The following is a 115,343-nucleotide window of genomic DNA, read 5'->3' as shown; positions in this document are numbered from 1 at the left end:
GTAAAGCCTTCTAATTGAATGTTTTGCATCACTGTTTCAATCAGCGCTAATGCCTCTGCTGAAGCATTAGCAACCAAATGCGGCCCACGTGATTGCGCCATGCCTGATGCGCCTAAGGTCTGCAGCATTTTTGGACGCTTTTCAAAGACATCTTGCTGCTTTTGTGCATCACTACCTTTATAACCCTGCGCTGCATTGGCAAGGACCACTGCATCTACCATGTCTGGATAGCGTGCATTAAAGGCTGCTGCCTGCATTGCACCTAAAGAATGACCGACCAAAATCATTTTGTTTTGATCCGGAGCTGATCCTAAGTTCAGGCCTAATGCAGTCAACATGCCTTTTAAACGCTGTGCATAATCTTCTGCATTCGGCTGTTCTGCAGCTAAAGGATCTGACTGGCCATAACCCGGTGCATCCCATGCAATCACATGAAAATGATGACTCAAATCTTGCAACTGCTTGACCCATGAACCTGAACCCGAACTGATGCCATGCAGCAAGACCAGAACTTTGCCTGCGCCTGCCTCACGGTAAGATTGCTGTACACCGTCAAACTGAACGGTTTTTAATTCAAACTGTGCCAATTGCTCAACTAAAGTCATCTCTTTTCTTCCTAAAATTAACGCTTGATTTGAGACAGAGGGTGTTCAGGCGGATAGTTCGGAATCGTCGGCTTGCCAGTACCTAGCATTACGCACATTAGGGCATCTTCACTTCCTGGGTTAAATAAGCCGCGGTAAATCCCCGGTGGAATTGAAATCAAGTCACGTTCTTTTAAGCGGGTTGAAAACTTCTGACCTTCATGTTCAATAAACAAATCAATTTCACCGCGCAGCATAAAGAACACTTCTTCCACATCGTGATGGATATGCAGTGGGCCTTCACATTGCGGTGGCAAGACCATAGTTGAAAAGGTAAAGTTTTCTGCAGGCACCGTATTTCCATCATTTGCTACGCCTGTTGCACCTGTCCCCATATAACGCATTTGCGCACGACGGTATTTCGGGTCGTAATCTGCTTGAAATTTGAGTGCATCATAATCGTATTGACGCGTTTCAAAGCGAGCGATGCGTCCGCCAATCCATTCTTCTAATGTTTGACCTTCAGGCTGTTTCCAAGATTCAAATTGCTGTACAGACATGATTCTCTCCTTATTTCAGCTCACTGCGATTTCATAAAAGTGGAGCTGGATCTGATCTAAATTGTTCTTACCGTCAGCACCAGTTGCTTTAAGCGTCATGACGGTTATGTATATCGGTTAAATAAAAGTAAGGGCTAATTTCTTGGCTTTAACTTTGGCTCAAGCCTTAATAACGTTTCAGCAATGGCGCGAGGAAGAAGGAACCGATCACGGCGACTGCTGCCAAGAAGGTAATGCCAATATTGAAACTACCGGTTTGCATTACGATCGCTCCAATTAATACCGGTGCCGCTGCACTGGCAAAGTTACCAAGACCATTGAAAATACCGCCTGCTGTTGCGCCTACATCTGCTGTAGTAATACGTGCTAACAGTGCAAATACTGCTGCTACACCGAAGCCCCATGCCATAGCACTTAGAGACATCGCTAGAATCACCATCACAGGATCAGTTGCAATCACCATGGCATACATGAATATCCCTGCAATCAGTAAGCCACCGCTCACTTGAATCGCACGTTTGCCCATTTTGTCCGAAAGGAATGCACCAGCGACTTCACCCACTAACATCGCAATGAATGGAAGACTTGAGTAGGCACCGAATTCTTTTAAGTTAAAGCCTTTGTCTTGAATTAAGTACGAAGGCACCCAGCTGTTTAAACCCCAGAGGTAAGTCATCAATGCAATGTTAAAGATGCACAGTAACCAGAATGAACCGTTGCTTAGCAAAGTCTTGGTATGCGCCACATGGGTACGGAAATTTACGCGTTTACCAACACCTTCCAAATCCACTGTGCGTTTCAACTGTAGGTTACGTAGGCCATACACAATCAGTATCAATACAATGAAGGTCAATGCCCCCATAACAAAGAACGTGGTGTGCCAGTCATAGTGCGCCAAAACAAATGCAGTAATCGGAAAGCCTAGGAATGCGCCAATGGGAGTTCCGAGGAGGAACATTGTCGAAGCACGCGCTTGCTGACGGTCGGTATAGGTTTGCTTCACAATGGTATAAGCCAAAGCAAACAATGGGCCTTCTGCTAAACCGAGCAGAACGCGCAGCGTCATCATCGTAGAATAATCTGTGGTGAAACCCATCAAAAACATCAATAGGCCCCAAGAGGTCACACTCCAAAACAGCATTTTTTTAGGACAGAAAATATCGCCTAAAAAGCTCAGGAACATTGACGAAAAACCGTAAGCCAGCAAAAAGCTCGTCATCAGCCAGCCTAGTTTTGCCTTGTCCTGTGCAATGCCCATCGCATTTTGGAAGGTTGCATCTGAAAACAAGACTGCAATACTGATTTTGTCAAAGAAAGCCAGTACCACGCAGATCATTAAAATGATCGCAGGGGTCCAATGCTTTAATCCTGTTTTTGCATCATTATCCATGGGTAAATCCTTTCATTCATGGGCTAATATTTTTTAAACGCTTATTTCAATTTCATTAAATTAAAGTGTGGATCTTGCAATTGAGCTGGATCCAATTCGCGCTGGCTGGCCATCCATCGTTTTGCCAGTTTGATTAATTTTGAATCATTCACTGCGATCATATTCAGCAGCTGTTGATTTGCATCTAAATAGAAAAAACTAATTTGCGTTTCTGTAGTTTTACGAATCACCACCTGATGAGTTTTTTCAGGCTGATAAGTCCCTAAAATCTGAATGTTGCATTGATACTGATCTGACCATAACCACGGAATATCCTGATAGGCTGTCATCTCACCCAACATTGATTTTGCTGCAGAAATAGCCTGATTTTGCGCATTCGCCCAAGACTGAATGCAGTAACCGAGTGATGGATGAATCGCAACATCACCTGCAGCATAGATGTCTACATCTGAGGTTTGTCCATATTCATTGACCACAATGCCGTCTTTCACATCGAGCTCGGCGAGTGCAGCCAGTTCTTTTGCAATTTCTGCACCTGCACCGACCACCACACAATCAAACTGTTTTAATTTAATGTCTGCATCAAACACTTCAACATGATGATCTGCTGTTTCGATCAGATGCAATTTGGTCGCATTTAAATGAATCGCTGTACCATTGCTTTCATGCAACTGCTTGAGAAAATCAGAAACTTCTGGGCTGACACTGCGTGCGCAAAGGCGTGAACCGTATTCAAAAATTTCAACCTGCTTGCCCTGCTTACGCGCAGTTGCAGCAATTTCTAGACCAATCCAGCCACCGCCAATCACGGCAATATGTTCTGCAGATTTAAATTTTTCTGTTAGCTTTTGGCAGTCTTGAATATCACGCATGGTGTAAACATTATGCATGCTCGACCACGCTGAAACAGGAATACGCGCTCGGCTGCCCGTCGCAATTAGTAATTTGTCATAAGGCAAAACTTTGCCGCTTTCCAAATGAACGGTTTTATCCGCTTTATCCAGTTTGACCGCATGATCTGGCTTATGCCAAGTCACTGAAAAATCATTCACCTGCTCATGAGAAAACAGATTCAAGCTTTCTACTTCTGCTTCTTGTGACAGCACTTGCTTTGACAATGGCGGACGTTCATAGAACACCTGCTCTTCATTTGAAACTACGTGAATTTCACCGTCAAAGCCTTGACTACGTAAAGTATGTACTGCCCATCCTGCGGCTTGGCCTGCACCGACAATCACTATTCTGTTCATGCTGATCTCCTTATCACCATTTACCTTAGGCAGGCTTTACTTGACGGCGGGTTTCATGGTCCAAACCACCTTCAATTGCCCATTCGGTAAATAATTCCAAGCTGTGCTCTTCTACACGCGGCTGCCATGCTTCAGTTAGGTAATCATCATTGGTGTAGTACTCAAAAGCACCGCCCAATGGTGAGTTCACATACCAAAAGTAAGCCGATGAAATTGGGTGACGGCCCGGACCAATAAAGGTTGACCAGTCTTGACGGTTCATGCTTAAACCGCCGCCAATGACTTCATGAATATCACGGACCACAAATGCGACATGGTTCAAGCCCGCTGGTTTATGCGGCACGGACAATAAGAACAAATCATGATGGAAACCTTCGCCGCGGCAGCGTAAGAATGCACCGCGCTTACGGTAAGCATCGGATAAATGGAAGCCAACTTTCTCAATATAAAATGCTTGTGTCGTTTCCAAATCTGGTGTGAAAAACACTACGTGGCCAATGGCTACCGGTTCTGCTTTTTCATACACAGGACTAGCTGCATTCACACGTTGTATATTGCCAAATTGGTTAATGCCTTCCGTTTTCGCTTCTGGCAATGTATGCGTTATGCTTTTTTTAAACACAATGGTCATGCCATTCGGATCGCGGCACTGCACATGTGAAGCCAAACTAGCAAAACCCGGCTCATTGGCTAAATTTGCTTTTAAACTGTCAAAATCTTGATCATTTTCAACACCCCACGTTACTTCACGTAGTGTTGAACCGGCTTCAATGGCTGGCGGTAAACGTGCATCAGAGGTATCAAAAAGATACAGTTTGCTGCCATTTTGCGTTTGATATAAATCTGTACCATCAATATCTGTTGCCACCGACTTTAAGCCAAAATCAGCTAAAAATGTCTTTGCCTCTTGGCGGTTTTCGACACCAAATTTAAGGACTTCAATTCCTGTAATCATGTCTTGCTCCTTAATTAAATACGAAACCGCCATTCACAGGAATATTCTGTCCGGTCACAAAAGATGATAAATCTGAAAGCAGATAAATGGCTGTGCCGTTCACATCCTGCGGAAGTTGTTGACGCTGTATTGCTCTTCCATTCACATACAAATCATGGCGTGATTGCGGGACATATTCTGTGGCTTCGACCAGTGTTAAACCTGGGCTGATGGTATTCACACAGATATTGTCTGGGCCTAACTCACTTGCCATTGAACGGGTCATCGAAATAATGGCGCCTTTACTTGCAACATAAGCCATCAGCTTTGGTGCGCCCCACAGCGCTGTATCGGAAGCAATATTGATAATTTTTCCCTGCCCTGACGCTTTTAAATGTGGTACGCAAGCTTGAGAAACCAACCAAGTGCCTTTAACATTGACCGTCATCACACGGTCCCAAAGCGCTTCGTCATAGCTCATCATATCTACACCGCCCACCCCTGTCGCCAAAGCAGCACAGTTGATCAAGCCATCCAATCCACCTAAAACACCTACGGCAATTTGTACGGCATTTTGAATCGAATTTTTATCGCTCAAATCAATCATGACAGATGAGACTTTTAAGCCATTTTTCGCCAAGCTTTGCGCTTCATCATGCACTTGATCTGCCAAGATATCAGCCATCACCACCGCAGCGCCTGCTTCAGCAGCCGCTTGGGCGAAATCAAGTCCTAGGCCGCGCGCAGCTCCGGTAACCAAGATGCGCTTGCCGGCTAAAATCTGCACATTAGCCATTTGACGCTTCCTTCATTTCAATGCGGTTTTCATCTTTCACTTCACGCAGCGCTAAGATTTTTTTGATTTGCTTTTCCGCCTCTTTTTTCATCAGGCGGCGTAAGCGAGATAAGCCTACATCGTGCTGATAAAGGAATTCGTGTTGACGTGCATTGGGCGCCATGTTTTCTAAGATAATGCGGTCTTGTTCAAGTACATCCCAGTGCAATTGCTCAAGATGGTTACGGTACAAGAAGCGCCATACATTACGCTGCCAGCCAGAGACTTTACGGCAGCGCCAGAAAAATACGCGCGTGTTGTCGGCATCAATCGGGGTAGCAAAACCGACAATCCAAAACTCACCACCCGGACCAAAAGACTTACGGTAAGGAATCGATAAACGTAACCATGCCGCCCCCGTTTGACCATATTCAACCCAGTCAAAGTTCACACCAGTTTGACCTTCTTTTTCAAAGACGAAACCATCTTGGGTTGCGCGGTGCTTCATTTCAGCTGTACGTTCACCTTCCGCCATCGAGTGCGATGTACAATGCAGGTATGTGCCGTGCATCGGGTCCATCACGTTATCAATGGCATATTGATGATTCACTTTCCAATCTGCCATACATAGGAATGAGCTCCACTCATCACTTGACAGCTGATCGGGTAAGTTAAGTTCTGCAGGCGCTTCACTAGCATCAAGACCAAACCAAATGAAGATCGCATCATTCATTTCTTTGACTTGATATGATTTTACACAGTCGCTGCCTTTGAGCGGGCAATCATTTACTGCTGGCACATCTTCCACCACGCCGTCATGACGTACTTCTACACCGTGATACCAACAAGCAACGCGGTTACCCAAATTCCAGCCAAGCGATAAACGTGCGCCTCGGTGCGGACAGCGGTCTTCTAGTGCATGTACAGCGCCTAGCTCATCGCGCCATACCACAATATTTTCGCCTAAACGGGTAATCCCAACAGGATTTGAACCTACTTCCCAGCTTGCCAAGACTGGATACCATTGATCACGCAGACCAAGATCCAAATATTGTTCTAAATTAATTTCTGCAGTCATGATGAAATCCTTTTCTTAATAGCCTAGACGCTGCATTTCTTTCGAGAAGCTCTCAGTGGTCCAAACCTCTCCTGCTACTGTTCTAAACCCTTGCTGATTCAGTGCATCGGTTAATGCATCCAGTTCTGTCACATCGTTATTGAAGGCTTGAATTAAATGCTGCACAAAATCCAATTCATATTGGCTCGGCGCGCGGCTGCGGTTTTGCCAAACCAAATGTTCAACCTGACCCGGAATTTGAATATTGTTAATGCCTGCGTCATTCGAAGGCGTTGCGTTAATCCATTTAGCTAGCTTTTCGTTAAATGCTTTCATGTGAATATTTCCTTTTCTTCCTTCAGCCTTAGAGTTGAATTTGAACTTCACCGTTTTCAACGCGTACTGGGTAAGTACATAAATCTCTGCAACCAGGGCCACTTTCCAAAGCCCCTGTATCCAAGTTGAAAATCGCTTCATGCAGCGGGCATTCAACTGTCAGTCCTTCAATGAAGCCTTCTGTCAGTAACGCAAATGCATGCGGGCAGACGTTTTCAACCGCGAAATAATTTTCTTCGATAAGAAAGACACCGATCTTTTTGTCTTCGACTTCAACCGCTTTTGGCTCTTCATCAGCGACTTCATTCACTTTGCAAACAGATATCCAGTTCATATGCTCATCTTCCATGTTTTATATGCAAAACAATATTTAATATTTGAAACATTATGAATAGAATAATGCGTGAGCAATTTAATTGTCAATTTTTATAAATTTATATATTTCATCAAGATAGTTAAAAAACACATTTTGCAATGTTTTATTTACAAATAAATGTTTTATATATAAACATTGCGATCTCATTTTTAGGCCGCTAAAATAGCCCCAATAGGTTATTTATTTTTATATAAACTTGATCAAAGATGAGCTTGGCAAATGAATTCAATTAATAACGATGCCTCTTTAGAGAAAGAAACTGAATCTTCCAATGACGAGCGCTATTTAGTCCCAGGCTTAATTCGTGGCTTGGCCATTTTAAAATTATTCGATCAACATCATCAGGAAATGACCATTTCTGAAATCGCGGAAAAAATAGATGTAAACCGTTCCAGCGCTTTTCGTTTAATTCACACCTTAGAGCACTGCGGCTACCTGCGAAAAATGTCGCAAAAAACCTATGCGCTCAACAGCAATGTGATGGAACTGGGCTTTAACAGCTTATCTAAATCATCACTGACCGATTTGGCTGCGCCGATCATGCGCGAACTGCGTGACCGAATTAAAATTGCGGTGCATTTATCGGTCTTAGAAGGCACAGATATTGTTTTCGTCAGCAATGTTCAGTCCAATGGTCCATTTACCAGTACCGTGCATATCGGCACACGCTGGCCTGCACATGCAACGGTGATTGGTCAATTGATTTTGTCGCAACTTTCGGAAGCTGAAGTCATCAAGCGTTATGAAAATATTCAAGATTGGAAAATATTTTCGGAACGTACACCGCGTAATATTGAGGCTTTATTAGAACGACTGCGTGAAGTACGCAATCAGCCATTTATGGTGAGCTGGGGACATTTCAATACAGATATGGCCGCTTGTGCTGCGCCTATATATAGTCAGGCAAGTGGGAAAATGAGCGCTATTTTGTCGGTCAGTTGCCCTTTGAGCACCTATACAGAAGCTCAATTCCGTGGAGAAGTTGCCAATACCGTCATAGAATGTGCCGATAAAATTTCAAAATTCATTTACGTCTAAATAGATGGAATCACTTTAAACATCTCGAAATCAAGCATTTTGAGATGTTTTTAAATGACGCTCAGTAGCTCAACATTTAGATAAAATTCATCAATCAATGGTGACTTTATATTGTTGTATTGCCGATACAGTCTACAGTTTCTGTCTTAAGTTTCCACGCGATAAAAATGATTTTGCATAAAGACGCCAAACATAGAAGCAAATAATTGCCGATCTTGTTCAGCTTGAAAGATGCCCCCGAAATAGTCCCGATCTGTGGTTAAAATTAAATCTAAGAATGTTGCCTGCTTGGGAACGGCACCCTTTCTTTGGCAATATGCAAAATATGCACTGACATCTTCAAATAAAATCCACCACTCCTGTGGACTTCCAATCTGAACGCCACCTAATGAATGCTCTAGATCAAACATCGCATTAAGCAGATATTGAAAATTTTGCTTTGAACTTTGAAATTGAAATCTCGGATAATCTGTTGTTAGATTTAAATCGATCAAATGTAAATGGACGCTCCGAGCACGCTCTAATCTACTTTTAACTTTTACATATTGTTGATAACGACGTCGATCTTTTGCTGTGACCAAAGTTAAACGAGACAAATCCATATTGTCGTGTAAATCACTGAGTTTTACTTCACACGCAATTGCATTTTTAGCAGTACGCTGCGCAGCTTGAAATCGGTTCTCACCGGCTGTTTTAGTCAGTGCTAGTATCGCGTCGATAATATGGGCTTGAAAACCCATAGCACGAAGCTCATCCGTCGTTGTCGCAGTATCTTCTAAAATGTCATGTAATACAGCGACGATTTTAGCATCGGGATGTTGCACATTTTGCATCACACGAAGTGGATGCTGAATATAAGCTTGACCCGCTTTATCGACTTGTCCGAAATGGCGTTCAGTCGCCAATGAAATCGCGTTTTCTAAAGTTGAAATAAAGAATCTCCCCTTCGTGGTCTTTTTTATTTTTCTCCATCATATTAACCAATGAATACATCTATTTATAGCTCTAAGTACGCCCCTAACGACACAGATTGACTCGTAAAATACATATCTACCGTGAATTATCGTGAGCTAGATCTTTTGCAAATAGTTCTATGCCATTCGCGCCAACATTTCCAAAGTAATTTTTTTCACCTCTTCTTTACTTTGCTGAATATGGCTGCGCATTTTCTCCAATGCCGCTGTAACATTATGTCCAAGGATCAATTGTAAAATCTGTTGATGCTCTGCATAAGTGGCTTCAATTCGATAATCTTTAGAAAAATCTAAGCGACGAATAATACGGATTTTTTCACTCACATCCCGATGCACCTTTGCCATTTCACTATTAGCGATTGCTTCAAGCAATTGGCAGTGAAATGCTTCATCTTGCATCGATAAAGTTTTTAAATCATGCAAAAACTGCTCAGGCTGAATACACCACAAATTCACCAAGTCCTGTAAAGCCTGTTTGAGCTGCTCTGATTCCATTTTGCAGAGCTGCTCAATGGCATAGCATTCAAGCAAAATCCGCAAATCATACAGTTCTTCATAAGCTTTAAAGTTAAGCGGCTTCACCTCCCAACCGCTACGAAAATGTACTCTTACATAGCCATCTTGCTGTAAACGGTATAAAGCCTGACGTACGGGTGTACGGCTCACTTCATACAACTCGGCAATTTCAGATTCGGTAAAACGTGCGCCCGGTTTGAGCTGGAAATCAAAAATATCGTTTTTTATTTTTTGGAAAACCAGCTCAGACAAGTTGTCTGAGCTTTTCCCAACAATGGTGGTTGTGGTCATGTTTATTCCATATAAACCAGCGGCTCACCGCTATGTACCGTTTGTCCTGCACGGCAGATAATCGCTTTCACGATACCATCATCATCGGCATAGACTGGAAGCTCCATTTTCATCGCTTCAATAATGGCTACAGTCTCACCTTTCTTCACAGACTGTCCCGCTTCGACAAAAATTTTCCAAATGTTGCCGGTCATCGATGCATTCAAGGCTGCATACTGGCTATAGTCGGTATCATCTTGCAGGATTTCCATTTCCGCAGGCGCATCAAACTCATCTTTCCAGCGTTCAACTTCAGTTGTAAATGCCTGTTGCTGCTGCGCTTTAAATTCTGCAATACTGTCCTTTTCTGTTTCCAAAAAGGCTTGATAGGCTGCAAAATCAAATTCAGTTTCTTCAATTTTGATTTCCGCCACACCATTGGCAAAGTCAGCACGGAATTGATCCAGTTCAGCTTCGGTTACTTCATAATATTTAATTTGATCAAAGAAGTGTAAGAACCATTGCTGATCGCCAAACTGCTTGTTCTTTTTAAACTTATTCCAAATGGGCAATGTACGACCAATCAACTGATAACCGCCCGGTGAGTCCATGCCATAGATACACATGTACATACCGCCAATACCCACTGTGCCTTCTGCGGTAAAAGTACGTGCAGGGTTATATTTCGAGCTGAGCAAACGATGACGCGGATCAATTGGCACTGCACAAGGTGCAGTTAAATACACATCCCCCAAACCTAAAATCAGATAATTGGCATCAAAAATGATGTCTTTGACTTGCTCACGGCAGTCTAAGCCATTAATGCGCTGAATGAAATCGACGTTATTTGGCAACCAAGGCGCTTTAGCACAGACACTTTCTTGATAACGTTCTACAGCACCTAAAGTGGCCGAATCCTCAAATGCCATCGGCAAGTGAATAATACGGGATGGAATCTTGATTTGGCTCAAATCTCCCATCTCATTTTCGAGTCCTAATAAGAACTGAATTAAATTCGCTTGGCTGAAACACAATCCATCATATTTAATTTGCAGTGAACGCACACCCGGTGAAAGCTCTAAGATTCCATCAATATTCGCTTCACGAATGAGCTGCATCAGTCGATAAACACGTAAGCGCAATGCAAGGTCGAGAACGTTTTCGCCATATTCCAACAAGATATAACTGTCACCTGCCTGACGATAGACCGCTTTTGGCGCATGTGCATCTGCTTCACGAACCGCCAATATCCCTTCAGGCTTGCATTCAAAATTGACCAACGCTGACTTTTCAGGTGCTTGAGCAAAGTTTTGGATATCGGCAATTTGCTGAACTTCCAATGCATTGGCTTGTTCAACACTCATCGGATAGAAACTAATGCTGTCATCTGCCTTAAGCTGACCAATTTTCCAAAGTTCTGCTTTGGCAATCGTCACTGGGCAAACAAAGCCACCGAGGCTTGGGCCATCTTTCGCCAAAATCACTGGGAAATCTCCGGTAAAGTTAATCGCCCCAATAGCATATTCACAGTCATGCACATTGGATGGATGTAAACCTGCTTCACCGCCATTTTCACGTGCCCAGCATGGTGTCGGGCCTGTTAGGCGAATACCTAAACGGTTTGAGTTAAAGTGCACATTCCATGTTGAAGCAAAGAATTCTTCAATATATTCAGATTTAAAGAAATCTGGTGCACCATGCGGACCATACAACACGCCAATTTTCCATTCTTTGCCATAGCTTGGAATACGCTCTGCTGCCAAAGCTTGTGGTGCTGCTGTAGCAATTTCCAGTCCATCCAAAGGCAAACTTGGATTGACCATTTTAATCATGTCACCTGCACGCAGTACTCGCCCTGCATGACCGCCAAAATTACCCAATGCAAAGGTTGAACGGCTGCCTAGATATTCAGGTACATTTAACCCATTGCGGATTGCAAGATATGTACGGCAACCCGATTCAACTTGTCCGAGTGCCAAAGTTTGCCCGGCTTTGATGCTGATCGGCTGCCAAAAATCGACATTCACACCATCTAGAGTCGCGCTACATGGCGCACCTGCAATGGCTACGATGCTATCGGCATGAAATTTAAGACTTGGTCCTTGTAAGGTAAACTCAAAGCCTGCTGCCGATTTTGGATTACCGACAATTTGATTGGCCAACTGAAATGCATAATCATCCATCGGGCCTGATGGCGGTACACCAATATCCCAATAGCCTACACGCCCTGGATAGTCTTGAATCGAACTTTGCGTGCCCGGTTGCAGCACTTCAATTACATTTGGCACGTATTTAAAATCATCCAGCAGACGTGTCCAGATTTGCATATTTTCAAAGCGTGCATCTGAAACTACGGTATGTGCATAGTCTAAGTTGGTGCTGATGCCATTCAGGCGAGTTTCAGCCAAGGCTGTTTTTAGCTTGGCAATCGCACTGTCTCGGTCTGCAGCATGCACAATAATTTTGGCAATCATCGGGTCAAAATATTGTGAAATTTCAGTCCCTGTAGACACCCAAGTATCTATACGAATATCTTCAGGGAAATACACATCCGTCAACACACCCGGACTTGGCTGGAAGTTTTTCACTGGATCTTCCGCATAAATTCGCACTTCAATGGCAGCACCATTGGGCTGAATATTGCTGAGTTTTTCCCAGTCCAGAGCATTACCTGCCGCCACTTTAAGCATGCATTCAATCAGATCTAATCCTGTCACCATTTCAGTGACTGGGTGTTCAACCTGCAAACGGGTATTCACTTCAAGGAAATACACTTCATCACGGGCAGCATCATAGATAAACTCAACCGTACCTGCGCTGCGGTATTTCACCAATTGACCAAGCTCTACAGCAGCACGGTGCAATTTTTGACGTGTTGCTTCTGGTAAGTGCGGTGCCGGTGTTTCCTCAACGACTTTTTGGTTACGGCGCTGCAATGAACAATCGCGCTCCCCAAAAGCAACGACTTGACCTAAACCATCACCAAAAATTTGTACTTCTACGTGACGGGCTTTATCGACAAAACGTTCGAGGAAAACACCCGCATCTTTAAAGAATTGCTCGCCTAGACGCTTTACACTTTCATACGCATCTTTTAATGATTGTTCATCATCACATCGCGTTAAACCAATGCCGCCACCACCCGCAGTGCTTTTCAGCATGACGGGATAGCCAATCTCTGCCGCAGATGCGAGTGCTTCATCTAAACTTGCCAATAAACCTGTGCCCGGTGTCATGGGTACATTCGCTGCAGCTGCCAATTCACGTGCACGATGCTTCAAACCAAATTCTAAAATTTGTTCAGCCGTTGGCCCCATAAAGGCAATGTTATTTTCTTCACATGCACGAGCAAAGTCAGCACTCTCTGACAAAAAACCATAACCGGGAAATATTGCTTCAGCGCCAGTTTGTTTGGCTGCTTGAATCAATTTTTCAATACTTAAATAAGTCTCTGCAGGCTTAACACCTTCAAGCGACACCGCCACATCTGCATCTAAGACATGTTGTGCATAACGGTCTGTCTCTGAATATACGGCAACCGACTGAACACCGAGTTTCTTTAATGTACGAATCGCACGAACAGCAATTTCACCACGGTTTGCAATTAAAACTGTTTTAAACATAATTATTTCCCCCGAATTTTTAATTTAATTTTGCTGTTGTTGCTTGTAGTGATTGGATATAGGCGCGCCAGCCACCGAATTCACTGATATTTTTTGCACCGTTTAAGCCATAAGGTTCACAAATAAAGCCTTTCACCCAACGTCCATCGGCAAGCTCGACATTGCCCATCCCTAGTGGTGTTGGAATTTCAGCAACAAATTCACCAAAGCGTGCTTTTGGAATATCCCAAAGCTCGACAATAATTTTTTGACCCGATTCCTGACGTGCTAAACCTGGTTTTGGCGGTACTGTGCCCGGCAGTGCATAGAGGGCATAATCAGCAGAAGTGGTTGTGGTTTCGACATGCACGGCTTGACGTGTTGTCAGTTGGAAATTGAGTGGCATACCTGTGAGATGTGCGCCTACCACTGCAACTCGAAAATGCTGTGCAGATGGTGCAGAAATGACTGAAGCTACTTCAGGCAATGTTTTAGCTACTGCACCGAGTGGTAATTTCAGATGGTTTTGCCATTTTTCTGCAAAGTCAGCTAAAGCCATATCATGCCAAGCAGGCGCAATGAATGTGATACCAAATGGCAAGCTGTCGGCTCGAAAGCCTGCAGGAACAGCGATGGCACTGAGGTCAGCCAAATTGGTGAAGTTGGTATAGGTACCAAAGTGGCTATTATTATCAATTGGCGCTTCGGCCATTTCAGCCAGTGTATGAATGGTTGGTGAGCTTGGCACCACCAAGGCATCAAATTGCGCTAAGGTTTGCTGAATGTCTCGAGCCAATTCTTGCTTTAAATATTCGGCGTTATAAGCATCCACCGCAGTGTACTGCTGACCTTTTTGAATAATTTCTAAAACCGTTGGATCAAAGTCTTGTACCGATGTTTCTAATAAGTCTGCAACTGCAGCAGTTCGCTCTGCGACCCATGACCCTTGATACAGTTGTGCAGCCAATTTTGCAAAAGGACTGAAATCAATTTCAGTTAGTTCTGCACCTAAGTTTTTTAATTCAGTTAGTGCATGCTGAAATGCATCCGCCGATTGAGCATCGCCAAAAAATTCTAATTGTTTTGGAATGGCTAATTTTAATTGTGCGCTGAACTTTGCAGGCGCTGTAGCAGGATTCACACGTGAATAACTGTCGGTTACATCAAAACCTTCCATAACTTCTGCCACTGCAGTTGCATCAGCGACGGTTAAGGCAAAAATTGAAATGCAATCTAAGCTTTTACAAGCAGGCAATAAGCCTGTATTTGAAAAGCGACCTTTGGTTGGCTTTAAACCAACAATATTATTAAATGCTGCGGGTATACGCCCTGAGCCTGCTGTATCTGTACCAAGCGCAATCGGGACTAAACCACGCGCCACCACACTGCCTGAACCTGAACTTGAACCACCGCTTACAAAGTCAGAATTAAAAGTATTCGGCACAGCACCAAATGGCGAACGTGTACCCACTAAACCAGTAGCGAATTGATCTAAATTGGTTTTGCCTACAATAATCGCACCCGCTTGTTTTAAGCGTTGCACCACATAGGCATCTTCAGTTTTTATGTCCGTAAATAATTTAAACGCAGCCGTTGACGCAAAGCCCACCACATCAATATTGTCTTTCACTGCAATAGGCACACCAAATAAAGGTAAGGCCGCAGCATTTTTGATTTGTTTTAAAGCGTCAATCTGCGCAGTTAATTGCTCTATAGAGGCAATGGAAATCCATGCTGGATCTGCATGATCAAATTGCTCGACCAAGGCATATAATTCTTCCAATTGAATTGTGTTATTCGCGTAGCCCGCTTTCCATTCTTCTAAAGTCCAGCCTAAAGTTTTTATTGGGTTCATTGATGTGCTCATTCTTGTATCCAAGTTTGAATACTGTATTGCACACATCATGCCAAAATTAATTTTTTGTTATTTTTTAGTATGTTAATACTAAAGCACCAATCGTTTTCCTATTTTATTTAGGCAATACAAAACGATAAGTGTTCTATTAAGTTTCCAAGCTCCACTATTTTGGTGCATGACTTTTATAATCGTGTTTTCAATAGATTCTTTTGATTTAGATGCAGATATAAATACAGTGAAATTACTATTGCCACTATTTATAAGCTTTCAATTTAGATGTTTTGTATGACTTTGAAATTAGAATAAAAAGAACTGAGAAATATTTTGAATTTTATATATAGAAAAAGATACATCAATGATGGCTAAAGCAATATTGGGCTTTGAGATTGATCGGGTTGAATAGAAAAGTAGTAATAAAAAAAAAGCTATTGATTCGCAAAATTTAGTTAAACAGTCAAAACTAAAAAATGGTGCGCTCAGCGGGACTCGAACCCACGCCACAGGCTTCGGAGACCTGTACTCTATCCAGTTGAGCTATGAGCGCTTATTTTGGATTGCGCACATCATAACAAAAAAAACTCTAAGGTAAAGCAACTATATAGATGTTAGGTATTTTTCTGCTTAAGCTTTATACAACGTTCTATTTTTAAAATGCAGAATTCCATACGATTTACTTGGTTTATTTGCCCCGATATCGCACAATACTCACACTATTTATAGAGTGAATTATTTATGACTGATGCACTAACGTTAAAGCAGCTGTCAAAAACCTATAAAAATGGGTTTCAGGCGCTTAAAGGTATTGATTTAACAGTACCCGAAGGTGAATTTTATGCACTTTTAGGTCCCAATGGTGCAGGAAAATCTACCACGATTAGTATTATCAGTTCACTAACCCGTAAAACTTCAGGTACTGTCGAAATTTTTGGGCACAATTTAGATACCCATCCCTCGCATGCAAAGCAGTGTTTGGGCGTTGTACCTCAAGAATTTAACTTTGGTCAATTTGAAAAAACATTTGATATTTTGGTGACTCAAGCTGGTTATTACGGTATTTCTAAAAAGATAGCAGAGAAACGTGCAGAGGAATATTTAGAAAAGCTTGGCCTTTGGGAAAAACGTAGCACCCAAGCACGCATGCTATCGGGCGGTATGAAACGCCGTTTAATGATCGCTCGTGCCATGATGCATGAACCTAAACTGCTGATTTTAGATGAGCCGACTGCTGGTGTTGATATTGAACTACGCCGTTCGATGTGGGATTTCCTCACTGAAATGAACGAAAAAGGCACGTCCATTATTTTAACGACACACTATTTAGAAGAAGCTGAAATGTTGTGCCGTCGAATCGCAATTATTGATCGTGGTGTGATTAAAGAAGACACCAGCATGAAAGGTTTCCTCAGTCAGTTAAATGAAGAAACCTTTATTTTCGATTTAGCCGAACCCATTGAACCCATCCATATTGAAATTATTGGTGTTCGTTTCAACTTAGTTGACCCCGTCACTTTAGAGGTCACTATGGATAAAGCCCATACCTTGAATGATTTATTCCAACTCATGGAATCTCAAGGTATTCAGGTTCGTAGTATGCGTAATAAATCTAACCGACTAGAAGAACTGTTTGTCCGTATGGTCGAAAAAAATCTTGAAGGTGCAGCACAATGAATTTTAACCAACTGTGTATTGCCCTCTACACCTTAGTTTATAAAGAAATTCGCCGTTTCATGCGTATTTGGCCGCAAACTCTTCTCCCACCTGCGATCACCATGAGTTTGTACTTTGTGATTTTCGGTAATTTAGTCGGTTCACGCATTGGGCAAATGGGCGGTTTTAGCTATATGCAGTTCATCGTGCCCGGCTTAATTATGATGGCGGTCATCACCAACAGCTATGCCAATGTGTCATCCAGTTTCTTTAGTGCAAAATTTCAAAAAAGCATCGAAGAATTAATCATGAGCCCGGTGCCGTTACACATGGTGCTTTGGGGTTATGTGATCGGTGGCGTTTGCCGTGGTGTTTTAGTCGGCTTTATTGTCACAGCGATGAGCCTATTTTTTACTGAATTACACCTGACCAATATCTTCGTAACTATATATACAGTTCTCATTACTTCGCTGCTGTTTTCTTTTGGCGGATTTATTAATGCTGTTTATGCAAAATCTTTTGACGACATTTCGATTATCCCGACTTTCGTCCTGACTCCGCTGACTTATTTAGGCGGTGTTTTCTATGCCATCTCATCACTGAGTCCTTTTTGGCAAAATCTCTCTTTAATCAACCCTGTCGTGTATATGGTCAATGCATTCCGCTACGGTATTTTAGGTCATAGCGATGTGAATGTCGGTATTTCACTGACAGTAATTACTGCATGTTGCGTTGTACTTTATGGCGTGGCGTATCATTTACTTTCTCGTGGTTCAGGAATGCGTGAATAATGAGTGTAGAACAATCCCTTTTAGGTAAAAACACCAACTACCCAACAGAATACCAACCCGATATTCTGTTTCCGATTGCACGTGCCACTGCACGTGAACAATATGCCCATGTGGAAGGCATCCGCCAAGGTACAGACTGGTGGCATGTTTTTGAAATTTCTTGGTTAAATGCTTCTGGTGTGCCTCAAGTCGCTATTGGCCGTTTAACTTTGCCTGCAAGTTCAGACAACCTCATCGAATCGAAATCTTTAAAGCTCTACTTTAATAGTATGAACTTTACCAAATTTGATTCTCAGGCAGCGTTTAAAGCAACCGTTGAAAAAGACTTATCTGCTGCAGCCAATGCCGCTGTGACTATTGATCTATTTCATGTTGATGAAGTTGAAATTTCAAAACCGCAAGGCATCTGTATTGATGACTTAGAACCCACCCAGTTAGAAAATCATCCAAATGCAGCTTTACTCTCTTTAGATGAAGATGCAGCGCAAGAAGAAGTTGAAATTCAACTTTATTCACATTTATTAAGAAGTAACTGTCCAGTCACGGGTCAACCTGATTGGGGAACAGTATTTATACGGTATAAAGGTACTAAGCCTTGTTATCGTAGTATTCTGGCTTATATTATTTCTTACCGTCAGCATAATGGTTTCCACGAACAATGTGTGGAGCAAATGTTTGCCGATATTTGGCAACATTTAAAACCAAGTCAGCTGATGGTATATGCTGCCTATACACGCCGTGGTGGATTGGATATCAACCCTTGTCGTGTATCGGATTTAACATGGATGCCTCGCCCCATTCGATTGGCGCGACAATAAAAAAATTGAGGTTAGTGATGCCATTTTTTGGTTTTATTCCTTCTGAGGAACTTCTAAGCAGTATCCAAAATGGTCACGCGAAAAAAAATTCGAGTGAACCCCTTTATCCTTTACGTGATAAAACAGCTTTGCTGATTAATGAAGAAATCATTGGTGCAACTATATTAGCTCCTGTTCATCTGTTTCCTGCAAGCGATAAGCGCGACACAGCAGAAAAACTGGCTGGCTATGTCAAATCAACAGTCGCTGTATTGTTAAAGCAGCTATTGGGTAAATCTCCGAATGATGTGGTGAAACAATCCATTGAATTTTCAGAACGAAGTTTATTTCAAGACGCGACTGGCACTTATCGTGTAGGTCTGAACTTAGATGCAGGATTGGTCACTAACCTTAAGAACAGTTATGCCGAAATTAAATCGGGTGTAGATATCAATAAAGCTGCTTTTGGTGAACTGTATAAACAGTTTGCTGAAGCTGCAGTGCGTCATTTTATGAATGATTTTAATAAAACACTCGATTTAGGCATGATTAAACGTAAAGCAGCCGATATCGGTTCTTCTGCTGTGATTAAAGCTATTCATATTGCAATTGATAAGATTTTCCCAAATTTAACCAAAGAAGAGCTAAGTGCCCTTGCAGAAGCACATGATGCGATGTTTAACAAATAAATCTCGCTTTTCGTCAAAACCTAGCTTTGGCTAGGTTTTTTTATGGCTAAACGCATATAATCGAATCCCGATACAATGACTATATAGTCATGCAAACACAGTTCTAGAATTGAACAGATTTTTATTAAAAGAAAGACAGTACATTGATATCCACAATTTTTAAGAATCTACAAAGAACAGGAAGGACCTGAATATAGATCATATTTTAATGTGAGCCGTCATTTTGGCTTAAATCTCAATGCGTCCATTTTAATATTCAATCTCTTTCTTTTTTATCATTCAGTCTATATTTCTACTATATATAGCGACGTTTTCAACAGCATTGAAGTGCTGACGAACAAAAACTATGCAATGAATAAATCACTGCTTGCATATATGTGTTTTAGACCGGTACCTTTTTAATCCTGTCCCTTTATTTTTAGATATAACATTGCAACTTTTGTAGCTTCTAAACAGTATTTCGCAACGCGATAAAGTTTACTCGTTCTGCGTTTTTATGACGCATGAGTTTTAGAGTCATCTTTATTTCAAATGATTTGTGAATATTTGCAAGTTATGTAAATGAATATGTCACTTTTCAATATGTTAACTGCGAAAAAACCCTTTGCTTTGTCTTTTTTTGTATATCTATTTATGAAAGCATGCGCTGTCAGTGGTATCTTAGTTGCTATTGGTAACGTTTACCTTTAATGAGCTATGAAACCAGAAGGTCATCACAATTTTCAGGATCTTTTCCCCTCGAAATTTTGTTCATACTCATCGCTAAAGCAACTGGAAATTTTTTATTTATGCTAAATCGAAATTTTTATAAAAAACTATCACATATTGCCATTATGGCCGGTTCAATTTCACTGACCAGTTTTTGTCAGGCTAACGACTTCCAATCTCATCCTGCATATGCAAGCTTTAAACAAAATGCAATGCAAACCTATGGTCTGAGTGAAAATCAAATTGATTGGGCAATGCAAGGCAGTAAAAACCTACCCAACATTATTAGCATTATGAATAGACCTGGCGAATCAAAGCCTTGGTACCAATACAAAACCAACTTTTTAGCTGAAAGTACAATTCAACGCGGCGTTCGCTTCAAAAATCAATATGCCGACACTTTAAATCGTGCAGAACAACAATTTGGTGTGCCTCAATCCGTGATTTTAGGCATTTTGGGTGTTGAAACAGGCTATGGCAGCAATAAAGGTAATTTTATCACCCGTGATGCTTTGGCGACCCTTGGTTTTGGCTATGAACGCCGTGCGCAATATTTCCAAGATGAACTTGCTGCACTGATTGCTTGGTCATATAAAGATGGTGTTCCAACCAACTCTGTCGTCGGTTCATATGCAGGTGCTGTGGGTTATCCTCAATTTATGCCAAGTAACATTCCAAAATTTGGTGTGGACTACGATGGCAATGGTCATGTTGACCTGCGTAATTCAGCTGTCGATGCCATTGGTTCAATTGCAAATTATTTAGCAAATTATGGTTGGCAGCGTAATCAACCGATTGCTTTTGCTGCTCGCTATAGCGGAAACAACCCAGATGCTATTATTGCAAAGGATTTAAACCAGCCAACACCCTATGGTGTACTCAAGGCTCAAGGTGTAACCCCTATGAATCCATTGGTAAAAATCGATGATCTCGATTTAGTCAATGTCATCCAATTGCAAGATAGTTATGGACCAATTTATTACATCACTTATCCAAATTTTCAGGTCATTACAACCTATAACAAAAGCCGTATGTATGCGACTGCACTATGGCTTTTAGGCACTGAAGTTACCAGTCGATAAGACTGGTTTTTTCTTATAGAGCAAAAAAGTCAACAAATATTTTCACCAAAATGAGCATTTATTCGACATTATACACACCTTGTTACATTATTGATTATTTTTTAAACAACTATTGTTAATTTTTTAGACATTTTCAAAGTATTTTAATTAAACACTAGACAGCCTATTGATGGCATGAATATTATCCATCTCGTTAAATATAGTTGCAAAAGTGAAATATCAGACGTGTTTACATGGATATCAGCGACTTAGTTGAACCAGTAAATATGCCATTGGGAGATAAACAATGCAGTCATCAATTATTAAATATGCCTTAGCGGTTGCCACGGCAGTTGCGCTAAGTCAGTCACAAGCTGAGATGGTTCAGTCATCATCATTCAATCATGATAATGACAACTCTCGTCTTGCAGCTCGTGTATTGAATAAAGAAGCTCAAAGCTTCAATTCAAACTTTACGAATTTAAGTAGCCTTTCAATCACTGAGCGTTCTGGCGATAAAATTCGTCGTCAAACAATCGCTGCTAAAATCGAAATTCCTGAAGATGAGCCTTCAGTGATTGAAAAGTTAAATACTGTTGCATCGAATACTGTTCGTAAGTTCACTCAAACAGGTACTGCTTCTTGGTACGGTCGTCAATTCCACGGTCGTAAAACAGCAAGCGGTGAAACGTTTGACATGAACGCACTTACAGCAGCACATCGTAGCCTGCCACTTAATTGCTTTATTCGTGTTACGAATCGCAATAATGGTAAAAGCGTCGTGGTGAAAGTAAATGACCGTGGTCCATTCCATGGTAACCGTGTTCTTGATTTATCTTATGGTGCTGCTAAGCAACTGGGTATTACCAGTGCGGGTACTGCAAACGTGAGTATTGAACGCGTAGACGGTCCAAATTCTTAATTCTCCAATGAAGTGACTGCATTTAACAGACCACGCTTAGCGTGGTTTTTTTATTTGAAGCCTCTTAGCCTTTCAAATCATCAGTAATCCTGATTTTGACCCTTCCCGCATTCTTGTTTATATTGAAGTCCTTCCCCATGATTAAGGACTATCATGAAAACAATCAACGAATGGTTTGATGAATACAGCGAAAGTCATCAAAATAAAACCAATAAAATGATTCACTGGATTTGCGTACCCACGATTTATTTTTCAATCGTTGGCATATTGGCACATTTTAGCGCGCTACTTACTGCTGTCTTACTTGCCTTAGCATTTATCTTTTACGCACGTTTAGACATTGTGCTTGCTGTTGCAATGGCCGCGTTAACATTAATCATGGCATGGCTAATTTGGGTGTTACCAGTTGGATATGGCTTTTATATCGCGCTCTTTATATTCGCATGGATTGGTCAATTTTATGGCCATAAAATTGAAGGTAAAAAGCCCTCTTTTTTCAAAGATCTCCAATTCCTCCTCATTGGCCCTATTTGGTGTTTAGATACATTTGCAGGAAAAGTACTTAGTAATTGGAAAACACACCATAAATCGCAAATAAAGAGCATTTAGAGCACGATTAATTTCATGGATCTCTTTTTCAGTTATTCCAGATCGGTTTTCTTCATATTCGATGCTTAAAACCCTATTGTTTATAGGTGTATTTATCTCTGGTATTTCCAATCATTTTTTCTATTTATACGACCAAAAAGTCAGTGTTTAAACACTGGCTTTTACTCAATATGGTTAATCCAATTTTATGTTGATAGCTTCATCTGAATCATGATCATTTAAATGACTAAAGTTAAAAATGACTACGTGATTTTTATTGATAGGTTTTACCTTGATGCTTTAACCAACCATCCTGATGACGTCCATTCGGATCGTGATGTGTCCAGTGCATCACACCCCCCTGATCTGAATATTCATATTCACCGTAAAATTGAACTGTATCGCCTTTTTGCAAGTTATCAATTCGTGGGGCTAGATCGATATTATGCGCGACCAAAAGCGTTTGACCATTATTTAAGGTCAAAATGAACTTTTGATGGCGACTACCTTCATTATCATCTCGTAGTACCGCTTTGACTTGACCTGCACCCTCAACCTGAACATTACTGAGTTTATTTTTAAATGCATGCGCAATAACATCTTCAGCACTCTGCCCTTTTTGTTGAGCATCTACAGGTTGTACTGATTCTATTTGTGGCTGTGCGTTTTGTTCCGCTGTCGTCTGAACTGGTGCAGATTTTTGTTGTTGTAAATCGATTCCGAAATAAGCGGCTGTAAGCGCAACAATAATTCCGCCGATGGTTAAGTTTGTTTTGTTTGCCATAAGATAGTTTAAATCTAAATTTTCAACTCATTATAGTCATTAATATGGATAAAAATAGGATCTGTGAACAACAATGCACACAATTTAAAGTCAGAATAGCTTTGAAATCAGTAAAGCTACAGCCATAAAAAAAGCCCTCAAAAACGAGGGCTTTTTTCTACAAATAATCAGAGATTATTTTGCAGCAGCTTGAGCAGCAGCAACTTCTTCAGCGAAAGAAAGTTCAGCTTTTTTCTCAATACCTTCACCAACTTCGAAACGTACGAAGTTAGCAACAGTAGTACCAGTTGCTTTAAGAACTTCTGCAACTTTCTTATCGTTGTCGATAACGTACATTTGGTTCTCAAGAACAACTTCGTTCAAGTATTTCTGAACTGAACCAGTTACCATTTTTTCAACGATGTTTGCTGGTTTACCAGATTCAATTGCTTTCGCTTCAGCAATTTCTTTTTCTTTAGCGATAAGTTCAGCAGAAACGCCAGCTTCGTTTACAGCAACTGGGTTGAATGCAGCGATGTGCATAGCCAAACCTTTACCAGTTTCAGCATCACCAGCGTATGCAACTACAACACCGATTTTTAAACCGTGTTTGTAAACTGCAAGGTTGTCGCCTTCAACGATTTGAGCACGACGTACTTGGATGTTTTCACCGATTTTTTGAACAAGCGCGATACGAGCTTCTTCAACAGTAGCACCATCTTCAAGTTTCAATTCAGCAATTTGAGCAACGTCAGTTACACCAGCAGCAAGCGCAGCAGCAGCAACTTTAGCAGAGAAACCAGCAAAGTTTTCGTCTTTAGCAACGAAGTCAGTTTGACAGTTAACTTCTACAAGGATTGCTTTGTTGCCTTCTTGAGCGATAGTGATCGCGCCGTCAGCTGCAATGTTACCCGCTTTTTTAGCAGCTTTAGCTTGACCAGATTTACGAAGGTTGTCGATCGCTAATTCGATGTCACCGCCCGCTTCTGTTAATGCTTTTTTACATTCCATCATTGCAAGACCAGTACGATCGCGCAATTCTTTAACCATGCTTGCTGTAACTGCAGTCATGTTAATCTCCTAAATACGGTAGAAAATGAATTCTTTTTAGAACAGAAACGGCCCAGAGCTGTCTCTTGGGCCGTCTGCATACATGACGCTTACTTTGCCACCATCACGTGTCGCAAAAATGACAAGCTTACGTCAAACGCATTAAGCCTCAGAAGCAGGAGCTTCTTCGCCTTTAGCTTGTGCATTTGCTTGTGATTGAGCATATTCTTTACCAGCAAGAATCGCATCAGCCATAGCAGAAGCGTAAAGAGTAACTGCACGGATCGCATCGTCGTTACCAGGGATAACGTAGTCTACGTTGTCTGGGTTAGAGTTTGTATCAACGATACCGATAACAGGAATACCAAGGTTTTTAGCTTCTTTAATTGCAATTGCTTCGTGATCAACATCGATTACGAATAATGCGTCAGGTAAACCACCCATGTTTTTAACGCCGCCAAGAGCGCGTTCAAGTTTTTCCATCTCACGAGTACGTTCTAAAGCTTCACGTTTAGTAAGTTTAGCGAAAGTACCGTCAGTAGATTGAGTTTGAAGGTCTTTTAGACGGTTGATTGACTGGCGAAGAGTTTTCCAGTTAGTCAACATACCACCCAACCAGCGGTGATCAACATATGGTTGACCTGCACGTTGAGCTTGTTCACGGATGATTGCAGAAGCTGCACGTTTTGTACCAACGAACAAAACTTTGTTCTTTTTGCTAGCCAAGTTGTTAGCAAAGTTCAAAGCATCATTTAACGCAGGAACAGTGTGCTCAAGGTTGATGATGTGAATTTTGTTGCGCGCGCCGAAGATGTATTCGCGCATTTTTGGATTCCAAAAACGTGTTTGGTGACCGAAGTGTGCGCCTGCTTGAAGAAGGTCGCGCATGCTTACGTTGTAATCTGCCATTTTCTTTACCTTAAAGTTTGGGTTAGGCCTCCATATACCCGCATTCTCCACCTAAAAAGGCACCCAGAGAAATGTGTCGATATATGTGCGGATTTTATTGCCCCATCGCACAAAGCTCATGAAAGATATTCACGAAAAAGCATTTGATAAAATGGGCGGCTATTTATACCATAGTCACATACAAATTTCCAAAAGTTTTTAGAGATCATGAACAGTACTTACGAAGCTCCACGTCGATTAATTAAAACGCCTGACGAAATTGAAAAAATGCGCGTCGCGGGTCGACTGGCGGCAGAAGTTTTGGATATGATCAAACCGCATATTGTTCCAGGTGTGACTACCCTAGAACTTGATACGATTTGTCATGACTATATTGTCAACAAACAAGAAGCTATTCCTGCTTGTTTAGGTTATGGTGCTGCGCCGGGTCGTCCAGCGTTCCAGCACGTGATCTGTACTTCAGTGAACCATGTGGTGTGTCACGGTATTCCATCTGAAAGCAAAAAGTTAAAAAAAGGTGACATCTTAAACATCGATGTCACTGTGATTAAAGATGGTTACCACGGTGATACCAACATGATGTACATCGTGGGTGGTGAAACATCTATTTTAGCGAACCGTTTATGTAAAGTTGCTCAAGAAGCCATGTACCGTGGTATGGCGGTAGTAAAACCGGGCGCAACCATGGGCGATATCGGTAATGCCATTCAACAATATGTTGAATCAGAACGTTTTGGCGTTGTACGTGAATACTGTGGTCATGGTATCGGTACTGTTTTCCACGACGAACCACAAGTTTTACACTACGGTCAACCCAATACAGGCATGATCTTAGAAGAAGGCATGACCTTTACCATCGAACCAATGGTGAACGGTGGCGACTGGAAAACCAAACTTCTTGGCGACAAATGGACTGTCGTGACTAAAGATCATAGCTTGTCTGCACAGTACGAACACACGCTACTTGTAACAAAAAATGGTGTAGAAGTGCTAACTGCTCGCCCTGAAGAAGATCTATCGCGTTTTGTTCAATAAGCAAAGTATTTGAAGCACAAAATTTTATTAAAAATGGTCACACATATTGTGGCCTTTTTTATGCCCTATTTTTGTCCGTGACTTTAAGAATTTGCCATAAAATTTGATTAAAAATTTAAGTAACTCAATGTAAATTTTCTCAATTATATGGTTAGGATGGAATATCACACTTTTTTGCACATTGTTGATTTTGCCACTCCCCATTACTGTGCATTTAAGCTAAGATAGTGTGCTTTTTATTTTTTAATCCCTATAAGAAGGAATACTGCCGTGGACGTACGTCTGTCTGATCGTGTAAATAGCATCAAACCGTCCCCTACACTTGCTGTTACTAACAAAGCTGCTGAATTAAAAGCTGCTGGTAAAAACGTAATTGGTTTAGGCGCAGGTGAACCGGATTTCGATACCCCACAACACATCAAAGATGCTGCAATTGCTGCTATCAACAATGGCTTCACTAAATATACAGCTGTTGACGGTACTCCAGGTCTTAAAAAAGCAATTATTGCTAAATTAAAACGCGACAATAACCTTGATTACGCTGCAAACCAAATCTTGGTTTCTTGTGGTGGTAAACAATCTTTCTTTAACTTGGCACTTGCTTTGTTAAACAAAGGTGACGAAGTAATTATCCCTGCTCCTTACTGGGTAAGCTACCCAGACATGGTGATCATTGCTGAAGGTACTCCTGTAATCGTGAAATGTGGTGAAGACCAACGTTTCAAAATTACGCCTGCTCAATTAGAAGCTGCAATCACTGACAAAACTCGTTTAGTGGTTCTAAACAGCCCTTCTAACCCAACAGGTATGATTTACACTAAAGAAGAATTACTTGCTTTAGCTGACGTTCTACGTAAATACCCAGAAGTTTTAGTTGCTTCTGATGATATGTACGAACCAATCCGTTGGGACGACGAATTCTACAACATCGCAACAGTTGCACCAGACCTTTACGATCGCGTAATCGTTCTTAACGGTGTATCTAAAGCTTATGCAATGACTGGCTGGCGTATTGGCTACGCTGCGGGCCCAGCTAAACTTATTGGTGCGATGAAAAAAATCCAATCTCAATCAACTTCAAACCCAACTTCTATTTCACAAGTTGCTGCTGAAGCTGCATTGAATGGTCCTCAAGACGTTCTTGAGCCAATGATTGAAGCATTCAAACGCCGTCACGACTTAGTTGTGAAAGGTTTGAACGACATCAACGGTATCACTTGCCTTCCTGCTGACGGTGCATTCTATGCATACGCAAACATCCGTCCTTTAATTCGTGCCAAAGGTTTAAAATCTTGCACAGAATTCTCTGCATGGTTGTTGGAAGAAACTGGTGTTGCAGTAGTTCCTGGCGATGCGTTCGGTCTTGGTGGCTACATGCGTATTTCTTATGCAACTGCAGACGAAGTACTTGTAGATGCGCTTGCACGTATTAAGAAAGCTGCTGATTCAATCGAAGGCGTAGATGCTGCGATTGCTTCAATTGCTGCTGAAAAATAATTTGATCTAAAGATCGAATCAAAAAAACCCGCGATATTCGCGGGTTTTTTTATATCTGAGCCATTTTATAATATTTGCTATGTTTCCATTTAAGGATAATAAGACGACGGCGTATGCCAGTTAAATGCCATGCCTCCTGAACACACTCCTCACCGATTTTAGCCGATACCAAAATACTAAATGCAAGATTACTCAATGAAAGCTTCAAAGAATCAACTTGACAATAATTTCAACAATTAGCTATGTTAAACTTAGATTCCTTTTTAGAACTCGTAAAATAGGCCAGAATAATGAACCCAAAAGAAATGACCGGACTGCAACTTCTACAAGCCATGTGTGCAGGGAAAATTCCTCCTGCAAGTATTAGCGAAACTATTCCAATGCAGCCTTATGAAGTATCTGAGGGCAGTATTAGCTTTAAGGCTAAAGCAGATGCACGACACTTAAATCCACTTGGCGGTGTGCATGGTGGCTTTGCCGCTACGGTACTCGACTCGGTGACAGGTTGTGCCATTCACACGTTATTAGAGGCTGGTGTGGGTTATGGCACCATCGACTTAAATATAAAAATGTGTCGTCCGATCCCAAAGAATGTTGAACTTACGGCTATAGGAAAAGTCATTAATATCAGTAAAAATTTAGGGATTTCTGAAGGGAAAATTATTGATGACAATGGCAAACTTTATGCACATGCAACTGCAACCTGCATGATTATACGTCCTTAATATTTTATTTTTCTGCTCGCAATTCAATGCGAGCAGATGATGATTCAAACTTAAATTGCTGAATGTAAGGCACGAATTAATTGGCCTTCGCTTAGATCAATGCGATTACTGCCCTTTTGAAAGCAGTAATATTTTAAAGCACTATCTAACTCAACACGAAGTTCCCGTTGTTCTGAGATAGACCATACTTTAGAACAATTTGAGCCTGATAATGCATTACCTGCCAATTGGTATAAATACAAATCTTGCTTGCGTTTTAAAGGCACACGACGACCATCATCTTTATGTTCAAAACGTAAATGACATGGTACATTGATCAACCATTTTTCACTAAACCACAGTTGTAATAAATCACCCAATGCCAAGTCACGTCGACCCAAAGGCCAAACGTCAACGTATGCACCTTCGACAGGTGTTTGATATTTCTCTTGGTTACTGATAATGGAAAGATAGTTTTCTTGGTAAAAAGAAAAATTTGAAAAAATCTGAGAAATAGTCAGCGTATTCATTCGCTTTCTCCTGTTTAGCCATTTTAGTGCTGGCAAGTTGGGTTTAAATCCACACTGTTTAAACATATGTTTAAACGCTCTGTTGTTGCATTCAAACTATCAATTGAATTTTTTCTTTGCAAGCCTAAGATTCATTTTTTCTAAAAAATCCTTCTTTTTGTTCAAATAAAAAACATCTATCACGCATTTCTCCTCATATTGGTATTTTTAGCTTGACCCTCTTCAAAATCTGCTTATAATCGCATTCAGATTCTCCAATAGCTCAGTCGGTAGAGCGACGGACTGTTAATCCGCAGGTCCCTGGTTCGAGCCCAGGTTGGAGAGCCAAATTCTAAAGCCCATTTATTTAAATGGGCTTTTTTAATGCCTTTGATTTACATATAATCTATAAGTCATTGTCATTAAAATAAAAAAAATGTTCATTCAAGTTGATGCTGAATCAAATAAAACTGCCTTAAAACACTATCTCACTGCATTCATTTTTCTTTTAATTTTTATCAGCCCATTTGCAATTTATTTGGTGAGCTGCACACCCGAAAGTGAAATTGAGCAACATTTCAAAACACCACCCAATTTATATAATAGTGAATCGAACACCCTTCTTGACAGCAAGCTACAATGGTTGGTTCCACCTCAGCAGATTCAAAATCACAATATTATTCGCGAAATATCTGAATCTGTATTGAATGAGATGACAGAAGGACAATATTGGTCAAGCACACCGATTACGCTGCAAAACCAATCTGATCAGTTATATGTTCATATCGATTTTGCAGGTCAGCAACAAACTCGAAAAGATCTTGAAATTTCGGTACTGCCGTTATGTATTGTTCACGAAAAAGAAACACCATGTATGAAAGCTGGGTTAAATGCAAGTGGACAACTCTTTAACATCTCAACTCAAAAAAATACGAAATATCACACATTGGAAACCAATAAGTCTTGGATGTTTTATGGCCATGATTTCCAAGAAAATTATATTATTCCACCGCAAGCCACACTCAAATTTTTAGTTAAAGCCAACATCCCTGAACACTTAACCCTGCAATGGCTTCGCCTAAGCATCAGTACTAGCCCCATTGTTGAGAAACAGCAGAATTATATGCTCATGACGCAAAACAGTATGAAAATAAAATATGCACTTGCTCTATTGCCACTCTTTATTTTAGCTTTGATGCACATTTTTCAAGGGTTTGAAAGCCTTCGTAATTTATCTATCGGCGCACTTTCAGCACTTTTATTTGTAATCAACACCATCATTTGGGATATCCACTATATGGTGATTGGTTGTCTGATTTTATGTTTTGCAAGTGTCTGTTATTGTTTTGAGAGCCGATATTATCGATTGCTTTATTTAACGGGTTATTTACTAATTGCAGGCTATTCGCAGCAATATTATGGCGGTTTTAATAAACACTTTTTCGCTCAAACCAGTTTAATTTTATTGATAGGTTTATCGATGTTTTATCTTGAACCTAAAAATAGCTAAATCATTTTCATAAAAAAGCTCTGCAAATCGCAGAGCTTTTTCTCATTTAACTACCCTTCGCTTTAGATCACATTTAAACTCAAAGTATATTTATATCGTTTTAATGCGTCTCCCTTCATTTCAAAAGGCTGCTGATAGTCAATTTTCAGTAAATACTGACCACGATCTGATAGGCTAAAATTCAAGTTTCCTTCTTGATCAGTTTTAAGCGTTTTATAAACTTTTCCTTCACGGCTGTAATCCGTTGTTTGCTGCAAAATTTCAACCTGTAAACCCGCAACCGCTTTTTTCTGATCTAGCACTTTCAGTTGCACAGGCTCATTATGCTTTATAGCATTTGGATGGGTTTTAAATTGCACATCAAAGCCATCATGTAAATGATTCACCACATGTGTAGAGGTTGCACGGCGTGATACAAAAGTTTCAATGATTTCCTGGGTTTGAATACTTTTGATTTGCGACTTTTTAGTCAACTCGGCTGTATAAATGACATTTGCATTCGCAGTTTTTTGAGGATCACGTACACCATTGATTAACGCTTTCCATTGCTTTTGATCGTAAGCAAAACGCGCTGTACTTCCCTGCTTTTCACCACGAATACGATACGTGCCATCCTGCTTATTTTCTAAACTATAACTGCTGACTGTTTGAGTTTTTGTCCAATCAGCATCCGCTAAATGTAGTTTGTCACCTGATGGTGTATGTACATGGAAATTAAAGTTTTTAATGGCTATTTCAGAAACAAATGGATTGTCATAAAAACCAGAAAGAATGGCACTATAATTATTAAATGTTTGATAGTTTAATGGCGCAACATAAGAATAATGCGCTTCAGCCTGACCAACCGCACACAAAGCGAAACAGAGTAAAGTGAATTGTAATTTCATATTGAATAAGTGAGCTTAAATTGTTTGATTCATAGAGATCGTTTCATTTTAGATTCACCCAATCAAAATGTAAATAATTCTTATTATCATTTGATTTGTGTGCATAAAAAATCCCCCATTTTGGAGGACTCTTTTATCAAGCAGCTTTGACTGGCACACCACTATGAAAGCGGAATAACTCATCTGGGCTGCTAATCAGATTCTTTTCAACTTCACGAATATGCTCAATACGCATCTGAATATCTTCTTTCGGGTTCTTGAGTTTATTGGTCGTCGCCACATCCATGGCCAATGCTAAATAGTCCTCATAATGGCGTGATTCAGACTTTAGCAAATAGCGGTAGTACCGCCCCAACTCTTCATCCACATGTGGTGCAAGCGCATAGAAACGCTCACATGACCGTGCTTCAACAAATGCGCCAATCACCAAGATATCAATTAACGCTTCTGGCTCATAAGTCCGTACTTCTTTACGTAGACCACCCGCATAACGACCAGCACTGATAGCAGTCCATTCCTGACCACGTTTTGCCATCAGTTCCAGCACTTGCTCATAGTGCAGCATTTCTTCACGTACTAGCTGTGCCAGTTTGATTTGTAAATCCGAAAAAAAACTATAACGAAACATCAAATTCATTGCCGTACTTGCTGCTTTCTTTTCACAATTGGCATGATCCTGCATCAGGATATCCAAATTATTTAAAGCTTCATCTAGCCATGCTTTTGGTGTTTCACACCCCAAGAAGCCAATGACTGGCTTCATTAGGGCATCATAATCAATATTTGACATATACTTTACTTAAATAATTAACGTGCGGCTTTAATCGCAGCTTTCATTTGTTTTACAGACTGTGCCAATCCAATAAATACAGCATCAGCAATAATCGAGTGACCAATATTCAATTCATGAATTTGCGCAATGCGAGCAATTGGAGTGACATTTTCAATATTTAAGCCATGACCAGCATTCACAATCAATCCTTTAGATGCCGCATATTCAGCACCTTGAATGATACGCTCCAGCTCTGCTTTCTGCGCTTCAGGTGTTTCAGCATCTGCATATGCACCTGTATGCAACTCAATCGTTGGCGCGCCACAGGCAATCGCCGCATCAATTTGAGCAAAGTCAGCATCAATAAATAATGAAACTTCGCAACCAATCGCTGCAAGTGCTTGAGTCGCATTTTTTACATCTTCAAAATGCCCAACAACATCTAGACCGCCTTCAGTCGTGACTTCTTCACGCTTTTCAGGAACAAAGCATACATGATGCGGCTGAATCTCTTTGGCAAATTCAACCATTTCATTGGTCACTGCCATTTCAAGATTCATATGGGTTTTTAATACAGAACGCATACGACGCACATCATCATCTTTAATATGGCGACGATCTTCACGTAAATGTAGCGTAATCCCTTCCGCCCCCGCTTGCTCACAAATAATTGCGGCATTCACAGGATCTGGATAAGTTGTCCCACGTGCATTTCGTAGTGTTGCCACATGGTCAATATTTACACCAAGCAAAGCTGCCATAATTCTTTCCTAATGACGTTGAGTTTGAGAATTCTGTATCCACAATTGACGACTTTTTAATGGACGATCGCCAAGCAAGGAAGTAATCATTTGTCGGTACAACTTAGACAGTAATTGTAACTGTTCAGAATTAAATTCCCCACCTTTTTCATAATCACACATACTTAAAATATGTTGACCTGACAATGTTGCGCGTGAGGCTTTAATGACAGGTTGAAAACCTTCATTTAAATGAAATTGATAATTTTCATGAAGCTGAATTTGCTGTTGATTTGCATCAGTTGAATAATCCAGCGCATAACCCAACTCTTCAAGCAACTCATGCTCAAACTGTCTAAGGATTTGTCGCAAAAACAGGTCAGGATTATCCTGCGCAGACATGCATTGGAGTTGTTCTAAGGTATGCGCATATTGAGCAAATGTCTCTGGCATCTCAACCTCTAAGGGACATAATCTCAATAAGACTTCATTCAGATAAAACCCTGAAAAAAAAGCATCCCCAAAAAAGAATATGGGTTGATTTACAATTTCAAGTTTACTGAAATTTTTAAGTTCAGACTTGCCGGATGCTTGCAAGCAAATCGGTTGATACTGAGGCGGAGGTGTTTGCCTGAGAATACCATCAACTCGGCCATGCTCCTGCGTAAACAGGTGCACGATATGACTTTTTTCACGATATTTACGATGGTGAATTAAATAACCATGCAGTATCTCATTACGCATGATTTAAAATATTAATCCTTGTCTTTCTTTTTCTTATCGTCTTCTTCCTCTTCATCATCCCCATCTGGAATGACTGCACCTACAACTGCAGCGGTCCCTTTGACCACGCCTTTTGTGGTTTTATAAGCCACTTTGACAGGAACAGTAACGATTTTATGAATACACCCTTGTAGAAACAAAACACATGCCACTACAGCTATTACTTTCATCATTACTCTTCCCTCAAAGTTTTAAATGTCTAGCAATTAAATATCGCTATAACCCAAGCTTTTCAATGCACGCTCATCATCAGACCAACCACCTTTAACTTTCACCCAAAGTGTTAGCATGATTTTTTGCTCGAACATTTTTTCCATATCCACACGTGCATCCATACCGATTTTCTTCAGTTTGGCACCTTTCTCACCAATCACAATGGCTTTTTGGCCAGAGCGATCGACAAAAATCGTCGCATCAATATAGGTACACGCCGCTTTAGGACGACCTGTTTTTGGATTAATTGTTGCTTCTTCTGTTTTAAACGACTCAATTTGAACCGTTAAATCATAAGGCAGCTCTTCACCCAATTGACGCATGATTTTTTCACGGATAATTTCAGATGCAAGGAAACGCTCTGAACGATCAGTCAATTGCTCAAGTGAATACAGTGGTGGTTGGAACGGCAGATATTTCTCAATCGTACTGCGCAAATGATCCAAATTTGCACCGCGTAACGCTGATACAGGAACAATTTCTGCAAAATTCATCAATTTTGCACGCTCTTGTATCAATGGTAATGCATGGTTTTTATTCTCTAGTGTATCAATTTTATTGATCACAAGAATCACTGGCATATCGGCATTTTTTAGCTTTTCTAACACTAAATCATCATTCTGTGTCCATTTGTCTGCATCAATCACAAACAAAACTAAGTTCACATCACGAAGTGCAGAATGTGCCGCACGGTTCATCATTTTATTGATGGCACGGACTTCTTTTTTGTGCATCCCCGGGGTATCTACAAATACCGCTTGAGATTTTTCGCGTGAGTCAATACCCACAATTTTATGACGTGTGGTCTGTGGTTTACGAGAGGTAATGGAAAGTTTTTGACCCAAAATATGGTTCATCAACGTTGATTTACCCACGTTTGGACGACCAACAATCGCCACAAACCCACTTTTAAAATCGGCTGGAATTTCAGTGCCTTGTGCACTAAAAAACTGACTAATTAAATCGTTACTGTCGCCTTGCGACTCGTGATCAGCATCTACGTGATCGGAATGAGTAGTCATTAAGACTTTTTCTCCAAAATTTCTAAGATTTCTGCCGCTACTGCCTGTTCAGCAAAGCGACGGCTTGAACCTTCACCGTATTTAACAGGGAGCCCTTCAACTGTACATTCAACTTTAAAATGTTGGTTCGGAGCATCACCCTGAATATCTACAACCTCGTAAACCGGGAGAGGTTTTTTACGTGCTTGTAAATACTCTTGTAAACGTGATTTAGGGTCTTTCAGTTGATCGGTCGGTTCAATATGATCTAAATATGGCACATACCATTTAAGAACAATCGGTTCCAGAATTTTTAAATCCTGACAATCGACATAGATTGCACCAATGATCGATTCAACGGTATCCGCAAGTATAGACTCGCGATGATGACCGCCAGATTTCAACTCACCTGTACTCAAGATTAATTCTTGACTGAGTTTTAAGTCATTGGCAATTTTACCTAACGCTTCTTGACGAACCAGTGTCGCACGCATACGCGTTAGACGCCCTTCATTTTCATGCGGGTAGGCATGGTACAGATAATTGGCAATTATCATACCCAATAATGAATCGCCCAGATATTCTAGGCGTTCATAATTGTATTTATGGCTCACCGATCGGTGGGTCAAGGCCAGTTGTAACAATTCAGGTTGTTTAAACTGATAACCGATACGACTTGCTAAACGAGCTTCATTTAGCTTGGACTGAGCTTTGATCAAAACTTTTCTCGAACTTCAACACAATATCAATATTCAATAAGAAAGGTTTTCTTATTTCATAATCCGTTTTTACTTCAAGCCCCTTTTCATTAGAGACTTGAGCAATATCTTTAAAACTAACATCGCGAATACTGTTCATTGAAAATCTTTTATCCATTTCTTGAACAAATTTACTTGGACTAATATTCGCAGGTCCACTTTTTAACTGCTCCTCGATTAACCCATTAATCATTTTGTTATCGAGATACGGTCCCCAAACCGCAATAACAATTTTAGCTAAAAAAGCAAAACCAATCACAGCAATTAAAATTGCAATATAAGACGTTCCCCGTTGATGTCTCATTTTATTTTCCTGATGTAAGACTAATCAATACTGCCATTACGACTAAATGAAGGCAGTTTTAAACCAGGTTCCTTATGCATCCACTTGTAAAAAGCACGTCCAGTGAGGTTTTCTTCAGGCACAAAGCCCCAAAAACGACTGTCCGCACTTTGATCACGATTATCCCCCATCGCGAAATAGTGACCTTCAGGAACCTTAACCTCCCAATATAAACCATTTTCTGTTGAATATTTACCATTTTCAACATAGTTGATAAATGGCGCTTGGCGCGCAACATTGACGCCTTCAAGCTCACGCATGGTAAACGTATGCTTACCCATGGTTTCTTTATGATAAATCGATGTAGGTGTATCAAGTTGATCTTTTTCACGGCTAAATTCTACAGGAACTTTTGCCACCTTTTGACCATTCACACTCAGTTGACCATGATCGTAAACAATATGATCACCTGGTAAACCGACCACTCGTTTAATATAGCTGATGGTTGGTTGTGGTGGATAACGGAATACAATGACATCACCACGCTCAGGTTCACCGACATCAAGAATTTTTTTATTGACGATAGGTAAACGTACGCCATACTGATATTTATTCACCACAATAAAATCACCTGTTTCTAAGGTTGGAACCATAGAGTCAGATGGAATATTAAATGGCTCATATAAGAATGAACGCATCACCAAAACTATCGCTAGAATCGGCCAGAAATCATAAGCCCATGCGATAACGACATTTTCATTCCCTTTACCTTTGGTCTGCCGTTGCTTCCAGACAAACTTATCCAACAGCCAAATTAAGAAAAAAATGACTGTGGCAGGAACAAGGATCAAATTAAAGTCAAAATCCATGAGCTCATAAACCTCTATTTATTATCTTTCTACTTTCAATACAGCAAGGAACGCTTCTTGTGGGATTTCGACGCTGCCCACTTGTTTCATACGTTTCTTACCTTCTTTTTGTTTCGCAAGAAGTTTCTTCTTACGCGACACGTCACCACCATAACATTTAGCCAAAACGTTTTTACGCATCGCTTTTACAGTTGAACGTGCAATGATTTGTGCACCAATCGCTGCTTGAATAGCCACATCGAACATTTGACGTGGAATTAAATCTTTCATTTTTTCCACAAGTGCAATACCACGATGGCGAGCATCTTGTCGGTGGCAAATCATGGCCAAGGCATCAACCTTTTCACCGTTGATTAACACATCCACCTTAACTAGAGATGAACTCTCAAAACGCACAAAGTTATAATCTAACGATGCAAAACCGCGTGAACATGATTTCAATTTATCAAAGAAATCCATCACTACTTCAGCCATTGGAATTTCAAACGTAATGGCCACTTGGTTGGCCATAAACTTCATATTCTTTTGAACGCCGCGACGTTCAACACATAAAGTCATCACATTACCCAAGTATTCTTGCGGTACTAAAATGTGACATTCAGCAATTGGCTCACGTAAGTCTTCAACTGTTGAACCATCAGGCATTTTAGAAGGACTGTCGATATAAATGGTTTGACCATTTTTCATCACCGCTTCATAAATTACGGTTGGTGCTGAAGAAATCAGGTCCAGATCATACTCACGTTCTAAACGTTCTTGTACAATTTCCATGTGCAGCATACCCAAGAAGCCACAACGGAAGCCAAAACCAAGTGCATCTGAACTTTCAGGTTCAAAGAACAACGCTGAGTCATTAATTTGCAGTTTGTGCAGCGCCTCACGGAACGGTTCAAATTCACTTGAATCGATTGGGAATAAACCTGCATAGACCTGTGGTTTCACTTTTTTGAAACCCGGTAAGCTTTCAACTTCTGGTGTAGTTGCCAAGGTAATCGTATCACCAACTGGAGCACCAAAAATATCTTTAATACCCGCAATCACGAAACCAACTTCACCTGCTTCGAGCATGTCAGTTTCTGTATGTTTAGGATTAAAAATACCTACTGAGGTGATAATGTGCGTTTGACCAGTTGATTTCATCAACATTTTATCGCCTTTACGCACACGACCTTCTTTAATACGAACTAAAGAAACCACGCCCAAATAGTTGTCGAACCAAGAGTCAACAATTAAGGCTTGTAATGGTGCATTACGATCGCCTTCGGGTGCAGGAATGACATTGACTAGTGTTTCAAGCACCCCTTCAATGCCTAGACCGGTTTTAGCTGAACATGTAGGTGCTTCAGTCGCTTCGATACCAATAATGTCTTCAATTTCTTGAATAACACGCTCTGGCTCTGCTTGCGGCAAATCAATTTTATTTAAAACAGGTAGGACTTCTAAACCTTGTTCAATTGCTGTATAGCAGTTAGCAACAGACTGTGCTTCGACACCTTGTGCAGCATCGACCACCAATAATGCGCCTTCACATGCAGCAAGTGAACGTGAAACTTCATAAGAAAAGTCAACGTGCCCAGGTGTGTCAATAAAGTTAAGCTGGTATTCTTCACCGTTAGGATGAGTGTAATACAAAGTCACAGACGTAGCTTTAATCGTAATACCACGCTCACGTTCTAATTCCATAGAATCTAGAACCTGTGCCTGCATTTCACGATCTTGCAGGCCACCACAAGTTTGAATAAATCGGTCGGCAAGCGTCGACTTACCATGGTCGATATGCGCAATGATCGAGAAGTTACGAATGTTTTTTATATCAACAGATTTTTTAGCTTGCGCCATGGGCTACCTTGGAAAAATAAAAGCGCTATGCATGCAATTCTTTATGCATAGCAAAAGCCGAATAGAAATTGCCGAGGATTATAGCAGATGGATTTTTCAAAGTATCGAAAATAATGCATTGCTTTTATGCTAACCACTTTTCCTGCGTGTACAACTTAACTAGTCTTCGCATTAATATGAGGTTTCAATTAAAACTCAGAGATCATAAGCACTAAAATCAAGCGGATTTATGCTATCTGCGATGGGTCGATAAGCTTGGGTAAATGTTGGCGACATGCGCTTTGGACGGCCTGTAGCAATTTCAATGCATGCCCACTGTGTATTGCCAGTAAATAATATCGCTTTGTCTTTAGGGCGGTAAAATACGTACTGCCGAAACGAATACAATCCATTGATATCATTTAGCCAAGTTCGTAAAATAATCTCCTCACCTTCGAGCGCTGCTTTACGATATTGCACATGATGCTCAACAGCGACCATGGCATGCTTCAATTCAATATATTCTTTTAAGCCTAAACCCAAAGCTTCAATATGTGCTGTCGCGACATCTTGCATCCAACTGACGTACACCACGTTATTCACATGATTTAATGTGTCGATATGTTCAGCTTGAACTGTAATTTTTAAATCAAAGATATCGCTCATAGCGTCCTGCAAATTTTAAATTGTGGCCCACAGTCTACCCATTTTTATCTAAGGGTGAATTGCAAAAACGCTAAAGTTAAAAAACCACTCGCTTGGAGTGGTTTTCATTTAGTAACTCATTACTGAATACGCATGCCCACAATCGCACGCTGTCCCTGACGAATCAAAGAAACACGTGCAATGCTACCATTTTTCAACTCAGAAATAACTTTCACAAAATCTTCAGCATTGTTTACGACTTTATTATTAACTTGGGTGACAACATCCCCCGGCTGAATTCTCGCTTGTGAAGCTATACCACCAGCTCGCACATCTTGAATCAAGACACCGCCTTTTAGACTCAGTTGTTTTAATTCATCTGCGTTTAAGTTGCGAATTGACACCCCAATCACAGGACCTTTTTTCACAGATGTCGTTTCAGCTTTTGCAGGCGTATCATCTGGTGCTGTGATCAAGGTTGCTGAAATATTTTGGCGTTTATCATCACGCAGCACTTCAAGCTGAATACTTTGATTTGGACCTGTACGATTAAGATAATTCAGCAGTTCGCCTGTACGTGAAATTGGTGTGCCATTAAATTTCAAAATGACATCACCCACTTTAAAGCCAGCTTTTGCAGCTGGTGAATTTGGTGCAACTTGAGTAATCAAAGAGCCTTCTGGTTTTGAAAGGTTATAAGACTCTGCAAGATTACGATCGATATCTTGTAGCATGACGCCTAAATAAGCACGTGTTACCTTGCCGTTTTTCTTTAATTGGTCTGCAACATCCATTGCAACATCAATGGGAATCGAGAACGATAACCCCATATAACCGCCTGTACCACTAAAGATACGAGAATTTACCCCGACCACCTCACCAGACTGATTAAATAATGGACCACCAGAATTACCTGGATTCAATGCCACGTCGGTTTGAATGAATGGAACCGAGGTTTCTCCCATCATATTACGCATTTTAGCACTAACGATTCCTGCCGAAGCTGAATAGTCAAAGCCAAATGGTGAACCAATGGCCAACACTGGCTCACCTACACGTAAACGGTCAACATTGCCTGTGCGTAGCTCAGGAAAATTTGAACCTTTGACCTTTAACAAAGCCACGTCAGTCCGCTCATCACTACCCACAACTGTGGCATCAATTTCACGGCGGTCATTCAGTACGATGGTGACTTTCGAGGCATCTTCTACCACATGGTGATTGGTTAATAGATAACCATCTTTACTAATAAAGAATGCGCTTCCATAACCGGTCTTTTCTTGAGGCATTTTTTGCTGCGGAATAACCACCTGATTACCGAAAAAGCGTCGTAATATTTCTGGGACTTGTTGCTGCAAAAGCTCTTCTTGACTAAGCTTTTTAACCACATTCACGCTTACGACAGCTGGGCTGACTTGTTCAACCAAATTGGAAAAATCAACAGGACCCGCTGCCTGAGTCTGCACGCTAGCAACCGTAAACACAGCCGCATAGAGTCCCTTTTGTAAATACGATTTATTCATTGTTAGCATTCACTCAATTGTGCTTATCATTTGAAATACGTTAGTTTTTATCACAATGCAAGTCTAAGCTTCGTAATAAAATGTTTGATGATTATTTATGATAAACAATCTTAAACATTCCTTAAATATTACAGATCTATGAATATTTTTCATTATTTAGTTAATTTATAGTCATTGCGTTTTTAGGCAAAAACAGTTGTGATGATCGGACATTTTTAAAATTAGCTGATGGACATGTCTAATTTAAACACGACACATCAATTTGATGTGATTATTGTGGGAAGTGGCGGTGCAGGCCTAAGTTTAGCCCTCTCGTTACCAGATCATTTTAATATTGCTGTTTTAGCTAAATCGACGCTGACGGATGCCAGTACATATTATGCCCAAGGTGGTGTTGCTGCCGTCCTCGATAAAACAGATTCTATTGAACAACATATCAATGACACCATGATTGCCGGTGCGCATTTATGTGAAATGGCAGCGGTAAAACAAACCGTTGAAGGTGGTAAATCTTCTGTCGATTTTCTACTGAATCAGGGTGTGCAATTTACTTTAGACGACCAAGAACAGTTACATCTGACACGTGAAGGTGGTCACTCTCAACGGCGGATTATCCATGCAGCAGATGCCACAGGTCGTGCTATTTCCACAACATTGGTTGAACGTGCGCAAGAAAAAGCCAATATTCATATTTTTGAAAATTTTATTGCAATCGATTTAATCACCGCACAAAAATTAAATCCTGAAGCTGAAAACCGTGCTCTCGGTCTATATGCTTTAGATGAAAAAACCGAAAAAGTACATACCTTTTTAGCACCGTTCACTGCACTTGCCTGTGGTGGTGCCATGAAGGCATATTTATATACATCAAATCCCGACATTGCGACGGGTGATGGTATTGCCATGGCGTATCGTGCAGGCTGCCGTGTTGCCAATATGGAGTTTAACCAATTCCATCCAACCTGCTTATACCATCCTCAAGCTCGCTCTTTCTTAATTACCGAAGCGATGCGTGGCGAAGGTGCCTATTTACGTCTTCCAGATGGTGAACGCTTTATGCTGCGCTTTGATGAGCGTGCCGAATTAGCACCACGCGATATCGTAGCGCGCGCTATTGATTATGAAATCAAACGTCTAGGAATCCGTCATGTTTGGCTTGATATCACCCATAAACCTGCAGAATTTGTCAAAGAACATTTCCCAACATTGTATGAACGCTTAATGGAACTCGGTATTGATATTACCAAAGAAATGATCCCAGTGGTTCCTGCAGCACACTACACCTGTGGTGGCGTTGTGGTTGATGAAAACAGTCAGACCGATATTCCAGGCCTATATGCCATTGGGGAAACCTCTTATACCGGCCTACATGGTGCAAACCGTATGGCGAGTAACTCCTTACTTGAATGTTTCGTCTATGGTATGAGTGCTTCAACACATATCACAGCACAACATCAAGGGACTTATCAGGCGCCTCATGTCCCAGAATGGGATGACTCGCAAGTGACTAACCCTGATGAAGATGTAGTGATTTTGCAAAATTGGGACGAGCTTCGCCAAACCATGTGGAACTACGTGGGCATTGTCAGAACGACCAAGCGGCTTCAACGAGCGCTCCATCGTATTGAAATGCTTAATCGTGAAATTACCGAGTATTACCAAGACTACCAAGTCAGTAAAAATCTGATTGAACTACGTAACTTAGTATTGGTTTCAGAAATGATTGTGCGCTGTGCAATGGAACGTAAAGAATCTCGTGGACTGCATTTCACTTTGGACTATCCTGAACAAGCAGACGAACTACGTAAAACGGTGTTAAGTCCACCCGATTTCACGGTTGATTGCCCTGTAGTTAATACTGAGTTAGTCTCTTAAAACTTTTAAATCAAAAAAAGCCGCACATGAAGTCGGCTTTTTTTTGATTTTACTACCCATAAATATGTAATGCCGCTTTGAAAGTTTCTAAGTGCAGATTTACAAGATCATTCATATTTTGATAGCCCCCAGCCAATACAAACATCAGCGGAATATCTGCACGTTTAGCCAATTTAAAGACCATTTCTTCGCGTTTCTGTATCAAAGCGGTACTAAACCATGATGAGCCAAATGGGTCAGCTTGATGACAATCCATTCCTGCTTGATAAATGATTAAATCTGCACCCCATGCTTTGGCATGCTGTATTCCCTCATGTATAGCCAAGGTATATTGTGCAAAATTTCCACGATCTTTATGCACATGCCGAGTTAAAGAACGTTCATAAGTAGGACAACCAAAACGTAGCCCATAAATACTAAAGTTAAAAAGGTTCTCTAAGCGTCTAGTAAACTCAGCTGTACCATTCCCCCCATGTTGATCGCAATCGAGTACAAAGATTTTTTTATTCGGATTCTGCTGTGCCACAAAAGCCAAACCATTGAAGGTGCAAAATGATCCACCATATTCATACACTGCATGGTGAAAACCTTGTGCAACATTCGCTGCGATACCTTTTTGCAAAGCCAAATCTGCAGCCATCAACTGCCCTGCATTGATTCTCAGCACGGCATCTCGAAGCTGAGTATTCCAAGGCTTAAAACCTGAAAAGGTCGCAAGCTTAGCGGGCTGCCCTGTCATAAAAGCATCCACATAAACAGGATCATGTACTTGGCTTAAAATTTCAGCGTCGATACACTCAGGCTCATGTATTCTGATGTTCTGCCATTGTTCTAAAGCTGTTCCAACCGCCAATAATTTTTCCATACTATTGGTATGAGTATGAGCAAAATATTTTGGCGAAAAGCATACATCTAACATGATGGAAACACTCAAAGTTGCGCTATCGCCACATTTATTAATTGCTGAAGCTCAGTCGTACCTGGACTATACAGACCATTATCCACTTGCTGCTGAAAATGTGTACTGAATGCACGTTTTCGATTTTGTGGCGACACAGCCAAAGTCGTTAAGCGTAAAAACCACCACCCAGAAATGGCCTGATAAGGAATCACAAAACCTTTAAATTCACGATTCCCCCGTTTTTCAACTAATTGTTCTGCATCATAATCGACGGAAAAAAGTGAACCGGCTGGAATACGGACACCATTCATGAGTACAGGTTTCAAGCTGATACAAGAATGGTTATCCCCCATATTTAATTTTTCCATAAATAAGGGCTGACCGTATTCATCTACAAAAATATTAATTTCACCGCTACGAAATACACGTCGATGTGCAATTTTTAAAAAGAAATTTTCAGCCATTGGACAAGAGCCAACTTTTGGCTTATTAGCCAGTGCTTGTACTTCAACGATTTGGTTTTCAGTTGACGATTTTGGCAAAATCAGATCTTCAATCAAGGTACAAATAAGCTTACTTTCTTCCAAATTTGCATGTTGCTGAATTTGACGCAAACTTTTTTGAAGATGTAATTCTTTCTGTAAAACCTCGTAAAAGTCTGTAAATTGTTTCAATTGCTGAATATTTTGATTTAAATTTTGATTTAAATCTAGATGACGCCAACCTGACAAATCTAAATGATAAGCACGACTTTGATCTAAAATTTTGCGTAAACCATGCGTGTCATATTGATCAAAGAGTTTGAGATCTTGAAATTCATGTGATGCACGCGGCAAATTAATATATTCAGCTAAAACACGTGTGGCTTGAGTATATCCACAGCCACGTCGTTCTGTTTGATGTGAGTAATGCTCATTCAGCATTTCTGTCAATTTTTCTGACAAAGGATATGCATGCTCCTGAAAGAGCCGAACAACTTCATGTGCAGTAGCAGTCATGTATTTAACCAATCAAATCTGTGATTCAATTATAGATTTAAAATAACACTTATGAGTTAATTGATTTCTACTAAGCTATTGAAATTATGCAAATAAAAATACACTACGCAGAAAATTCACCAACCAATGCACAATTTATTTAGACAGACTGCTGCATTTTAATCCAATCTAATGGATCAACTGCATATTTTCAGTTCAATATCGCTGCGGAGGAATCGAATAGCTACCGGTAATATGAGCCACAGGCTCTTCAACACCCTCTGAATAAACCAATACCTCACCATAAATGATGCTTTTACCGACTTTAAGTAATCGACATTCTCCCCGCAAATCTTTATTCGCCTCAGGCTTCCTTAAAAAGTTAATATTCATACTTGTGGTGACTGCAAGTCCGACAATTCCAATCTCTGCAAGTATTGCCACATACAATGCAAAGTCCGCCAAAGTCATCATAGTCGGGCCTGAAACAGTATTGCCAGGCCGCAAATCTTTTTCAGTCACATGCCAAATTAAAGTGGCAGCCTTTTCACCAACTTCAACGATAGTGCAATGCTTTAAGCTTGGCGCAAATTCAGTCTTAAGGAAATTGATAATCTCCTGTTTTGTAGCATGCATAAAAAATCATCCATAACTTATGCTATGAATAATTTTTAAATCAAATACCCAAAGATTACTATGGCATTTTAGATCTGCTGTAGTTGCGATAATGCCTGTTGAAAAACCTCTTCAGGTGTTTGCGTCGCATCAAGGCGCTTCATGCGTGCAGGTTCATTTTCGTGAATTTCAGCAAAACCTGAACGCACTTTTTCAAAGAAAGTTGCTTTCTCTTGCTCAAAACGATCTAAAGCACCACGTTCACGTGCACGTAACATCCCCGTTTCAATTGGAGCATCCAACCAAAAGGTAATATCCGGTATACGCGCAACAAAACTTGCATTTAAGACATTGAGCTTGTCACGATCTAAACCACGTCCTGCACATTGATAAGCAAAACTCGAATCGGCAAAACGATCACATAAAACGATTTTACCTTCTGCCAATGCAGGTAAAATCACGCGCGCCAAATGCTGTGCGCGTGCAGCATACATAAGTAACAACTCTGTATCATCACTCATTGCTTCATCATGATTGACGGCCAAAAGTAATGCACGAATTTGTTCAGCCATAGGTGTACCACCCGGCTCACGTGTAAGTACGACATTTTTACCCAAATTTTGGAAATGATCATGTAATTTACGAATGAGTGTAGTTTTACCCACACCTTCCGTACCTTCAAAGCTAATAAACATGCTCACTCCTTAGTTTTTCGCACGAATTACAGATAAATATTCTTGTACCGCGCGGTTATGGTCTTGCAAATTACTACTAAATTTATGGCCGCCATTTCCTGTTGCAACAAAATATACATTGTTAGATGAATCTGGATGCATCGCGGCTTCAATTGCTTTTTGACTCGGCAAAGCAATCGGTGTAGGCGGTAAGCCGTTGATCGTATAAGTATTATATGCAGTAGGTGTACGTAAATCTTGGCGAGTGATATTGCCTTGGTATTTATCGCCCATGCCATAAATCACAGTTGGATCTGTTTGCAAACGCATCCCTTGTTTGAGACGACGCACAAATACACCAGACACTTGTTCAAGCTCACTATCAATACTGGTTTCTTTTTCAATAATCGATGCCATGATCAAGGCTTCATATTTATCTTTATACGGTAAATTTTGAGCTCGATTAGTCCAAGCCTGATCTAAGGCTTTGATTTGTCGGTTATATAAATCCTTCAAAATTTTTCGATCAGACTCGCCTTTTGCAAAGAAATACGTATTCGGTGCAAATAATCCTTCAGGGTGTGAATAGGGAATGCCGAGCTCTTTTAAGATTTCTGCATACGGTAAATGACTGATGTCATGCGTCACCAAAGGGTCATTTTTTAAAGCATCTATCAGTTGCTTAAATGTCGTCCCTTCGATCACTAAAATTCGATTCATTTGCGCATTTTCAGAATTCGAAATCAACTCCATAACTTCTCGTACACTCATACCTTCATGAATTTCATACACACCTGCTTTTAAGGTGTCATTAATCATGAACTTTTGGTACAACTTCAAAATAATAGGAAAATGAACTTGTTTCTCTTTGGCTAGTCTGTCAATAAATCCTGAATAGGTATCCCCTGCACCAATCGCCAACATTTGCTTTTTGCCTTCCACGGGATAGGCTTTAAATAAACTCGACCACAGTAAAATCGCCACAAGTACAACGATACCAAGTAGCACAACCAAACATGCTTTAAATGGAAAACCTGCTTTGGCAGATTTTTTCTTATTTGTTTTTTTAGACGCGGTGGACATATTAACGAATCTGACTTAATTGAAGTGTTCGGAAAAGTTCAATACAAGCTTGAACATCTAACTCAACCCCATTCAGAGTTGATGCAATTTTCATGGGACTTAAAGCATTGCAGAAAAAAACACTCTGAAAATGCGTAATTTCATCCATATTGACGTGACGTTGAGTACATTGAATCTGATGCTGCTGCATCCGTTTTAAAATTTCTGCACGCATGACACCATGCACGCCATTATAACGAAGTTCAGGCGTAATCCATCCTTCATTTGTACGAATAAAACAATTACTGCTCACACCTTCAACAACTGTACCTTGCACATCCGTCACCAAAGCTTCGCCCCATGGAGTTTGATCCAACTCTGCTTTGAGCATGACTTGTTCTAATCGATTTAAGGACTTTAAGCCCACCAAACTTGGCATGGTTAACCCAATAGCTTGATGTAATACACCACTTTCGACAGTTTCGTACTCAAAATCTGCAACGGTTTTGGGGTAATAAAACACCCAAACATCTGCTGGGTGCTCAGGTAAACTATAGCCACGCTGACCAATACCACGACTCAACACAATTTTTAAAGTGCCATTGACGACATCTTGTTTACGTAACAATTTTAAAGTGTCTTCAATAAGGTTTAAATCTGCATTTAGCTTTAATCGCTCATTGCTCAGTTTTAATCGTGCAATATGCAAAGCTAAAAGTTCTATTTGTCCTTGGCGAATACGTGCCGTGCTAAAACAGCCATCGCCATAGTGAAAGGCGCGATCAAGTAAATCAACTTGTTCTATTTGCTGCGCATTTTTAAAACACTGCATACGTCGTCATCCCAATTACATCACTTTATTTTAAAAAATAATCGCTCAGCATATATTTCTTTTTTGTTCATATTAAATTCTTTTTTAATTATTTTTTCTGCATTAAAACTACAGATATTCTTGCCTCATCCAACAAAACATGTATAAAAATTGAGGACAACATGAATCTATCTAAATTAAAACTTGGGGTTTTGGCTGCATTCATTTCTGCCACAGCATTCAGTGCATCTGCCAAAGATTTCTTAAATGTGTCATATGATCCAACCCGTGAATTGTATGACAACTTCAATAAAGACTTTAGTGTTTACTGGAAAAAAACCACAGGCCAAGACATTAACTTTAAACAATCTCATGGTGGATCAGGTAAACAGGCTCGTGCTGTTATTGATGGTCTAGATGCCGATGTCGTCACTTTGGCCTTGGCTGCAGATATTGATGAAATTGCTGCACGTGGTTTAGTTGCAAAAGACTGGCAAAAGAAATTCCCACAAAATTCAACGCCGTATACGTCAACCATTGTGTTCTTAGTACATAAAGGCAACCCGAAAGGCATCAAAGACTGGGGCGATTTAATTAAACCGGGTGTCGACATTATTACCCCGAACCCAAAAACATCGGGCGGTGCGCGTTGGAACTATCTAGCAGCGTGGGCTTGGGCCAAACATCAAGCAGGTGGTAATGATACAAAAGCCCAAGAATTTGTCCGTCAAATTTATAAGCAAACCAAAGTTCTCGACTCAGGCGCACGTGGTGCAACAACTACATTCGCTGAACGTGGTATTGGTGATGTATTGCTGGCTTGGGAAAATGAAGCACATTTGGCAGTTCGTGAACAGCCAGGTAAGTTTGAGATTGTGACCCCTTCACTTTCTATCTTGGCCGAGCCGCCTGTTGCGATTGTAGAAAAAAATGCCAAGAAAGATGGCAATGAAAATTTAGCCAAAGCGTACTTAAATTATCTGTACTCACCTGCAGGTCAAACTATTGCCGCACAGAACTATTATCGTCCACGTAATGCGGCAGTTTTAGCAAAATATAAAAATGTTTTTAAACCTTTAAAACTCGTCACGATTGATAAAGAGTTTGGTGGTTGGAGCAAAGTGCAGAAAAAACATTTTGAAAATGCTGGCGTCTTTGACCAAATCGTGAAGATCAATAATTCAAAATAATGCTTTAAATACTGAAAAGCATCTTCCTTTCGTATAAGGTCGATGCTTTTTTTTCATAGACATGCCTTTTATCTTTTTTATTCATATAAAATTCGTTTTTAATTATTTTTTATGCATAAAGATTGGCGCTATTCTTCACCCATGTTACAGATAAAGTAAAAATTATTGAGGTTCACATGAGTATTTCCGCAAAGTTAAAATTGGGTGTTCTTGCTGCAGTCATTTCGACGGTTTCTTTTGGCGCAGCTGCGAAAGATTTTTTAAACGTATCTTACGACCCAACGCGTGAACTCTATGAAAGTGTGAATAAAGACTTCAGCAAATATTGGGAAAGCCGTACAGGTCAAAAAATTAATTTTAAACAATCTCATGGTGGTTCAGGCAAACAAGCGCGTGCAGTCATTGATGGCTTAGATGCCGATGTAGTGACTTTAGCACTTGCAGCGGATATTGATGTGATTGCAGAAAAAGCCAAACTTTTACCTGCAGATTGGCAGAAGAAACTTCCACAAAACTCAACGCCATATACCTCAACGATTGTATTCTTAGTCCGTAAAGGCAACCCCAAAGCAGTTAAAGATTGGGGCGATCTAGTTAAACCAGGCGTGGGTATTATCACCCCAAACCCGAAAACCTCAGGCGGCGCACGTTGGAACTATTTAGCTGCATGGGCTTGGGCAAAACATCAAGCGGGTGGTAATGATACAACGGCTCAAGAATTTGTTCGTAAAATTTATAAAAACACCAAAGTGCTCGATTCAGGCGCACGTGGTTCGACTACGACCTTTGCTGAACGTGGTATTGGTGATGTATTGCTGGCTTGGGAAAATGAAGCACATTTAGCGATTCGTGAACAACCGGGTAAATTTGAAATTGTGACCCCTTCACTTTCAATTTTAGCTGAGCCCCCTGTTGCTGTTTTAGAAAAAAACGCAGAGAAAAAAGGTAATCTTTATTTAGCCAAAGGCTATTTAAACTTCCTTTATTCACCACGTGGTCAGCAAATCGCAGCTCAGAATTTTTACCGTCCACGTAACGCTACAACGCTTGCACAATACGCATCAGTCTTTAAGCCACTCAAACTCGTAACCATTGATAAAGAATTTGGTGGTTGGGATAAAGTCCAAAAAGCACACTTTGAAAATGGCGGCGTGTTTGACCAAATCGTCAAAGCCAACAATGGAAAATAAGACCATTCATTGACTGAATCAGGAGAACTTGACATGACACATACAGTAATTGTCCCGGGTGTAGGCGGTAGTGAACACGTACATTGGCAATCTTGGTTACAACGTCAGCTCATGTCTAGCTCTCGTGTTCAGCAAAAAAACTGGAATCATCCTGTACTAAAAGACTGGATTAAACAATTCGTTAAAACCGTACGACCTTTACAGGGTGAAATTCAAATTGTGGCGCATAGCTTTGGTTGTTTAACAACGGTAGCAGCATTGGCCTTGCATCCTGAACTCAATAAAAAAATCAAAAATTTAGTTTTGGTTGCGCCAGCCAATCCAGCACGCTTTGGAGAAAACGGCTTTGCACGCGACAGTACAACGGATTACAAAGCATTTTTTCATCAGCTAAGTATTCGTGTGCCGACAACGATGTTGATTAGTGAAAATGATCCTTGGCTAGCATTTGACGATGCAAAACAACTTGCTGATGCTTGGAAGCTCTACCCTGTAAATATGGGCGCTGTGGGTCACATTAATGTTGCATCAGGTTTTGGACCATTTCCTGAAATTTTCAATTACTTAATTTCAGAAAACCACATGAAACATATCAGCTTTACTGATGAAAACAAGTATTTATTTCAATTTGCTTTTTAAGTACTGAGCATTAAGCTTGTCGCAAAATCATTTATTCAATTTTGCTGACCTTTTAAGTCAGCTTTTCTCATTTTGAGGAGTCATCATGTCGCAGCGATCCCGAGTGCTGCCAGGATTTGGTCTTTCTCTAGGCTTTACCCTAGCGTATTTATCCTTAATTGTGCTCATTCCCCTTTCAGCCGTATTTATTAAGTCTTTAGGTATCGGTTGGGATGGACTATGGGAGATTTTAAGCTCAGAACGTATTTTAAAATCGTTACAACTGAGTTTTAGTGCCGCCATTATTGCTGCGTTAGTTAATGTGGTTTTTGGTTTACTCTTAGCATGGTGCTTGGTTCGTTATACCTTCCCGGGTAAACGTATTGTCGATGCTTTGGTTGATTTACCTTTTGCATTGCCAACTGCCGTTGCGGGTATTGCATTAACTTCGTTATATGCACCGACTGGTTGGATCGGTCAGTACCTTGAACCCATTGGCATTAAAGTCGCATATACCCCGATCGGTATTACCTTGGCCCTCATCTTTATTGGTATTCCTTTTGTGGTTCGCACTGTACAGCCTGTACTGAGTGATCTAGAAACTGAACTTGAAGAAGCAGCTTCGGCACTGGGCGCAAACCGCTTTCAGATCGTGACCAAAGTGATCTTACCTATTCTATTTCCTGCGCTGTTAACAGGTTTTGCTTTGGCCTTTGCACGCGGTGTGGGTGAGTATGGTTCGGTGATTTTTATCGCAGGTAACCAACCCTTCAAAACTGAAATTGCCCCATTGATGATTATCTCTCGCCTTGAAGAATATGATTATGCAGGTGCGACCACGATTGCTGTTGTGATGCTGGTGATTTCTTTTGCCATTTTATTCTTAATTAACTTGGTTCAAGCATGGGCAAGTCGCCGTACAGGGAGAACTGCACGATGAATACGAACAGTAATGCGCTTGCGGAAAAATTACAGTCGCGTGATGCAACGCGTGAACCGACATGGGTTCGTTATACCCTGATCATCATTGCTTTAATTTTCTTCTTAAGCTGCCTGATTCTGCCATTGGTTTTGGTTTTCGTTGAAGCCTTTAAACAAGGTGTTGGCGTTTACTTCCAAGCACTGGTTCATCCTGATACATTATCTGCGGTGAAACTGACATTACTGACAGCTGTGATTGCCGTACCGTTGAACGTGGTCTTTGGTGTAGCTGCGGCATGGTCTGTTGCCAAGTTTAATTTCCGTGGTAAATCTATTTTAACCACGATTATTGATATGCCATTTTCAGTCTCTCCAGTCATTGCAGGCTTAATGTTGGTACTGATTTTTGGTACTCAAGGTTGGTTAGGCGGCTGGCTGATGGATAACGACATCAAAATTTTATATGCCGTTCCAGCCATTGTCCTTGCTACTGTGTTTATTACCGTTCCTTTTGTGGCACGTGAGTTGATTCCATTAATGGAAGCTCAAGGAACAGAGGAAGAAGAAGCAGCAATCGTATTGGGTGCTTCAGGCTGGCAGACATTCTGGAAAGTGACACTTCCAAATATCAAATGGGGCTTAATCTACGGCGTGATTCTCTGTAATGCACGTGCAATGGGTGAGTTTGGTGCTGTTTCTGTGGTTTCAGGTCACATTCGCGGCGAAACCAACACCTTACCGCTACACGTAGAAATCCTTTATAACGAATATACCTTTAGTGCTGCTTTTGCTGTGTCTTCACTATTAGCGCTCTTGGCGATTGTGACCCTGATTTTAAAAACATGGGTTGAACTACGTCAGGAACGACAAGACAAGCGTAAAGAAGATTCACAAGTTTCTTAAGGAATGACCTCATGAGTATTCAAGTAAAAAATATTGAAAAACACTTTGGTGCATTCCATGCACTTAAAAATATCTCTTTAGATTTCCCTGATGGCCAGCTCGTTGCGTTGCTTGGCCCATCAGGCTGTGGTAAAACCACCCTGCTCCGTATCATTGCAGGACTTGAATCTGCTGATGGCGGTCAAGTCATTCTAGAAGGTGAAGATGCCACTAAAGTTCACGTCCGTGAACGTGAAGTTGGTTTTGTATTCCAGCATTATGCACTGTTCCGCCATATGACCGTATTTGACAACATTGCTTTTGGTTTACGCGTACGCCCACGTGCAACACGCCCATCTGAAGCCGAGATCAAAAAACGGGTTACTCGTTTGCTTGATCTTGTTCAGCTTGGTTTCTTGGCTGACCGTTACCCAGCTCAGCTTTCAGGTGGTCAACGTCAACGTATTGCCTTAGCACGTGCATTAGCGGTTGAGCCGCGTGTGTTATTACTGGATGAACCTTTTGGTGCATTGGATGCCAAAGTTCGTAAAGAATTACGCCGCTGGTTACGTACCTTGCATGACGAACTCCACATTACCTCTATTTTCGTGACCCATGACCAAGAAGAAGCGCTTGAAGTGGCCGATCAAATCATTGTGATGAATAAAGGCAACGTAGAACAGATTGGCTCGCCACGTGAAGTTTATGAAAAACCTGCAACACCGTTTGTATTTGACTTTTTAGGTCAAGCCAACCGTTTTGAAGGTCAAAATAGCAATGGCCTTTTTCAAATTGGTGAAGACCGAATTTTGTTGCCACAAAATGCCAATGCACCGCAAGGCAATGTCATTGCCTTTGCTCGTCCGGATGAACTGCGTATTCATGCACAGCCGCAAGAAAATGCCATCCAAGCGACTTTTGTACGTGAGCTTTGGATTGCAGGTAAAGTCATTGCTGAACTGCATGACCGCCAAGGCAATCTGATCGAAATTTCATTAACGGCTGATGAAGCGAAAGCGCATCAATTCCGCCCAAATCAAACGGTATGGTTAAGTGCAACAAACTTGCATTTATTTGAAAACCAAGTTGCATAAAACAAAAAGTTGGGGCCGTCACAAGCCCCACTTGCTTTTAAGGTAAAATAAAATTATGAATTTCCAACAATTAAGAATTATTCGAGAAACCGTACGTCAGAATTTTAATTTAACAGAAGCATCTGCTGCACTTTACACTTCGCAGTCAGGCGTGAGTAAACACATCAAAGATCTAGAAGATGAACTTGGTGTACAGCTGTTCATCCGTAAAGGTAAACGTTTACTCGGTTTAACCGAACCAGGCCAGTCATTATTGGGTATCGTTGAACGCATGCTTGTAGATGCAGACAATATTAAACGTCTAGCAGATGACTTCAACAAAGTAGATGAAGGGACATTGACGATTGCGACCACACATACGCAAGCACGTTATGTCTTGCCGCCGATTGTGAACCAATTTAAAAAAGAATTTCCAAAAGTTCATCTAATTTTGCAACAAGCAAGCCCTATTGAAATTACAGAAATGCTCCTTCAAGGTGAAGCGGATATTGGGATCGCAACCGAATCGTTAACCACCGAAGATAACCTTGCAAGTGTGCCTTACTATAACTGGCAACACAGTATCATCACACCACAAGAGCACCCACTCACCCAAAAATCAAATATCACCATTGAAGATTTGTCGAACTATCCAATTATTACCTATCACGGTGGTTTTACAGGTCGTTCAAAAATTGATAAAGCCTTTGAAGATTCAGGCTTTGATGTTGATATCGTGATGTCCGCACTTGATGCAGACGTTATTAAAACCTATGTTGAACTTAATATGGGAGTGGGTATTGTCAACGATGTGGCATATGACCCAGAACGTGATTACCGTTTAAAACAAATTTCTACCGATATTTTTGGTGTTAATACCACTTGGATTGCTGTTCGCAAAGGACATTTACTACGCGGTTATGGCTATGAGTTTATTTCTTTATGTTCACCAGATGCTGACATCAAAGCGTTGAAAAAAGTCGCTTACCCAGAAGACTGATAGGCCAATTAACGAATTAAAGAGGACACCTGCTGTCCTCTTTTTTTTGGTAAACACATATTTTATCTAGGTTTTCTTGGCTTTATTTTTAATTGTGATTAAAATACATCCAACACAATAAAAATTAAAACCTCATTACTTCCGACCCATACGCCAGGACTTTATGAAAAATCAATTCGTCGCAGTGGCAGTCGGTATCGTCTGCCCCATACAGATCATGTATGCAGCAGGAATAGAAAACTCAGATCAATCGATCTCGGCCTTTCTTGAACCCGGAAATTATACTGAAGTCAGTTTCGCTTATGTTGATGCTCAAGTTGACGGCAAAGTTCAGAATCAAGGTTTAATTAGTGAATTGGGCATCACTGATTTTTCTACAGGGAATCTTGCCCATCAACAATTTTCTGGGAAATTTGCACTCAAGGTTCAACCACATGAAAATATTTCTGCGGGGGTGATTTATGAGCAACCCTTTCATACCGATATCAGTTATCAATATAGTCCTCGCTTACCAGATAGCTCAAATATCGATATTGAAAGCGCCGATATTAACTTTAGAACGCATAACCTAACTGGACTGATAGGCTATCAACCCAATAATAATTGGAATATTTATAGCGGTTTAAGCCTACAAACATTTAAAGGTGATTTAAAAATTTCTGGGCAACAATATGCTGCTCTCAATGGCTACCATGCCGATTTTAAACAAGATGAAGCGCTTGGTTGGCTGCTCGGTTTAAGCTATCAAATTCTTGAATACGCACTTAAAACCAGCCTAACCTATCGTTCAAAAGTCAAACATAACAATAAAACCTCTGAATCAACTTTGTATTCAAATGGTCCTTTTCAGTTAGTCCCTGACACCCATACCTCAATTCAAACACCACAAAGCGTCAATTTTGAATTTCAAACAGCTGTTAGCTCACATAATGTTGTATATGGCACAGTTCGGTGGATAAATTGGAAAGATTTTAGCATTCAACCACCGCAGTTTAATGCTGTGCTTCAATATGCAGCACTCGATCCGCAATACCGTGATTTAGCGGATATCCAATTGGTGGAATATCAAAAAGATCAATGGTCAGGAAAATTGGGGATTGCACATCAATTTAATCCCAGCTGGCTCGCTGCAGCAGAGTTTATTTGGGATAACGGGACAGGAAATGCGGCGTCTACCTTAAACCCGAGTGATGGCTATCGAGGTTTAGGTTTAGGTGTGATGCACGAATTTAACCCGAACAATTTTCTAGCGAGTGGCCTGTATTATATGAAGTTCTCAAAACCATCGAATACAGAAACATCGCATATTTCAGGTCTTGCTAGTGTCTCAGACAATGATGCCATGATCTATGGACTGAAATTTGGTCACAGATTTTAAACGCAGTCTAAAAACAAAAAAAACGAGCCGAAGCTCGTTTTTTTATTTCAGTAAGAACTTACCAATGGTAGCTCACACCTACTTTACCTACTGGAAGCCATTCGTATTTGTCATCTTGTTCAATGCTACGTTCATGGTCAGCAAGTAATTCACGGTCAGCAGCAGTACCACCAACAGCCGTTAATTTTGCAGTTGGGTTACCAGTGTAATAAGCACCCACTTCACCGAATACGCCCCAGTTTTTATTCAATTTTGGTGCAAAACCAAGACCTAGGTATGGTGCGATATCGTTATCGTAAGATACTTTACCGTTTAGACGTTCGAAAGAAGTTTCTTTACCATCAATTTCGATTTCACCGCTTTTCGCTGTAGATTTCAAACCATATTCAGTGTCGATATAACCTACACCCGCAGCAACATAAAGACCTTGAGCCCATGGATTAGCACTTGCCCCCCAAGGACGTACTTCTGCATTTAAGTAACCAACTTTGTTATCCATATCCATGTCGTATTTTACGCCATCTACAGATAAGTCATCTGACCATGAAATATCACCACCGTTATAACCTAATGCAAGGCCGACGTATGGGTTCGCAGTCCAAAGTAACGCACCACCATAACCAGTCGTACCCACTTCTAGACGAGCGCCAGTTGGGATAAGTTGGTTTTGATCAAATGCATAGCCATCATGAACTACAGAGGTATCTGCCATTGCAGTACCTGCAGCAGTAAGTAGAGCAGCTACTGTTAATAAACGTAATGATTTCATGTGTTTCTCCTCAAAATAAACTGTTATTCAGATTTCTACAGTCTTGTTATATGGCACATGTTAAAAGGAAACTCCGCTTAACTTTTATGCAAATTTACTGATTTTTTGTTAACTTTTGATACATTTAGATTTTAATATTGATTAATAAAGAGTTTTTGTTTGATTTTTTTAAACATAATAATGATGCTTGAGAACAATTCTGTATATTTTGCGTATTTTTTATACAAATTTTATGAAAGTGCTACATCTATCACCCTTAGTTTCTTGGTTTTAGCGCTTGCTTAATAATTAATTCCGATCCTAGGCCGATTTACCATCTATTTTTGACTCGATTTAGTGTAAAATCTTGGAAAATTTTTTTCTGGATGGAAGAACATGTCTCAGCTTTCAACAATCATTGAACAAGCGTTTGAAGACCGTGCTAATTTCACTGCAGCTGACTGTCCTGCTGAAGTACGTGCAGCAGTAGAAGAAGTGATCGCTGGCCTAGATAACGGTACATTACGTGTTGCTGAAAAAATTGATGGTGAATGGATTGTTCATCAATGGGTGAAAAAAGCCGTTTTGCTTTCATTCAAATTGAACGACAACAAACCAATGGAAGCTTGTGACTTACGCTTCTATGACAAAGTTGATACTAAGTTCTCTGACTGGACTGAAGAACAATTTAAAGCTGCTGGTGTACGTGTAGTACCACCTGCTGTGGCGCGTAAAGGTTCTTTCCAAGCGAAAAATGTTGTATTGATGCCTTCATATGTCAATATTGGTGCATACGTTGACGAAGGTACTATGGTTGATACATGGGCAACTGTTGGTTCATGTGCTCAAATTGGTAAAAATGTTCACTTATCTGGTGGCGTTGGTATTGGTGGTGTTCTTGAACCGCTTCAAGCAAACCCAACAATCATTGAAGACAACTGCTTTATCGGCGCGCGTTCTGAAATCGTTGAAGGTGTAATCGTAGAAGAAGGTTCTGTGATTTCAATGGGCGTATTCATTGGTCAATCGACTAAGATTTATGACCGTGAAACTGGCGAAATCCATTACGGCCGTGTTCCTGCTGGTTCTGTTGTGGTTTCTGGTAGCTTGCCGTCTAAATGCGGTACATACAGCCTCTACGCTGCAGTAATCGTGAAAAAAGTTGACGCGAAAACTCGTGCGAAAACAAGCTTGAACGAATTATTACGCGAAGACTAAGTCTTTATTTAAGCGGAGCATTCGTGTTCCGTGGAGCCTCTATCGCTCCTCGTCTCTACGGTTAGCAATGATCGTAGAGATTTTTTGTTTTTTTATATCTGGTTAATTTTGTTATGAGTACCCTTCGATCTTCCGCTATTCCTGTTTCTGATCCGTCTGCGGGTTTACGTATTACGGAGATTTTTTATTCATTGCAAGGTGAAGCCAATACCGCAGGTTTGCCTACGGTCTTTATTCGTTTAACGGGCTGTCCTTTACGTTGCACTTATTGTGATACAACCTATTCATTTGAAGGCGGTGAACGCCAATCATTAGAAGAAATTATTCAAACCACTTTAGATTTTAAAACCCCTTATATTTGCGTGACGGGTGGTGAGCCACTTGCTCAACCGAACGCCCTTCCTCTCATGACTCGTCTGGCCGATTTAGGCTGCGAAGTTTCTTTAGAAACAAGTGGTGCTTTAGACGTGTCTAAAGTTGACCCACGTGTTTCAAAGGTTATGGATTTAAAAACCCCGACATCGGGTGAAGTTGCACGAAACTTGCTTAGCAACTTCGACCATTTAACAGCGCATGATCAGATCAAATTTGTAATTTGTAATCGTGAAGACTATGAATGGTCAAAACAGCAAGTTGAGCGCTATAAGCTAAACGAAAAAGTTAGCACCATTTGGTTCTCTCCGGCCTTTGCCATTGAAAAAGGTGCTGTTCGTTTGCCTCAGCTTGCACGTGATTTAGCACAATGGATTTTAGAAGACCATCTCCCTGTTCGCTTCCAATTGCAATTACATAAGTTGCTTTGGAACGATGAAACTGGTCGTTAAGTTTTAAAGAATTATTTGGAGTAATGCATATGCGCCCTCGTGCCATAGTTTTATTGTCTGGCGGCTTAGACTCAACCACTTGTTTAGCTTGGGCTCAAGCACGTTATGAATGTATTGCCTTAAGTTTTATGTATGGTCAACGTTCTACGACAGAACTGGATGCTGCTCGTGAGTTAACTAAGCAGGCTGGTGTAGAACATCGTGTCATTAATATCGATTTAGGTAACTTAGGTGGCTCTGCGTTAACTGACCATAGCATTGAAGTTCCTGATCATGAACAAGCCGGTATTCCTGTAACTTATGTACCAGCGCGTAACACGATTTTCTTGTCATATGCTTTAGCTGCGGCGGAAGTTTTTGGTGCAGAAGCAATTGTCATTGGTATTAATGCAGTTGATTACTCAGGCTATCCAGACTGTCGTCCAGTGTTTATCGAAGCATTTGCCAACATGGCTCGCCTTGCAACAAAGGTTGGCGTTGAAGGAAAACCACTTAAATTTGAAACACCTCTGTTACATTTATCCAAAGCAAATATCATTCGCTTAGGTATAGAACATGGCGTAGACTACAGTCAAACGGTGTCTTGCTATCAAGCAGATGACCAAGGTCGTGCTTGCGGTAAATGCGATAGCTGTCGTCTTCGTAAACAAGGTTTCGTTGACGCAGGTGTTGAAGATCCGACACGTTACATACCGAAATAACAAGGTAGGGTTTATGAAAAATTTAAAATCAAACATTATTCTTTCTGCTGCTTTCTCTGCAGCTGCATTGTTTGCTTCAGTTGCACACGCTGACAACGAAAAGCTTCAACAAGCATATAAGAGCACTAACGTTAAATCTTCGTTAATTAATGTTTGTAAAGAAGAAACTGGCAAAGGTAAAAAACTAACTGCCGCTGAAGTTAGCAAATACTGTACTTGTGCTGTTGAAGCAGATGGTCGTTTAACCAATGCTCAAAAATGGGAAATCCAAAGCACAATCAACCAAAAGAAAAGCCCTGCAACACTCGCTTTTGTTCAAAAACAAAATAAAGACCTTCAAGCATGTTTCGGTCCTCAGTTAACTGGTAAATTAAAAAATTTAACTGAAGAAGCAATGAAATCTGCTCAAGCGAAAAAATAATTTTTCGTCTTAAAAAAGCCTGCAAATGCAGGCTTTTTTATTGCTTTAAGTTCAAAGTAAATTCTGTATGATGGTCATATTTCACATACTTTGTTTAAGCCCGTTTAGGGATAAGACATGAAAAAGGAAATCTTCATGACTGAAATTAGCTTACCAAATCAAACCTTTCCAACTACCTCAGGTGAAGTTAACCTTGCGGAACTTAACAATGACTGGCTGATTGTTTACTTCTACCCTAAAGATTCAACACCGGGATGTACGACGCAAGCCATTGGGTTTTCATGCTTAAAAGATCAGTTTGATGCGCTTAATACCCCAATCTACGGCATTTCTCGTGACTCGGTTAAAGCCCATCAAAACTTCACTGAAAAGCAAAATCTAAGCATTGATTTAATCAGTGATAAAGAAGAAGTGCTATGTCAGCATTTTGACGTGATTAAAGAAAAAAATATGTATGGCAAAAAGGTTATGGGCATCGAACGTTCAACCTTTATTTTCCATCATGGCAAGCTGGTAAAAGAATATCGCAAAGTCAAAGCTGCAGGCCATGCAGAACAAGTCTTAGAAGATTTAAAAGCACTACAAGCAGCATAAAAGTAATGATTTGAGCCTGCTCCTATAGGAATGGGCTCAAACTTAATAAGAGCTTCTAACTAGAGCAATAATGAAATTGCAATTCCCCACATCACAACGCCAATAATAAAGTCTAAAACCTTCCATGCCTTTGCACTTTGGAAGAGCGGTAATAAATAGCGCGCGCCAAATCCAAGGACAAAGAAAAACACCCATGAAGCTGTAATTGCCCCAATCGCAAAATATACGGCTGTCGATTCAAACTTCGTTGAAATAGACCCAATCAGCACAACCGTATCGAGATATACATGTGGATTTAACCACGTTAAAGCCAAGCAAATCAGCACCAACTTCAATAGTTTGGTTTCATTCTTCTCACTGGGCGCTAAACTGCTCGAAGTTTTGAAGGCTTGCAGAAAATGCTGTGCTCCATAAACTGCTAAAAAAGTTGCGCCCAAATATTTAGCTCCATTGACAATTTCCGGATAACTTTCAACCAATTGGGAGAATCCGAGTACACCCAATAAGATGAGTATCGAATCAGAAGCAGCACAAATAGCGCAGAGCCAAAAGACATACTGCTTTTTTAACCCTTGCTTAAGAATAAACGCATTTTGCGCACCAATCGCGATAATTAGGCTAAATCCAATTGCGAGCCCTTGCATATAACTGTACAACATTTTTTAACTACACTTTCAAAGCATTAAATGAATGTTGCTATTATCGAAACTTATTGTTAAAAATAAGTATTTATAAATAAATATCATTATAACTAAGTTTTTCTTAGTTTATGGAATCTCTAATGCTCATAGGTGACTCATGTTACAAAGCAAACATAGTGAAGCATTTCTTGCAGTTGCTGAAACAGGAAGCTTTGAACAAGCTGCACTACGTTTAAATATTACGGCATCTGCGGTCACGCTCAGGCTGCAAACTTTAGAAAAGAAATTAGGTCATGTGCTCATTGTACGTGAACGTCCGTGCCGTCCAACACTTGCAGGCCAATCTTTATTGCATTATTTACAACACAGCAAATTATTAGAACATAATTTTCTTCAAAATCTAACAGGACAAACGGCGAATGCTTTCTATCAAGTCAATATTGCAACCAATGCTGACTCACTTGCGACATGGTTGCTTCCGCTACTCAAAGATCTCTTAATTGAAGAAAAAATCGTGATTCATTTTCAGGTCGATGATCAGTCACAAACACATCATTTATTAGAAGCAGGACTAGTCAATGCCTGTGTCACAACAGAATCGGAAGCCATGAAGGGCTGCATTGCAGAATATCTGGGTAAAATGCATTATCGCTTTGTAGCAACCCCTGATTTTATCCAAAGATGGTTCGGTCAAGGCGTGACGCGAAATGCCTTAAGGGCTGCGCCTGCACTGATTTTTAATGAGAAAGATGACCTACATACGCAATCGATTCAGAAGAATTTCGGGCTCAATCCTTCACAATATCCGCATCATTTCATTCCCTCTTCAACTGCATTTTTTGATGCCATTACGATGGGCTTGGGCTATGGATGGTTACCCGACTATCAAAGCAAAGACTTATTAGCAGCGGGAAAATTGATAGAGCTTTCAACAGAACTCAGTATTGATTTAGCCTTGTATTGGCATCATTGGAACCAACAATCAATTCAATTACAGAAAATAACTGCTGTTATGCTACAACACGCCAAAGATCATATGTGTTGAAGCCAACAAAATAGGGTTATTCAATCCGCCATTGGCCTTTGAGTTGTATTAATACTTGCTCCCCTACACCACCAAGTGCTTTACGCATACCAAAATCACTACGTTTAATGGTTGCTAAAGATTGAACATCCAACACTTTTGGATTTTGTGGACTAGGGGCAAGTGTGGTATCAAAGATCACAGGTTTAGTGATGCCACGAATGGTGAGATCCCCTCGAATCATATACTTGGCATAAGCCACGGGTTCGATTTGTTTACTGACAAACTTCACGTGCTTAAATTCAGCAGCATCAAAATATTCGCTCCCCAAGATTAATCCTTTCAAGCTTGGGTTACTAAAACTGATGCTATCCACATCTAACACTAAATGCGCTGAACCTTTATGCGGAACTTCAGGATCAAACTTAAGATTCGACTGAACCTTATTAAAGCGTCCTTCAACAATAGATAAGCCCACAGATTTAATGCCAAATGTGACCTGACTATTAGGCGTTAGCGTCCATTCAGCAGCATGTAGGGGCAATACGCAGCATAAAGCGAAGGCTCCCATATATTTTGCTAACGTTCCGTGACGCAAATTCATGTTTTTCTCCTGAATAAAACACAGCCTAAAATCACTACAATGTTTATTTTTTTACTCCATTGTGGTGCTAGAAATTTAGCGTTTTTTTATAGCAGATTTGTTTTATCCTGAGTCATAAATTTGTGTTGAAGTTGTTTATAAATGTCTGTCTGTTGAAATTTTTGCAAAAAATCGACGGTACCTTGAGGAAAGGCATCTCTTTCAATTTCACCACGAAAATACGCTTCACGTACTGGTGTCGCAGAAATCGCCCCTTCTAGACTATCCAGCTCAACCATTTTCCACTCGGGGAAGAATTTTAAATAATAAGAAGAATCATCTTTAAAATGCCCGATCAAACCGACTTTTGCATTCGTTTCAACTACATCATCTACCAAAGATTTGACTAACTTTTGCCATTTTTCATCGTTATATACATCAATCACATGCACAAACTTGATTCGCTTCTGATCTTGCTCTGAAAAATTCGACAAGATCATCTGCTCACGTTCTACAGCCAAAAATGGATTTTTGATATTACGTTCATTTTGCGCCGAACCAAGCGCCAGCAGCACATATTGACTTTGTTGCAAGGCAATTTTAATGGTTTGCAGATGTGCTAAATGGAACGGCTGAAAACGCCCAATGAAAACCAAATAATCAAATGTATATTTCATATCAAATCAAACTTTTTATGAACTGAGCAGTTGTGCCACAGGCTGAAATATGCGACATAATGTCGAGCATAAAATCAAAACGAAACTTTTACGCAAGGATAGTACGATGACACTGAGCTGTATTCAACAACCCCATGAACATTTGAATGCGAATTTGGACAATGGCGTACTGACCTTAGCCATTAACCGACCTCAGGCGAAGAACGCGCTGTATACAGAATTATATCTGTGGATTGCAAAAGCATTAGATGAAGCTGATCAAGATACTTCAGTGCGTGTAGTAGTATTCCGTGGTCAAGATGCAGACTTCAGTGCGGGCAATGACATGCAAGATTTTATGAAATCTGCTGCTCAAAAAGGACAAGCTCCAGCTTCAGAAGGCGCACCTTTTATTTTGTTAAAATCTGCTGCTCAATTTTCTAAGCCGCTGATTGCTGCGGTTCGCGGTGTTGCCATTGGGATTGGTGTTACGATTCTGCTTCATTGCGATCTTGTCTACAGCGACAATACTGCCCTATTCCAAATTCCGTTTGTGAGCCTTGGTCTATCGCCTGAAGGTGCATCGAGCAAGCTATTGGTTCAACAAGCCGGCTACCATAAAGCGGCGGAATTACTGTTAACTGCTCAGAAGTTTGATAGTGCGACAGCGCTTTCAGCAAATTTGGTCAATAGCATTGAAGTAGATGCTTATGCGACAGCTGCGAAAAAAGCAGCACAGTTATCTGCACTTCCACTAGCATCTTTGGTTCAATCAAAAGCATTAATGAAACATAATGTAGATGAAATCGTGGCATGGATTGACCATGAAGCTGAAATTTTCATGGATCGAGTAGGCTCTCCAGAAATGATGGAAGCTGTTGCCGCCTTTATGCAAAAACGCAAACCTGACTTCTCTCAGTTCAATTAATGTTTTAATGGAACTAAAAAACCACTCATATTTGGGTGGTTTTTTTCATCTCAGCCCCAATCTATTTTCTAAATTAAAAAACTGGATGTTTCCACATGACTGCAGTATCACAAACTGAAACTAAACCTGAAAAGAAACGCTACTACGAGCCTGCGCCTGAAGGCATCGATATCGAGAATTTTAAAAAAGTTGTACAAAGCCGTCGTTCTGTACGTAAGTTTACCGACAAGGCCATCCCAAACGATGTTTTAGATGAATGCTTAGACCTCGCCTTACTTGCACCCAATTCATCGAATTTACAACCGTGGACATTCTACGTCGTTCAAAATCCTACAAAGAAAAAACAATTAGTGAAAGCTTGCTTAGGGCAACTAGCTGCAAAAACTGCTGCTGAATTAATTGTCTGTGTCGCGCGTACTGACCGTGTAGATGAAATGGCTAAACGTAATATTTCCGAATTCCCATTCCCTGAAGCACCTGCAGCTGTGCAGAAATATTACAAGTTCATTCCTTTTAACTATAAGACAGGCTACTTCAACGCCTTAGGTAACTTTAAGAAAGTAGCTTTCAAAGTAGCACGTACACTGGATAAACAATTGCCTGTAACAGCTTTTAATGAAGCAGATGCAAAACTTTGGGCGAGCAAAACCACAGCATTGGCTTGTGAAAACTTAGTTTTGGCTTTACGTGCCTATGGTTTTGACAGTTGTATGATGGAAGGTTTTGATGAACCTTTGGTGAAGAAGATTTTAGGATTAAATGCTCAGCAATACCCAGTGATGGTGATTGGTGCAGGTGAACGTGCTAAAGATGGTGTATTCTTCCCGCAGTATCGTTTTGACCGTGATTTATTTATTCAGAAGGTTTAACTTGCTTTCAATTGAATACTCACAACCTCAATTAGCTACGTGACTTTAGTTTATAACGCGTAGGTATTACGTTACTTTGAAGGATCAAAGTAACCAAAATCCCTTGTTAGACAGAAGATTCATCCTTGAATCTCTGTCTAACGGGTGACATCCATGTCACCCTTCGTGTATCTACTTTTTTCTATAACTTAAAAATTTAAAAGCATCATTAAAATTGAATATCCACCATTTGAATAAACTCAAATGCTGGCTCTTCATAAGGATGACTTACTTTTAAAGCCCTTGCGACCTCACTCGCTTTATCTTCAGGTACAATCATTTCCACGCGCCATTCTGGAATTTGCTCCAACATATCTAACTCACCAATAAATGGATTTGCACCTTTTACAGGTTTAAACTGCCCTGTTCCAAGTACTTGCCAAGCGCAGTGTTCATAGTTGCCTATACCGCCTGCACCTGCGTCAAATACAGCAAGTTTAGTCGACTCTAGGTGAGACTCAGGTACATAATAAATTAGTTTTAACATTGGCTATTCCAGACGCTATTGAGCAGTTACATTATTTAAAGCACTGTAAATCATTTTCAATGCAACATTATTCGATGCATGCGGATAGGTTGCATATAAACCTAGTTTCGGTAATTCCACATCTGTTTGAATGACTTTGACCGAATCATTTAAAAATTTGAGTAAATATTCGGGCACAAAACTCAGGCCCATGCCCATATTAATCAAATTTAAATGCTGCATGACATTTGTTACCCACAGCATATGATCATGTTGATGCTGATCAAAAGGAATCAAGGCATTTAAGGTATCGTAAAACACAGGAGAAGCATTTTGTTCACACATAATAATGGTGTGATTTTTTAACTCTTGAAGTTTTAAGATTCGATCTGATGGATGCAGATGCGCTGCACCGACTAGATAGATCTGCTCACTTAAAACCTGAATATTGGTAAAGTCGTCATGACTTAAGTGATATCGCGTAAAACTAATATCCAATTCAGTATTTTTTAGTTTTTGAATCTGCTCTGTACACGTCAAGCTATGTAAATGAATTTTTAAATCTGGGATATGTTGTTTTAATTGCGCCAAAATACTCGGCATAATTTTCAATTCTGCGACATTTAAAAAGCCAATATGTATTTGATTATTTTTGGCTTGCGCCACGTGGCGAGCTGCTGCTATAGCTTGTTTGGCATTTTCTAGTGCTTGCTCTGCATATTTCAGAAAAGCCTGCCCTTCATCGGTCAGTAAGACTTTGCGAGCAGAACGTTCAAATAATTGCACCCCAACCTCTTGCTCTAAGTCTTTAATTTGCTGACTGAGCGATGGTTGTGCTGTAAATAGTTTTTCCGCTGCCTTGGTAAAGCTCTGTTCTTTCGCCACCGTCACAAAATAACGTAAATGTCGTAATTCCATTCGCTTCACTCCACACACTCACTACATCACCTGTGTCATGCAGTCAAAATACCAATAGATCTATAGTTTATATGAATATCCATTCTACTCGGAAAATCATTTGCCTAGACTGCGGACTATTCCAAATTTGCGCTTCACATACACATGGAGTTTTGTATGACACAGCAATACGATACCGATGTTTTGATTATTGGCACAGGGCCTGCAGGTTCTACTTTAGGTTTAGCCTTGGCAAATTACGGTATTCAGGTTCAGCTTTTTACCCAATTTAATTGGTTAGCCAATAGTCCTCGTGCCCATATTACCAACCAACGTGCGATGGAAGTGTTACGTGACTTAGGTATCGAAGAACAGGTCAAAAAAATTGCAACGCCTTGGGAACAGATGGGTGAAAGCCTCATTACCACGAGCCTTGTCGGTGAAGAAATTGCCCGTATGAGTGCTTGGGGAACCGGTGATGAACGTCATGGCGATTATATTAAAGGCAGTCCTTGTCCATTGGTCGATCTCATTCAGCCGAAAATGGAAGCTTTGTTGGTAAAAAATGCGGCTGAACGTGGTGCGATTTATAATTTTAATACTGAATATTTATCACATATACAAGATGAGCATGGTGTAACAGCAACCTTTTTAAATCGTATTACAAATACTGAATTCAGCTTACGTGCCAAATATTTGGTCGGTATGGATGGGGCAAAATCCAGAGTCCTTGAACAGCTTGATTTACCCCTTGAAGGGGTGATGTCTCGTGCAGGTACAGTCTATGTAACCTTTAAAGCTGATCTTTCCAAATACGTGCAACACCGCCCTGCTATTTTGCAATGGATTGTTAACCCTGAAGCCAGCTTTGGTGATCTGGGTATGGGCTTACTCCGTGCCATTACACCTTGGAATGAATGGATCATGGGTTGGGGCTTTGATATTTCCAAAGGCGAACCACAAGTCACCGAAGAACAAGTTCGTGCTCGACTTAATACCTTTGTCGGTGCTGAAATTGAAAATGTCGAGATTCAAAAATTGTCTTATTGGTATGTGAACCAAACATGGGCAACTGAATACTCGAAAGGTCGTGTATTCTGCGGCGGTGATGCGGTACATCGTCATCCACCATCAAGTGGCTTAGGTTCAAATACCTGTATGCAAGATGCTTTTAACCTCGGTTGGAAATTGGCATATGCCATTAAAGGTTGGGCTGCTCCTACTCTACTTGATTCTTATACATTAGAGCGTGCGCCTGTTGGCAAGCAAATCGTGGCGCGTGCCAATCAATCTCGCTTTGACTATAAGCATCTCAAAGAGGTATTTGGTTTTGACCAAGGCATCACAACTCAAGCTCAAATGATGCAACGTATTTTTGCGAAAGATGAACAAGCTGCAGAAATTCGTCAAAAGCTATATCAAGCCTTAGAAATTAAAAACTTTGAATTTAATGCCCAAGGTGTAGAGCTAAATCAACGTTATACGTCCAATGCCATGATTGCTGAATCTGAGCCTGAGATCTTTGCCAAAGATCAACAGCTTTACTTGCAAGCAACCACACGTCCGGGGGCTAAAGTTCCACATACTTGGATTATTGATGCCAAAGGCGATAAGCAATCAACGTTAGATATTACAGGGCATGGTCGTTTCACCCTACTGACAGGTCTTTCAGGCAAAGGTTGGAAATCTGCTGCTGAATCGTTGAATCTACCTTATTTAGATGTGATTCAAATTGGTTCCCGTGAATACCGTGATGTGTACGGTACGTGGAATGCTAAATCTGAAATTCATGAATCAGGCGCTGTCTTAGTTCGTCCAGATGGTTATGTCGCTTGGCGATACCAAGACAGTACCAATGCTGCTTTTGATTTTGAAAATACGTTGAAGGCGGTGTTAAAGCAGATCCAATTGGCTATTTAATCAAAAACCACCTTCGGGTGGTTTTATTAATTCAATATTTTAGGATTTTTCTTTCCAACAATGTTGTTTTTTTTCTACACCTATTTCAGCTTTATCTAACAACAATACTAAATTTTGTGTTCGATTATTTAAACTTTTTGGCACAAAACTATTTTGACTATATCCATTTTTATAAACGCAAATCGACCAACTATATTTTGCTGGAAATATATGAATAAATTGCAAACTTTTCTCTGCAGAAAATGTAGCAATTCCGTCCTGTGTTTTTTTTAATGTAGATTCAGTAAAAGACTTGCCTTGCCATGTTGTAAGATTTAAAAATACTTCTGCATCGTCCAACTTTTCATTTTGCTCATTGATAACAGTTATATTAATTTTCGGATGCTTCGTTTTTAAAATAGGAAAGCACCCACTTAACAATGTTGACGGAAACATAAAGCCTAAAAGTAAAAATATTTTTATATCTTTTAATAATACAAATTGTTTAAAGCTCATTATTAATTTTTGCAGTTTTTTAATTATGCATTAGTTTACATAAAAAACCGCCTCACGGCGGTTTCAATTGTTCAAATATTACATCTGCAACGCATAACCCAAAACTAAAAACACCAACTGCAAACACACGACTGCACCAAAAAGCTTCCAGCCCTTTCTACGCAACGCAGACTTATCCACTGCTGAATATTCTACTATTTTAATCATGTCATCACCTCATCATGAGTGTTGATACTGAACTCGTTTAGTTATCCATCTTTCTTTTATCTTGCTGTCTTTAATCTTGCATAATTATTGTGCATAAAATACACACTAGCATGATTCCACAAATATAAAAGCAAAATCTAAACCAAGTTCAGTGGGAGAAATAAAAATTTAAAACCAACAAAAAACCACCCGTAGGTGGTTAAAAATTCGGATGAAATTATAGTTGTAAAATCATATATTAACAATATTTATTATATCAATTGGTAAATTCAAGCACTCAAGATTCATTCTGTAGTGATCTTTTTCATCTCGCCATTCATACCGCGCTTGAAATAAACCACTTTGTTTTTAACACTTGGATCATTACATCGTGAAATTTCTATTTTACATTCAATGCCCAAATCACCAATCTCATCAATAAGATCATAAATTGCTAACTGACGGATGCTAGATCCAATAAACCGAACCTCATCATGAGCTTCAACCTCATACAATAGATCAAAACTTAAAAGATTTTCTTCTAAACTACACCTTAAAACAGGAGCATCTTTTGAATGAGTTTTTAAATTTACATAAGATTCTATTTCCATATCAAATTCCTTTAATAAACCAGCTTAATTTTATTCAATGCCATAAAAAAGCCACCCGAAGGCGGCTCTTTTCTATTATTCATCTATCTAAAATTAACCAATAAATTTACGGGCATTACGGAACATACGTAACCATGCACCATCTTGATCCCAATCTTCTGGTTTCCAAGAATGCTGAATCGCACGGAAGTTACGTTCAGGGTGCGGCATCATAATCGTTGCACGGCCGTCTTTAGACGTTACACCTGAAATCGCTTCTGGCGAACCATTCGGGTTCATTGGGTAATGCTGCGTTGGGTTGCCTTGGCTATCTACATAACGCAAGATCACTTGATCGCCTGCATTCAGTGCTGCAATGTTCTCTGCACTTGCAACTACACGGCCTTCACCATGCGCCACTGCGATAGGAAGAATCGAACCTTCCATGCCTTCTAACAATACAGAGTTTGATTTTTCAACACGCACGTTTACAGCACGAGCTTCAAACATCTCTGAAGTATTGCGGTGGAAACGAGGCCAAGCTTCTGCACCTGGAATTAATGGTGCAAGCTGAGACAGCATTTGACAGCCGTTACAAATACCTAGAGAGAATGTTTCATCACGGTTGAAGAATTTCTCAAATTGGTCACGAAGTTTTGGATTGAACAATACAGATTTAGCCCAACCGCCGCCTGCGCCCAATACGTCACCGTAAGAGAAACCGCCACATGCCACTAGACCTTCAAAGTCATCAAGACTAATACGCCCAGCAAGCAAATCGCTCATGTGTACATCTACAGTGTTGAAGCCGACTTTATCGAATGCAGCAGCCATCTCTACATGACCATTGACACCTTGTTCACGCAGAATCACCATGTTTGGACGGCGTTCATTGATGTACGGCGCTTCGATTGGCTCGTTCAAATCAAATGTTGGTTTTGCAATTAAACCTGCATGTGATTTGTCCGCGATCAATGCATATTCTTGATCCGCAGTTTCTACGTTGTCACGCAGACGTTGGATTTGATGAGACACTTCAGTCCATGCTTGCTGTAATTCAGCACGTTCTAAGCTCAAACCATTTACAGTTAAAGTATCTGTATCATTTACAGTACCTACAACTGTAATTGCATCACGCAATGAAGACGCTGCAACTTCAGCTTCTAATGCAGCCCAATCCGCTTTACTGATTTGAAGCACTGCGCCAATTTCTTCTGCAAACAAGCTTGCAGTAGATTGATCTTCAAGCGCTGCACCTAGACGTGAAGCGAACATCATTTCTGCAACAGTTGCCAATAGACCGCCATCACCGATGTCATGGTAAGCCTTGATGAGACCACGGTTGTTCCAATCTTGAACCAATGCAAAGAATGCTTTGAAGTCATCGAAGCTGTCTACGTCAGGTGTTACAGAACCAATTGCTTTATAAACCTGAGCAAGGATCGAACCGCCAAGACGGAATTGACCTTTAGAAAGATCGATACGTACCAGTACAGACTCGATATTTTTAAGTTCAGGTGTCAATGTTTTGCGAACATCAGTCACAGGTGCAAATGCTGTGATCACGCCTGACATTGGAGAAGTTACAGATTTGTCTTCGCCTTCGTCATTCCAAGTGGTACGCATAGACAATGAGTCTTTACCTACTGGAATTGCGATACCTAAAGCAGGACACATTTCCATACCGATGGCTTTAACACCTTCGAATAGCGCTTGGTCTTCACCTTGTTGACCTGCAGCAGCCATCCAGTTCGCAGACAATTTAATGTCGCTGATCTGGTCGATTTTTGCAGACATGATGTTTGAAATTGATTCTGCTACAGATAAACGTGCAGAAGCAGCAGGATTCAACAACGCAACTGGCGGACGTTCACCCATTGCCATTGCTTCACCTGTATAACCGACAAGGCTCGTCGTTGTTACCGCAGCATCCGCTACAGGCACTTGCCATTTACCAACGAACTGATCACGTGCAACCATACCTGTAATCGAACGGTCACCAATAGTGATTAAGAACGATTTAGATGCAACAGTTGGGTTTTTAAGAACGCGGTAAATCGCATCTTTCAAATCTGTGACTGTTTCAGCAGTGAAGTCATCGCCTTTACGTTCAATGGTTTCATATGAACGGCTCATACGCGGTGTACCACCAAGCATCACTTGCATTGGCATATCCACAGCTTTGTTTTCAAACAGTGGATCGTTCACTGTCAATTGACGCGCTTCAGTTGCTTCACCTAATACGGCGAATGGGCAGCGTTCACGTGCACACAGTGATTCAAACAATTCTAAAGAGCTTGGACGGATGGCCAATACATAACGCTCTTGCGCTTCGTTCGACCAGATCTCCATTGGAGACATGCCTTTTTCCAATGATGGAATTTTACGAAGATCAAGAATTGCACCTAACTCATGATCGTTCACAAGTTCAGGCATTGCATTTGAGATACCGCCCGCACCCACGTCATGTACAGACACGATTGGGTTATGGTCTTCCATACGCCAGCAGGCATCAATCACTTCTTGGCAACGGCGTTCCATTTCTGGGTTTTCACGCTGTACAGAAGCGAAGTCTAGGTTTTCACCTAACTTACCGCTGTCTACAGAAGACGCTGCGCCACCGCCTAGACCGATCAACATTGCAGGACCGCCAAGTACGATTAAAAGATCGCCCGGTTGGATTGCATCTTTTTCTACATGATCAGGACGGATGTTACCGTAACCGCCGGCAATCATAATTGGCTTATGGAAGCCTTTTACATCGCCATTGACATTTTGTTCAAATGTACGGAAGTAACCATTTAAAGCAGGACGACCAAATTCGTTGTTAAAGGCTGCACCGCCCAATGGGCCTTCAATCATAATTTGAAGTGGAGATGCCATACGAGATGGTTTGCCGTAGTTTTCTTCCCAAGGCTGTTCAAAGCCCGGAATGTTCAAGTTAGAAACAGTGAAACCTGTTAAACCTGCTTTTGGCTTACCGCCACGACCTGTTGCGCCTTCGTCACGGATTTCACCGCCCGAACCTGTTGCCGCACCAGCAAATGGAGCAATCGCTGTCGGATGGTTATGGGTTTCCACTTTCATAAGAATGTGAGCAGCTTGGCTCTTATACTTATAAACATGGTGACCTGTTTCAGCATCTTGCTTTGGATAGAAGCGTTGTGTGTCAAAACCCACAATTACAGAAGCGTTATCTTTATATGCCGACAATACATCTGTAGGTGATTCTTTATAGGTGTTTTTAATCATTTGGAACAATGACAATGGTTGAACTTCACCATCAATTGTCCATTCAGAACCGAAGATTTTGTGACGGCAATGCTCTGAGTTCGCTTGAGCAAACATCATCAATTCGATGTCATGCGGGTTGCGACCCATTTTTGTGAATGCATCGGTTAAATAATCGATTTCTTCATCAGAAAGCGCAAAACCAAATTCAGAGTTAGCTTTCACCAACGCTTCTTTACCTTGACCCAAAATATCAATTGAGTTTAAAGGCTTTGGTTCAGTTTCAGAGAAAAGTGCCGCAGCATCTTCAATAGCATTAAAAACGCTTTCAGTCATGCGATCATGTAATGCTAGTTTTACTTCATCAGAAACAGCATTTACGCCCTTCAAAGTAAACAAAACACCGCGTTCAAGGCGATGAACCGGTGTATTACAGTTGGCAAAAATGTCTGTTGCCTTAGACGACCACGGAGAGATGGTTCCAACACGTGGCGTCACTAAAATTTGGACTTCGTCACTTGCTGCTTGGTGCAATTCAAAAGATTGACCATCGTTGAGAAGCTGTAAAGCGGATTGCTGTTGTTGCTCGTTGAGCGCTTGGTCAAAAAGGTAAACCCATTGACTTTCAATTGATTGAACAGAACTAATTGACGTTAAACGTGATAATAGTTGAGTTTTCTTAAATGAAGAATGTGCAGGTGCACCGGCAACGATAAACATGCTGATTTTGGCTCCACGGGATGATCGAAAAGACCATGCCACAATGTGACTTGAGAGAGCGCATATTCTACTGTGTATTAGTTAAATCAGCTAGATGTGAAAGTGAAATTGTAGTGCTTATATCGGGAAGTTTAGGCAATAATGCTTTTATTTTTAAATAATAAAATTGAATTTAGTCGCACAGATTAACACAAAATTATCTGATTTTTTCATTTCATCCTAAGAATAATATTCAAACTATAAAAATGTTTTATTTTTCAACAACAACTCACTTTTTAATCAAGCGTTCAAATCATATTTGAAAATTAATTTCAGGTCTAAATGTGTGAGATTTAAACCTGAAATTCATAAAGACTAAAATCAATTCACATTTGAAATTGAAACATTTTATTTATTCAAATCTGACAATAGATGTTGAATTACATTAAGGGCTAAGTTCAGTGAGTTTACATCTACACCATCAATCGTATCGCAAGCCTTGTGGTAGCACGGTGCAAATTCGAGTTCATCACCTTTCATTTGCTCATTAAATAAAATTAGTGAAGTAACGGGAACTTTCCCTAAAAATGGCAAAGTATCGCTTGCTGTTAAAGTCGTTACATCATCTTTAATCTGCATATTATTGGTTTTAAAATATTGACGCATACTTTGTTCTAATGCAGCATCCTGCGGGTGCTTAGGTAATTGACTCATGCTGTCTAAAATTGGCTGATAATCACTTTGTGCAAGTCCATTGGCTTTAAACTGTGCCGCCATTTCTCCAATTGATGAATGGTCACCATCGGCAATCATGATATTCGGATTCTTTGTTCCCACCATATCAACATTGATATAGGCTTGAATGCCTTGAAGCTGTTTCTCACTGAGTGATTTCACAAAAGCTTGTGAACCTGCAATACCAACCTCTTCCGAATCCCAAAAGGCAAGATATAGTGTGTGTTTAGGTTTTACCTTTTGCTTCGCATAGTCTTGTAATAATGCTAACAATACTGCAACGCCTGAAGCATTATCATTAATCCCAGGCCCCATTTTCACCGAATCATAGTGTGCGCCGACTATCACAGCGGTATCTTTGTATTGTCCTTCAATCTCAATCACAATATTTTGCCCAACGGTCTTTTCTCGATTTTCAAATGGCAACATTTGCGCGTGCAAGCCTGCTTTCTTGGCTTGTTCAAGAATATATTGTGCAGAAGCTAATCCACCTGCTGTACCTACTGCACGATTGCCACCATTTTGTTCTGCAATTTCTTCAAATGTTTGTAAATGATGCATCATGCTATTTTCTGATGCAGCAACATTTTGGTTTGGCTGCACTTTCGTTATATTTTTTTCTGTGTTGAAACTTGTACAACCTGACAAAAAAAATGTCACGCCCAAACTTAGTGCAGTCAACGTAGGAAGAAATTGTTTTCTACACATTTAAATTATTCTCATTAAAAATTAAAAAATGGGATAAAAGGTAAAATTTGCCCATCTATACTAACAGCCCATTTTTAAATTTCTGTTTTGTTTTGCATTTCATTAAGGCAAATCACTCATACATCTTTTAAGACAAGTTGTGTCGCCCCACACTAGTGCTTTTCTGCTAAGTTTGGCATTATTCAATTCAAGTAATAATTGAATAATGATAAATGACTCAAATGCGTTGGCTTGAACTGCTTTCTACAGTTCGTATTGGTAGTAATAAACATAGTTCTGAACAGGCACGTAGCCCCTTCCACAAAGACTACGACCGCATTATTTTTTCGCAAAGCTTCCGACAATTAAACCGCAAGACCCAAGTCCATCCTCTAACCCAACACGATGGCATTCATACTCGCCTGACCCATTCTTTAGAAGTGTCTTGTATTGGACGTTCATTGGGGATGCTGGCGGCTGAGAAAATTAAAGATGAACTCCCGATGTGGATTTTACCTGCCGATGTCGGTGCAATTATTCAAGCTGCGTGCTTGGCACACGATATTGGTAATCCACCTTTTGGCCATGCAGGTGAATATGCCATTCGAGAATGGTTTGATGATGCATCACATACCAACTTTTTACAGGACTTAAGCCCTGAAGAAGAAGCCGATGTGAGACAGTTTGAAGGCAATGCCCAAGGTTTACGCCTACTGACTAAAATTGATTATCATCCAAATGATGGGGGTATGCGTTTAACCTATGCAACTTTAGGTGCGTATTTAAAATACCCCTGGCTTTCAAAAACCATTGCATCGCAAGGCAATAAACCTGCAAGCCAACGGGCTAAATTTGGTTGCTATCAAGCAGAAAAAGAAATCTTGCAGCAAATTGCAGAACAACTCGGTTTAATTCAACTGGGTGAATATCACTACTGTCGTCATCCTTTGACCTATTTACTTGAAGCTGCAGATGATATTTGTTATGCCTTAATTGACCTTGAAGATGGCATTATCCTCAACATGTTGAACTATAACGAAGTTGAGCCAATTTTCCTTGATTTGGTCGGTGACTATGGCATACCCGCTGAATTGGCTATGACTGATACCACTTGGCAACAAAAAATTGCTGCATTACGTGGTCGAGTTATGAAACGTCTAGTCGAAGAAGTCACGACTGCCTTCGCCCGCCATCATCAAGAAATTTTGTCAGGTCAACTCAAAGGCAGTTTACTGCAATATTGCAGTGAAGATATTGAGCGTGGAATTAACCGTGCGAAAGAATTAGCCCGTGATAAAATTTTTGAACATCCACAAAAAGCCGGCTTAGAGATTATTGCGCATCAAAGTCTACAAAATATTTTAGACGCATTTATTCCTCTAACTACGCCAAATAAAACCTTGAGTTTTAAAGAACAACGACTGATGTCCATTCTCCACCGTTCGGGGGCACATTTTGGGCCGTTGCATTATGAAAACATCATGCAAGTATTGGATATTATCTCTAAATTTTCAGACCATCAGGCGTATAACCTTGCACAGGAACTTCAAGGTAATAAAGTTGGTTTCTTTTAAACCTGAAAAAATGTGAAGGCTAGTAATTCGCTGGCCTTCACGCTAATCTCACAACAAATTGAAATTGAGCAAATGGCTCAGACTAAACTGAAATAAAGTGAATAAATGACATGATCGGATGTTTAATTGGTGAAGTGCTGGCATTGGAAGCACCAACAGTATTACTCAATGTAAATGGTGTGGGCTATGAAATTGACACCCCACTTTCTACATTTTGCCAACTACAAAAAGGTCAAAAAATTACCCTGTGGACACATCTGGCTGTTCGTGAAGATGCACAACTGCTGTATGGCTTTAGCAATGCTCAAGAAAAACTAATCTTTCGCACACTGTTAAAAGTCAACGGTGTTGGTCCTAAAATGGCACTGGGCATTTTGTCGACCTTAAGCGTTGAAATGCTGATTCATACGGTTGAACATGAAGATGTAAACACCTTAGTCAAAGTTCCGGGTGTGGGTAAAAAGACCGCTGAACGCCTCATGATTGAGCTTCGTGATCGCTTTAAAGCCATGGCTTCAGGCACTGCACCAACCAATTCAACTGTTGAACAAATTCAATTTACGGGCAACTCTGCCGTAGCCGAAGCTGAAGCGGCCTTACAGTCTTTAGGTTATAAACCTGCTGAAGCACAAAAATTAGTGAATGCTGCCAAAGGTGACTTTACTGAAGCCAGCGACATTATCCGTGCAGCACTTAAGTCGATGAATAAATAGTTTTTAGTTTCTAATGAGCACTACATCCTTTGCCTTTGAGGGTTATAGACAGTATGTGAATCACGCAGGCGACAAGGATGTCGCCGTTAAACTGTGCTACAAGGACGTAGCATCAGTTTAACAAATGGGTTTTGTCACTTTTGCCCAGTCAAAAGTGAGAATCGCCTATACAATGGCATTTAAAGTTCAATCGCTTTTTGAGGCTGTGATTCTTCCACAACGATATAGAGATTAGTTAAATAATTATGCAAGACCGTCTTATCAGTGGTTCAGAAAAACCCGAAGACCACTTCGACCGCGCCATTCGCCCAACTTCCCTTGATGACTACATCGGGCAGCCTGTCGTCCGTGAACAAATGGAAATCTTTATCGGTGCTGCGCGTGGCCGTGAAGAAGCACTTGATCACACCTTAATTTTTGGCCCACCGGGTTTAGGTAAAACCACACTGGCCAATATTATTGCCCGTGAAATGGGTGGCAACTTAAAATCAACATCTGGCCCAGTCCTTGAGCGTGCAGGCGATTTGGCTGCAATGCTAACCAACCTCGAAGAAGGTGATGTTTTATTTATTGATGAGATCCATCGTCTTTCACCGGTCATCGAGGAAATTCTCTATCCAGCGATGGAGGATTACCAACTCGACATCATGATTGGTGAAGGCCCTGCGGCCCGTTCGATCAAACTGGATTTACCACCCTTCACTCTTGTTGCAGCGACGACTCGTGCAGGCCTACTGACCTCTCCTTTACGTGACCGTTTCGGTATCGTACAACGTTTAGAGTTCTATTCTGTCAAAGACTTAACGCATATTGTGACTCGTTCTGCGAACTTGATGGATGTACCCATGACCGCCGAAGGTGCACAGGAAGTTGCACGCCGTGCTCGTGGCACACCTCGTATTGCAAACCGTTTATTACGCCGAGTCCGTGATTATGCGCAAGTCAAAGGCACGGGTGAAGTGACACAAGAGATGGCTCAACGTGCTTTGGACATGCTGAATGTCGATAAAGATGGTTTAGACACGCTAGACCGCCGTTATTTATCGATGCTGCTTGAGCGTTTTGATGGTGGTCCTGCAGGTGTAGAAGCTCTAGCTGCTGCTATGGCAGAAGACTCAGGGACGCTTGAAGATGTGATCGAGCCCTACCTCATTCAGCAAGGCTATGTCATGCGCACCGCACGCGGACGTATTGCTACCAATATGGCTTATTTACAGTTTGGGATGACGCCACCAGAGCCGAAAGATAAGTAAACGATTATTCACTGAACGACTTCAGGGAGTTAAATGCTCCCTGAAGTTTGTCCATAATTTTCTTCTAAAAAAACTCTCAAAATAAAAGTGATCTGTTGATGTAACTTTATAAACTCTTCAGTAAGTTTATTATGTATTTTTTCATCAGTCTCAGTTTCAGTCATTTTACATCCTAAAAGTTGAAGCTCTAATAATTTTAAAGACAGCTCATGTTGAGTTTGATCTAAAGCCTTTAAATACATGATTACTGAATAAGTCAATCTTCGAAATTCTTCTTTACAACTTAAAAACTCAATTTGATAATTTTTACTTTTTGGTAATAAAAAATAAGGTTTAGCGTAATAAAAGTTCTGAGTGTATAAAAACCTAAATCGATCTGCTTCTGCAATATATTGAACAATGTGAGCTCTAAACTCCTTTAACTCTTCTAATTTTTGAATAGTTCTTAATTCTTTTACTTTTAATTCACTCTGTGCATTTATTAAATTTACATTAGATTCTATTTGACTCTGTGTAGATCGCTTCACTATACAAATTGTGACGAAAAACGCAAAAACACTTATTAATGCCGAAACTAATATTGAAGCAGCTACAACCCAATCAGTTGAGTGATACAACTCTACTTTTATTAAGTCACTTTTAGTCTCTTGTAAAATATGTGATTGCAAATATTGTTGTTCTGACATCTTTCCTATATGTTTCTATAATAATTAACAATTAATATCATACTGATTTTATGAAAAAAAATACATTTAAAAACTATCTACAAGAATTTTTAACAAATTATTGTACTAAATTAAATTCAGCCTAAAACATTCTTCTTTGGTGTCTTGTGCCATTGGACTGATGACTCACGGTGCTAAACTGCCCGTCATTGAAGCACTTGACGAATCATTGAATTATCGCCATTTTTAAATGCTCTAATTCTTTGCTGATGTGCAGACCAATATTTTTCAGATTTTATAAAGACGGAACACTCTCATGGCGAATAAATTCGAATTCAACATTCGTGTATATATTGAAGATACAGATGCAGGTGGCATTGTTTACCACGCAAATCATATTCGCTTTATGGAACGTACCCGCACAGAATGGCTACGCGCTTCAGGTGTAGACCATTATTGGCATCAAAAAGATTACAACTTTGTCGTTCATAAAATTAATGTGAAATATTCACGCCCTATATTAATGGATGACCTGATTACTGTTACAGCAAGTGTAGTTTCGTGTAAGGCTACGTCATTTGTGTTGCAACAAAATATTTATCGTGGTGATATTATGCTGGCATCAGGTGAGGTAGAATTGGCATGTATCAGTGCAGAGATGAAACCCCGTCGCCTTCCTGATGAAATACGTGAACTGATTCTGAAAGAATTGGAACAAGATTAAAAAAATTATTTGGCACATGTAGTAACTATGGCAACTCAACTAGAATCAACACTCAAAGTTTCAGACCTCATCTTACAAGCAAGTCCTGTCGTACAACTGGTAATGCTCCTGCTGCTCTTAGCTTCGTTATTCAGTTGGTATCTGATTGCCAAGTTACACATGAGTTATAAAAAAGCGCAGGCCGATGATGAACATTTCCAAAAAATCTTTTGGTCTGGCGCCGAACTCAACACTTTATACAACAATGCTCAGCTCAACTCGAAACGTGTTGGCCTTGAAGATGTCTTCTATCAAGGTTTAGGCGAGTTTTTCAAACTTAAAAAACGTAATGCCAGCGCAGAACAATCAATTGAAGGTACAGAACGTATTCTTCGCGTAGGTTTAAGCCGTGACCAAGGACATTTAGAAAATGGTTTAGGCGCGCTTGCGAGTATTGGATCGGTTGCACCCTATGTTGGTTTATTCGGTACCGTTTGGGGCATTATGAACGCTTTTATTGGTTTGGCAGATGTTGACCAAGTCACCCTTGCTACGGTTGCTCCGGGTATTGCAGAAGCATTGATTGCAACGGCCATTGGTCTTTTTGCGGCAATTCCTGCTGTACTTGCATTTAACCATTTCACAGCCAAAGGTGAAGCCGTTTATAACGATCGTGCGCTTTTTGCCGAAGAAATGGTTGCGTTATTACAACGCCAGTCTGTAGGTTCAACTCAGGACAATGACTAATGGCTATTCAACGTTCTGGACGCTTTGAGCGCATCAAAAAACCATTAAAAAGTGACATGAACGTCGTACCTTATATTGATGTCATGTTAGTTCTTTTGGTGATTTTCATGGTCACGGCACCTATGATCACCACAGGTGTCAAAGTCGATTTACCACAGGCAAATGGCACGCCTATGCAAGCGGAAGATCGCCCTGCGATTGTTACACTTGAGGCGGATGGAACGATCAAACTCGAAGATAAAAATCATCAGAATGATGTACTCACACTTGATGAACTAAAATCTGTTTTAACTGCTTCACAAAATGAAGCGAACGAACAGAAAAAGCAAATGAGTGTCCTGATTAACGGCAGTGAATCTCGTCCTTATGGTGAAGTCATGAAACTCATGTCTGCCCTTCAAGATGCAGGTTTAACACAAGTAGGTTTACTGACTGAGCCATTAAAATAATTTATGAAAGATTTCAACAAGCCGCCTTTTAAACAAAAAGCCGTTGCGATTGGTTTCACACTAGGTGTTCATATCGTCGCTGTGGTTGGCTTACTTTATCTTGGCATGAGTAAACCACCTGAGCCCCCTAAAAAAATAACCACTATTTTGGTAAAACCGGAAGATTTAAAACCTGTAACACGTGAAGTCACTGAGTTTGATGAAACCGCGCATGAAAATGTAGCTGAACAAATCACGCAGACAGCAGAACCTAGCGTTGAACCAGCACCCGAAATTCCAACGGCTGCACCACCTAATCCAGCAGAACCACCTAAGGCAGATCCACAGGTTGCTGCTCAACAGGCACTCGCTGCGGCAAAAGCACAGCAGCTTGCTGAACAAAAAGCTGCGGACAATGCAAAGCGTGCTCAAGAACAAGCTAAAGCGGCTGAAGCTGCAAAACTAAAAGCACAACAAGAAGCCAAAGCGGATGCGGCTAAGGCAAAAGCAGATGCTACGGCGAAAGCCAATGCTGAAGCAGCAAAACGTAAAGCAGATGCTGATGCCAAAGCCAAGGCTGAAAAAATCCGTGCCGATGCTTTAAGAAAAGCAGAAGCTGACAAAGCCAAAGCTGCAGCAACGGCAAAAGCCAATGCAGATGCAAAAGCCAAGGCCAATGCGGATGCTGCAAAACGTAAAGCAGATGCAGACGCGAAAGCTAAAGCCAATGCGGAAGCTGCAAAACGTAAAGCAGATGCTGATGCAAAAGCTAAGGCCAATGCGGAAGCTGCAAAACGTAAAGCAGATGCTGATGCAAAAGCTAAGGCCAATGCGGAAGCTGCAAAACGTAAAGCAGATGCTGATGCGAAAGCCAAGGCCAATGCAGAAGCTGCAAAACGTAAAGCAGATACCGATGCAAAAGCCAAGGCAGATGCAAAGGCTAAAGCCGATGCCGAAGCACGCGAACGTGCAGCCGAAGAAGCCAAAGCTTCATCAGCTAAAAAAGCAGCTGAAGAAGCCGCACAGAAAAAGGCTGAAGCGAAGAAGATTGCATCTACTGCAAAGAAAGATTTTGAAAATAAAATCCGTCGTGCATGGGACACACCTTCTGACTCTGCGGGTAAATCGGCAACTGCTCGGGTGACATTATCAGAAAGTGGTTCAGTCCGATCAGTTATTGTGAACTCTAGTGACCCTGATATGAAAGCCAGTATTGAAGCCGCGGTTCGTGCTGCAGCACCGTACCCAATGCCAAGCGACCCTGATGCTAGACGTGAAGCACAAAGCTTTACCTCTACATTTAGATCTTCAAATTAAGTTTGATAAATCCCTGCATTGATTGCGGGGATTTTTTTTATATTTCTTCTGAATATGGCAAACTTTGGAAAATTTATTGATTAGATGGGTTCATTCACTGATTTTTTGAATGAAACAAATTCTATTTGGTCGACACTTTTCATAAAATGACATATATATAAGTTTTACTAACTCAGCCTAATCAAGAGCTACTTATTTCTTCTAAACATTTGATTCAAAAATTAAATTTCAACTATATAGAATTATCATTTCCAATTCAAAATGTGATGTTGTCTGCACCAATTTTAAGATAAACTTCAGTGAACTCGAATAAAATCTCTGCATTTTTCACAGTGTTATAACAGTTCAGTCATATTTTCATGCTTTTAATAATCCAAAATCATGCCATTATGTGACACAACCTAATACAGACAATAACTCACATTTTTAGAGTAGTTAGCGAATGATGGAAATGACGCGTAAACATCTTCTTTGCTTAGCAATTATGACCGCTTTGAGTCCAGTTTTAATCACTCAAACACATGCACAGCTTCATCTTGAAATCACCAAGGCGCCTGAAGAGGCACCTAAAATTGCGATCGTGCCTTTTAGTAATGACTCAAATATTTATCCAGTGGTTGAAAATGACTTGAACCGCTCAGGTAAATTTACCAGTGCCTCTAAAAACTTACCTGCAACTGCAACAATAAATTCACCTAATGCAGAAGCATGGAAAGCTGCGGGCGTACCCTATGTCGTGACAGGTACATCAAAAACAACGGCTGATGGCTCTTATGAAATTCACTACCAACTGTATGATGTTGAAAAAAAACAATACCTGTTAAATGAACTACTCACTGTACCTGCTTCACGTTACCGTCAAGCAGCGCATATGATCAGTGATGCAATCTATCAAGCTTTAACTGGCATTCCAGGTGACTTCAGCGGCCGTATTGCCTATGTATTGCGTAATGCAGCAACACCAGATCAGCGCTATACCCTACAAATTGCAGATACGGATGGTGAACAACCCCGTACCATTTTGACTTCACGTGATCCAATCTTGTCCCCTGCTTGGACACCTGATGCGAAAAAGCTAGCTTATGTTTCTTTTGAAACCAAACGCCCTGCAATTTACATCCAAGACTTAGCAAGTGGTAACCGTGAAAAAGTAGCAAGTTTCCGTGGTCTAAATGGTGCACCAAGCTTCTCACCTGATGGTAAATCGATGTTGTTTACCGCTTCAATGCATGGCAATCCTGAAATCTATCAAATGGATTTACAGACTCGCCAATTAAAACGCATGACCAATGACACAGCGATTGATACAGAAGCACGTTATGCCCCTGACGGTAAATCATTTATTTTTACCTCTGACCGTGGTGGCTCTCCACAAATTTATACCTACAACTTAAGTGCTGAAAGTGTAAAACGTTTAACTTTCCGTGGTGCATTTAATGCCCGTGGCACTTTAAGTGCTGATGGTAAAAAATTAGCTTTGGTGCATCGTCCTAGCGGTAGTAACTATAAAGTTGCGGTTCAAGACATTGGTTCTGGTGTAACCAATATTTTAACACCAACAAGTTTAGATGAATCCCCAAGCTTCTCTCCAAACGGTCAAATGGTGGTGTATGCAACACGTGAAGCAAACCGTGGTTTGCTCTCGATCATGTCTTTAGATGGTCGTTTCCGCATGAACTTACCAAGTGAACAAGGTGAAGTTCGTGAACCAGCTTGGGCACCGAAATAAACACTGCATAATTTATTCAACAATAACTTTTTAATGAAACATCATAAATAACCGTCATGGAGATCAATATGAAAGCAATGAAACTGATTGCGCTACCTGTTTTAGCTACAGCAATAGTAATGACTGGTTGTGCCAGCCGTAAACCTGCAGCAGACGTACAAGCAGGACAAAACCCAAATAGCTCAACCACTGTAAACACTTCTGGTTTAAGTGAAGATGCAGCACTCAATGCACAAAACCTAGCGGGTGCATCATCTAAAGGTGTAACTGAAGCGAATAAAGCATTTTTAGCGAAGCGCGTAGTACACTTTGACTACGACAGTACAGAGCTTAGCAATGAAGACTTACAAACCCTTCAAGCTCATGCACAGTTCCTTGTTGCTAATGCAAACTCACGCGTGGCTTTAACAGGTCATACCGATGAACGTGGTACTCGTGAATACAACATGGCGCTTGGTGAGCGTCGTGCCAAAGCTGTTGAAAGCTTCCTGATTACAACAGGCGTAAGTCCAAATCAGCTTGAAGCAGTTAGTTATGGTAAAGAAATGCCAATCAATGCGGGTCATGATGAAAATGCATGGAAAGAAAACCGCCGCGTAGAAATTAACTACGAAGCTGTTCCTCCGCTACTTAAATAAGACTTGAAAAAGTCTGAGCTAAAAAAAAGCACTCATTAATGAGTGCTTTTTTGATTTAACCCGTATCATTTAATTTATATCGTTTCATTTTCATCGTTCTGTTGCAGGGTTCTTTGCTTTAACTCAATTTAGCCCTTTAACTCAGGATAAATTCGATTAGCGGCTTTAGAACTTTAAGAAAATATCCAATTAAAAATGCAAATGAACGACTTTTAAAACGAGATCCTTAGCTTTACCAACTAGAAAATTAGCTTAACAATCCAAATCATTACGCTTCTGCTTCTGGATGTTCAGCATTTTCTTTTTCTGTTTGCATCGACTCAATGAGGTCATGTTTATTGAACTTTTTATACTCTGCTTTTGCTTCGTAACTGCTCCATGCAGCTTTAACGGTATCCGCAGAAATATCGTCTAAATTCAATCCCTCAGTTGCAGTCGGAGTCGCATCAAATTTTTGTGTGGTCATTGTTGTGCTCCCTGTCTTTCGATTTATACATTAGATTCAACATAGCATGTTATTCAGGACTTGCAAGGGTAAAATCACGACAAATAGTCTAGTTTAATTTTTCTTTTCCTTCGTTCTCATCTAAAATGTTGCACAATCACATTTTTATCATTTTTGATAAATTAATATTTGGAGTTTTCCGGTTATGTCAAATCTCACCCTTTCCCAATTTCTACAACAACAAAGTGGTAATCTTACTCCTGCATTAGCACAAGTTATTGAAACAATTGGTAATACATGCAAAGACATTGACCTTCTATTACAAAAAGGTGCTTTGGCTGGTGTATTGGGTAGCGCGCAACACGAAAACGTTCAAGGTGAAGAACAAAAGAAACTTGATGTCATTTCAAATGATTACCTCATCGATGCATTGAAAATTCATCCACATGTCGGTGGTTTGGCTTCTGAAGAATTAGATGAATTCACTCCAGCTCAAGAAAATGGCGATTATCTTGTCTTGTTTGACCCATTAGATGGTTCAAGCAACATCGATATCAATATGTGTGTGGGCACAATTTTCTCAATTCTTCCTGCAAAAAATGCGGTAACGCAAGCTGAAGATTTCATGCAAGCGGGTGTTAACCAAGCGGCTGCAGGTTATGTACTGTATGGCCCATCAACAATGATGGCTCTAACTGTCGGTGCTGGCGTAGTCTTCTTTACTTTTGATCCAGAAAGCAAAGAATTCTTATTAACTAAAGATGCGATTGCGGTTGCAGCAGACACTAAAGAATATGCAATTAATGCATCAAACCAACGTCACTGGGAAGAACCTGTAAAACGTTATATCGACGAACTTCTTGCAGGTAAAACTGGCCCGCGTGAAAAAGACTTCAATATGCGTTGGGTCGCATGTATGGTGGGTGATATTCATCGTATTCTTTGCCGTAGCGGTATCTTCATGTATCCATACGACTTCAAAGATCCGAAAAAAGCAGGCCGTCTACGTTTAATGTACGAAGCAAACCCAATGAGTATGTTGATGGAACAAGCTGGCGGTGCTTCTACAACAGGCCGTGTCCGCATTCTAGACATCCAACCAACAGAACTTCATCAACGTGTACCTGTGATTATTGGTTCTAAAAACGAAGTTGACCTAGTTACGTCATACCATAATTAATTTCTTATAACGAAAGTCAGAATTTTTGCTGACTTTCGTGGATATCTCCCTCATGGCTCTGATTTATCTCGAATCAAAAGACAACCCGAAAATTAAGCACCTCCGTGGCTTAATCGAACAAAATGCCTACCGTAAAAAACAAGGTCAAACTGTTTTGGAAGGCACACACTTGGTGTTGTCATGGTTAGACTCAAAACGTCCAATCAAATCGATTTTCACCACTGAACAAGCAATTAATCATGCCGACTTCGACCGCATTGCGGAACAATATCAAGGTGCTGTGTTCATTCTAAGTGAATCTTTATACAAAGATATCAGTACACTTGGAACATCTATTGCTTGCTTAGCGATTGTGGATTTACCAAGTTCAAGTGAAGCACTTAACTTCAGTGAAGACACCTTAATTTTAGACAACATTCAAGACCCAGGAAATGTTGGCACCCTACTCCGTTCTGCTGCCGCGGCGGGTATTGAGCAAGTTGTTTGTACCAAAGGCTCTGCATCGCTCTGGTCACCGCGTGTATTACGCGCAGGTATGGGCGCACATTTTTCATTAAATACCTTTGAAAATATTGCCCTTGAAGATATTTTGACGAAATTCAAAATTCCAGTGTATGCAACAAGCTCACATCAGTCTGAAAACCTATATAGCAAAAATTTACGCAAACAATGTGTGTGGATTTTAGGCAATGAAGGTCAAGGTGTTTCTGAGTATGCATTACAACATGCCGAAGCCGTTGCGATTCCTCAACCGGGTGGTCAAGAATCACTAAACGTAGCCATTGCTGGCTCGATCTGTTTTTTTGAAATGGTACGTCAGCGTCAGTAAAATCGTTATTTTATTGTATTTAGCGCTTAAGCCTGAAAAAAATAGACTACACTAGAAAAAATAATAATTCTTTTTGTCAACCTAACCGTTATTTCCATCGTTATTTGTATATGAATATGGAAATAATGGTGGGTATCCGATGACAGGATTTTCCATCTCTATGGATTTAGCACCCAAAAAGTCCGAGACGCAAGACAGCAGTGTTTTAAAAAGCACGGCTGAGTCTCGCCTGAAAAACTTCATGAATGAAGTGACGGGGCGTGCTTTAGTAATGATGGAAAGTGCAACGCACGGTCAACATGGCATTGCCATGGACTTGGTGCAAGAAGCCTTTATTTCCTTACATAAAGCTTATGCTGAAAAGTCCACAGAGGAATGGTATCCCCTGTTTTACACCATTTTAAATAACAAGCTGCAAGACTGGCGTCGAAAAGAAGCACGTCGTTCGCAGCCGTTTTCCTTATTTAGAAAAGTCAGCCTAGATGACGACGATGTCGAGATACAGGATGTGGTAGATGAATCTACACCAAACCCTTTCGACTTTCTGGATCAGGCTGTCACTGCAGAGGAAATACAAGATGCTATCGCAGAACTTCCAGTCCGCCAGCAACAAGCATTTATGTTGCGAGCTTGGGAAGGCTTTGATACGCATACAACTGCAGAAATTATGAATTGTTCCGAAGGCAGTGTGAAAACACATTACCACCGTGCCATTCAAGGTTTACGTACCGCTTTGGCACATTTGAATCCACATATGGGAGGATCATCCGAATGAAACAAGATGATTTCTTAAAGCAAGTAACTTCCAAACTTGATGGACTCGCACAGCACCATAAAGACAAAGCAACTGTCATGAGTAACGTGCTTGAAGATATTCATCAGCGCGAAACTTCACGTTATGGTTTCTGGAAAATGTCTGGCTTTGCACTTGCAGCAGCAATTGCAGGTTTTGTCATTTTACCGAATGCGACTGTACTGGATGACAAACCACAAAATCAGGTGATTTCAACCCCTAAGCTCTCCCCTCAAATGGTAGAAGATCTTGAAATGTTGATGGTTCTGGGTGAGGACAAAGTTCCACATGGCAGCTAAAAAATTAGCAATTGCATTCTGTGCTTTTAGTTTTTTGCAAACCAGTTTTGCTGGCTTTGATCGCTTTTGGATATTTTCAAAAGATGCAGATACTCAAGTCAATGAAACTTGGGATTCGCTATCTGAAGCAGAACAACAGGCTTTAATTAAAAAGTATCAGGCTCTCAAAGAGATTCCTGCAGATCAACGTATCAGCTTGCAACAGCGCATGGATTGGTTCACCCAACTTCCAGATAGTGAAAAGCAGCGTATGCGCGAAACATGGCAAAAAATGAGTACTTTAGAACGTAAAGAACTCGCGACACGTATGCAAAAAGCTAGTCCTGATGAAAGACCTGCTATTCGCGATGAGTATATCAATAAATATTTACAGCCTATCGCTGTCGTTCACTAATCAAAAACAACAGTATGTTGTGATAATCAAATCAATTACATTAGTTAAGTCATAAAAAAAGCCTCTTATCGAGGCTTTTTTTATTGTCTTACTTGCTCAACCTACGCTGACGATACACACCCAAACCAATCAATGCCAACAGTCCAAATACTCCCATTGAGCCACCGCCGCTAGAAGAAGAGTTGGTGTTTTTCGCGGTATTCTTAAGAGTCAGAATTGCATTGCTTGATGCAATGCCATCACTATCGACAACACTATATTCAACAGGATAGTCAAACTGACTAAAGCCATTTTTTACTGAGAAGGTAATTTTTCCACCGTAGCAAGTTTCCTTTAAATAACTTGCTGGGCAACTGCCACTATACTCAGCTTCAAAGTTTAAACCTGCTGGGATTTTAGTAAAGCGAATGGGAATAATTTGGCCTTCTTCATTTTTATGCCATACCGATTTACCCGCTGGCATAGATGCAACTGGACCATCACCATCATCATTAGCATTTTCTAATAAATTATTGACGGTAACAGACAAATTATTTGACGGACTAATTGTGTATTGAGCAGCTTTGGCCACTGGGGTCATATTTTTAAATGCCACACGGACCACACCAGAGGATTCCGCCTGACTCCCTGTCTTTTGTTTTAAGGTATATTTACAAAAACCGTATTCGGTAGGTGCTGTTGTTGCCCCACTGGTGCGATATATAACGATTTGTTTTATTCCAGCATCCCAATCACAGTGCAGGTCATGTGGTGGATTACCCACAATACTTGCTTCGCCTGTACTAGACACCGTAATTTCACTACCAATGCCGATTGGTGAAGTCGTCACGGTATAGTTGTCAGCATTTAAGGCAATTTGTCGTGTTTCAGCACTTCCGTTCACAGACTCTTCTTGAGGTAATGATGCTGGGAATGGATCAAAATAAACCGCACGATATTTGAGGTTATTTTTTAATGCACTTAATACAGCTTCGTATTTTGTTAAATCATCCTGATTGGCAACTTTGTATTCTGCATAATCTGGATCGTCGATATCCTTTTTCAAGGCATCAATTGTATTTTGATACTTATCTTGCAGAGCTGTTAAAGACTCATTGGTAATATCTGCCATATCTGCTGCGGTTAAATTCATTAACTCAACCGAACCAATATCACATGTGTTTCTTTGCGTAGGTGATAACTGTAAAGTACCATCTGTGATCCGCAAAATGCCCCGTTGATCCGCATCACTACAGCCGTCTAAGCCCAGATTGATCAAGTCAAAACCACTGCCGATTGCTTTCGGGTAATACAAAGGTAAATACAAATTATAAGCAGATTTTGTTTGTAGGGCGCTTAATAAAGTCCCCATAGCATAACTACTTACATCATGGTTTTGCAGAAAGCTTTCCGTACTATTCAGCACACTTTCGGGTAAATCACACTGTGCGGCTGCCAGTTCAAATGCATTATTACTTGCAACAAATTTTTGACCATTATCAGGTACTGCATTATTCAGATAACGACAAGATTTTCCACCAGTATTGTAGGCCAATACATTGAAATACCAAGCCTTTGTACCATTGTTATCATAATAATAGGTACTAGCCGCATTGTTCTCGACTATTGTATTACTGGTTAAAACGAAGCTAGAAAAAGCACTTAAACGTTCCGTTCCCTGAGAAATGGCACGCATAATACTACCCGTACTTGGATTTGCTTGGTTTTTTGCAATCGTATTTGCTGTCAGTTCAACCTTGGCATTTCCACAGAAGTCCATCACACTATTGCTCGTCGATGAACCATTTTGAATAATACTGCTTTGCTGGAACACAATTTCAGGCTGGGTATCCCCCAAGTTGCCGATACAGTCCATAGCGACAACACTACCTTTAGGTGCGACGTTACCCTGAACTAAACTGCTCACCAATAATGTTTTTTTCGACATATTATGCGCAACGGAGTAGATCGCACCGCCAGCAACTTTGGCCTGAGAGTTTTCTATTGCACCATTATTTAAGGTAAATGCTCCCCCTAAATACAAGGCACCACCACGGTCTTCTGCCATCCCGCCAGTAAGGCGTACATTATTGACGATAAAGTTGGCTTCTGAGCGTGAAGTATTAAAAATACGCGATTTGCCTTGGGCATTAATCGTCGTTCTAATATCATCATAGGCAGGAAATTTCTGTGTCAGTAAATTTTTTGAATCATAGTTAAAGCGACTTTTCCCCTCTATCACGATCTGATTTAGAGGAACTAACTCACCTTTGGTCAGAAGATATTCACCTGCTTCAAGTTGAATATAATCGGTCTGCCCATTATTTGGATTACCGACATTACATCCACCAAAAGATTTGTTTTTACGTGCAGTTTCAATCGCTTCACGTAAAGAACATTGATTGAGATTTTCACCATTTTCGTCCTCAAAGGTCGTAACTTTGATGATATTACTTGTCGCTGCCATAGATGACATAGCCGCAAGGACCATGACCGCCAGCAATCCTTTTTTATAATTTTTCATGTGCTGTCCTTAATTCTATCCAGACTATTTTTTAAAGCGACGAAATCCAACTAAGCCAAGCAGCGCAAAAATACTCGCCCAGCCTAGAGCACCACCCGAAGTTTTAACGGTTTTACTTTCCATTTCATTGTTTGGTTCTTGGAAAATACGCACTTCTGCAGCTAAATAATTTTTTGCCGAAGTATTAAAACGGGTTGAAGACGTCACCACACGCAATTCAAAAATATCTGCGCCATGCCAATTTCCATTTGGCGTGTATTCAAAATCACCATTCAAATTCAGTGTAAATTTACCTTTAGATTCGGTGCTTTGTACAATTATTGGACAACCATCTTGCCATGGTTCACCCGTTGGATTTGCCATACCCATCACTTTTGTACATTCTTCTTTTGGAATTAAATCACTGTCACCTAATGCATCTAAGATATTAAACTTCGCCACTTCACCTGTACGTATGTCTTTACCTAAGCGAGGCATGCTCACAGGAACCACAATTTCGATAGCCCCACGATCACACCAAACATCATCCAAATTACGATTTTTTCCACGCTGATCAGAAGACTCACAATACACATGATGCTCATTGCCATCTGCTGTGGTCTTGCCCTTATTTAATATCAGGCTTGAGAAAATCGTTTCGTAATCTAATAAAATACGAGGACGTAAATAACCAATAAATGCGTTGTTTGCTGTGGTAAATGGACAGAAAAGTGCATTACGATCTTCTGTTAAGGTTTTACAGCTACCTTCATCTTCACCCGCGATTAAACTTGTCCCAGACCACACATCATTTAAATTTGCAACAGGCCCAACAGGACAACTCGCAGCCACTAAGTTGTTATAAAAAACAGATTTGTCTGTTCCTGAGTTCACAACTTTACAATCTTGAGCAGTGCCACTGAGCGCATTACCAATCACCACACTATTGGCTAAATAAGCATGCTCAGAGGTACTATTTAGTTCAATACCACCACTGTTCTTCAGTACTGTAATATTATTGAGTGCTAAACCATCACGTAAATTGACAGCAAAACCTTTGTTTTTGAAAAAGGTACTATTGGCAATGATATTTTGAGGGTTACTGAACACCAACTTGCTGATGTCTGCGAGCCCATTTTGATTGTAAACAATCGCTCGACCAGATGTGCTTTCATTATTTTTGAACAAAGATGTATAGATTTCATAAGCCGGTGCTTCTGAGTAAATTGCACCACCATCTACCGCTTTGTTGTTTTGAAAAATCGTGGTTCGTATATATAGACGGCTTGCTACAGCTGCGCCATCTTCTGAAAATCCAACATTGTAGATTGCACCACCAAGTCGTGCATAGCCATCTTCAAACTTTACATTTTCAAGTGTGAGTTTTTCATTATTAAAAATGATGCCGCCTTTATCAGCACATTGATCTTGCTTACATCCTTTAAATGAAATTTCTTTAAAATTGATCGCAAGTAGTTCTTTTTCGCCATCATTAATATTAAAAATTTGATCCTTACCCGTCATTTCAATGACGGCATTATTGAGACCGAGTACAACATCTTCATTGACGTTACTGTCATACGCCGTTTTCAGATTCAGTTCTGCTTTAATATCAATTTTTTTAGTGAGTTTATAAACTTCATTTTTTTTCAGAGAAATTGAGGCATAGGCGTCTTTACCCCCGCAACCATTATATCCGGCTTCTGGCATACCATTATTAATATATTCTATGGCTTCACGAAGTGAACATTCCTTATCATCCTTTACAACATCTTCAGTAGTTGTAACGGTAATTTCTGCGCTAAATGCATGACCTGCCATGAGAAGCATGCCAATGCCTATGCTCTGTTTGAGCATATCCATCTCCTTAAATATTTTTTATCTTTTTATTCTTAAGTTGCACAATCCTTGCAACATTAAAATATTTTTATGTACTTTGTCACAGCTTGAGTAATTACTCAAGAATTTTTATTGCTTACCGATATTCATCAATTAGGGCAAAAATTTGTCTTAAATTGGCATGACTCAATTTGACTTTTTCACCTTTTAACATCTGAATCAGTTGTTCTAAAGATCTAAGTAAAATTGATGCCTGATGCGGCCCATGTGCCAACAAATAATCTACAATTTGTTGATCCATATGGATGCCACGTCGCGCCAAAACAGAGTTTACGAGTGCTTGTCGGTCTGCGTATAAACTACCATTTGGTACTTTTACACTGACAGCCTGAGTTAATCGAGACTGTAAATCTGGCAGTTCAAGTTTGAGTTCAATGGGCGCCAGCCGAGATGAAAAGACCAATTGACCACCTTCTTCGTTATTATAATTAATCAGGTGAAAAACAGCTTTTTGCCAATGTGGAACTCCGCTAATCGCTTCAATATCATCTAAAGCCACTAAGTCATAGCGATCGAGCGAAGTAATCGCTTCAGTGGGAGCATCTAGCAATTCAAGCAATGAAACTTGAATTGCTGATTTGCCAATTTCTAAATAGGAGTCACATATTGCAGACAGTAAATGGCTTTTTCCTGTGCCAGCTCCACCATAGATATAGAAACGATTCATTAAACCAGCATGTAACTGACGAACACCATCGATTACATGCCCCCAACTCGGCCCAGAAAAATCACTAATTCGGGCATCGAGTTGTGGTTCTATATCTAGCTGCAATTGACGCATATCTATATTTTGGCCTTATCAATCTTTATGTTCTGATCTTTCAATGTTACTCGAAATTTCAGGATCTTGCAGCGAATTTGCAGACTGATTTTTGAGCTCAATATCGACAGCAACTTGATTGGTTTCTACGTTTAAAGTGCCACTTGCAGCATCATTTACGACAAGTACATCATTTCGGTATAAATTACTTTTCTCGTAATTTTCGCGAGCATGACGTAATAAGACCACAATAATCGCTGCAACGGGTAGTGCAATGAGCATTCCGAGGAGTCCTGCCAATTGCGCGCCTGCAAGGACTGCAAATACCACTGCCACAGGAGACAAACCAATTTTGTCGCCTAATAAGAAAGGCTGTAAAATATAACCTTCTATTGCCTGCCCTACCATGAATACCACCAGTACTAAGGCCAAATGCACCCAATCCAAACCGAATTGGAACAGGCAAGCCACAATTGCCGAAATAATACCAACCGCAAAACCCAAATACGGAATAATACTGGCTAGACCCGCAATCATCCCGATGATGATGCCGACCTCAATACCCACCAATTGAAGTCCAACCGCATATACAACGCCCAATAAGAACATTACCAAGAACTGGCCTTTTACAAACGCGCCTAGAACTTCATGACATTCGCCTACGATGGTTAATGTGCTTTTTTCGTATTTGCGTGGAATAAGGCGACGCATGTTTTCTAACATTCGTTCCCAATCTAATAAGAAATAGAAAGCTATGATTGGAATTAAGACAATCGTGCCACCAATCTGTATGAAATTCAGACCCGATTGTGCCACTTTTAACAACATGGCTTGGATACTGTCTGCACTATAGTTGGTTTGAATATACTCCATGATCGCTGCTGACATTTGCTCTGTATCAATTTCCATCGGTACAAGATTAAATGTCTCTGATAACCACGGCAGGAATGTATAGTTGACCCAATGAATATTGTTTGGAATATTGTTTTTCGCATACATCAACTGTTCCCATACCAGTGGTACGAGGAACCACATTGCAAGGAATATAGCGACACCAATTCCAATAAAGACCAAACTGATAGATAACCAGCGCGGCAAGCCAATATTATGTAATTTATCGACTAAAGGGCTAAATAAATATGCAATTAGAAATGCGCCGATAAAAGGAACAACTACAGGCTTTAATAAGTATAAAACCCATATGATCAATGCTATCCCAGCAAGAATAAATATTCGGCGCAAGGTGCGATCACCCATATAAAGTCACCTTTTTTCAATGTAATCGTTATAGAAAGGAAAATATTTTAATAAAGATAACATTTTAGTGCGAAATAGCATAAGAGTTTTGCATATTCAGGTTATAATCCCCGCGCGAATGCGGAGACTTCATTATGAGCAACTCAACTTCTACCCCAAACACTGGTTTAAGCTACAAAGATGCAGGTGTCGACATTGAAGCGGGCGACGCGTTAGTCGATCGTATCAAATCTGTCGCGAAACGTACTGCACGTCCTGAAGTAATGGGCGGCCTAGGCGGCTTCGGCGCTCTTTGTAAAATTCCTAAAGGTTATGAAGAACCTGTTCTCGTATCTGGCACAGATGGTGTTGGTACAAAATTGCGTTTAGCATTGAATTTGAACCGTCATGACACAATTGGTCAAGACTTGGTTGCAATGTGCGTAAACGATCTTCTTGTATGTGGTGCTGAACCACTGTTCTTCCTTGACTACTATGCAACTGGCCACCTCAACGTTGACGTTGCAGCAAATGTTGTGACTGGTATCGGTGCGGGTTGTGAACTTGCAGGCTGTGCATTGGTTGGCGGTGAAACTGCTGAAATGCCAGGTATGTATGAAGGCGAAGACTATGACCTTGCAGGTTTCTGCGTAGGTGTAGTTGAGCAAAGTAAAATTATTGATGGCTCTAAAGTTAAAGCGGGTGACGTTTTAGTTGGTGTTGCATCTTCTGGCGCACACTCAAACGGTTACTCACTTCTTCGTAAAATTTTAGATGTGAAAAACGTTGACCTTACTCAAATCGTTGATGGTCGTCCACTTGCAGATACAGCAATGGAACCAACACGTATTTATGTAAAACCAATTCTTCAGTTATTGAAAGAAGTGGATGTACACGCTATGGCGCACATCACAGGCGGCGGTTTACCGGGTAACTTACCTCGCGTACTGCCAAATGGTGCTCAAGCGGTAGTCAATGAAGCATCTTGGGAATGGCCAGAATTATTCAAACTACTTCAAAAAGAAGGTGGTGTTGAACAATTTGAAATGTACCGCACATTTAACTGTGGCGTAGGTATGGTTCTCGTGGTTGATGCAGCCGATGCTGACAAAACTGTTGAATTACTCAATAGCCTTGGCGAAAAAGCATTCACAATGGGTCACATTGCAGATAATGCTGAATCTGTTGAAGGCGCTGACGAAAAAATCCGTGTAGTTTTCGCATAAGCAACGTTCATGATTAAAATTGCTGTACTTGTTTCAGGCAGCGGATCTAACCTGCAAGCCCTGATCGATGCCAATCTATCAGGTCAAATCGTTGGGGTGATTTCCAATAGACCTGACGCTTTTGCACTGCAACGTGCAAGAAAAGCAAAGATTGCAACTGCAGTCATTGAACATAAGCAATATCCAAGTCGTGAAGCTTTTGATGATGTGATGCATAAACAACTGCTCGACTGGGATGTTGATTTGGTCATTTTGGCAGGCTTTATGCGCATTTTAAGCGCAAAATTTGTCAAAGCATGGGAAGGAAAAATGATTAACATCCACCCTTCTCTGCTACCAAATTATAAAGGAATGCATACTCATCAACGTGTTTTAAACACCGGTGATGTCTTCCATGGCTGTACAGTTCACTATGTGACTGCAGAGCTGGATGCTGGTCAAGCGCTTGCTCAAGGCGTACTTAAAGTCAATGTGCATGATCATGCTGAAAGTCTGGCAAATCGTGTTCACGTGCTTGAGCATGTGATTTACCCTCAAGTGGCAGAATGGATTTGTAATGGCACCATTCAACACACTGAAAACGGTGTTTTATATCGTGGCGAGCCTTTGCAACAACCTGTTCAATTCTGTAAGTTCTAAGCAACTGTATAATTTAACAATCAACGCATCTTAGGGTGCGTTTTGTTTTTCAGTGCCAAATAAAACTCTATTTATTACTAAAATCTAAAATCTAAAATCTAAAATCTAAAATCTAAAATCTAAAATCTAAAATCTAAAATCTAAAATCCATTTTTGCAGAATGTTCAACTTTATGATCAATATGTAGTTTTTAGTTAAATTAAAGCTTTTAGCATCATTAAAATAATAAGCTTATATTGCAATTAGTAAACCTTATAAATCTAGAAATATTACATCCTTCAAAAAAAAGTGGAGAAAATCACATGTTAAAATCCATCACACTGGCGACTTGTGCATGTATAACACTGGGTATGATTGGTTGTGCTACGACATCAAATCCGGCTACTGATCGTAATTTAGATAAATTACAAAACAAAAATTGGGTTGCGAGTGAAATTCAAGGCGTTAAGCTCGAAGCTGACCCTAACAATTCGAACGTACCCACCATCACTTTCGACGATACTCGTGTAAGTGGTTCTGATGGTTGTAATCGATTCATGGGCGGTTACGCTGTGCAAAACACAAAAATCCAATTTTCAAACCTTGCTACAACACAAAGAGCGTGTTTGACTGCGACAAATATTCCTCAACATTTTTCGCAGGCATTGAGCCAAGTTACTCATTATGATGCCTCTAAAGATCATTTGAAATTTTTAGATGCCAATAACAAAGTTGTTTTACAATTTGAAAATGCGAAATAAATCTCAAAAGTAGAATGTTTCATTCATAAAAAAAGCACTCTATAGAGTGCTTTTTTTATGTGTTGTGGTTTTTAAGGTTTAATGATGACGCTTAGGCAATTTAAGTAAATCTTTGATCAATTCAACAGTTTCCACAGGATGTTCCAATGGGAACATATGACTCCCCGCAGCAACTTTAAATGGAATCCCAAATTTTTTCTCAACCTTTTGTGGAAAGTGCCGAGCTAAAAATGGTCCCTGCTCTGCAATTAACTGCTGTACAGGTACTTGCGGTTGAGCATGAGGTAACCACCACAGTGAAGGATTAGTTCGAAAAATATGAACCTCATCATCACGTGAAATCGTCAATTCCACCCCACCACGCAGTTTATCGTCCATCAAGGCATGATCAATATAAGCTTGATAACAGTCTGGATCGAAATCTTTATAAAAACCTTTCGGCCTTAAAAGCTCTGCTGCTTGTTCACGGCTGTCCCAATGATCACGACGACGCTTCGACAAACCTGCTGGGGACATTTTATCGACGACTTTAAGTTTGAGGAGTTTTGCGATGTGCAAAGCAAAAGACTCTTTACCCATGATCATAGGCGGATCAATCATTAACACTTGTTCAAACAATTCTGGGCGTTGTAAAGTAGCCTGAAATGTTAAAACCGAACCTAATGAATGACCTAATCCAATCACCTTACGACCATTGGCCTGACGTACAATACTGTCAATGACTTGCTGTGTTAAGCTTTTCCAATGGTTATCGATTGGGTAACGCTTATCTGGCCCAAGTAACGGCACATGGATCACATCATATTCATCACTCAGTAAATCAAACAATTTTTGATAAACCCGTGATGGCACGCCATTGGCGTGCGCAAAATGAATTAACGGTTTCATTGTAATTTCGTGCTGTTTTCAGATTGAACCTGTTGTGACAATGCGCTTGCCAAACCTTGACCAAACGAACTTCCCATACGACCTAGTACAGAATCAAACGGACTATTTTCAATGGTGTAGTTCACGGCTTTTTCAGTTTTCAATTCACGTTTCAGGCTATTTAAGCTACCTGTACGGTCAGCAATACCTAGCTTCACAGCCTGATCACCCGTCCAAAATAAACCTGAGAAAATAGCTGGATCATTTGATTTTAATTTCTTACCGCGACCTTCCTTCACTGCATTAATGAAATGCGCATGAACATTATCGAGTACACCTTGAACATGTGCTTTTTGTGCTGCATCTACAGGTTGAGTCATGGATAAAATGGCTTTGTTCTCACCCGAAGTCATGGTGCGATCTTCTACACCAAATTTTTGCATCAAACCACTAACACCATAATTCGGCATGATCACGCCAATCGAACCCACTAAACTTGAAGGATTGACAATAATTTCATCTGCCGCAGACGCAATATAGTACGCACCTGAAGCGCCTGTATCACCAATAATGGCATACAGTTTTTTATCGGTATGGGCTTTTTTCAAGTACTGAATTTCTTGCCAAATTTCATCAGACTGAACAGGTGAACCACCTGGTGAATTAATATTTAAAACAATCGCTTTGCTTTGTTTGTTTTCATAGGCTTTTTTCAAAGCTTTGATGGTATTTGCGCTGTTTACACTTTGCTTGTCCGCTGCAATGGTCCCAATGATATCAACCACAGCAATATGTGAACCCGCTGTCGCTGCTGGATCAGATGACGACATGCTACAACTTTTTGCCATCGCAATGATAATAAATAACAAATAAGCAAAGGTTAAAAATTTAAAAAATATACCCCATCTACGTGCTCTACGTTGTTCTTCAACGGAAGAAAGCACGGCTTTTTCTAATATTTTCCATTCATTTCCAGTTGGCTGCTGAATATTGTTTGAAGAACTTTGCTGTTTTTCTTCAGGTTTTGGTGGCCATTCGGACATAAAAAAACCCATTTGATCGTTAATTTGTAGTCATTATATACACGCTAATCGCTATAACTGTCTAATCAATTCATTTTCCCCTATAATTATTTTAAATTTTCTTTCATTTCTTTCAGACTTAAATAAGATGACCGACCAAAATTCACAGGACACCACATATCACCTGTTAAAATTTATCAGCCGTCAACCTATTCAAATTTCAAGATTAATTGCAAAAGGTTTGGCTGGGTTAGTCAATGTTTTAAAAATCTCTAAAACCTACTCTACGATTCAACGCAATCTAAAAATTGCATTGCCTGAATTATCAGAGTCAGCTCGCATTCAACTCACTAAACAAGCGATTCGAAACGAACTTTGTTCTTATTTTGAATTTTTTAACATTTGGGGTGCAAGTACAGAAAAAAATATTCAACGAATTCATCACGTACATGGCGCTGAATATTTACATGAAGCGCTCGCCCTACAAAAAGGCGTTGTACTCGTAGTACCACATTTTGGTACTTGGGAAATCATGAATGCATGGGTTGCGCAGTACACTCAAATGACCATCATGTACAAGCCGGTAAAAAGCGAATCTGCCAACAATTTTGTCCGTGCTGCTCGAAGCCGTGAGCAAGCAATACTGGTTCCTACGGATGAATCAGGTGTACGTCAGATTTTCAAAGCCTTAAAACAAGGTGGGACGACTGTGATCTTGCCAGATCATACCCCGAATGCCGGCGGCGAAATGATTCCATACTTTGGTATTCCACTAAAAACCAGCAACTTAAGTGCAAAATTAATTCAAAAAACCAAAGCACGTGCGCTCTTACTATATGCCATTCGTAACGATAATCATGGTTTTGATATGCATATCGAACCTATGGATGAGAATATCTATCAAGGCAATGCAGATGATGGCTCAATAGTTATCTTTAAAGCAGTGGAAGATTTAATTCATCGTTATCCAGAGCATTATCACTGGAGCTATAAACGCTTTAAAGCCAATCCAAAATTGAGAAATCTATACAATATTAGTGATGAAGAAGCCGCTCAACGCATTCGTGATATTCGTGAGGAATATCAAAGACAGCAAAAAATTAAAAATGTGGCAGAATGACATTTTCAAACAATATACTTGAAGTAGTTTTTCTATTCGGATTCTTTAGATAGCCTGCGATATAGATCGAGCCATTTATACTTTGTCCGCTCTTCAATTAGTTCAATTTGCTGTTTATTTTGCTTGAAATGGATACTTCCACTTTGTGCAGTTTGCAAGAGTGGAATGTCTAATTGTTTGAGGCGTGTTTGGGTCATGTTTGCAGGATGTCCATAACGATTAAAGCGCCCTGCAGAAGCAATCGCCAACTTGGGCTTAAAATGGTTTAAAAACGCATAGGATGAACTGTGCCGACTACCATGGTGTCCGAGCACCAAGACATCGACTTTTAGGTCTGGATAATCACTTAATATTTGATATTCAGTCTCCCAACCCGCATCCCCCATCAATAGAAAATGTCGTGGCCCATTGATGTCTTTGACCGTGACATATAGAACACAAGAACGTTCATTGGCATTCCATTTGGCATCTGTCAGATCTTCAGGCTTTGGCGAGAGTATTTCAAAATAGACTTGCTGATCCCAATTCCACTGCTGACCACGTTGACATAAACGCTGTGGTGCATGATTCGTGGTTTGAACCCGCTCATTACTTGAAAGCTGCCCAATATCAAGCTGTTGCTCCAATGAGAAAAAGCCACCGCTATGGTCTTGATCTAAATGAGTCAATAACACCCGATCTAGTCGATGAACTCCATTCACACTCAAAAATGGCCGGATGATATTCTGCCCGACACTAAATTGACTTTCATCATAGTTTCCACCGAAGTCCACCATCATATGATGATCTACAGAACGGATATAGATCGCCTGTCCTTGCCCCACATCTAAAATTGAAAGCTGAAAATTTGCTGAATTTTTCCATGGGATAAACAGAGTAAAAAAGGCAATGACCGCCCAATATTTTGGCAAGATTCCTTCAGGTAAAAATAAGATTACTATGGCGAGTATCAACAGTACGATCTGAGTTGACGTCAATGCGACATCTTGCATTTGTGGTGCAAAGAGTCGATCTAAGCCATAGAGAAATACATGTAACACTTCTAAACACAGATCATTGAATAAAAAAACCAAATGCGCCAAAGGTGTAGAAATATAAGAAAGTGCCCCTCCGATGATATCTAAAGGAACCACCACTGCCCCTAACCACGGGATGGCAAATAAATTACTTAATGGGCTAATCCACGTGACTTGCTTGAAAAAAATCACCATCAATGGAAATAAGGCGATAAAGATTTTCCATTGTGATTCCACCATCAACCACATTGAATGTTTTAACTTTTGCCAAAAACTGGCTTCCGCTTGAGCCAGTAAATGCTTCCTTAAGGTTTGATAAATCCGCAGTAAAATAAAGCATGCGCCATAAGACAACCAAAATGCTGCAGATAAAATACTAAAGGGATCCACGAGCAATAACATTGCGGCACTAAAAACTAGCAGTTGAAAAGGCTGAATGGTTTGCCTTAACAAAAGCATGCTACTTGCGACAAGGCAAATCGTCAGTGTTCTCAGCGCCGGTATTTCAAAACCGGTAAATGAACAATATAGAAGGACACAGAAGATAAAGGGCACGACCAATACATATTGTTTGGGCCACTTGAGATAAATTTTGGGACAATATTTTCGAATAGCTAACTGCATCGCCCAACAAAGCATACTGGCAAAAACAAGTACATGTGGACCAGATATCGCCAATAAATGACTCATCCCAAAGCGTTGAAATAATTCACTGGTGCCTTCAGTGAGTAAACTTTTATCACCTGTAAGCAGCGCTAACAGCAAGCCATGATTCTGCAGCGGTTGTTGGTATATAAACGCTCTTAAATATAAACGTTGTTGTTCGACTTTTATTTTGAACTGGTGTAGCACACCTTGATGTCGTTGATACTGCTGCCCATAGCCCATCGCAATCACATGTTGAGGTGGTATTAATTCCACCGACTTCACCTTTAAACTGGCATGTATATTTTGCTGTATGCTCCACCTTTCTTGGTCAAATGCACCTTCGGTCACATAGCTTTGGGTAGGTCTTAACTCACCATACATACGATAGTATTGTCCAGGGACCAACTGAATCGTCTGTTCCTTATTTTGCAAAATTGAATTGGGTAAATACGCCATAAAATATTGAATCTGCTGATTCATATTTAGCACTTCAATTTTTTGCTGAATTGCTTGGTCTTTGAGTTGGCTGATCTGTGGAATATACGCAATAAACTCGCCTTGTCTGCTCTGATGTTCAACCAATGCCAAACGCTGATCGAGTTGAGTATTGGCAAAACTAAAGCCGAGAATTGCGCCCATGCATAAATTTGTACTGAGCTGTAAGATCTTCGAAAAGATACTTTTTAGTTTTGGTGAAATACCAAGCTGTAAACCTAGCCAAATCAGGACAATAAAAAGCAACTGAGCTGTCGAGAGTTGTGGATTCCAAAACGTGAAACCCATAAAAGAAATGCCTAAAATCCAGCCAATACAAAAACTTTGTAACATGAGTCGTCATTATTTTTATTATATGCTGGCAATAATAAAGCCCACCGAGGTGAGCTTCAATCAAACAATCTTAATCCACTAATTTTTTACAAAATCAATTTAGCGCTTAGTCATCTACCCATAAACCATCTTGCATATGCAAAATCGCATCAGCAGATTGAGCTAAATATTCATCATGGGTCACAATTAGCATTGCCATGTTAAATTCTTTACGTAACTCAGACAGCAACTCAAAAATCTTCACCGCGGTTTTGCGGTCTAAGTTCCCTGTTGGCTCATCAGCCATCATCAATTTAGGTTTTGCTACCAATGCACGAGCCAAAGCCACACGTTGACGTTCACCGCCTGAAAGCTCACCCGGTTTGTGCGTCATGCGGTGGGAAAGTCCAACGCGTTCCAAAAGATATTCAGCTTGCTGCTTCACTTCTTTGAAGTTACTCGACTTACGTAACATCAATGGCATTGCCACATTTTCAAAGGCGGTAAATTCAGGCAACAAGTGATGGAATTGATACACAAAACCTAAATGCTCATTACGGATATAACCACGCTCTGCTTCACCTAAAGTGTCAAAGCGTTGACCATTAATCAACACTTGACCCGATGTTGGACGATCCAAGCCACCCAATACATGCAACAACGTACTTTTACCAGAACCACTTGACCCCACAATCGAAACAAACTCACCTACTTTGACTTGTAATGAAAGTCCACGAATCACATCGACTGTAGACTTCCCATCGGTAAAAGATTTGGTAATGTTTTGGGCATCTAAAACTAAATTACTCATAGCGTAGAGCCTCTGCAGGTTGAACTTTAGCTGCACGTAATGCCGGATAAATAGTCGCGATAAAGCTAAGACCCAATGATAAAGATACAATCACCGCAACATCTTGCCATCTTAAATAAGACGGTAAATAGTTGATGAAGTAAGCATCAAACATATTTAAGCCCAATGTTGTATTCAACCAACCGACTAAATTACTAATACTCGATGCAGCGATAATCCCTAAAATCGCCCCAGACACCGTACCAATCACCCCAATCACTGTACCTTGCACCATGAAGATCCGTGTGATTGTAGCCGGTGAAGCGCCTAGTGTACGCAAAATGGCAATATCGGATTTTTTATCAGTGACCACCATCACCAATGAAGACACAATATTAAATGCTGCAACCAATACGATCAGGAACAGCAATAAACTTACCATTGCCTTTTCCATTTGAATCGCACTGAACAGGTTGCCGTGTGTATAAGTCCAATCTGAAGCATAGAAGTTTGCTGGTAGATCACGCACAATTTCTTGAGAGACTTGTGGTGCTGCAAAAATATCATCCAACTTCATACGGATGCCTTGTGCACCATCTGGCAGTCTTAATAAAGTCGACGCATCGTTCAGAGCTACATAGCCCATCATCGAATCAACTTCCGCACCAATACTGAAAATACCCACAATTTTAAATCGTTTAAAACGCGGAACGACCCCAGCCGGAGAAGGTGTTGCTTCAGGAAGCACTAAGGTCACACTGTCATTCAAGCCTAAACCTAAGGCATCTGTCATTTGCTTGCCAAGGACAATACCAAACTCACCTTTTTTCAGGTTATCGATACTACCTTCCACCATATGGTCTTGGATAATTGATACCTTTTTTTCATACTGCGGTTCAATCCCACTGACCATAATGCCAGACACTTGACCTTGTGCCGTCAACATTCCCTGTAATTGGGTGAATGGTGCGACCCCTTGAACATGCTCATGCTGCTCAATTTTTTTTGCAAGTTCAGGCCAATTTGTTAAAATTTGTGTTGAAGAAACAGTGGCTTGAGGTATCATTCCTAAGACACGAGTTTTCAGCTCACGATCGAAACCATTCATCACAGATAAAACTGTAATAAGGACTGCCACACCAAGCGTGAGGCCGATCATGGATACCAGAGCAATAAAAGAAATAAAGTGGTTACTGCGCCGAGCGCGAGTGTATCTCAACCCTATATACAGCGAGATTGGTTTAAACATAACCATCTAGTCCGAGGTAATATATTATGGAAAATTTACAGCATCAAAGCGTTCAAACTGAACGCCGTGTAATGTCGCGTATCGATGCTGCTTTGCGCATCAACTATCAGATTATCTCTGATGATGTTGCACTGAATGATCCTTACGATCCTAATTTTGTATTGCCGCGCTATTTTCTACTACTTGCTGAATTAGATCAATTTGATCATGCACTCAACTACGAATTAGAACAATTAGCTGAGAAAGATCAACAAATTGCTCGAATCTTATCCTTATTTAACCAAAAGTTAAACCTTATTACGGGTTCTTTATACGACGCAATTGTACAAAGCATGTTACCAGTGCCTGAGCATGTGAATTTTTCAGAGACTGGTCTCAGCTTTTTTAGCGAACGCGCGATTAAAGAAGGTACTTATATCCATGTGACCTTAAGCCACCCTGAAAATTTCTTCCATATTGCGGCAACAGCACAAGTGGTTTATAGCCGTGAAGAAGAAAGCAACTTATACCGTACGGGTGCCTATTTTATCACACTGCTCCCTCAAGACCGCGTCAAACTTGCAGAGTGTATCGCACTGACCCAAAACAAAGAGTGATTTTTAATCAATGTTTTAATTTGTGGGCGAGCTCTCTGTTCGCCCGAAAATCTTTATAAAAATAAACAAACAAGCCTGATAATAGAATCACAGCACCAAGTAAAACCATCAATGATAATTTTTCATCATTCAGTAAAGCACCAAAGAGCATAGCAAGCATGGGTGTGAGTACCGTTGTTAAAGACAAAGTTGTCGCCTTGATGTTTTGTACCAGTTTGAAATAACAAAACATGGCAATTAACGATGCCATGATTACCGCATAACCCAAGCCAAGTAGTGCTTTGGTCGAAGGCATCTGTGTCGGTGCATACTGCCAAATAAACGGTAGCATTGCAGCAGAAAATAGTGCTGAGATAAGAATCGAACCCGTGGCTTGAGACATGGGCTGCAATGGCGTATTGACTTTTTTCACCCAAAAAATCGACATACAGTAGACGAATACGCTCATTAACATTAAGACGATGCCAACAGGCTGTACGTGCTGATCACTGCCGCCTAAGCAAATAATGGCTAAACCACAGACGGCAATCAACATCCCAATCCATTGCAAGCGATGCAGATAGGTATGAAAGAAGAAACGACCGATCAGACCCGTCATAATTGGCGCTAAACCAAACATCAGGGCAATAATACCTGAGCTGAGATAGGCCGTTGCCATATAGGTAAAAATCTGAGAACCAATAAAACTAAACGCCCCTGCCAAATAACTGTGCAGCGAGCTTTTATCCATCGGCAGTTTATGTTTAAAAATAAACAATAATGCGACAGCCAAGGGTAATGCGATAAAAAAGCGTAATGTCAGTGCCCAAAACGCATTGATATCACTGACACTCCAAACGATGGCAAGTGGCGTGGTTGACCAAATGAACACCAACAACGCATAAGTCGTCGCTAGATTTGTTTTAGATGGCATGGTTTTTACTTCTGCGCCGTTTTACGTTTTTGCTTTTGAATGGTTTGATCTAAGCTGCTGGAAAATTCGCGCTTATCACGTTCAGAAATCGGTGCTGGACCACCGGTTTGCACACCTGCGCCCCGTAAAGTATCCATAAAGTCGCGTAAGTGTAGACGTGCTTTGACATTTGCTGTGGTATAAATCTCTCCGCGTGGATGTATCGCTATACCGCCCCGCTCAATCACTTCAGCAGCAAGTGGAATATCCTGTGTCATCACGATGTCGTGCTCTTTCATGCGCTGAATAATTTCTTTATCCGCTGCATCTGCCCCACTCATGACTTGAATCGAGTTAATTCGCACCGAAGGCGTTATCCCAACATTTTGATTGGCGACAAAAGTGACTTCTAACTTGTAACGATCAGAAGCACGAATAATTACATCACGTAAAATGCGTGGTAACGCATCTGCATCCACCCATAATTTAAATGGCAGCACTGATTTTCCATTCACTTTTAAACATGGCCCATAGTAACAAATCTACATGACAATTTGGGGATCTGCATCCGCTGAATGGATCTACATTTCTCTAATCATGAGAATCGAAAAGCTGCAAAATGACTCCAACTTGGGCTTATTTTCCAATGCTTTTACATTTAAATCCTACTGAAAACATTTTTTATGCATGATTTCATGATAAATATGACGTCGGTGACTTGAAAATTTCAAATAACCCTCGATTTATTAACTATGAAACCAACCCAATATCAATTGTGCATATGAAAAAACAAAATAGCCCTGAAATTATCACTATTGAAGATCAAACTTTTGGTAGTCATGTTGAACATTGGAATTTGCTCACCGGCAACCCGACAACGGATGTACCAGTTTGGCTGGGTCAGGCATTGGATGCACCCATTATGCCGATGGGCTTATGTGCACAAGAATCTGATATGGATCAAAGTACATGGCTGATTCAAGGTCCATCTCAAGCGTCTATTCAACTTTGCCAAGTGATTGCTGTAGAAAATAATAAACCTAAAGCCGTTAAAACTGCATTTCCAAGTTTTGATAGCCCATATAAAACCAAAGCCACCATTGAACGTATTATTACCTGTAAATCCAATACGCAAGCTGTGCTTTGCCTCGACTTAGGCGCAAATACCAGTGTGTATGCTTTTGATAGTTTATATAGCGTCAATCACGACCAATATGAAAAAGATGCAAGCTACAGTGTGCAACTCAATGCTTGGGCCTATGAACTCGAAGCTGTCGCAGAACATGAACAGCTTGTCGTTGACGATCCTGCATCGATTAAACATCATCGTGCTTTAAACGATATCTTGGCAGCAAATAATGGTATTGCCCCTGCAGACTTACACGAACAAATTAAAGCGTGGCAACCGAAGTCTGAAGATGACAAAGCACCAGTCACCGTCGATTTTTCTAAAATGGTGGCATACCTATATGGTGAAAATCTTGGACAAGAAGATGAAGCATGGTTCCAAGGGCATATAGTTGGCAAAACTGCCATGCAATTTAAAGAGCAAGACTATACGCTGTATGATGTGACCTTAATCCACGAAGAAAACCAAGAAGCGGTGATTGTTCGTGTTGCAACACGAAATCCGGCGCATAAAGATTTCAATGTTGGGCAATATATTCGTGGCAACCTGTGGATACAAGCCAATATTTACGCGAAATCTGCCTAATTTGAATTCAAAAACCCTATTTCAAATAAAAAAAGCCGCCTCAGTGCGGTTTTTTTATTTCTCGCTAATCATGTGTATTCGCTGAATATTTAAATGATTGAATATTTCTTATCCATAAACCAGTCAATATATTCTATTTTTAAATTCAAATTAAAATAACTTATCCACAATATTAAATTCAAAATAATGCTGCTAAATAAATCCATCTGCAAAGGATAAAATATAAAAATCTAATATAAATAAATAAGATAGGAAATTTATGAAACTAAATTTATCAATTCAGTTGCTTATTTTTAAATAAACTAAATAGTTTAGTAAGTTTATGGCAGATAGTACTTTATTTAATCAAATAATTATGTTAAAAATGCGTTTAAGAAATAGTAATTAACGATAAATAGATCGGAAAGAATATCTATGAAAGTCGTGCAAGAAGAAAACTTATCGCAAGTTGACCATCACATGGAATCTCGATATCAAATCGAGCCAATGTCCTGCTTATTTTTTATGTTAGGTATGCTGATTTGTGCATACGTTTTACATACGTTTATTTTTTAATCTATTCAATAAAAAAACCGGCATTTGCCGGTTTTTTTATGTCTTTAGGATTATGCGTTGCGTTTTGCAAAGTCATCCATAAAGTTAACCAGTGCTTGAACGCCTTCTAGCGGAACAGCATTATAAATACTTGCACGCATACCACCCACTGAACGGTGACCAGCTAAATTAAGCAAGTGGTTTTCTTCAGCTTCTTTTAAGAATTGTTTTTCCAATTCTGGGTTCGCCAAAGTAAATGGTACGTTCATGATTGAACGGAATTCTTTTGCAATTGGATTTGCATAAAAATCGCTTGAATCGATATAACCATAAAGCAATTCAGCTTTTGCCATATTCGCTTTATAAATTGCGTCTACACCGCCCTGCTCAAGTAACCATTCAAAAACGAGGCCAGATAAGTACCATGCATAAGTTGATGGTGTATTCACCATTGAACCATTTTTCGCTTGAGCTGAATATTTCAAGATACTTGGAATATCTGCTTTCGCTTGATCCAATAAATCATCACGAATAATCACCAAAGTTAAACCAGCAGGACCTATATTTTTCTGAGCGCCTGCATAGATTAAACCGAACTTAGATACGTCTAATGGTGCAGATAAAATGCTCGATGAAAAATCGGCAACCAATGGTTTGTCTGTTTCAGGAATATTGGCAAACTGAAGACCGCCAATGGTTTCATTATCTGCATAATGCACATAAGCCGCATCATCAGATAAGTTCCAAGTGCTTTGATCAGTAATAGCAAGTTTACCGTCAATGGTGGTACCCGCTTCAACGACATTAATGTCGCCATAACGCTGTGCTTCTTTCAACGCTTTTTCAGACCAAATACCAGTGTGGATATAGTCTGCTTTGCTGTTTTTACCCAATAGGTTTAATGGGATCGCAGAGAATTGCAGTGATGCGCCACCTTGAAGGAATAACACTTTATAGTTGTCTGGAATATTCATCAGCTTACGAAGATCAGCTTCTGCTTTCTCTGCCACAGCGACATAGTCTTTACTACGGTGGCTCATTTCCATGATCGAAAGGCCTTTGCCTTGCCAGTCAAGCATTTCAGCTTGAGCTTTTTCTAAAACGGCAGTGGGTAATGCAGCAGGACCAGCACAGAAGTTGTACGCGCGCATGAGTTTTCCTTTCAAAGTGAAACACAATAAAATGATGGCATTTAACCATATCTGACGCGTGCTTGCAGTAGTTAAAGCTGAAAATATTCCAATGCTGTCTGACATTTAAAGTCAAAATTTCAATAAAGATCAAAATTAATTCTTCTTAATTCAAATTATTAGATTTACTGATATTTTTTATCCTTGGAATTGATGCTAATTTAAGGTCTTGATGTACGAAAAATGATGTGCGCTGCAAAGATAAAATTTATTTACATATGTATATGAAACAATACAACAACTTAGTGAATTTACCCAACTTCATCACAATGACTATAATGAACCCATCCTAGCTGTGAGTGTGTTTTTATGCCTTTACCTCGAACAGATTATTCTATAAAAATTAAACATACATTTCGTTCAGGTTTACTGCTTGGCCTTGGTTGTTTCAGTGGCTTTTTTAGCCCCACGGTACTTGCGCAAAGTATCAGTTATAGCCAAGCAGAACAAAGTCTACTCACTAGTTCGTATAGTACTCAGGCCAACCAAGCGCTACAACAATCTGCCGAACTTCAAGCTCAGGCCATTAAAGGGCTTGGTTTACCTCGTGTGGATTTAAACGTCCGTGCCTATGCCTTTCATAATGAACTCGATATTCCTCTCGGTGCCCTAAAAAATAACTTAGAACAAACGCTGAGTAATGGCATTAATAATAAAATTGATGAAAGCTTACCGAGTGATTTGGCAGACCCATTAAAAGACAGTCTGCAACAGCCAATCCGTGATGGTGTCGGATTAATTCCAGATTCTTCCCAAGTGGTCTTAGATGATCAAGTGATCCGCCCTACCGTTTCCGTAATGATGCCGCTGTATACCGGTGGGTTAACGTCTAGCGCCAAGGAAATTGCCAATATCCAAGCCAAACGCAGCGCGATAAGCAGTGAACAACAACAAGATGTGCAACGTTTTGAATTAATCCAAGCCTACTTCAATGCTCAATTACAAAAAAAATTAGTCGAAAGCAGCCGCTTCAATTTAAATGCGATGCAACAACACTATGCCAATGCACTCAAAATGGAACAACAGGGTTTCATTAGCAAAGGCCAGCGTATGCAATTTGAAGTGGCGAAGAATAATGCGCTCAGAACTTTTCAAAATACTGAAGCGAATCTTCGCTCTAGCTTATTTAAGTTAAACAACTTAATGCAAAGCAGCCAAATTACTGATCTTTCAACGCCATTATTTATCAATCAGCAACACAATCAAAATATAACCGCCTTACTAAAAAGTTATCAGGATCAGTCTAGTTTGGTGCGTAAAATGCAATTGGACAGTCAATTGGCCGGTGCCAATGTGAAAGCCCAAAGCGCAGCAAAAAAACCCAACGTCTTTGCATTTGGCGAATATAGTCTCGACGATAAACAAAACTGGATCGTTGGTGTTGCCGCTCGCTACAACTTATTTTCAGGTATTGATAAAAACAAATCCGTACAAGCTGCTGAACTTCAACGCTATGCATCTGAGTTAATGACTGAGCGTACCAAACAAGAAATTGAAAGCCTGATTTATAGCTCATTTAATGAAGTCACCAGCGCTCAGCAAAGTCACCTGTTGTTACAGCAAAATCTAAAAGCCGCACAAGAAAATTTAAGAATCCAACAGCTTTCATTTAAGGAAGATATGGGAACGGCCACACAAGTCATTGATGCACAAAATGCACTGAGCGGGCTACAAAGTGAAATGGCACTCAATGCTTATAAATACGTGATGTCACTTGCAACATTGCTACAAAGTCACGGGAGCATTGACCAGTTCCAAAGCTATATCAATCAATCACACACCGATTACATCCGTTAAACTTAGACTGGGGAAATGCACATGAATCAGGATTCAACTGATCAACCAAAAGACACCTCAACTGAGGATAAATCATCTGTTACATCAACAAATGATACGGTTGTACCAAAGCCTGTTATGGAAAACAGTAGTACGCAAGACGAAATCGCGATGGATAAAAAGCCGACAGAATCTGTTAATTCAACGTCTCTAGAGCAAGACCACTCTTTCTCCCCATCAAAAGACCAACATAAGAAATCTATACTGATAAAAATTGCCGTTGGCATTATATTGATACTACTTTTGGCATTAATTGCATTTGGCTTATGGAAAAGTTATCAGCCCAAACAGGTTGAATTACAAGGTCGAGTAGAGGCAGAAACCATCCACATTAGTACCAAAGTACCCAGCCGTATCGAAGAAATATATGTGCATGACGGTGAAAAAGTACAAGCAGGTCAAGCACTGGTTCGTTTAACCAGCCCCGAAGTCGATGCAAAGAAACAACAGGCTTTAGCTGCACTCCAATCTGCGCAAGCACTGCAATCCACAGCTGAACGTGGCTCTCAACAAGAAAATATTGATAGTTTGTATGCCAATTGGCAAAGTCTAAAAGCACAGCAACAATTGGCGCAAACCACCTACCAACGTGGTCAAAACCTCTATAAAGAAGGTGTGATTTCACGACAACGCCGTGATGAAATGCAAGCTGCCGCAGTGTCTGCTGCACAAATGACAGAAGCGTCTTATCAACAATATGCGCGTGCAAAACGTGGCAGTACACCGCAACAACAAAGCTCGGCAGATGCCCAAGTCAAGATTGCGCAAGCCGCGTTGGCTGAAGCCAATGCACTTGAGGCTGAAACCAAATTGTTTGCACCCTCCAATGGCACTATTTCAAAAATCTATGGCAAAGTTTCAGAATTAGTTGCAATGGGTGTGCCCGTTGTAAGCCTGATTCAAGATGATAGCTTATGGATTAGCTTAAATGTCCGTGAAGACCAGTATGCTCAAGTGTATCAACTCAAGACCATGCATGGATTTATACCCGCACTGAACAAATCTGCCGATTTTAAAATTGATCACATAGAAGCCGAAGGTGAATTTGCAACGATTAAAACCACGCGACAAACGGGCGGCTATGACATTCGTAGTTTTAAAATCCAACTGAAACCCGCTCAGCCGATTGCTGACTTAAAAGTGGGTATGAGCGTTTTGTTTAAAATTGAAGAGCGTAAATAATGTTTAGGGGCATTCTGCGTGAGTTTCGCTATTTGATGCAGCATAAATGGGACTTGTGTATGGTCACACTTGCCCCTGCCATTGTGATTTTGCTCTTTACTAATATGTTTGCTCAAGGCAAACCAGATCATTTACCCATCGCGATCATAGACCAAGATCAAAGCAGTTTAAGCCGTAACATTACTCATTTTGCGCAGCTCAACCATACTTTAAAAGTAGCCACCATTACACCTAGTATGGACGATGCTGAAAAGCTGATAAATCAAACCCACATTTGGGGCTATATTCATATTCCTGCTGGTGCAGAGCAACGACTGGTTCAAGCAAAAGATGCAGAAATCAGCATTGCCTATAACCAAAGCTATTTTAGTGTCGGCAATAGTATTTCATCAGCCATGTTACTGAGTACACTGCAAGCCATGGCCGATTTTAGTGGTCATCAGTATTTAGAAAATACTATTCCCTACCTTGATGCACCGACGCCCAATGTCAAAATTTCACCCTTATACAATCCGGGTTTAAATTACGAGTTCTATTTAGAGCCCTACATGATTCCTGCGATTCTACATTTACTACTGTGTTGCTGTGTCGCATTTTCGGTTGGTCAAGAAATCAAATATGGCACTGTAAATCAATGGGTGAAACCGACTTCTGTCTTTCAAGCTTTAATCGCTAAAAATCTCAGTTATGTTTTCATTTTTACCGCTTGGACATGGGCGTGGATGTTTTGGCTAATCGTGTTTCGAGGTTGGTTTGTTCAGGGTTCATTATTGATAATTTTGCTCGGGCAATTGTTTTTTTATACAGCCTATGCCTTTATCAGCTCTACCGTAGTTTTAGCAACGCGTGATCTCACCAAGTCTTTTGGTTTTATTGCGGTATATGGTGGCTCATCACTGAGTTTTGCAGGGGTAACATTGCCGCTGAATAACGCACCGATGTTTACAAAGTTTTGGGCCAATATTATTCCCTATACGCCTTATGCCAAATTACAAACAGAACAATGGGTCATTGGTAGCCCAATCTCCATTTCAATCACACCGCTTGTCACCCTGATCATTTACTGTCTGTTCTATTTTGTTCTTGCCAGCTTCTTTCTACGTAAAGTACTAAAGGAGCAAGTCATATGAATGTAATCGCGTCATTTTTATCAAATTTGCTCAGACACTATATTCAAACCTTTAAAGATATTGTGAAGCACAGTTCGATTTTTACCACTTTGGTGCTTTCTGTTTTTCTTTATAGTTTTTTTTATCCCATTGCTTATCAAGCGGAACACGCAGAATCGCTCCCCATCATTGTGGTAGATGAGGAACAAAGCATACTCACCAATACGATTATTGGTGCTGTAGCCAATAGTCCCAATGTAGAAATTCGAGCTGTGACTGGTAATTTTTCTGAAGCTGAAAATATGCTCAGAAGTCAGCAAGCTGACGGGATTTTACTGCTGCCGAGTAATCTTTCAAATAGCATTCGCCGTGGTGAAACCGGTGGAATTGGTTTATATCTCAGTGCTGCAAATTTTCTAAAGACTCAAAAAATTGGCTTAGGTTTAGCCAGTTCTATGGAAAATGCCCTCGTCGAATATGCAGAAAAATTCCAGAACATATCAGATTTTAGCCCGGCTTTGTCTATCCATAAGATTCCATTATTTAATCCACTTTCAGGCTATGGCAGCTATATTTTCCCAGCGGTTGCTCCCTTAATTATTCATCAGACGATTTTATTGGGTCTATCCATGCTGATTGCGACCTATCGACAAAACACCACTTGGCGTCCGAGCTATTCACAATTAGCTGGCATCTTCTTGTGTATTTTGACTATCGGGACTTTAGGGTGCTTCTATTTATTTGGTTTTACTTTTTGGCTGAATGATTATC

The 115,343-nt window shown here is 40.4% G+C and carries 113 protein-coding genes, 2 tRNA genes and 1 pseudogene (2 of these 116 cut by a window edge); 55 read left to right on the top strand and 61 right to left on the bottom strand.

The window, feature by feature from the left end; all coding sequences use genetic code 11:
• The 9 genes from FTU80_RS02045 to FTU80_RS02005 all read right to left on the bottom strand — a co-directional run.
• Positions 1 to 605, bottom strand: the 5' portion of a protein-coding gene (locus tag FTU80_RS02045; protein WP_180083991.1) for an alpha/beta fold hydrolase. It extends 244 nt beyond the left edge of the window; only the first 605 of its 849 coding nucleotides appear in the window; its start codon is at positions 603 to 605; its stop codon lies beyond the left edge, outside the window.
• A 17-nt stretch (positions 606 to 622) separates the two neighbouring features.
• Entirely contained in the window at positions 623 to 1,144 is a 522-nt protein-coding gene (locus tag FTU80_RS02040; RefSeq protein ID WP_180083989.1) for a cupin domain-containing protein, read from the bottom strand.
• 166 nt (positions 1,145 to 1,310) lie between these two features.
• Positions 1,311 to 2,534 (bottom strand): MFS transporter, encoded by a 1,224-nt coding sequence (locus tag FTU80_RS02035; RefSeq protein WP_180076846.1) that lies wholly within the window; start codon positions 2,532 to 2,534, stop codon positions 1,311 to 1,313.
• Between the two features lie 41 nt (positions 2,535 to 2,575).
• On the bottom strand, positions 2,576 to 3,784 hold the full coding sequence (locus FTU80_RS02030; RefSeq protein WP_180083987.1) for an NAD(P)/FAD-dependent oxidoreductase: 1,209 nt from the start codon (positions 3,782 to 3,784) through the stop codon (positions 2,576 to 2,578).
• Positions 3,785 to 3,809: 25 nt separating this feature from the next.
• Positions 3,810 to 4,739: a VOC family protein gene (locus FTU80_RS02025; protein WP_180083985.1), complete on the bottom strand. Its 930-nt coding sequence runs from the start codon at positions 4,737 to 4,739 to the stop codon at positions 3,810 to 3,812.
• A gap of 10 nt (positions 4,740 to 4,749) precedes the next feature.
• Positions 4,750 to 5,514: an SDR family oxidoreductase gene (locus FTU80_RS02020; RefSeq protein WP_180083983.1), complete on the bottom strand. Its 765-nt coding sequence runs from the start codon at positions 5,512 to 5,514 to the stop codon at positions 4,750 to 4,752.
• Entirely contained in the window at positions 5,507 to 6,571 is a 1,065-nt protein-coding gene (locus tag FTU80_RS02015) for an aromatic ring-hydroxylating dioxygenase subunit alpha (RefSeq protein ID WP_180083981.1), read from the bottom strand. The genes FTU80_RS02020 and FTU80_RS02015 overlap by 8 nt, the downstream gene beginning before the upstream one ends.
• A gap of 15 nt (positions 6,572 to 6,586) precedes the next feature.
• Positions 6,587 to 6,886: a recombinase-like helix-turn-helix domain-containing protein gene (locus FTU80_RS02010; protein WP_180076841.1), complete on the bottom strand. Its 300-nt coding sequence runs from the start codon at positions 6,884 to 6,886 to the stop codon at positions 6,587 to 6,589.
• Between the two features lie 28 nt (positions 6,887 to 6,914).
• A complete protein-coding gene (locus tag FTU80_RS02005; protein WP_180083979.1) occupies positions 6,915 to 7,220 on the bottom strand; it encodes a non-heme iron oxygenase ferredoxin subunit in 306 nt (101 codons plus the stop codon).
• Positions 7,221 to 7,481: 261 nt separating this feature from the next.
• Between FTU80_RS02005 and FTU80_RS02000 the strand changes: the two genes are divergently transcribed.
• Entirely contained in the window at positions 7,482 to 8,300 is an 819-nt protein-coding gene (locus FTU80_RS02000; protein WP_180076840.1) for an IclR family transcriptional regulator, read from the top strand.
• Between the two features lie 521 nt (positions 8,301 to 8,821).
• Here FTU80_RS02000 and FTU80_RS16355 read toward each other — a convergent pair.
• From FTU80_RS16355 to FTU80_RS01975, 5 genes and pseudogenes are all read right to left on the bottom strand, one after another.
• Positions 8,822 to 9,232, bottom strand: a pseudogene (locus tag FTU80_RS16355) (guanosine-3',5'-bis(diphosphate) 3'-pyrophosphohydrolase); the annotation flags it as partial.
• A 159-nt stretch (positions 9,233 to 9,391) separates the two neighbouring features.
• The gene (locus FTU80_RS01990; protein WP_180083977.1) at positions 9,392 to 10,081 is read right to left on the bottom strand and encodes a GntR family transcriptional regulator; all 690 of its coding nucleotides are present in this window, start codon (positions 10,079 to 10,081) and stop codon (positions 9,392 to 9,394) included.
• A gap of 2 nt (positions 10,082 to 10,083) precedes the next feature.
• Positions 10,084 to 13,683, bottom strand: a complete 3,600-nt coding sequence (uca, locus tag FTU80_RS01985) for an urea carboxylase (RefSeq protein ID WP_180083976.1) — start codon at positions 13,681 to 13,683, stop codon at positions 10,084 to 10,086.
• 19 nt (positions 13,684 to 13,702) lie between these two features.
• Positions 13,703 to 15,517, bottom strand: a complete 1,815-nt coding sequence (gene atzF / locus FTU80_RS01980) for an allophanate hydrolase (RefSeq protein ID WP_180084183.1) — start codon at positions 15,515 to 15,517, stop codon at positions 13,703 to 13,705.
• A gap of 471 nt (positions 15,518 to 15,988) precedes the next feature.
• A tRNA-Arg gene (locus FTU80_RS01975) sits at positions 15,989 to 16,064 on the bottom strand.
• A 188-nt stretch (positions 16,065 to 16,252) separates the two neighbouring features.
• Here FTU80_RS01975 and FTU80_RS01970 point away from each other — a divergent pair.
• The 7 genes from FTU80_RS01970 to FTU80_RS01940 all read left to right on the top strand — a co-directional run bounded on the left by FTU80_RS01970 (position 16,253) and on the right by FTU80_RS01940 (position 22,744).
• Complete coding sequence (locus FTU80_RS01970; RefSeq protein WP_111883996.1) at positions 16,253 to 17,188, top strand: ABC transporter ATP-binding protein; 936 nt, start codon at positions 16,253 to 16,255, stop codon at positions 17,186 to 17,188.
• A complete protein-coding gene (locus tag FTU80_RS01965) occupies positions 17,185 to 17,958 on the top strand; it encodes an ABC transporter permease (RefSeq protein ID WP_180083974.1) in 774 nt (257 codons plus the stop codon). Before FTU80_RS01970 ends, FTU80_RS01965 begins: the two co-directional genes overlap by 4 nt.
• Positions 17,958 to 18,776, top strand: a complete 819-nt coding sequence (gene queF / locus FTU80_RS01960; protein WP_180083972.1) for an NADPH-dependent 7-cyano-7-deazaguanine reductase QueF — start codon at positions 17,958 to 17,960, stop codon at positions 18,774 to 18,776. The genes FTU80_RS01965 and queF overlap by 1 nt, the downstream gene beginning before the upstream one ends.
• Positions 18,777 to 18,793: 17 nt before the next feature.
• Positions 18,794 to 19,444: a hypothetical protein gene (locus FTU80_RS01955; protein WP_180083970.1), complete on the top strand. Its 651-nt coding sequence runs from the start codon at positions 18,794 to 18,796 to the stop codon at positions 19,442 to 19,444.
• 788 nt (positions 19,445 to 20,232) lie between these two features.
• Entirely contained in the window at positions 20,233 to 21,234 is a 1,002-nt protein-coding gene (gene mltB / locus FTU80_RS01950; protein ID WP_078191987.1) for a lytic murein transglycosylase B, read from the top strand.
• 286 nt (positions 21,235 to 21,520) lie between these two features.
• Positions 21,521 to 22,135, top strand: coding sequence for a septal ring lytic transglycosylase RlpA family protein (locus FTU80_RS01945; RefSeq protein ID WP_078190310.1), 615 nt, complete (start codon positions 21,521 to 21,523; stop codon positions 22,133 to 22,135).
• A gap of 153 nt (positions 22,136 to 22,288) precedes the next feature.
• On the top strand, positions 22,289 to 22,744 hold the full coding sequence (locus tag FTU80_RS01940; RefSeq protein ID WP_180083968.1) for a DUF962 domain-containing protein: 456 nt from the start codon (positions 22,289 to 22,291) through the stop codon (positions 22,742 to 22,744).
• A 253-nt stretch (positions 22,745 to 22,997) separates the two neighbouring features.
• Here FTU80_RS01940 and FTU80_RS01935 read toward each other — a convergent pair whose 3' ends face one another.
• From FTU80_RS01935 to rpsB, 3 genes are all read right to left on the bottom strand, one after another.
• Positions 22,998 to 23,507 (bottom strand): DUF3465 domain-containing protein, encoded by a 510-nt coding sequence (locus tag FTU80_RS01935; RefSeq protein WP_180083966.1) that lies wholly within the window; start codon positions 23,505 to 23,507, stop codon positions 22,998 to 23,000.
• Positions 23,508 to 23,681: 174 nt separating this feature from the next.
• Positions 23,682 to 24,557 (bottom strand): translation elongation factor Ts, encoded by an 876-nt coding sequence (gene tsf / locus FTU80_RS01930; RefSeq protein ID WP_078190313.1) that lies wholly within the window; start codon positions 24,555 to 24,557, stop codon positions 23,682 to 23,684.
• 141 nt (positions 24,558 to 24,698) lie between these two features.
• Complete coding sequence (rpsB, locus tag FTU80_RS01925; RefSeq protein WP_078190314.1) at positions 24,699 to 25,445, bottom strand: 30S ribosomal protein S2; 747 nt, start codon at positions 25,443 to 25,445, stop codon at positions 24,699 to 24,701.
• Between the two features lie 207 nt (positions 25,446 to 25,652).
• On the opposite strand from rpsB, the gene map reads away from it, so the two are divergent.
• From map to FTU80_RS01910, 3 genes are all read left to right on the top strand, one after another.
• Positions 25,653 to 26,480: a type I methionyl aminopeptidase gene (map, locus tag FTU80_RS01920; protein WP_168378021.1), complete on the top strand. Its 828-nt coding sequence runs from the start codon at positions 25,653 to 25,655 to the stop codon at positions 26,478 to 26,480.
• A 270-nt stretch (positions 26,481 to 26,750) separates the two neighbouring features.
• Complete coding sequence (locus FTU80_RS01915; protein ID WP_111883988.1) at positions 26,751 to 27,977, top strand: pyridoxal phosphate-dependent aminotransferase; 1,227 nt, start codon at positions 26,751 to 26,753, stop codon at positions 27,975 to 27,977.
• Between the two features lie 287 nt (positions 27,978 to 28,264).
• On the top strand, positions 28,265 to 28,702 hold the full coding sequence (locus tag FTU80_RS01910; protein WP_180084181.1) for a PaaI family thioesterase: 438 nt from the start codon (positions 28,265 to 28,267) through the stop codon (positions 28,700 to 28,702).
• Positions 28,703 to 28,752: 50 nt separating this feature from the next.
• Here FTU80_RS01910 and FTU80_RS01905 read toward each other — a convergent pair whose 3' ends face one another.
• Positions 28,753 to 29,211, bottom strand: a complete 459-nt coding sequence (locus FTU80_RS01905) for a hypothetical protein (protein WP_168378022.1) — start codon at positions 29,209 to 29,211, stop codon at positions 28,753 to 28,755.
• A gap of 251 nt (positions 29,212 to 29,462) precedes the next feature.
• Between FTU80_RS01905 and FTU80_RS01900 the strand changes: the two genes are divergently transcribed.
• Positions 29,463 to 29,538, top strand: a tRNA-Asn gene (locus tag FTU80_RS01900).
• Between the two features lie 88 nt (positions 29,539 to 29,626).
• On the top strand, positions 29,627 to 30,700 hold the full coding sequence (locus FTU80_RS01895) for a hypothetical protein (RefSeq protein WP_180083964.1): 1,074 nt from the start codon (positions 29,627 to 29,629) through the stop codon (positions 30,698 to 30,700).
• Positions 30,701 to 30,762: 62 nt separating this feature from the next.
• On the opposite strand, the gene FTU80_RS01890 is transcribed toward FTU80_RS01895, so the two are convergent.
• From FTU80_RS01890 to FTU80_RS01835, 12 genes are all read right to left on the bottom strand, one after another.
• Entirely contained in the window at positions 30,763 to 31,587 is an 825-nt protein-coding gene (locus tag FTU80_RS01890; protein WP_180083962.1) for a DUF4198 domain-containing protein, read from the bottom strand.
• 136 nt (positions 31,588 to 31,723) lie between these two features.
• On the bottom strand, positions 31,724 to 32,377 hold the full coding sequence (locus FTU80_RS01885; RefSeq protein ID WP_078190322.1) for a tRNA-(ms[2]io[6]A)-hydroxylase: 654 nt from the start codon (positions 32,375 to 32,377) through the stop codon (positions 31,724 to 31,726).
• A gap of 17 nt (positions 32,378 to 32,394) precedes the next feature.
• Positions 32,395 to 33,120, bottom strand: a complete 726-nt coding sequence (pdxJ, locus tag FTU80_RS01880) for a pyridoxine 5'-phosphate synthase (protein WP_180083960.1) — start codon at positions 33,118 to 33,120, stop codon at positions 32,395 to 32,397.
• A gap of 9 nt (positions 33,121 to 33,129) precedes the next feature.
• Positions 33,130 to 33,846 (bottom strand): DNA repair protein RecO, encoded by a 717-nt coding sequence (recO, locus tag FTU80_RS01875; RefSeq protein WP_180063440.1) that lies wholly within the window; start codon positions 33,844 to 33,846, stop codon positions 33,130 to 33,132.
• Positions 33,847 to 33,854: 8 nt separating this feature from the next.
• Complete coding sequence (locus tag FTU80_RS01870; RefSeq protein ID WP_180083958.1) at positions 33,855 to 34,055, bottom strand: NF038104 family lipoprotein; 201 nt, start codon at positions 34,053 to 34,055, stop codon at positions 33,855 to 33,857.
• A 33-nt stretch (positions 34,056 to 34,088) separates the two neighbouring features.
• Positions 34,089 to 35,117 (bottom strand): GTPase Era, encoded by a 1,029-nt coding sequence (gene era / locus FTU80_RS01865; protein WP_180007638.1) that lies wholly within the window; start codon positions 35,115 to 35,117, stop codon positions 34,089 to 34,091.
• Positions 35,117 to 35,815 carry a ribonuclease III gene (gene rnc, locus FTU80_RS01860; RefSeq protein WP_111883979.1) on the bottom strand — a complete coding sequence of 233 codons (699 nt, stop codon included), beginning with the start codon at positions 35,813 to 35,815 and terminating at the stop codon, positions 35,117 to 35,119. Before rnc ends, era begins: the two co-directional genes overlap by 1 nt.
• A complete protein-coding gene (locus FTU80_RS01855; RefSeq protein ID WP_180076827.1) occupies positions 35,787 to 36,158 on the bottom strand; it encodes a DUF4845 domain-containing protein in 372 nt (123 codons plus the stop codon). The genes rnc and FTU80_RS01855 overlap by 29 nt, the downstream gene beginning before the upstream one ends.
• Positions 36,159 to 36,178: 20 nt before the next feature.
• Positions 36,179 to 37,006, bottom strand: coding sequence for a signal peptidase I (gene lepB, locus FTU80_RS01850; protein WP_180076826.1), 828 nt, complete (start codon positions 37,004 to 37,006; stop codon positions 36,179 to 36,181).
• A 21-nt stretch (positions 37,007 to 37,027) separates the two neighbouring features.
• Positions 37,028 to 38,845 carry a translation elongation factor 4 gene (lepA, locus tag FTU80_RS01845; protein WP_111883977.1) on the bottom strand — a complete coding sequence of 606 codons (1,818 nt, stop codon included), beginning with the start codon at positions 38,843 to 38,845 and terminating at the stop codon, positions 37,028 to 37,030.
• Between the two features lie 195 nt (positions 38,846 to 39,040).
• The gene (locus FTU80_RS01840; protein ID WP_180083956.1) at positions 39,041 to 39,490 is read right to left on the bottom strand and encodes a thioesterase family protein; all 450 of its coding nucleotides are present in this window, start codon (positions 39,488 to 39,490) and stop codon (positions 39,041 to 39,043) included.
• Between the two features lie 119 nt (positions 39,491 to 39,609).
• Positions 39,610 to 40,992 carry a Do family serine endopeptidase gene (locus FTU80_RS01835; RefSeq protein ID WP_111883975.1) on the bottom strand — a complete coding sequence of 461 codons (1,383 nt, stop codon included), beginning with the start codon at positions 40,990 to 40,992 and terminating at the stop codon, positions 39,610 to 39,612.
• A 228-nt stretch (positions 40,993 to 41,220) separates the two neighbouring features.
• Here FTU80_RS01835 and nadB point away from each other — a divergent pair, with 228 nt between their 5' ends.
• On the top strand, positions 41,221 to 42,867 hold the full coding sequence (nadB, locus tag FTU80_RS01830) for an L-aspartate oxidase (RefSeq protein ID WP_180083954.1): 1,647 nt from the start codon (positions 41,221 to 41,223) through the stop codon (positions 42,865 to 42,867).
• A gap of 52 nt (positions 42,868 to 42,919) precedes the next feature.
• Here nadB and FTU80_RS01825 read toward each other — a convergent pair whose 3' ends face one another.
• The 6 genes from FTU80_RS01825 to pabC all read right to left on the bottom strand — a co-directional run bounded on the left by FTU80_RS01825 (position 42,920) and on the right by pabC (position 47,928).
• On the bottom strand, positions 42,920 to 43,786 hold the full coding sequence (locus tag FTU80_RS01825; protein ID WP_078190334.1) for a histone deacetylase: 867 nt from the start codon (positions 43,784 to 43,786) through the stop codon (positions 42,920 to 42,922).
• Positions 43,787 to 43,797: 11 nt separating this feature from the next.
• On the bottom strand, positions 43,798 to 44,766 hold the full coding sequence (locus FTU80_RS01820) for a hypothetical protein (protein WP_111883972.1): 969 nt from the start codon (positions 44,764 to 44,766) through the stop codon (positions 43,798 to 43,800).
• Positions 44,767 to 44,961: 195 nt separating this feature from the next.
• Complete coding sequence (locus FTU80_RS01815; RefSeq protein ID WP_180076822.1) at positions 44,962 to 45,381, bottom strand: PaaI family thioesterase; 420 nt, start codon at positions 45,379 to 45,381, stop codon at positions 44,962 to 44,964.
• 68 nt (positions 45,382 to 45,449) lie between these two features.
• Positions 45,450 to 46,055 carry a dTMP kinase gene (tmk, locus tag FTU80_RS01810; RefSeq protein ID WP_180083952.1) on the bottom strand — a complete coding sequence of 202 codons (606 nt, stop codon included), beginning with the start codon at positions 46,053 to 46,055 and terminating at the stop codon, positions 45,450 to 45,452.
• A gap of 9 nt (positions 46,056 to 46,064) precedes the next feature.
• Positions 46,065 to 47,117 (bottom strand): endolytic transglycosylase MltG, encoded by a 1,053-nt coding sequence (gene mltG / locus FTU80_RS01805; protein ID WP_180083950.1) that lies wholly within the window; start codon positions 47,115 to 47,117, stop codon positions 46,065 to 46,067.
• 1 nt (position 47,118) lies between these two features.
• A complete protein-coding gene (pabC, locus tag FTU80_RS01800) occupies positions 47,119 to 47,928 on the bottom strand; it encodes an aminodeoxychorismate lyase (RefSeq protein ID WP_180083948.1) in 810 nt (269 codons plus the stop codon).
• A 161-nt stretch (positions 47,929 to 48,089) separates the two neighbouring features.
• Between pabC and FTU80_RS01795 the strand changes: the two genes are divergently transcribed.
• The 8 genes from FTU80_RS01795 to FTU80_RS01760 all read left to right on the top strand — a co-directional run bounded on the left by FTU80_RS01795 (position 48,090) and on the right by FTU80_RS01760 (position 56,159).
• Positions 48,090 to 49,097 (top strand): sulfate ABC transporter substrate-binding protein, encoded by a 1,008-nt coding sequence (locus tag FTU80_RS01795; protein WP_180083946.1) that lies wholly within the window; start codon positions 48,090 to 48,092, stop codon positions 49,095 to 49,097.
• 176 nt (positions 49,098 to 49,273) lie between these two features.
• A complete protein-coding gene (locus FTU80_RS01790; RefSeq protein WP_078192016.1) occupies positions 49,274 to 50,287 on the top strand; it encodes a sulfate ABC transporter substrate-binding protein in 1,014 nt (337 codons plus the stop codon).
• A 33-nt stretch (positions 50,288 to 50,320) separates the two neighbouring features.
• On the top strand, positions 50,321 to 50,926 hold the full coding sequence (locus tag FTU80_RS01785; RefSeq protein WP_111883966.1) for an alpha/beta hydrolase: 606 nt from the start codon (positions 50,321 to 50,323) through the stop codon (positions 50,924 to 50,926).
• Between the two features lie 85 nt (positions 50,927 to 51,011).
• A complete protein-coding gene (cysT, locus tag FTU80_RS01780) occupies positions 51,012 to 51,845 on the top strand; it encodes a sulfate ABC transporter permease subunit CysT (protein ID WP_078190342.1) in 834 nt (277 codons plus the stop codon).
• The gene (gene cysW / locus FTU80_RS01775) at positions 51,842 to 52,729 is read left to right on the top strand and encodes a sulfate ABC transporter permease subunit CysW (RefSeq protein ID WP_078192018.1); all 888 of its coding nucleotides are present in this window, start codon (positions 51,842 to 51,844) and stop codon (positions 52,727 to 52,729) included. The genes cysT and cysW overlap by 4 nt, the downstream gene beginning before the upstream one ends.
• An 11-nt stretch (positions 52,730 to 52,740) precedes the next feature.
• Positions 52,741 to 53,802: a sulfate/molybdate ABC transporter ATP-binding protein gene (locus FTU80_RS01770; protein ID WP_180007626.1), complete on the top strand. Its 1,062-nt coding sequence runs from the start codon at positions 52,741 to 52,743 to the stop codon at positions 53,800 to 53,802.
• Between the two features lie 55 nt (positions 53,803 to 53,857).
• Entirely contained in the window at positions 53,858 to 54,781 is a 924-nt protein-coding gene (locus FTU80_RS01765; protein ID WP_180083944.1) for a CysB family HTH-type transcriptional regulator, read from the top strand.
• A gap of 163 nt (positions 54,782 to 54,944) precedes the next feature.
• Positions 54,945 to 56,159, top strand: a complete 1,215-nt coding sequence (locus FTU80_RS01760) for an OmpP1/FadL family transporter (protein ID WP_257221398.1) — start codon at positions 54,945 to 54,947, stop codon at positions 56,157 to 56,159.
• Positions 56,160 to 56,217: 58 nt separating this feature from the next.
• Here FTU80_RS01760 and carO read toward each other — a convergent pair whose 3' ends face one another.
• Positions 56,218 to 56,928, bottom strand: coding sequence for an ornithine uptake porin CarO (carO, locus tag FTU80_RS01755; RefSeq protein WP_078190346.1), 711 nt, complete (start codon positions 56,926 to 56,928; stop codon positions 56,218 to 56,220).
• 375 nt (positions 56,929 to 57,303) lie between these two features.
• Between carO and dapD the strand changes: the two genes are divergently transcribed.
• The 5 genes from dapD (at position 57,304) to FTU80_RS01730 (ending at position 60,665) form a co-directional block, all read left to right on the top strand.
• Entirely contained in the window at positions 57,304 to 58,125 is an 822-nt protein-coding gene (dapD, locus tag FTU80_RS01750; protein WP_180083942.1) for a 2,3,4,5-tetrahydropyridine-2,6-dicarboxylate N-succinyltransferase, read from the top strand.
• Between the two features lie 113 nt (positions 58,126 to 58,238).
• The gene (gene queE, locus FTU80_RS01745) at positions 58,239 to 58,949 is read left to right on the top strand and encodes a 7-carboxy-7-deazaguanine synthase QueE (RefSeq protein ID WP_180034363.1); all 711 of its coding nucleotides are present in this window, start codon (positions 58,239 to 58,241) and stop codon (positions 58,947 to 58,949) included.
• Between the two features lie 29 nt (positions 58,950 to 58,978).
• Entirely contained in the window at positions 58,979 to 59,650 is a 672-nt protein-coding gene (gene queC / locus FTU80_RS01740) for a 7-cyano-7-deazaguanine synthase QueC (protein ID WP_180083940.1), read from the top strand.
• A 13-nt stretch (positions 59,651 to 59,663) separates the two neighbouring features.
• Positions 59,664 to 60,071 carry a hypothetical protein gene (locus FTU80_RS01735; RefSeq protein WP_180083938.1) on the top strand — a complete coding sequence of 136 codons (408 nt, stop codon included), beginning with the start codon at positions 59,664 to 59,666 and terminating at the stop codon, positions 60,069 to 60,071.
• A 135-nt stretch (positions 60,072 to 60,206) separates the two neighbouring features.
• Positions 60,207 to 60,665: a peroxiredoxin gene (locus tag FTU80_RS01730; protein WP_111883962.1), complete on the top strand. Its 459-nt coding sequence runs from the start codon at positions 60,207 to 60,209 to the stop codon at positions 60,663 to 60,665.
• 59 nt (positions 60,666 to 60,724) lie between these two features.
• Here the strand turns inward: FTU80_RS01730 and FTU80_RS01725 are convergent, their stop codons facing one another.
• Entirely contained in the window at positions 60,725 to 61,324 is a 600-nt protein-coding gene (locus FTU80_RS01725; protein WP_180083936.1) for a LysE/ArgO family amino acid transporter, read from the bottom strand.
• A 139-nt stretch (positions 61,325 to 61,463) separates the two neighbouring features.
• Here FTU80_RS01725 and FTU80_RS01720 point away from each other — a divergent pair, with 139 nt between their 5' ends.
• Entirely contained in the window at positions 61,464 to 62,351 is an 888-nt protein-coding gene (locus FTU80_RS01720) for a LysR family transcriptional regulator ArgP (RefSeq protein WP_180083934.1), read from the top strand.
• 16 nt (positions 62,352 to 62,367) lie between these two features.
• On the opposite strand, the gene FTU80_RS01715 is transcribed toward FTU80_RS01720, so the two are convergent.
• Together FTU80_RS01715 and FTU80_RS01710 are read right to left on the bottom strand one after the other, a co-directional pair.
• Positions 62,368 to 62,934: a YceI family protein gene (locus FTU80_RS01715; RefSeq protein WP_180083932.1), complete on the bottom strand. Its 567-nt coding sequence runs from the start codon at positions 62,932 to 62,934 to the stop codon at positions 62,368 to 62,370.
• Positions 62,935 to 63,020: 86 nt separating this feature from the next.
• Positions 63,021 to 63,590 (bottom strand): nicotinate-nicotinamide nucleotide adenylyltransferase, encoded by a 570-nt coding sequence (locus FTU80_RS01710; RefSeq protein ID WP_180076813.1) that lies wholly within the window; start codon positions 63,588 to 63,590, stop codon positions 63,021 to 63,023.
• 106 nt (positions 63,591 to 63,696) lie between these two features.
• Here FTU80_RS01710 and FTU80_RS01705 point away from each other — a divergent pair, with 106 nt between their 5' ends.
• Both FTU80_RS01705 and FTU80_RS01700 read left to right on the top strand, forming a co-directional pair.
• Positions 63,697 to 64,497 carry an enoyl-CoA hydratase-related protein gene (locus tag FTU80_RS01705; protein WP_180083930.1) on the top strand — a complete coding sequence of 267 codons (801 nt, stop codon included), beginning with the start codon at positions 63,697 to 63,699 and terminating at the stop codon, positions 64,495 to 64,497.
• A gap of 95 nt (positions 64,498 to 64,592) precedes the next feature.
• Positions 64,593 to 65,366, top strand: a complete 774-nt coding sequence (locus FTU80_RS01700) for a nitroreductase family protein (protein ID WP_180083928.1) — start codon at positions 64,593 to 64,595, stop codon at positions 65,364 to 65,366.
• Positions 65,367 to 65,574: 208 nt separating this feature from the next.
• Here the strand turns inward: FTU80_RS01700 and FTU80_RS01695 are convergent, their stop codons facing one another.
• Entirely contained in the window at positions 65,575 to 65,892 is a 318-nt protein-coding gene (locus FTU80_RS01695) for an NGG1p interacting factor NIF3 (RefSeq protein ID WP_180083926.1), read from the bottom strand.
• A gap of 15 nt (positions 65,893 to 65,907) precedes the next feature.
• Positions 65,908 to 66,789 (bottom strand): LysR family transcriptional regulator, encoded by an 882-nt coding sequence (locus tag FTU80_RS01690; RefSeq protein WP_180083924.1) that lies wholly within the window; start codon positions 66,787 to 66,789, stop codon positions 65,908 to 65,910.
• Positions 66,790 to 66,945: 156 nt separating this feature from the next.
• On the opposite strand from FTU80_RS01690, the gene FTU80_RS01685 reads away from it, so the two are divergent.
• Entirely contained in the window at positions 66,946 to 68,688 is a 1,743-nt protein-coding gene (locus FTU80_RS01685; protein WP_180083923.1) for an FAD-dependent monooxygenase, read from the top strand.
• A 39-nt stretch (positions 68,689 to 68,727) separates the two neighbouring features.
• Here FTU80_RS01685 and FTU80_RS01680 read toward each other — a convergent pair whose 3' ends face one another.
• The 5 genes from FTU80_RS01680 to FTU80_RS01665 all read right to left on the bottom strand — a co-directional run bounded on the left by FTU80_RS01680 (position 68,728) and on the right by FTU80_RS01665 (position 75,332).
• The gene (locus FTU80_RS01680; protein ID WP_180083922.1) at positions 68,728 to 69,183 is read right to left on the bottom strand and encodes a hypothetical protein; all 456 of its coding nucleotides are present in this window, start codon (positions 69,181 to 69,183) and stop codon (positions 68,728 to 68,730) included.
• Between the two features lie 78 nt (positions 69,184 to 69,261).
• The gene (locus FTU80_RS16350) at positions 69,262 to 69,390 is read right to left on the bottom strand and encodes a KGW motif small protein (RefSeq protein WP_257221393.1); all 129 of its coding nucleotides are present in this window, start codon (positions 69,388 to 69,390) and stop codon (positions 69,262 to 69,264) included.
• Positions 69,391 to 69,674: 284 nt separating this feature from the next.
• Entirely contained in the window at positions 69,675 to 69,980 is a 306-nt protein-coding gene (locus FTU80_RS01675) for a hypothetical protein (protein WP_180083920.1), read from the bottom strand.
• Between the two features lie 93 nt (positions 69,981 to 70,073).
• Positions 70,074 to 73,910 (bottom strand): phosphoribosylformylglycinamidine synthase, encoded by a 3,837-nt coding sequence (gene purL / locus FTU80_RS01670; RefSeq protein ID WP_180083918.1) that lies wholly within the window; start codon positions 73,908 to 73,910, stop codon positions 70,074 to 70,076.
• A 387-nt stretch (positions 73,911 to 74,297) separates the two neighbouring features.
• The gene (locus tag FTU80_RS01665) at positions 74,298 to 75,332 is read right to left on the bottom strand and encodes a M20/M25/M40 family metallo-hydrolase (protein ID WP_180083916.1); all 1,035 of its coding nucleotides are present in this window, start codon (positions 75,330 to 75,332) and stop codon (positions 74,298 to 74,300) included.
• 212 nt (positions 75,333 to 75,544) lie between these two features.
• Between FTU80_RS01665 and FTU80_RS01660 the strand changes: the two genes are divergently transcribed.
• The 3 genes from FTU80_RS01660 to ruvB all read left to right on the top strand — a co-directional run bounded on the left by FTU80_RS01660 (position 75,545) and on the right by ruvB (position 78,851).
• Positions 75,545 to 76,885, top strand: a complete 1,341-nt coding sequence (locus FTU80_RS01660) for a deoxyguanosinetriphosphate triphosphohydrolase (RefSeq protein WP_180083914.1) — start codon at positions 75,545 to 75,547, stop codon at positions 76,883 to 76,885.
• Between the two features lie 110 nt (positions 76,886 to 76,995).
• Positions 76,996 to 77,598, top strand: a complete 603-nt coding sequence (gene ruvA, locus FTU80_RS01655; protein WP_078190364.1) for a Holliday junction branch migration protein RuvA — start codon at positions 76,996 to 76,998, stop codon at positions 77,596 to 77,598.
• 245 nt (positions 77,599 to 77,843) lie between these two features.
• A complete protein-coding gene (gene ruvB / locus FTU80_RS01650) occupies positions 77,844 to 78,851 on the top strand; it encodes a Holliday junction branch migration DNA helicase RuvB (protein WP_168378058.1) in 1,008 nt (335 codons plus the stop codon).
• Between the two features lie 29 nt (positions 78,852 to 78,880).
• Here the strand turns inward: ruvB and FTU80_RS01645 are convergent, their stop codons facing one another.
• On the bottom strand, positions 78,881 to 79,537 hold the full coding sequence (locus tag FTU80_RS01645; RefSeq protein ID WP_180083912.1) for a hypothetical protein: 657 nt from the start codon (positions 79,535 to 79,537) through the stop codon (positions 78,881 to 78,883).
• A 295-nt stretch (positions 79,538 to 79,832) separates the two neighbouring features.
• Between FTU80_RS01645 and ybgC the strand changes: the two genes are divergently transcribed.
• From ybgC to pal, 6 genes are all read left to right on the top strand, one after another.
• The gene (gene ybgC, locus FTU80_RS01640; RefSeq protein WP_078190367.1) at positions 79,833 to 80,240 is read left to right on the top strand and encodes a tol-pal system-associated acyl-CoA thioesterase; all 408 of its coding nucleotides are present in this window, start codon (positions 79,833 to 79,835) and stop codon (positions 80,238 to 80,240) included.
• 27 nt (positions 80,241 to 80,267) lie between these two features.
• Entirely contained in the window at positions 80,268 to 80,966 is a 699-nt protein-coding gene (gene tolQ, locus FTU80_RS01635) for a protein TolQ (protein ID WP_078192037.1), read from the top strand.
• Complete coding sequence (tolR, locus tag FTU80_RS01630; protein WP_078190369.1) at positions 80,966 to 81,415, top strand: protein TolR; 450 nt, start codon at positions 80,966 to 80,968, stop codon at positions 81,413 to 81,415. The genes tolQ and tolR overlap by 1 nt, the downstream gene beginning before the upstream one ends.
• Positions 81,416 to 81,418: 3 nt before the next feature.
• On the top strand, positions 81,419 to 82,711 hold the full coding sequence (gene tolA / locus FTU80_RS01625) for a cell envelope integrity protein TolA (protein ID WP_180083910.1): 1,293 nt from the start codon (positions 81,419 to 81,421) through the stop codon (positions 82,709 to 82,711).
• A gap of 445 nt (positions 82,712 to 83,156) precedes the next feature.
• Positions 83,157 to 84,440, top strand: coding sequence for a Tol-Pal system beta propeller repeat protein TolB (gene tolB, locus FTU80_RS01620; protein WP_171263728.1), 1,284 nt, complete (start codon positions 83,157 to 83,159; stop codon positions 84,438 to 84,440).
• A 68-nt stretch (positions 84,441 to 84,508) separates the two neighbouring features.
• Positions 84,509 to 85,078: a peptidoglycan-associated lipoprotein Pal gene (gene pal, locus FTU80_RS01615; RefSeq protein WP_180083908.1), complete on the top strand. Its 570-nt coding sequence runs from the start codon at positions 84,509 to 84,511 to the stop codon at positions 85,076 to 85,078.
• A 268-nt stretch (positions 85,079 to 85,346) separates the two neighbouring features.
• On the opposite strand, the gene FTU80_RS01610 is transcribed toward pal, so the two are convergent.
• Positions 85,347 to 85,544: an NF038105 family protein gene (locus FTU80_RS01610; protein WP_078190373.1), complete on the bottom strand. Its 198-nt coding sequence runs from the start codon at positions 85,542 to 85,544 to the stop codon at positions 85,347 to 85,349.
• A gap of 184 nt (positions 85,545 to 85,728) precedes the next feature.
• On the opposite strand from FTU80_RS01610, the gene FTU80_RS01605 reads away from it, so the two are divergent.
• The 5 genes from FTU80_RS01605 (at position 85,729) to FTU80_RS01585 (ending at position 89,018) form a co-directional block, all read left to right on the top strand.
• Positions 85,729 to 86,703 (top strand): class 1 fructose-bisphosphatase, encoded by a 975-nt coding sequence (locus FTU80_RS01605; protein ID WP_180073584.1) that lies wholly within the window; start codon positions 85,729 to 85,731, stop codon positions 86,701 to 86,703.
• A 52-nt stretch (positions 86,704 to 86,755) separates the two neighbouring features.
• Complete coding sequence (locus tag FTU80_RS01600; protein ID WP_078192042.1) at positions 86,756 to 87,532, top strand: RNA methyltransferase; 777 nt, start codon at positions 86,756 to 86,758, stop codon at positions 87,530 to 87,532.
• A gap of 160 nt (positions 87,533 to 87,692) precedes the next feature.
• Positions 87,693 to 88,307, top strand: coding sequence for an RNA polymerase sigma factor (locus FTU80_RS01595; protein ID WP_111883945.1), 615 nt, complete (start codon positions 87,693 to 87,695; stop codon positions 88,305 to 88,307).
• Positions 88,304 to 88,624, top strand: a complete 321-nt coding sequence (locus tag FTU80_RS01590; protein WP_180083906.1) for a hypothetical protein — start codon at positions 88,304 to 88,306, stop codon at positions 88,622 to 88,624. Before FTU80_RS01595 ends, FTU80_RS01590 begins: the two co-directional genes overlap by 4 nt.
• Positions 88,614 to 89,018 carry a DUF3106 domain-containing protein gene (locus FTU80_RS01585; RefSeq protein WP_180083904.1) on the top strand — a complete coding sequence of 135 codons (405 nt, stop codon included), beginning with the start codon at positions 88,614 to 88,616 and terminating at the stop codon, positions 89,016 to 89,018. The genes FTU80_RS01590 and FTU80_RS01585 overlap by 11 nt, the downstream gene beginning before the upstream one ends.
• Before the next feature lie 88 nt (positions 89,019 to 89,106).
• On the opposite strand, the gene FTU80_RS01580 is transcribed toward FTU80_RS01585, so the two are convergent.
• The 4 genes from FTU80_RS01580 to cxpE all read right to left on the bottom strand — a co-directional run bounded on the left by FTU80_RS01580 (position 89,107) and on the right by cxpE (position 95,416).
• On the bottom strand, positions 89,107 to 91,521 hold the full coding sequence (locus tag FTU80_RS01580) for a CSLREA domain-containing protein (RefSeq protein WP_180084178.1): 2,415 nt from the start codon (positions 91,519 to 91,521) through the stop codon (positions 89,107 to 89,109).
• A gap of 24 nt (positions 91,522 to 91,545) precedes the next feature.
• A complete protein-coding gene (rbtA, locus tag FTU80_RS01575) occupies positions 91,546 to 93,357 on the bottom strand; it encodes a rhombotarget A (protein ID WP_180083902.1) in 1,812 nt (603 codons plus the stop codon).
• A gap of 118 nt (positions 93,358 to 93,475) precedes the next feature.
• Positions 93,476 to 94,180 carry a DnaA regulatory inactivator Hda gene (hda, locus tag FTU80_RS01570; RefSeq protein WP_078190380.1) on the bottom strand — a complete coding sequence of 235 codons (705 nt, stop codon included), beginning with the start codon at positions 94,178 to 94,180 and terminating at the stop codon, positions 93,476 to 93,478.
• 18 nt (positions 94,181 to 94,198) lie between these two features.
• Positions 94,199 to 95,416, bottom strand: a complete 1,218-nt coding sequence (gene cxpE / locus FTU80_RS01565) for a chloramphenicol efflux transporter CxpE (RefSeq protein WP_111883943.1) — start codon at positions 95,414 to 95,416, stop codon at positions 94,199 to 94,201.
• Positions 95,417 to 95,550: 134 nt separating this feature from the next.
• Here cxpE and purM point away from each other — a divergent pair, with 134 nt between their 5' ends.
• The 3 genes from purM to FTU80_RS01550 all read left to right on the top strand — a co-directional run bounded on the left by purM (position 95,551) and on the right by FTU80_RS01550 (position 98,000).
• Positions 95,551 to 96,621: a phosphoribosylformylglycinamidine cyclo-ligase gene (gene purM, locus FTU80_RS01560; protein WP_078190382.1), complete on the top strand. Its 1,071-nt coding sequence runs from the start codon at positions 95,551 to 95,553 to the stop codon at positions 96,619 to 96,621.
• Positions 96,622 to 96,630: 9 nt separating this feature from the next.
• A complete protein-coding gene (gene purN, locus FTU80_RS01555; RefSeq protein ID WP_180083900.1) occupies positions 96,631 to 97,260 on the top strand; it encodes a phosphoribosylglycinamide formyltransferase in 630 nt (209 codons plus the stop codon).
• A 302-nt stretch (positions 97,261 to 97,562) separates the two neighbouring features.
• Positions 97,563 to 98,000, top strand: coding sequence for an META domain-containing protein (locus FTU80_RS01550; RefSeq protein ID WP_078192049.1), 438 nt, complete (start codon positions 97,563 to 97,565; stop codon positions 97,998 to 98,000).
• A 78-nt stretch (positions 98,001 to 98,078) separates the two neighbouring features.
• Here FTU80_RS01550 and FTU80_RS01545 read toward each other — a convergent pair whose 3' ends face one another.
• Together FTU80_RS01545 and sppA are read right to left on the bottom strand one after the other, a co-directional pair.
• Positions 98,079 to 98,888 (bottom strand): alpha/beta fold hydrolase, encoded by an 810-nt coding sequence (locus FTU80_RS01545; protein ID WP_180083898.1) that lies wholly within the window; start codon positions 98,886 to 98,888, stop codon positions 98,079 to 98,081.
• On the bottom strand, positions 98,885 to 99,910 hold the full coding sequence (sppA, locus tag FTU80_RS01540) for a signal peptide peptidase SppA (protein WP_078192397.1): 1,026 nt from the start codon (positions 99,908 to 99,910) through the stop codon (positions 98,885 to 98,887). The genes FTU80_RS01545 and sppA overlap by 4 nt, the downstream gene beginning before the upstream one ends.
• Before the next feature lie 127 nt (positions 99,911 to 100,037).
• Here sppA and FTU80_RS01535 point away from each other — a divergent pair, with 127 nt between their 5' ends.
• Complete coding sequence (locus FTU80_RS01535) at positions 100,038 to 101,009, top strand: lysophospholipid acyltransferase family protein (protein WP_180083896.1); 972 nt, start codon at positions 100,038 to 100,040, stop codon at positions 101,007 to 101,009.
• Positions 101,010 to 101,041: 32 nt separating this feature from the next.
• Here FTU80_RS01535 and FTU80_RS01530 read toward each other — a convergent pair whose 3' ends face one another.
• The 3 genes from FTU80_RS01530 to FTU80_RS01520 all read right to left on the bottom strand — a co-directional run bounded on the left by FTU80_RS01530 (position 101,042) and on the right by FTU80_RS01520 (position 105,519).
• Positions 101,042 to 103,501, bottom strand: coding sequence for a DNA internalization-related competence protein ComEC/Rec2 (locus tag FTU80_RS01530; protein ID WP_180083894.1), 2,460 nt, complete (start codon positions 103,499 to 103,501; stop codon positions 101,042 to 101,044).
• 106 nt (positions 103,502 to 103,607) lie between these two features.
• Positions 103,608 to 104,291 carry a lipoprotein-releasing ABC transporter ATP-binding protein LolD gene (lolD, locus tag FTU80_RS01525; RefSeq protein ID WP_180083892.1) on the bottom strand — a complete coding sequence of 228 codons (684 nt, stop codon included), beginning with the start codon at positions 104,289 to 104,291 and terminating at the stop codon, positions 103,608 to 103,610.
• Positions 104,284 to 105,519 (bottom strand): lipoprotein-releasing ABC transporter permease subunit, encoded by a 1,236-nt coding sequence (locus FTU80_RS01520; RefSeq protein ID WP_180083890.1) that lies wholly within the window; start codon positions 105,517 to 105,519, stop codon positions 104,284 to 104,286. Before FTU80_RS01520 ends, lolD begins: the two co-directional genes overlap by 8 nt.
• A gap of 26 nt (positions 105,520 to 105,545) precedes the next feature.
• Here FTU80_RS01520 and FTU80_RS01515 point away from each other — a divergent pair, with 26 nt between their 5' ends.
• A complete protein-coding gene (locus FTU80_RS01515) occupies positions 105,546 to 106,115 on the top strand; it encodes a PilZ domain-containing protein (RefSeq protein WP_078192054.1) in 570 nt (189 codons plus the stop codon).
• A 7-nt stretch (positions 106,116 to 106,122) separates the two neighbouring features.
• Here FTU80_RS01515 and FTU80_RS01510 read toward each other — a convergent pair whose 3' ends face one another.
• Both FTU80_RS01510 and FTU80_RS01505 read right to left on the bottom strand, forming a co-directional pair.
• Positions 106,123 to 107,028 carry a DMT family transporter gene (locus FTU80_RS01510; RefSeq protein ID WP_180083889.1) on the bottom strand — a complete coding sequence of 302 codons (906 nt, stop codon included), beginning with the start codon at positions 107,026 to 107,028 and terminating at the stop codon, positions 106,123 to 106,125.
• 5 nt (positions 107,029 to 107,033) lie between these two features.
• A complete protein-coding gene (locus FTU80_RS01505; RefSeq protein WP_373683664.1) occupies positions 107,034 to 107,522 on the bottom strand; it encodes a YaiI/YqxD family protein in 489 nt (162 codons plus the stop codon).
• A gap of 266 nt (positions 107,523 to 107,788) precedes the next feature.
• On the opposite strand from FTU80_RS01505, the gene FTU80_RS01500 reads away from it, so the two are divergent.
• Positions 107,789 to 108,721 carry a hypothetical protein gene (locus FTU80_RS01500; RefSeq protein WP_180083887.1) on the top strand — a complete coding sequence of 311 codons (933 nt, stop codon included), beginning with the start codon at positions 107,789 to 107,791 and terminating at the stop codon, positions 108,719 to 108,721.
• Between the two features lie 605 nt (positions 108,722 to 109,326).
• Here FTU80_RS01500 and serC read toward each other — a convergent pair.
• Positions 109,327 to 110,406 (bottom strand): 3-phosphoserine/phosphohydroxythreonine transaminase, encoded by a 1,080-nt coding sequence (serC, locus tag FTU80_RS01495; RefSeq protein WP_078192058.1) that lies wholly within the window; start codon positions 110,404 to 110,406, stop codon positions 109,327 to 109,329.
• Positions 110,407 to 110,754: 348 nt separating this feature from the next.
• On the opposite strand from serC, the gene FTU80_RS01490 reads away from it, so the two are divergent.
• The 4 genes in view from FTU80_RS01490 to FTU80_RS01475 are tightly spaced (at most 21 nt apart) and all read left to right on the top strand, a layout consistent with a single transcriptional unit that may run on beyond the window.
• On the top strand, positions 110,755 to 112,242 hold the full coding sequence (locus FTU80_RS01490; protein ID WP_180008317.1) for a TolC family protein: 1,488 nt from the start codon (positions 110,755 to 110,757) through the stop codon (positions 112,240 to 112,242).
• A 21-nt stretch (positions 112,243 to 112,263) separates the two neighbouring features.
• The gene (locus FTU80_RS01485) at positions 112,264 to 113,463 is read left to right on the top strand and encodes an HlyD family secretion protein (protein WP_373685160.1); all 1,200 of its coding nucleotides are present in this window, start codon (positions 112,264 to 112,266) and stop codon (positions 113,461 to 113,463) included.
• Positions 113,463 to 114,593 carry an ABC transporter permease gene (locus tag FTU80_RS01480; protein ID WP_180083883.1) on the top strand — a complete coding sequence of 377 codons (1,131 nt, stop codon included), beginning with the start codon at positions 113,463 to 113,465 and terminating at the stop codon, positions 114,591 to 114,593. Before FTU80_RS01485 ends, FTU80_RS01480 begins: the two co-directional genes overlap by 1 nt.
• Positions 114,590 to 115,343, top strand: the 5' portion of a protein-coding gene (locus tag FTU80_RS01475) for an ABC transporter permease (protein ID WP_180083881.1). Its footprint extends 365 nt past the window's final position; 754 of the gene's 1,119 nt are visible here — the first part of the coding sequence; it begins with the start codon at positions 114,590 to 114,592; its stop codon lies beyond the right edge, outside the window. The genes FTU80_RS01480 and FTU80_RS01475 overlap by 4 nt, the downstream gene beginning before the upstream one ends.

It is taken from the genome of Acinetobacter sp. YH12145 (assembly GCF_013418335.1).
GTDB lineage: Bacteria > Pseudomonadota > Gammaproteobacteria > Pseudomonadales > Moraxellaceae > Acinetobacter > Acinetobacter amyesii.
Note: the sequence above shows the minus strand (reverse complement) of the source record. Positions and strands in the feature narration are given on the sequence as shown.

What these genes read in the sequence shown, in the direction of transcription:
- lepA (WP_111883977.1), bottom strand. Translation starts at nt 38,845, where the DNA reads ATGGCGCAAGCTAAAAAATCTGTTGATATAAAAAACATTCGTAACTTC.
- mltG (WP_180083950.1), bottom strand. Translation starts at nt 47,117, where the DNA reads ATGTCCACCGCGTCTAAAAAAACAAATAAGAAAAAATCTGCCAAAGCA.
- FTU80_RS01885 (WP_078190322.1), bottom strand. Translation starts at nt 32,377, where the DNA reads ATGTCAAATATTGATTATGATGCCCTAATGAAGCCAGTCATTGGCTTC.
- FTU80_RS02015 (WP_180083981.1), bottom strand. Translation starts at nt 6,571, where the DNA reads ATGACTGCAGAAATTAATTTAGAACAATATTTGGATCTTGGTCTGCGT.
- FTU80_RS01760 (WP_257221398.1), top strand. Translation starts at nt 54,945, where the DNA reads ATGAAAAATCAATTCGTCGCAGTGGCAGTCGGTATCGTCTGCCCCATA.
- tsf (WP_078190313.1), bottom strand. Translation starts at nt 24,557, where the DNA reads ATGACTGCAGTTACAGCAAGCATGGTTAAAGAATTGCGCGATCGTACT.
- FTU80_RS01710 (WP_180076813.1), bottom strand. Translation starts at nt 63,590, where the DNA reads ATGAAATATACATTTGATTATTTGGTTTTCATTGGGCGTTTTCAGCCG.
- FTU80_RS01595 (WP_111883945.1), top strand. Translation starts at nt 87,693, where the DNA reads ATGGATTTAGCACCCAAAAAGTCCGAGACGCAAGACAGCAGTGTTTTA.
- FTU80_RS02035 (WP_180076846.1), bottom strand. Translation starts at nt 2,534, where the DNA reads ATGGATAATGATGCAAAAACAGGATTAAAGCATTGGACCCCTGCGATC.
- ruvB (WP_168378058.1), top strand. Translation starts at nt 77,844, where the DNA reads ATGCAAGACCGTCTTATCAGTGGTTCAGAAAAACCCGAAGACCACTTC.
- FTU80_RS01690 (WP_180083924.1), bottom strand. Translation starts at nt 66,789, where the DNA reads ATGGAATTACGACATTTACGTTATTTTGTGACGGTGGCGAAAGAACAG.
- FTU80_RS01485 (WP_373685160.1), top strand. Translation starts at nt 112,264, where the DNA reads ATGAATCAGGATTCAACTGATCAACCAAAAGACACCTCAACTGAGGAT.
- FTU80_RS01490 (WP_180008317.1), top strand. Translation starts at nt 110,755, where the DNA reads ATGCCTTTACCTCGAACAGATTATTCTATAAAAATTAAACATACATTT.
- FTU80_RS01905 (WP_168378022.1), bottom strand. Translation starts at nt 29,211, where the DNA reads ATGAATACGCTGACTATTTCTCAGATTTTTTCAAATTTTTCTTTTTAC.
- map (WP_168378021.1), top strand. Translation starts at nt 25,653, where the DNA reads ATGAACAGTACTTACGAAGCTCCACGTCGATTAATTAAAACGCCTGAC.
- FTU80_RS01890 (WP_180083962.1), bottom strand. Translation starts at nt 31,587, where the DNA reads ATGAAATTACAATTCACTTTACTCTGTTTCGCTTTGTGTGCGGTTGGT.
- FTU80_RS01770 (WP_180007626.1), top strand. Translation starts at nt 52,741, where the DNA reads ATGAGTATTCAAGTAAAAAATATTGAAAAACACTTTGGTGCATTCCAT.
- FTU80_RS01675 (WP_180083920.1), bottom strand. Translation starts at nt 69,980, where the DNA reads ATGGAAATAGAATCTTATGTAAATTTAAAAACTCATTCAAAAGATGCT.
- tolR (WP_078190369.1), top strand. Translation starts at nt 80,966, where the DNA reads ATGGCTATTCAACGTTCTGGACGCTTTGAGCGCATCAAAAAACCATTA.
- sppA (WP_078192397.1), bottom strand. Translation starts at nt 99,910, where the DNA reads ATGTCCGAATGGCCACCAAAACCTGAAGAAAAACAGCAAAGTTCTTCA.
- FTU80_RS02025 (WP_180083985.1), bottom strand. Translation starts at nt 4,739, where the DNA reads ATGATTACAGGAATTGAAGTCCTTAAATTTGGTGTCGAAAACCGCCAA.
- FTU80_RS01730 (WP_111883962.1), top strand. Translation starts at nt 60,207, where the DNA reads ATGACTGAAATTAGCTTACCAAATCAAACCTTTCCAACTACCTCAGGT.
- FTU80_RS01990 (WP_180083977.1), bottom strand. Translation starts at nt 10,081, where the DNA reads ATGACCACAACCACCATTGTTGGGAAAAGCTCAGACAACTTGTCTGAG.
- queC (WP_180083940.1), top strand. Translation starts at nt 58,979, where the DNA reads ATGCGCCCTCGTGCCATAGTTTTATTGTCTGGCGGCTTAGACTCAACC.
- mltB (WP_078191987.1), top strand. Translation starts at nt 20,233, where the DNA reads ATGCTAAATCGAAATTTTTATAAAAAACTATCACATATTGCCATTATG.
- pdxJ (WP_180083960.1), bottom strand. Translation starts at nt 33,120, where the DNA reads ATGGCAGCTTTGCTTGGTGTAAATATTGACCATGTGGCAACACTACGA.
- FTU80_RS01835 (WP_111883975.1), bottom strand. Translation starts at nt 40,992, where the DNA reads ATGAATAAATCGTATTTACAAAAGGGACTCTATGCGGCTGTGTTTACG.
- FTU80_RS01500 (WP_180083887.1), top strand. Translation starts at nt 107,789, where the DNA reads ATGAAAAAACAAAATAGCCCTGAAATTATCACTATTGAAGATCAAACT.
- rpsB (WP_078190314.1), bottom strand. Translation starts at nt 25,445, where the DNA reads ATGGCAGATTACAACGTAAGCATGCGCGACCTTCTTCAAGCAGGCGCA.
- FTU80_RS01695 (WP_180083926.1), bottom strand. Translation starts at nt 65,892, where the DNA reads ATGTTAAAACTAATTTATTATGTACCTGAGTCTCACCTAGAGTCGACT.
- FTU80_RS01895 (WP_180083964.1), top strand. Translation starts at nt 29,627, where the DNA reads ATGTTCATTCAAGTTGATGCTGAATCAAATAAAACTGCCTTAAAACAC.
- FTU80_RS01605 (WP_180073584.1), top strand. Translation starts at nt 85,729, where the DNA reads ATGTCAAATCTCACCCTTTCCCAATTTCTACAACAACAAAGTGGTAAT.
- purL (WP_180083918.1), bottom strand. Translation starts at nt 73,910, where the DNA reads ATGTTTATCGTTGCCGGTGCACCTGCACATTCTTCATTTAAGAAAACT.
- FTU80_RS16350 (WP_257221393.1), bottom strand. Translation starts at nt 69,390, where the DNA reads ATGATTAAAATAGTAGAATATTCAGCAGTGGATAAGTCTGCGTTGCGT.
- FTU80_RS02010 (WP_180076841.1), bottom strand. Translation starts at nt 6,886, where the DNA reads ATGAAAGCATTTAACGAAAAGCTAGCTAAATGGATTAACGCAACGCCT.
- FTU80_RS01520 (WP_180083890.1), bottom strand. Translation starts at nt 105,519, where the DNA reads ATGTTTAAACCAATCTCGCTGTATATAGGGTTGAGATACACTCGCGCT.
- FTU80_RS01965 (WP_180083974.1), top strand. Translation starts at nt 17,185, where the DNA reads ATGAATTTTAACCAACTGTGTATTGCCCTCTACACCTTAGTTTATAAA.
- era (WP_180007638.1), bottom strand. Translation starts at nt 35,117, where the DNA reads ATGACTACTCATTCCGATCACGTAGATGCTGATCACGAGTCGCAAGGC.
- cysW (WP_078192018.1), top strand. Translation starts at nt 51,842, where the DNA reads ATGAATACGAACAGTAATGCGCTTGCGGAAAAATTACAGTCGCGTGAT.
- FTU80_RS01510 (WP_180083889.1), bottom strand. Translation starts at nt 107,028, where the DNA reads ATGCCATCTAAAACAAATCTAGCGACGACTTATGCGTTGTTGGTGTTC.
- hda (WP_078190380.1), bottom strand. Translation starts at nt 94,180, where the DNA reads ATGCGTCAATTGCAGCTAGATATAGAACCACAACTCGATGCCCGAATT.
- purN (WP_180083900.1), top strand. Translation starts at nt 96,631, where the DNA reads ATGATTAAAATTGCTGTACTTGTTTCAGGCAGCGGATCTAACCTGCAA.
- FTU80_RS01545 (WP_180083898.1), bottom strand. Translation starts at nt 98,888, where the DNA reads ATGAAACCGTTAATTCATTTTGCGCACGCCAATGGCGTGCCATCACGG.
- FTU80_RS01580 (WP_180084178.1), bottom strand. Translation starts at nt 91,521, where the DNA reads ATGAAAAATTATAAAAAAGGATTGCTGGCGGTCATGGTCCTTGCGGCT.
- atzF (WP_180084183.1), bottom strand. Translation starts at nt 15,517, where the DNA reads ATGAACCCAATAAAAACTTTAGGCTGGACTTTAGAAGAATGGAAAGCG.
- cxpE (WP_111883943.1), bottom strand. Translation starts at nt 95,416, where the DNA reads ATGGGTGATCGCACCTTGCGCCGAATATTTATTCTTGCTGGGATAGCA.
- cysT (WP_078190342.1), top strand. Translation starts at nt 51,012, where the DNA reads ATGTCGCAGCGATCCCGAGTGCTGCCAGGATTTGGTCTTTCTCTAGGC.
- queE (WP_180034363.1), top strand. Translation starts at nt 58,239, where the DNA reads ATGAGTACCCTTCGATCTTCCGCTATTCCTGTTTCTGATCCGTCTGCG.
- FTU80_RS01855 (WP_180076827.1), bottom strand. Translation starts at nt 36,158, where the DNA reads ATGAGACATCAACGGGGAACGTCTTATATTGCAATTTTAATTGCTGTG.
- FTU80_RS02040 (WP_180083989.1), bottom strand. Translation starts at nt 1,144, where the DNA reads ATGTCTGTACAGCAATTTGAATCTTGGAAACAGCCTGAAGGTCAAACA.
- tolB (WP_171263728.1), top strand. Translation starts at nt 83,157, where the DNA reads ATGGAAATGACGCGTAAACATCTTCTTTGCTTAGCAATTATGACCGCT.
- FTU80_RS01660 (WP_180083914.1), top strand. Translation starts at nt 75,545, where the DNA reads ATGACTCAAATGCGTTGGCTTGAACTGCTTTCTACAGTTCGTATTGGT.
- FTU80_RS02030 (WP_180083987.1), bottom strand. Translation starts at nt 3,784, where the DNA reads ATGAACAGAATAGTGATTGTCGGTGCAGGCCAAGCCGCAGGATGGGCA.
- uca (WP_180083976.1), bottom strand. Translation starts at nt 13,683, where the DNA reads ATGTTTAAAACAGTTTTAATTGCAAACCGTGGTGAAATTGCTGTTCGT.
- pal (WP_180083908.1), top strand. Translation starts at nt 84,509, where the DNA reads ATGAAAGCAATGAAACTGATTGCGCTACCTGTTTTAGCTACAGCAATA.
- FTU80_RS01480 (WP_180083883.1), top strand. Translation starts at nt 113,463, where the DNA reads ATGTTTAGGGGCATTCTGCGTGAGTTTCGCTATTTGATGCAGCATAAA.
- FTU80_RS01765 (WP_180083944.1), top strand. Translation starts at nt 53,858, where the DNA reads ATGAATTTCCAACAATTAAGAATTATTCGAGAAACCGTACGTCAGAAT.
- FTU80_RS01685 (WP_180083923.1), top strand. Translation starts at nt 66,946, where the DNA reads ATGACACAGCAATACGATACCGATGTTTTGATTATTGGCACAGGGCCT.
- FTU80_RS01600 (WP_078192042.1), top strand. Translation starts at nt 86,756, where the DNA reads ATGGCTCTGATTTATCTCGAATCAAAAGACAACCCGAAAATTAAGCAC.
- queF (WP_180083972.1), top strand. Translation starts at nt 17,958, where the DNA reads ATGAGTGTAGAACAATCCCTTTTAGGTAAAAACACCAACTACCCAACA.
- carO (WP_078190346.1), bottom strand. Translation starts at nt 56,928, where the DNA reads ATGAAATCATTACGTTTATTAACAGTAGCTGCTCTACTTACTGCTGCA.
- purM (WP_078190382.1), top strand. Translation starts at nt 95,551, where the DNA reads ATGAGCAACTCAACTTCTACCCCAAACACTGGTTTAAGCTACAAAGAT.
- FTU80_RS01815 (WP_180076822.1), bottom strand. Translation starts at nt 45,381, where the DNA reads ATGCATGCTACAAAACAGGAGATTATCAATTTCCTTAAGACTGAATTT.
- FTU80_RS01645 (WP_180083912.1), bottom strand. Translation starts at nt 79,537, where the DNA reads ATGTCAGAACAACAATATTTGCAATCACATATTTTACAAGAGACTAAA.
- FTU80_RS01825 (WP_078190334.1), bottom strand. Translation starts at nt 43,786, where the DNA reads ATGTTAGATGTATGCTTTTCGCCAAAATATTTTGCTCATACTCATACC.
- tolQ (WP_078192037.1), top strand. Translation starts at nt 80,268, where the DNA reads ATGGCAACTCAACTAGAATCAACACTCAAAGTTTCAGACCTCATCTTA.
- ruvA (WP_078190364.1), top strand. Translation starts at nt 76,996, where the DNA reads ATGATCGGATGTTTAATTGGTGAAGTGCTGGCATTGGAAGCACCAACA.
- lolD (WP_180083892.1), bottom strand. Translation starts at nt 104,291, where the DNA reads ATGAGTAATTTAGTTTTAGATGCCCAAAACATTACCAAATCTTTTACC.
- FTU80_RS01820 (WP_111883972.1), bottom strand. Translation starts at nt 44,766, where the DNA reads ATGACTGCTACTGCACATGAAGTTGTTCGGCTCTTTCAGGAGCATGCA.
- FTU80_RS01680 (WP_180083922.1), bottom strand. Translation starts at nt 69,183, where the DNA reads ATGAGCTTTAAACAATTTGTATTATTAAAAGATATAAAAATATTTTTA.
- FTU80_RS01940 (WP_180083968.1), top strand. Translation starts at nt 22,289, where the DNA reads ATGAAAACAATCAACGAATGGTTTGATGAATACAGCGAAAGTCATCAA.
- FTU80_RS01795 (WP_180083946.1), top strand. Translation starts at nt 48,090, where the DNA reads ATGAATCTATCTAAATTAAAACTTGGGGTTTTGGCTGCATTCATTTCT.
- FTU80_RS01840 (WP_180083956.1), bottom strand. Translation starts at nt 39,490, where the DNA reads ATGAGCGATATCTTTGATTTAAAAATTACAGTTCAAGCTGAACATATC.
- FTU80_RS02020 (WP_180083983.1), bottom strand. Translation starts at nt 5,514, where the DNA reads ATGGCTAATGTGCAGATTTTAGCCGGCAAGCGCATCTTGGTTACCGGA.
- FTU80_RS01720 (WP_180083934.1), top strand. Translation starts at nt 61,464, where the DNA reads ATGTTACAAAGCAAACATAGTGAAGCATTTCTTGCAGTTGCTGAAACA.
- FTU80_RS01665 (WP_180083916.1), bottom strand. Translation starts at nt 75,332, where the DNA reads ATGTGTAGAAAACAATTTCTTCCTACGTTGACTGCACTAAGTTTGGGC.
- FTU80_RS01535 (WP_180083896.1), top strand. Translation starts at nt 100,038, where the DNA reads ATGACCGACCAAAATTCACAGGACACCACATATCACCTGTTAAAATTT.
- tolA (WP_180083910.1), top strand. Translation starts at nt 81,419, where the DNA reads ATGAAAGATTTCAACAAGCCGCCTTTTAAACAAAAAGCCGTTGCGATT.
- FTU80_RS01785 (WP_111883966.1), top strand. Translation starts at nt 50,321, where the DNA reads ATGACACATACAGTAATTGTCCCGGGTGTAGGCGGTAGTGAACACGTA.
- rbtA (WP_180083902.1), bottom strand. Translation starts at nt 93,357, where the DNA reads ATGCTCAAACAGAGCATAGGCATTGGCATGCTTCTCATGGCAGGTCAT.
- serC (WP_078192058.1), bottom strand. Translation starts at nt 110,406, where the DNA reads ATGCGCGCGTACAACTTCTGTGCTGGTCCTGCTGCATTACCCACTGCC.
- FTU80_RS01790 (WP_078192016.1), top strand. Translation starts at nt 49,274, where the DNA reads ATGAGTATTTCCGCAAAGTTAAAATTGGGTGTTCTTGCTGCAGTCATT.
- FTU80_RS02000 (WP_180076840.1), top strand. Translation starts at nt 7,482, where the DNA reads ATGAATTCAATTAATAACGATGCCTCTTTAGAGAAAGAAACTGAATCT.
- FTU80_RS01725 (WP_180083936.1), bottom strand. Translation starts at nt 61,324, where the DNA reads ATGTTGTACAGTTATATGCAAGGGCTCGCAATTGGATTTAGCCTAATT.
- FTU80_RS01735 (WP_180083938.1), top strand. Translation starts at nt 59,664, where the DNA reads ATGAAAAATTTAAAATCAAACATTATTCTTTCTGCTGCTTTCTCTGCA.
- nadB (WP_180083954.1), top strand. Translation starts at nt 41,221, where the DNA reads ATGGACATGTCTAATTTAAACACGACACATCAATTTGATGTGATTATT.
- lepB (WP_180076826.1), bottom strand. Translation starts at nt 37,006, where the DNA reads ATGGATTTTGACTTTAATTTGATCCTTGTTCCTGCCACAGTCATTTTT.
- FTU80_RS01705 (WP_180083930.1), top strand. Translation starts at nt 63,697, where the DNA reads ATGACACTGAGCTGTATTCAACAACCCCATGAACATTTGAATGCGAAT.
- FTU80_RS01550 (WP_078192049.1), top strand. Translation starts at nt 97,563, where the DNA reads ATGTTAAAATCCATCACACTGGCGACTTGTGCATGTATAACACTGGGT.
- ybgC (WP_078190367.1), top strand. Translation starts at nt 79,833, where the DNA reads ATGGCGAATAAATTCGAATTCAACATTCGTGTATATATTGAAGATACA.
- FTU80_RS01530 (WP_180083894.1), bottom strand. Translation starts at nt 103,501, where the DNA reads ATGTTACAAAGTTTTTGTATTGGCTGGATTTTAGGCATTTCTTTTATG.
- FTU80_RS01970 (WP_111883996.1), top strand. Translation starts at nt 16,253, where the DNA reads ATGACTGATGCACTAACGTTAAAGCAGCTGTCAAAAACCTATAAAAAT.
- FTU80_RS01515 (WP_078192054.1), top strand. Translation starts at nt 105,546, where the DNA reads ATGGAAAATTTACAGCATCAAAGCGTTCAAACTGAACGCCGTGTAATG.
- FTU80_RS01870 (WP_180083958.1), bottom strand. Translation starts at nt 34,055, where the DNA reads ATGATGAAAGTAATAGCTGTAGTGGCATGTGTTTTGTTTCTACAAGGG.
- FTU80_RS01955 (WP_180083970.1), top strand. Translation starts at nt 18,794, where the DNA reads ATGCCATTTTTTGGTTTTATTCCTTCTGAGGAACTTCTAAGCAGTATC.
- tmk (WP_180083952.1), bottom strand. Translation starts at nt 46,055, where the DNA reads ATGTTTATTAGCTTTGAAGGTACGGAAGGTGTGGGTAAAACTACACTC.
- FTU80_RS01700 (WP_180083928.1), top strand. Translation starts at nt 64,593, where the DNA reads ATGACTGCAGTATCACAAACTGAAACTAAACCTGAAAAGAAACGCTAC.
- FTU80_RS01715 (WP_180083932.1), bottom strand. Translation starts at nt 62,934, where the DNA reads ATGAATTTGCGTCACGGAACGTTAGCAAAATATATGGGAGCCTTCGCT.
- pabC (WP_180083948.1), bottom strand. Translation starts at nt 47,928, where the DNA reads ATGCAGTGTTTTAAAAATGCGCAGCAAATAGAACAAGTTGATTTACTT.
- FTU80_RS01945 (WP_078190310.1), top strand. Translation starts at nt 21,521, where the DNA reads ATGCAGTCATCAATTATTAAATATGCCTTAGCGGTTGCCACGGCAGTT.
- dapD (WP_180083942.1), top strand. Translation starts at nt 57,304, where the DNA reads ATGTCTCAGCTTTCAACAATCATTGAACAAGCGTTTGAAGACCGTGCT.
- FTU80_RS01935 (WP_180083966.1), bottom strand. Translation starts at nt 23,507, where the DNA reads ATGGCAAACAAAACAAACTTAACCATCGGCGGAATTATTGTTGCGCTT.
- FTU80_RS01585 (WP_180083904.1), top strand. Translation starts at nt 88,614, where the DNA reads ATGGCAGCTAAAAAATTAGCAATTGCATTCTGTGCTTTTAGTTTTTTG.
- FTU80_RS01610 (WP_078190373.1), bottom strand. Translation starts at nt 85,544, where the DNA reads ATGACCACACAAAAATTTGATGCGACTCCGACTGCAACTGAGGGATTG.
- FTU80_RS02005 (WP_180083979.1), bottom strand. Translation starts at nt 7,220, where the DNA reads ATGAACTGGATATCTGTTTGCAAAGTGAATGAAGTCGCTGATGAAGAG.
- FTU80_RS01590 (WP_180083906.1), top strand. Translation starts at nt 88,304, where the DNA reads ATGAAACAAGATGATTTCTTAAAGCAAGTAACTTCCAAACTTGATGGA.